This is a genomic window from Chthonobacter rhizosphaerae (assembly GCF_013839525.1).
GTDB classification, from domain to species: Bacteria; Pseudomonadota; Alphaproteobacteria; order Rhizobiales; family Pleomorphomonadaceae; genus Chthonobacter; species Chthonobacter rhizosphaerae.
Genome location: NZ_JACDIS010000002.1, coordinates 168,400 through 281,354 on the forward strand (window position 1 = coordinate 168,400; position 112,955 = coordinate 281,354).

The following is a 112,955-nucleotide window of genomic DNA, read 5'->3' on the forward strand; positions in this document are numbered from 1 at the left end:
CCCGACAGGCTCGGGTTCGGGTCGCCATAGATCCGAGACGTGTTGCCGGACAGCCGGACATAGTCGTCGAACAGGCCAGTCGAGACGCCGCGCAGCATCATGGAGCCGTCGTTCGCGCCCGTCGTCGACTTGCCCCACTCGTTGATGAAATCCCAGCCCGCATCGATGAACGTGAAGGGGTCGCGCATTTGAGCCGTGTTGAGGCCCGTGCCGCCGTCGCTGGTCGTCCGGCCGGAGGTCAAGGTGTTCCAGAAGCTCGACGAGACCGTGCCGTCGTTCGCCCCGACCAGCCCGCCGACATAATGGGTGCCATTCACCGCGCCCGTGGCGTAGCTCGACGAGACCGTGCCAACGTTCAACCCGACCAGCCCGCCGAGGCCAGTGGCCCCCCCGACCGCGCCCGTGGCGTAGCTCGACGAGACCGTGCCGAGGTTCGCCCCAACCAGCCCTCCGACTTCAGCGGTCCCACCGACCGCGCCCGTGGCGTAGCTCGACGAGACCGTGCCGAGGTTCGCCCCAACCAGCCCTCCGACTTCAGTGGTCGCACCGACCCCGCCCGTGGCGTAGCTCGACGAGACCGTGCCGAGGTTCAACCCGACCAGCCCGCCGACACCATCGGACCCTGTCACCGCGCCCGTGGCGTAGCTATTCGAGACCGTGCCGCCGTCGTTCAACCCGACCAGCCCGCCGAGGTAAGTGGCCCCCCCGACCGCGCCCGTGGCGTAGCTATTCGAGACCGTGCCGCCGTCGTTCGTCCCGACCAGCCCGCCGACTTCAGTGGTCGCCGTGACAGCGCCCGTGGCGTAGCTATTCGAGACCGTGCCGCGGTCGTTCGCCCCAACCAGCCCGCCGACACCCGCTGACCCCGTCACCGCGCCCGTGGCGTAGCTATTCGAGACCGTGCCGCCGTCGTTCAACCCGACCAGCCCGCCGAGGTCGGTGGTCCCCCCGACCGCGCCCGTGGCGTGACTCGACGAGACCGTGCCGCGGTTCGCCCCGACCAGCCCGCCGACACCCTCGGACCCTGTGACCGCGTCCGTGGCGTAGCTATTCGAGACCGTGCCGTCGTTCAACCCGACCAGCCCGCCGACAAAGATTTCTCCTCTTGCCATTCCGCCGACGAGGCCGACGGTGCGGATCGCCGAGCCCACCCCGGTCGCGCCGAACAGGCCGACGTTCGACTGGCCCGGCCGGTTGATCGTGAGGCCCCTGATCGTGTGGCCGAGGCCGTCGAACGAGCCATTAAACCTGTTCGTGAAATTCCCCACCGGGTTGAACCCGGCGCCGCCGTTCCAGGCGGCCGTGGCGCTCGCGTCGATGTCGGCGCCGAGGGCGTAGTGTCGGGCGAGGTTGCCCCGCATGCCCTGCAGGTCCTCGCCGGTCGTGCTGCCCGCGGCACCGAGGCTGGTGATGACCTGATAGGTCGTCACCGCGCCGTCATGCCCGAGCCTGGTCGAGAAGGTCTGCCCCGCCGTGAGGGTGACCGGCGCGGACACCGTGTAGCGCGCCGTGTTGCCGGCGCTGACGGCGCCCTGGCCGTAGTGAAGCGCCAGGCGGCCGCCGCCCGACGCGGTGATCGGCGCGTCGATGGCGATGTTGCGGAAGGCCGACAGCGTCAGCGTCGTCGCGGCCGTCCACGCCACCGGCGCCGCGACCGTGATGTCGCCCGCCTGCGGTCCGGGCGACCCGGCGCCGCCCGTGGTGACCGTGACATTGGCCGATTGAAGCTGGGTCCCCAGCGTGGCGGCGTTGATGACGCTGTCGGTGCCGGTCGCCGCAAAGCCGCCGCCCGTGGTCTGGGCGCCGTTCGAGATGACGACGTTGTAGGGATCCAGCAACAGCGTGCCGAAGCGGCCGGCCGGGGCCGAAAAGTCGGCGAGCCCGGTGTAGCCGAGCAGAGCCTTGCCGGAGACCTCCGCGAAGCCGCCGTCGCCCGACCGTGCGCCGCCCCGGGCGCGGATCGCGCCGGCGAACTCGGTCCGCACGTCGGACCAGACGATGACCCGGCCGCCGGAACCGGCTTCAAGGGCGCTTGCGTCGATGACGCTGGCCTTGTCGATGGCGACCGTTCTGGCGCGCTGAAGCTCGCCCCGACCCTGGTAGTCGCCGCCGATCCGCACCGAGCCGCCGCCGGACGGGCCGGAAACGTCGATCTGGGCGCCGGTCAGGGCTATGTCGTCGCCCGTGATGATGACCGAGCCGGCGGCCGGCCGGGGTCTCGGCAACGGCGTCGCGGCGGCCACCGGTCCGGCGCTGGCGCGGATCGCCCCGGACACCGCCACCGTTCCGCCGTCGCCGCCGAGCACGACCTTGCCGGACCGGCCCGAGACGGTTCTCGCCTCGATGATGCCCGACATGTTGACGACGGTGCGGGCGGCGTCCCGGGCGGCCGAGGCCTTCATCTCCACCGATCCGCCGTCGGCGGACAGGCGCCCGGAGTTGGAGACCGCGCCGTCCTCGACCGGAGCCTCGACCTGCAGAAAGCCGTCGCCCGCGAGGTCGAGCGTCACCCGTTTGCCGGACCCCAGCCCGACGCGGCCTAGCGGCACCGTGATGGTCCCGGCGTTGTCCACCTCGCCGCCGATCAGCGCCGCGTAGCCGCCCCGGCCGACGGTGATCGCGCCCCGGTTCACCACCCGGCCGCCCTTGCCCGAGAAGCTCCGCCGGCCGGCCATGAAGTCGCCGTCGGCGATGTCGAGCGAGGAGGCGACGAAGCCGCCGCCGGCCGACACCGTGCCGGTGGGCGTGAGGGTGATGCCGTTCGGGTTGATCAGGTAGACCCGGCCGTTCGCGGCGAGCCGGCCCGCGATCGTGCTGGTGGCGCCGCCGGTCACGCGGTTGACGAGGGCGGACGACGAGGAGGGCTGCGCGACTGTCACGCTCGCCCCCTGGCCGATCGAGAAGCTTTGCCAGTTCAGCACCGCGTTCGACGAGGTCTGGGTGATCGTCATGGCGTTTTCGGCCGACGAGGCGATCGACGCGCTGCCGGCCGCTAGACTGCCGCCCTGCGGAACCTGCTGCGCGAAGGCCGGCGTCGACCCCGAGCCAACGAGCGCGGTCGACAGCAGCAGCCGCAGCCCCAGGCGAGGGAGCATGGACCAGCGAGGCGTCGAGGCTTTCAAGCGGGCCGGTTCGATCGTCGCCCGGTCGATCTCGGCAGGACCACGCGATCGGTCGAGCCGGTCTCGTCCGGCCCGGTACATCCAAGCGGGCCACACACAGGTGAGATCAATCATGACTGACCTAGTCATCCGGCGTCCTCAAACCAAGAGATCCAAGGGCCGGCATCGGGATGCGATCTGAAATCGAAGACTGTCATGGCATCGGCAATGCGCTCGTCGAACGTCATCGCCGGCACGGCCGATGCGGCGGCGACTCGGCCATGGGACCCGATTCAACCGGCGAATGCTAAGTCGGTCATCGGCATAAATGTCAATGACGCTTCTTATCGAATAGCGTATCCGCTGGCGAGGTCGGCACGGCAGCGCTCCAAGCTTCGGGGTTGGCCTGTTCAGATGGCCCTTGGCTCGCCAACACGGCCGAAATTCTCCTCCGCATCGTCAGGACCGCGTCGTCCTCTGTCAGTCGAGACCTCGCGCGGCCGGTCAACGGCGTAGACCCCGACCGGACCTGCCGAACATCTATCTGCGCCAGCGGCATGGTGGAGCCGCCGACCGGGGCTGAGAGATCGAGCGTCAGCTGCGGCAGACCGTAGCGGGCTGTTCGCCACCGAGCTGTTCGCCTGCTCCGTGCTGGCGCTGGTTTCGCCGCAGGCGGAGATGGACACAGAAGGTGATCAGCGAGACGCTATGTGGCCACGTCTTTTCGACCTCTTCCATCTACGACATCAAAGCCCGGACGGAGCTGCCTGAGTTGGCGACGCCTGATCAGAACCGGAACGTCGCCAGGGAGGTGAAGCGGTCTTCTTCGTCCTCGGAGCCGGACCGGTACTGCCGGGCCCATTCGAACGAGACGTCGAACCGGCGCGGATCGGTGGCGGCGGCGGTGCCAAGGCGCAGGCCGGCGCCGATGGAGCCGAGCCGGGTGGATGCGCGCTCGGCGGCCGTGGGCTCTTCCAGCCAGACTTGGCCGATCCCCCCGAAGGTGTAGGGCTCCAGCGTCAAGTCCAGCCCATGGCCGGTCGCGAAGGACCACGGCGACGCAATCTCGCCGCGGAGCCAGTAACCGGCGTCACCTTGGATGGACCCCATGTCGAAGCCTAACGACGAGGAGGACAGGGCAGGGCTGAACATTTCCGAGCCCGGCAAAGGGTCGCCGAAGGACCATTGCGCGGCGGTGGTCGCGCCGACCGCCAGATGGTCCGCGACCTGCCGGCTCCACGACAGCACGGCCTCGACCTTGCGGAAGTCGCTGTCGGCGCCCTCGCGCGAAAGGGGCAGGACGGCCGTGGCGTCGCTGGCCGCGCGTGCGCCGAAGGCGTCGAGCCCGTGCGCGAAGGCGATCCTCGCGGAGACCGCATCGTCCCACGGCGAGGCGATGGAGAGGTTCACGGAGGCACGCAAGACGCGCAACTCGTCGAGCGACAACGAAGTCGCCGTCGGGGCGATCGTGTCGACCCGGTCCTGTATCACGTCGAAGGCGACTTCGGTCGAGAGGGCGAACGCGCGGGACTTGAGGAAGGGATAGCGTAGCCGCGCCGAATAGCGCTCGAAGGAGGATGAGAAGGTTGGTGCCGCCGGGTCGGGTCTTGGCGAGGCGTCGGTGCGGATCGCCTCCAGATTGACCAACAGTCCGTCCGATCCGATGGGCAGCGTGGCGCCGCCCCCGATGGAGCGGTTGCGGGGATCGGAGGCGAAAAACCCGATCGTGTCGCTGAGGGTGGGGTGGCCTGCAAATCCCAGGTAGAGCTGCTCGCCGCGCCCGGCGACCGAATTGAGCTCGAAGCTGCTCGTCATCCGCCAGTTGCCAAGGGCGTCCGACATGCCGTTGTCGAACCCGACGCTGCCGGAGACCGGGCGATGGTCGGTTTCGAGCACAAGGACGGCGCCGCCCTTCTCGGCGCCGCGTTTCAGGATCGAGCGGAGGGCGGTGCCGGGGGTCTCGCCCGCAATCAGCAGCCGCCGCTCGATGTCGTCACGCCGGATCGACCTCCGGCCGACGAGCGACCCGGTCACGGCCGCGATCCGTGCGCGCACCCGCGCCGGCAAGGCACTGTCGTCGATCCGCTCGATGAAGCCGTCCAGAACGACGAGGCTCATGCGTCCCCCGTCCTCCAGCGTCTGCGCGGGAACGATCACGCGCGCCAGAAGGTAGCCTTTGCTGGCGTAGGCTCTTTCCAGCGCGCCCGCGGCCGCGAACAGGGCGGCCACGCTGACGTCACGCCCGGCCAGCGGCTCCAGCAGGGCGGCGGTCGTCTGCTCGAAGCCCGCCAGCGTGCCCGTCACGTCGACACCGGCGAGCCGCACCGTCAATCCGCCGGCGCCCACGGGCGCCTCGCCCGGGCCCGACTCGGGCAGCGCCACAACAGGCCGCGCGGTCGGCGGTGCCGGCTGGAGCGTCGACGGCGTGATCTGACCGGCCGTCTGGGCGGAGGCCGGCTCTCCCGCAATCGGCGTCAGGATGCACACGGCGGCCAGACAGCCAACGAGCGCGCGCACCGCCGTGATCGTTCCAAGCAAAGGCCCGACACGTCGGTCAGGCCAGCCGGCGTGGCCGGATCGGCTTGCATGGTCGCGACGGAGAAGAATGCTGCTCGCCACCGGGCACCCCGCAGAATCAGACATAGTTAATTTCTACAATCATTCTCAGTGAAGTCAAACCGACCAGCAGATTCTGCATCTGTGCTGCCTCCGCCCCGATCGTCGGTCGCGATGGCGGCACCAGTCCCGTCATTGGCCGGGTCATGGCCGGCCCGCCCCGGAACCCGCCCGAATGGCGACGCACCGCCTGACCGCTCGGGCCGGCGGAGCCGGCAGTCCGGCCGCTCGGTTCGGGTCCGCACTCGAACCCTCGGCGTTACTCGAGCCGTGGCAGGTCCAAGACCCGGCGAGAGCGTTGCCGTCGACGTCTGCTCGGCGGTCCAGCTCAGGTCGACGGGACAGGGGGGTGGTCAGTCTGCGGACCGTCGCTGTCGCCGCGGCGCCGGTGCTCGACAGGGTGACGCCGGTGATCGTGTCGCCGTTGACGAGGCCGTCCGGCCATCGGTCAAGGTGGTACGTCGCTGCTCAACGAGGAACGGTGCCGCTTGGCGGCTCAAGCTTACTTCCCGCCGCCTCGGATGGCAGGGCAGGGGCGCTCACTTCCCGGCGGAATAGCCGAAGTCGATGGACAGAAGCGCGCCGGTGATCGGCGCGGCCTCGGGCTGGGCGAGGTAGTGGATGAGGCCGGCGACCTCCTCGGCACGGATCAGGCGGGCGCGGCCCTCGCCCTGCGGATAGCCGGCGAGAATGCGGCGGACATAGCCCGCCTCGTCGCCGCCGCCGTAGCGGCGCGCCTGATAGGCCATCATCGGCGTGTCCACGTCGCCCGGGCAGACCGCGTTGACGCGCACGCCGTGCGGCGCGAGCTCCAGCGCGAGGGCCTTGGTATAGAGCGAGACCGCGCCCTTCGACGCGCAATAGACCGCCGCGCCCGCGTTGCCCTGGATGCCGGCGTCGCTGGACAGGTTGACGATCAGGCCCTCGGTCTCCTTCAGGTGCGGGATCGCGGCGGCCGAGAGAAGGCAGACCGCGCGCACGTTGACGCCGAGGATCGCGTCGACGTCCTCCTCGGTGGTGTCCTCCGCCGGGCCTTCGCGCCAGATCCCGGCCGCGTTGACGAGGGCGTCGAGCCGACCTGCGGTGGCGGCGGCCCAGGCGACGATCGCCCGGCACGCCGCGCCGTCGGTGACGTCTGCGGCGTGGACGGCCGAGCCGGGGAGTTCCGCGGCAACGGCCTCCAGCCGATCCCGGTCGCGATCGGTCAGGAGCACCCGCCAGCCGGACGCCGCGAACCGGCGCGCCGTGGCGGCGCCGATGCCGCCTGCGGCGCCGGTGACCAGGATGGCGCGCGTCGTCATCGCTTGTCCTCGATCATGCTGTTGCCGCCGTCCACCACGACGAGCTGCCCGGTCACATAGGACGCGCCCTCGGAGGCGAGCCAGTCGATGCAGCTCGCCACCTCGTCGGGGCGGCCGGATCGTCCGATGGGCGTCGCCCGTCCGGCGGCCGCCTCTTCGTCGGTCTGCGAGCCCGTGGCGATCCAGCCCGGGGCGACGCAGTTCGCCGTCACGCCCGACCGCGCCACCTCCAGGCAGAGCGATCGGGTGAGGCCGACCATTCCGGCCTTGGCGGCCGCGTAGGCGCTGTCGCCGGCGACGCCCGCCACCGCTCCGGTTGTGGAGGACACGTTGACGATGCGCCCCCAGCCGCGCGCCTTCATGCCCGGCAGGACGGCCCGGATCATCGCGAAGGCGGTGGTGAGGTTCCGATCGATGACGCGGTGCCAGAGGTCGTCCGGGATGGTCTCCAGCTCGCCCGTGGCGTCGAGCGCGCCAAGGCTCGCCATGCCGGCGTTGTTGACGAGAATGTCGACCGGACCAATGGCGGCGGCCAGTCGCGCCACGGCCGCCGGATCGGTGAGATCCGCCACGTGGCCGTGGACGTCGAGCCCCTCGGCGCGAAGCTCCGCCGCGCGCTCCTCGATGCGCAGGGTGGTCGACGCGATGGCGACGGTGTGGCCGCGCCGCGCCAGGAGACGGGCGGCCGCGAAGCCGATCCCGGTCGGGCTGCCCGCCCCGGTCACCAGGACGGAGCGGTGGGGAGCGGAAGCGGTGGCGGGGTCGGGATCAGGGCTCATCGGCGTCGATCGGTGGGGTCCGCGGGATGGGAGAGCGGCGAGGGGCGGTCAGGACGGGGGATCATGACGTCGCGGCGGACGGCCGGCCAATCGGCGAGGTCGGCACGCCAGCGTTCCAAGCTTTGGGGTCCGCATAGCCGAACGACCTTGGAGATCGCCGAGACAACCGAGACCCTCCTCAGCATCGTCAGGACCGCGTCCTTCCCGGATCTCATGCAGATACACGTCCCGGCGGGCGTTGTCGCCCCGGTCGCGTCGGCGAGCAGGCGGGAGGCTTTGCGATGGCCGGCGGCATGGATGCGCACGCCTACGAGCGGGCATGCTTCCCGCCGGACCGGCCATGCGGACGCCGGACTTACGAAGGTCCGGGGGCGAAGTTGGCGATCCTGGTGACCAGGGTGTAATCGGCCTCGACGGCCATGATCGCCACGAAGGCCAGGACCGCCACGACCGGTGCCAGGATGGCGAGGATCAGGGTCGGCCGCTCCCAGGCCATGTGCATGAACACGGCGACGATCAGCCCGGCCTTGAGGATCATGAAGAGCAGAATGAGTCCGTAGCGGGCGGCGCCAGCGAAATCGAGATAGTCCACCATGTACGACAGGGCGCTGAGCACGAACAGCCAGGTCCAGACCACGAAGTAGAGCTTCAGGGGATGCTGCTGCGCGTGGGCGGCGGAAGGGGATGCCATGGCGGACCTCACCACAGATAGAAGAACGCGAAGATGAAGACCCAGACCAGGTCGACGAAGTGCCAGTAGAGGCCGAGGATTTCGACGGCCTCATAGTGGCCGCGGCGGCTGGTGAAGAAGCCCCGCCGGCCCTCCTCGTAGTCGCCGCGCCAGACCTTTCGGGCGATGATCAGCAGGAAGATCACGCCTATGGTCACGTGGGTTCCGTGGAAGCCCGTGATCATGAAGAAGGTCGAGCCGAACTGGGCGGCACCGAACGGATTGCCCCAGGGCCTCACGCCTTCGTGGATCAGCTTGGACCACTCGAACGCCTGCATGCCGACGAAGGTGGCGCCGAGCGCGGCGGTGGCCAGCATCAGGGCCGTGGTCGTCCGGCGGTCGCGCCGGAAGGCGTAGTTGACCGCCAGCGCCATGGTGCCGCTGCTGCTGATCAGCACGAAGGTCATGATGGCGATGAGGAGCAGCGGAAAGGCCGTTCCGGCGACCTCGAGCGAGAAGACCTGGCTGGCGTTGGGCCAGGGTTCCGGAGTCGAGATCCGCGCCGTCATGTAGGCGATCAGGAAGCAGCCGAAGACGAAGGTGTCGCTGAGGAGAAAGATCCACATCATCGCCTTGCCCCAGGACGCGGTCCTGAATGCGCGCCTGTCGGAGGCGAGATCGGAGGCGACGCTGCGCAGGCCGGCCCTGGTCGGCGAGCCGGCCGCTGTGCGGGGAAGGGCGGACTCAGTCATGTCGGGCGCTCCTCATCGGACGAGGCTCAGACAGGTGGCGGCGAACGCGCCGGCCCAGCCGGTGAGAACCGCCGCCAGGATCAGCCAGATGGCCAGGAGCACGTGCCAGTAGACGGCGCAGAGTTCGATGCCCTCGCGGACAGCTTCAGGCCGTCGCGTGCGCGCCCACCGCGCCCAGCACCGCCCGAGGGCCGCCAGCCCGCCGACGATGTGGAGGCCGTGCAGGCCGGTCAGGAGGTAGAAGAAGGACGCGGCCGGGTTTCCCGAAAGCCCGACGCCCGCGGACGCCAACTGTCGCCACGTCAGGACCTGCGTGACGAGGAAGGCCGCGGCCGTCACCGTCGCGGCGGCGATGGCGTGGGCGAAGCCGTCCGGGTCGCGGCGGCGGGCCGAGAGCACGGCCCCGTGAAGCGTGGCGCTGCTGAGGGCGAGGAAAGCCGTGGCGACCCAGACGAGCGGCAGGTTCGGCAGCACCCGCCAGTCGGTGGCCTCCATGCGCATGAGGTTGGCGCTGAGAAGCACCGCGAAGAGCGCGCCCACGACGGTCAGGAAGACGCGGAGGCCTATCCTCCCCGGAGAGCCCGCCGGACGGGCGCGCCCGTGGCCGGGCGTCGGGCTCGCGGGGCTGACGTGCAGCCACGGCTTTTCCATGATGCCGTGCCGCGCGAGCCAGACGCCCGCGATGCCGGCGACGACGATCAGGAAGGCGAGCACGACCGTCATGCCATGCCTCCGGCCGCTGCCGGCGGCTGGTTCTGCGGGATGAAGTCCTCGGCGGCGCCGGGCACGTTGTAGTCGTAGGCCCAGCGGTAGACGACCGGAACGGTCCTGCCCCAGTTGCCGTGCGGGGGAGGGGTCTCCGGCGTTTGCCATTCCAGGGATGTGGCGCGCCAGGGATTGCCGCCCGCGGGCTCGCCGCGCCTCAGGCTCCAGATCAGGTTGAAGAGGAAGACGAACTGGAAGGCCCCGACCACGAGGGCCATCACGGTGATCGCCGCGTTCAGCGACTGCGCGGACTCGGGGAAGAAGGTGGCGTCGCCCATCTCGTGGTAGCGCCTCGGCACGCCGATGAGGCCGAGATAGTGCATGGGAAAGAAGATCGCGTAGGCGCCGAGAAAGGTGATCCAGAAGTGCAGCTTGCCGAGCCCCTCGTGGAGCATGCGGCCCGTGACCTTCGGATACCAATGGTAGATCGCCCCGAAGATGACCAGGATCGGCGCCACCCCCATGACCATGTGGAAGTGCGCGACCACGAACATCGTGTCGGAGAGCGGAACGTCGACGACCACGTTGCCGAGGAAGAGGCCGGTCAGCCCGCCGTTCACGAAAGTGATGATGAAGCCGAGCGAGAAGAGCATCGGCGTCGTCAGGTGGATGTCGCCGCGCCAGAGCGTCAGGATCCAGTTGTAGACCTTGATCGCCGTCGGGATGGCGATGATCAGCGTGGTCGTGGCGAAGAAGAAGCCGAAATACGGGTTCATCCCGCTGACGTACATGTGGTGCGCCCAGACGACGAAGCTGAGCGCCCCGATCGCGATGATCGCCCAGACCATCATCCGGTAGCCGAATATGTTACGCCGGGCGTGGGTGGAGATGAGGTCCGACACGATGCCGAAGGCCGGCAGCGCGACGATGTAGACCTCCGGGTGGCCGAAGAACCAGAAGAGGTGCTGGAAGAGCACCGGGCTGCCGCCGCCGTATTTCAGGTGCTCGCCCATCTCGATCAGCGCCGGCATGAAGAAGCTGGTGCCGAGCAGCTTGTCGAACAGCATCATCACCGCGCCGACGAAGAGGGCCGGGAAGGCGAGAAGCGCCATCACGCTCGCGGTGAAGATGCCCCAGACGGTCAGCGGCATGCGCATCAGCGTCATGCCCTCGGTCCGTCCCTGCAGCACGGTGACCACGTAGTTGAGGCCGCCCATGGTGAAGCCGATGACGAAGACGATGAGCGACAGGAGCATCAGGATGATGCCCCACTCCTGGCCCGGCGTTCCCGACAGGATGGCCTGGGGCGGGTAGAGGGTCCAGCCGGCGCCCGTCGGTCCGCCCGGAAGGAAGAAGGTGGAGAGGAGGAGGACGACCGCGACCAGATAGAGCCAGAAGCTCAGCATGTTGGCGTAGGGAAAGACCATGTCCCGGGCGCCGACCATGAGCGGGATCAGGTAGTTGCCGAAGCCGCCGAGGAAGAGAGCCGTCAGGACGTAGACCACCATCATCATGCCGTGCATGGTGATGAGCTGGTAGTAGGCATCGGCGTCGATGAAGGTCACGAGATCCGGAAAGCCCAGTTGGAGCCGCATCAGCCAGGACAGCGCCAGGGCGACGAACCCGAGGAACAGGGCGGTCGCCGAGTACTGGATCGCGATGACCTTGGCGTCCTGGCTGAACACGTACTTCGTCAGCCAGGACCTGGGGTGATAGAGGTCGTCGTCATGAAACGGTTCTGTTTCGACTGCCGGGCCGAGCGGAATTTCGGTCATTGCTCTCAACCCTCCTTGTGGCTGCCGCCGCCGGGCTGCCCGCCTCCTCCGGGCGGCGCCAAGCGCGGTCCTCATTCCGAAGGCGTGGCCAGACGGGCGACCATCCGGCCTTTCTGATCCTCCAGCCATGACCGGTAGGCGACGGCGTCCTCCACGACGACGCTGCCGCGCATGAAGGCGTGACCGACCCCGCAGAGCTCGGCGCACAGGATGTCGAACGTGCCCGACCGCGTCGGGGTGAGCCAGAAGTAGGTGACCATCCCGGGGATGAGGTCCATTTTCGCCCTGAACTCGGGGACGTAGAAATCGTGCAGGACGTCGGTGGACCGGAGCAGCACGCGGATCGGCTGGCCGGTCGGCAGGTGCAGTTCGCCGCCGTCGACGACGATGTCGTCGGAGCCGGCGGGATCGGCGGGATCGATGCCGAGCGGGTTGTCGGGGCCGACAAGCCGGATGGCCGTCCGGCCGAGCCGGCCGTCGTCGCCGGGCAGGCGGAAGGTCCATTGCCACTGCTGCCCGACCGCTTCCACATCGGCCGCCTCGGGCGGCACGGTGATGAAGTGCTTCCAGACGAGCAGCCCCGGCGCCAGCATGGCGGCGACGCCGACGGCGGTGAGGCCGGTCAGCCAGCCCTCCAGCTTGCGGTTCTCCGGCTCGTAGATCGGCCGCTCGCCGCCCGGCCGATGCCGGAATCGGAAGACGCAGTAGGCGACGAAGAGACCGACGGCCGTGAAGACCAGGCCGGTGATCCAGAAGGTGATGGTGATGGTCGTGTCGATCGTCCCCCAGTTGGACGCGACCGGCGTCCACCACCAGGGGCTCAGGAGGTGGAACAGGACGGATCCGACCACGACAAGAAGGATCGCGAAGGCGACGAGCATCGGCCTTCCTTTCTTGCGGAAAGTGGCACCGGTTCCCCGGCGGCTTTGGCCGGAGGGCGGCAACACGAGGTCTCAACCCGGGGAAGGCCGCCGCGGCCGTCGGCGGCCGCGGCGGCGCGAGCCTACTCGACCACTCGGCGGTAGAGGTGCCAGGTGGCGTGGCCGAGGACGGGCATCACGATGATGAGGCCGCAGAGGAGAGGGATGGCGCCGAGGACGAGGCTGCCGGCCACGATGCCGCCCCAGGCGAGCATCGGAACCGGGTTGACCATCATGGCGCGGACCGATGTGCCGATGGCCGTCGACAAGCTGACCCGCCGGTCCAGGAGCAGCGGGAAGGAGACCGCGCTGATCGCCAGGACGAGGAGGGCGAACAGGAAGCCGATACCGACGCCGAGCACGATCATCGCCCAGCCTGCGCCCGTGGTGAACACGTCCTGGAAGAAGCTTCCGATGGAGGCCGGAGGTTCGGGACCGAGGGTGAGATTGTAGATCGCCATGGCGGTCGCCAGCCAGAACAGGAAGATGCCGGCGAGGATGAGGCCGAGTTCCAGGATCGCCCCGATCGACGGGTTCCGGAAGATGCTGAAGGCGTGCGTCCAGGAGACGGGCAGTCCCTGCTCGCGGCGGCGGCTCAGTTCGTAGAGGCCGGATGCCGCGAAGGGGCCGATCAGCGCGAAGCCGGACGCGAGGGGAAAGACGAGCGGAAGCAGGTCACGTCCGAGCGCCGCCCGGGCGAGCACGAGGCCGGCCAACGGATAGACGATGCTGATGAAGATGACGTCCATCCGATAGGCGCCGAAGTCTTGAAGGCCCTTGCGCAGCACGTCCTTCAGGTCGGAGACTTCGATGGACCTGATCGTCGGCCTGGTCGCATCCAGCTCGGCCTTCGGCCTGTAGAGGGGCGGATGTTTCGTGCGCAGGGCCGCAGTCGTCGCGCGAATGTGGTCGCTGCTCCATTCGGCAGGGTTTCTGATCGTCATGGGCCTTCTCCTCTCGAACAGTGTTCGAGAAGTCGCGGCAGTCATGTCGGTCGCCAGAGACAAGCAAGTCACGGGCGAAGCCGCGACACCACCTAGACCATACGCCTGAAACAGCCGCCGTACCAGAAAGAAAACGTCTTTGAACTACGGCGCGGCAAGATCGGTCGTCCCGACGAGCCGGGGCCTCCAGATCCGGAACCTTCGTCGCGTTTCGGCTCGCCGCGCCGGACTTCGGACGCGGCTGGCCCGATCCGGTCCGAGGTGCCGTCATGCGCCGACCGACAAAGAGCGCTTACTCGGCCGGCGCTTGCCGTCGTGTGATGTCCCTGGTTGAGCGATCGTCGCGCTGGTCGTCGGAGCCGCGCTTTGGCGGCGCGCTGGTGGTTCACTTGCATCTTGTCGTACTCTGGCCCTTCTTGGAAAGGAGTGCCGGCCATGGACAGCTCCGCTGGAAGGATCGATGTCGACTTCTCGCTCGCGATCCATAACCGGACAGGAAAATACTTCATTGGCCGGGACATCATCGAAGACAACGCGGACCTCGTAGGCGCCGTCCTCTATGGACGGCTGAGCAGCCGGCGCGTTCCGTCCTATCTCGTGGGCCGGCTCGCGGGCCGGCTGATGTCCGCCGAGCTGATGCGCCGGATGACAGGCGCGCCCGGCCTGCCGCCGGTCCGGCGGAAAGCGCCGGTTCTGCACCTCGATCCGTTGACCGCGCTCAACTACCAGCTAGGCCCGTGGGACATCGTGCTGGTCCACGACGTCGGGCCGCTGACGCACCCGGACCTCTTCGAGCCCACGGTGTGCGACCTCTACAAGGCTGCGTACCGGCACATCGCGGCGTCCGGACCGCGCCTGGTGTTCGTCAGCGAGACGTCACGCGCCGCGTACTTGAGCCTTTTCGACTGCTCTGCTTCGACCACGGTGATCTACCCGCACATCCGGACGGATGTGAAATCCGCCGACCAGGCGGTCGCCGGCGTCGAGCGGCCGTTTCTGCTGACCGTCGGATCGGTCGGGGCCCGAAAGGGGCAACTCGCCAGCATCGCCGGCTACGCGAGGTCCGGCCTGTACGAGCGTGGGATCGACTACGTCCTCTGCGGCGGACCGGAGGAGCCGGGACACGCGGCCGTCGTCGCGCAGGCCCGACGGACGCCAGGGGTGTTGCTCCTGCCCTATGTTCGCGACACGGAACTGACGTGGCTCTACAGGCACGCGGCCGGGTTCGTGCTGGCGAGCCGCCTGGAGGGGTTCGGCATGCCGGTGGCCGAGGCGATCGCGAGCGGTCTCGTTCCGGCGGTCAGCCGGAACACGGTCCTGGAGGAGGTGGCGGGGGAGGCGGCGCTCACCTTCGATCCATTCGACGTAGACGACATCGCCAGAACGATGGCGGTGCTGTGCGCCCTTCGGGACGACGAGAAGGCCGAACGACTGACGCGGATGTCGGCGAGGCTCGCCCAATACTCGCGCGATCGGTTTTCCCGGGAGTGGCGCGTCCTGCTCCAGGCCGCCGTTCGAGAGGCCTGACGCCCCCGCCGCCTGCCGGTGTGCGGCAGCGAAGGGCGGGAGGGGCGCGGTGGAATGAGGATCCTGACGATCAACAGCTTCTACGCGCCGCACATCCGGGGCGGTGCCGAGATCACGCAGAAACTGCTCTGGAGCGGCATGGCGGCCCGCGGCCATTCGGTCGTCAGTCTCTCGCTGAGCCCGGACCGGGAGTGGCGCCGGGACACCGTGGAGGGCGTGGACGCCGTCCGGGTTCCCGTCATGAACGCGGCCCTCCCGTACGGTCCGGAGCGGCTGGGACGGCTGGACCGAGCCCTTTGGAAAATCAGGGATGTCTACAATCGACCGGCACGACGGCAGGTCGAGCGCGTGATCGACGACACGTCGCCCGATGTCGTGGTCACCCACAACCTGATGGGCTTCTCCGCCTCGGCGTGGCAGGCGGCCTTCGCCCGACGGAAGAAGGTCGTGCATGTCCTTCACGACTATTATCTAATCTGCCCCAACATCAACATGATGGCGCGTTCGGAGCGGTGCGCCCGCCGGTGCGTGAAATGTGGCCTGATGAGGCTCCCACACGGGCGTTTGTCGTCGGGCGTGTCGGCTGTCGTCGGAGTCAGCAACGCGATCCTGGCGAGCCATCTCGCAGCGCCCTTGTTCGCGGGCGTGCCGATCCGAACGGTGATCAACGACGCCCGCGACATCGACCGGCACCCGGCTCGCCGGTCGCACCACCCGTTCAGCTTCGGCTATATCGGCGGCCTCTCCCCGGTGAAGGGCGTGGACCTTCTGCTGTCCGCGTTCTGCGACGTCGCGAAGGCCTCGGACCGGCCGCTAAGGCTCGTCGTCGCCGGTACGGGCGACGCCGGGTACATGGACGCCCTCGCGGCGCGCCACCGTGCAACGGGCATCGACTTCGTCGGGTTCGTGGATCCGTCATCCTTCTTCGATCGGGTCGACGTCACCATCGTCCCATCCCTGTGGGACGAACCGTTCGCCGGCGTGATCTACGAGTCGCTCGGCCACGGCGTGCCGGTGATCGGCAGTCGGCGGGGCGGCATACCGGAGGTCGTGCGTGACGGCGTGAACGGACTGCTGTTCGATCCGGGCCGCCCCGAGGACCTGCGCGATGCCATGCTGAAGCTGGCGAGCGACGCATCGCTTCTCGACCGGCTGCGCGGGTCTGCGCGCTCCTCGGTGGAGGAGCTGCTCTCGGTGGGCCGGATGGTCGACGAGTACGAGGCCCTGGTCCGGCGTGTCGCGGACGGTCCTCTGCCTGATGCCTGAAGCGGGCCAGATCGCGGGAGCGGAGGCTGCCGATCAGGGCGCCCAGCGGCAGATGACGAAGCCCTGCGACATTTTGTCTCTCCACCTCGAACCGCGATCCCGATCGGACCGCACGCCTTCGGCAGGGCGAGCGCAGTCCGTAGAGCAGGATGGTGAGTCCATATCTGCCGCGCCGAGACCGCAAGAAACATCATTAACACTGCATGCTTTCCTGGCGTTTTCCCGCCGATCGCGTGCTACTCGACAGACCTCTCGTCGCTGGTGTTCACCAGCAAACACAGTGATGCTTCTGCCCAAGTCGCGCAACCTACACGTTAGATCTGGTAATAGGCTTGGTGACACCTTCCTTGCACTGCACATTCATTGCGGTGACAAGAGCACGTAATTCCCATGCTCGATCGGTCAGCTATGCTGACCGATACCTTCGGCACGGATCGTCCGAAAGAGTTAATTTTTCGTTAAATTCGATGTATACAGATCCATCGGGACCACACTGCCCGTCGCCTTATGTAGTGGCGAGTATCCGGCGATCGGCTCTTATTGCCGGAGTTTATTGGCTTCCAAGCATATGTGATTTCCTGAACATCTCGTAGATATGCGGTATGCTCCAACTAAAACTGGAGGCAGATATGTCTTTCCACGAGTCTGAGTCTGCGACGAAGATTTCAAAGATAATTCAGGGTACGACCGCCAATCTGACAACCGCCGATCATAAGCGTCATGAATTGAGGATTGCCATTATCGACGGCCGGAGCCTTATGCGGGAATGCTTCGCGCGGGCGCTTCAGATGATGGAAGGCGCTTTGTCGATCCGCCAGTATGCGTCCTTTGAAGATTACATGGCTGCGGCGCGAGATCCCGCGTCGTTGGCTGAGGTCCTCGCGGTCTGCCTGGAGTGGAGGAAGGCCAGGGCCACAGAAACCCTGAAGATGATTTCCGCAGCCGCCGGTATCTGTCCCGACACCGCGGTGGTCGTTGTTTCCGACGTAGATGATGTGGAGAGCGTCTCCGCGATCATCCGGAGCGGCGCCCGTGGCTATATTCCAGACAGCGATCACATCATCGTGGCATTGCAGGCCATGTATCTGGTCAATGCAGGCGGGATCTACATACCGGCCGACGTGCTGCTCTGGTCTTCGCAGCGCATCAAGGAAATGTCGGGCGCGTCCCAGCGCGACGCCGAGCGGAGCTTCACGCCCAGGCAGGAACTGGTGGCCGATCTTCTGAGGCGCGGCAAGGCCAACAAGACGATCGCGTACGAGTTGAACATGTGCGAAAGCACCGTGAAGGTGCACATCCGAACCATCATGAAGAAGTTGAAGGCGCGGAACCGCACAGAGGCCGCCTACATGATCAATGAACTGATCGAGCATGAGGGCTGGTCGAGAGTATCCGGCACCACGGCGGCCGCCGGCTAGAGCGCTTTCCGATCTGACGGAAAAATCGCAACACGCTCAATGCATTGGAGCGCTTTCTCGACGATCAGGCCGTGCAACCTGATCGGAGAAAGGTCTGGGCGGGCGTCGCCCAATCAGGTTCGAGAGGTCGACCGTCGGGTCAGGAGGGACCGGCGGCCGGCTGACGGCGACCCTGGATGCCCACCGCTGCGCAGCTGCGGACCGCAGGCCCAGAGCCGGCGAGGTCGAACCATCTCCGCCACCAGAGCCACCGCGCGCGCGTCTTCGCCCCATCGTGTCGAAGGCGTCGACGAACTCGGCCTTTCGGCCGGCGCCCGGCCGCCGGAAGAGCATTGCCGGTCGTCCGTTTGGGGGTAGCGCTCCTACGTCCTTTGGCTGCGACACCGCGATGAACCGCACCGCTATCGTTGGCGCATCGCCCCTCATCGATCGGCTGGCTGATTTGACGGAGGTGCCAACGCCTATCGGATCGGCCGTTTCCGCACATCAGGCAGAAGGGCGATCACTCCGGTATAGGCCAGGAGCGAGCGGCACATGGACACCGTGACTGAATGGCGCCCCGGCACCGCATCCAAGATCCGACCTGAAGGGGATGTCCTCAGCTTCGCCGATATACTGAACGTTTTCAGAGTATACCTTCTGTCGGTCCTCGCATGCGTCGGGTTCTCCCTTCTGGCGGCCTGGATCTATCTGGCCACGAGCGACCCGGCCTATGTGGCGCGAACGCAGATCCTCATCGAGCCGGAACTCCCGTCCTTCCTGAAGGCCACGACGGCTTCGGACGTCAATCTCTCCATCGACACGGCGCAGATCGAGAGCCAAATCGTGGTTCTGGGCTCGGAGAAGATCGCCCAGATGGTGATCGATCGTCTCGGTCTCCGCGAGAATACCGCGTTCATCGAATCTGGCGCTCCATCATGGGCCGAGCGATTCTGGCGGCTGCGCGGGATCGTTTCCGACAGCCTCGCCGAATACGGTCTTGTCGGCGACGAAACGCGGCGCATGCTTGCGGGCGACGGCGCGGACACGCAGGCGACCGCTCCTCGGGGCCGTCCGCTCACGGAGTTTCAACTCAACCGCCGCGCGATGGCCATCTTCCAATCCGGTCTTGCGGTTCGGCGGCTCGGCGTGTCCTACGCCATCGAGATCACCTTCCAATCCGTCGATTCGGACTTGGCGGCAAGCATTGCCAATGCACTCGCCGACGCCTACGTGCGCGAGCAGGTGGAGATCAAGGCCGCGGCGGCGAACGAGGGCCGCGCCTCCATGGAACGGCGTCTCGATCAGCTTCGGAACCAGATGAACCGGGCCGTGGCCATCGCACAAGCGTTCCGGTCACGGCACGACTATCGAATCGGAGTGCCGGACGCCTCGGTCGATACCGCGCAGTTCGGCACCGCGGGACCGCCCACGCTGGAGGAACTCGAGGTCACCGCCGAGACCTATCGGAAGATGTACGAGAGCTTCCTCGGCGCCTACACGGACCAGATCAGCCAGCAGTCTCTTCCGGCCGTCGGCGTCAGGGTGATCACGCCGGCCACACCGGCGCTCGAGCCGAACAGCCCCAAGCCGAAGCTGGTGCTGTCATTCAGCCTGCTGGCGGGGCTTCTCGTCGGCGGCGGCCTCGCGTTCCTGCGTCATTCCCTCGACAAGACCGTGCGTTTCCCGCGCCAGATCCGCGAGGAGTTCGGCCTCGACTGCATCGGGGAACTCCCGCGCGTGTTCGGGACGCGGGGCGGATACGGCCGGTTCGACGAAGTCATCCGGCAGCCGGATTCCCGCTTCACCCAGACCATCTTCAACGTGAAGGGCATGCTCGCCCTCGCCAGGGTGCGCCGTCCGGCACGGCGGATCGCCGTCGTGTCCGCCCTGCCGTCCGACGGCAAGAGCACCTGCGCCAGCAATCTCGCCTATGCCCACGCCGTCTCCGGCCTCAAGACCCTGCTCATCGACGCCGACATCTACCATGCGGCCCTGAGCCGGCGACTGGCGCGCAAGGTCAAGGCCGGCTCCGAAGCGCCCGGGCCCGAGGCCCTGCGCGGGGCCATCACGACCTTGCGGGACGAGTGCCTCTGGCTTCTGCCGAGCCATGCCCTCGGTCCGGAACACCTTCTGGATGCGGGCGTGATGGACGCGCTCCTCAAGGAGATGACGATGTTCGACGTCGTCATCGTCGACCTGCCGCCCCTCACGGCCGGCGTGGACCGGCTGGCGGCAAGCGCGCTCTGCGACGGCGTGATCGTGGTGGCCGAGTGGGGGAGAACTCCCGTGGACATGGTCGCCAGCCTCATCCAGATCCTGCACGCGAGCGACACGACCAGCTTCGGCGTGCTTCTGACAAAGGCGCGGACGCATCACGGTTCCCATGGCCAGAAACGGTGGGGGACCTTTGCCCAATAGCCGCTCCGGACCGAGCGTGTCCGGCTCGCCCGAGGGCCGGCCGGGCCCGATGCGGATGGGGTGCGCCGAGAACAGCTTTGGAGGCCGGTCGACCCGGCCGGATCGGAACACAGCAAGGACCGACGCTCCGATGATCCGCATCGCGCTTCAGACGTCCTACCGCCGGAAACTCCGGAGGCTCGCGCCCATCGATCCGGCCGGCGGCCGGCGGGACGGGCCGACCGTCGTCGTCGCACCGCATCCGGACGACGAGACCCTGGGCTGCGGCGGCACCATTCTCCGCAAGCGCGGCGCGGGATGCGCCGTGACGGTGGTGTTCATCACGGACGGCCGAAGCTCCCATGCCCACCTGATGCCGCCGGACCGGCTGGCGGAGATCCGGAAGGCCGAGGCGCTCGCGGCGTGCCGGGCGCTTCGCGTGCCGGACCGGGCGGTTCATTTTCTCGGCTATCCGGACGGCCGGCTGAGCGACCACCAGGACGAAGCGGCCGCCGACCTCCTCGACCTCTTCAGGACGGTGCGGCCCGCGGAGGTCTTCTACCCACACCGGCTCGATCCGCCGGCGGATCATCGGGCGGCCAACCACATCGTTCGCCGGGCGATGGCGGAATGGGGAGGGCGGGCCGACGCCTTCGAATACCCGGTCTGGGCCTGGCACCACTGGCCCTTCGTCCGCCTTGCGCCGACGAGCGGCGGCGGCGCGCGGGCCGTGGTGCGAAATACGATCGGTACGTTGTCGGGTGTCCGCCTCCTCAGAGCTTTGAACGTGGCGGTCGATGTCCGGTCCGTGCTGGACGGCAAGCGGGCCGCGTTGGCGGAACACCGCTCCCAGATGGAGCGCCAGGGGGCGGACCCGGACTGGCCGACGCTTCGGGACGTCGCGGGAGGGGATCTCCTCGCGTGCCTCCTGCAGCCGGTCGAAGTCTTCCTGTGGACGCCCGGCCGGGTTTTGGCGGAGGCGCCGCGGCTCGCGGCGGCGGCGCCATGACCCGGCCGGGCATCAGGTTGCTGCTGGCGATCGGGCTCGGTCTGCCGGTGGTCGCGATGGCGTTCGCCTATCCGTCGCTGCGAGATGGTCTGCGAGGGGCAGGGGGCGGCGCCGGCGCCGGCACCGTGGAGGCCGTTCCGTTCGAGCGCGTCGTGGTCGACGACGGCATGGCGGGCGATGTGAAACTCGTCGGCGACATCGACGGCGACGGCCACAAGGATCTCGTCGTCGGCGGAGGGAGTGCCGAGAAGCTGGCGTGGTATCGCCATCCCGACTGGTCGAGGACGACGGTCGCGACCCCGACCGTGGAATTCACCACGGACGGCAGCATTGCGGACGTGGATGCCGACGGCGACCTGGACATCGTCGTTCCCGACGGCGACGGCCCGGACAATCTCCTGTGGTTCGAGAACCCGCGCCCGGGCGGCGATCCGGCGGATGGGGCGTCTTGGCGCCGCTGGGTGATCGGGTCGGTCGGCGGATGGGGCAAGGACGTGCACCCCGCCGACTACGACGGAGACGGTCGTCTCGACATCGCGACGCGGAGCCACCACGCGCTGATGATCTTCTTCCAAACCGCGCCGGGCGATTGGGAGAGAGTCGAGTTCCCACATGGGGATCTCGGCAACGAAGGTCTGGCGCATGGGGACGTGGATGGGGACGGTCTGGTGGACCTCGTGGTCCGTGGCGCGTGGATCCGCAATCCGGGCGCTGCCGCGGCCCGCGATGGCGGCGCCTGGGTCCGATATCCGATCGGAGAGGCGGACGCGGACTTCAAGGCGCTCGTCGCCGATGTGGACGGGGACGGGCGGGCCGAGGTGATCTTCGCCAGCTCGGAGAACACGGCCGACGTCGACCGCTGGACGGTCGGGGACGAGGGGCCGGCGGGACCTTGGGTGAAGCATACGGTGATGGCAGGCCTGGAGCGCGGCCATACGCTCCAGGCGGGCGACATGGACCTGGACGGCGACACGGACCTCGTCGTCGCGCAGATGCACACGGCAGCCACGCCGCGCATCCTGGTCCTCCTCAACGCGGATGGCAGGGCCGGGCGCTGGCTCGTCCAGGTGGTCGGTGCGGAGGGGCTGCACAACGGCGTCGTCGCCGACATGGACGAGGATGGGGACCTCGACATCTTCGGCGCCAACTGGACCGGCCATCCGCCGGTCCGCCTCTGGATCAACCGGCTGGACGAGCGAACGTGACCGAGCACCGCAGGATCGCCGCCGCGATCGAGCCGTTGCTCGACCGCTTCGAGGGGACCGTGCCGCCCGGCCGGCTCGGCGGCGGCCGACCGGACGACGTGTGGGGCCGGCATGTGGTGGATGTGGAGGGCGTGATCGGCATCGATCACGGCGCTCTGCGCATCCAGCCGCTGGCGACGCCCGGCTGGGGGCGGGCGGGCGCGTCCTACGGGCCGTTCGAGGCGGGCGACGGGCTCGTCCTTGCGGCGCTCGTGCTCAACGGCCACAACACCTCGCAGGCCGGCGATCTCCACCAGCACCTCGCGCGCCGCCTTTGGCAGTGGGCGAAGGGGAACGGGTCGGAGCCTCTGGCCGGACGGCTCGCGAGTTGGCTGCGCCATCCGCGCAAGCGGCTGCTGCTCGATCACCTGCGCCGCTGGGTGCCCTTGCATCGTCGGCGCCGACACGGCGCTCCCGCGCTCGACGAGAATTTCGCCATCGGCTGGTATCGCACGCCGGCTCCGGCGGATCCGACGACCGAAGGCTTCGGTCTGGTGATGCACGCCACGGGCTATGAGAACGGCCAGCTCCGGGCGTCGAGCGGCGGCCGGATGCCGCCGGTGCTCCACGGGGTGCAGAACGTTCCGATCCACTACGCGGTGCTCGTCCGCCGGTGGGGCGTCGTTCACCTGGCGGCGGCCGGACTGGACCGGGTGCCGGGCCTTCCGACCTATCCGCGGTTCAGACCCCTCCTGGTGGATCCTCGCCCGGCAGCCGGGCCGTTCCACGCCGGCCTTCATCAGAGCGTGCTCGGCCAGATCGGCTTCAGGGTGGACACGCGCGTCCACGGCGTCGAGATCCGGACGGTCGGGGCGTGGGACCGGTGGTACGGCACCGCTTCGGTCGCCGACCTGTTCGCCGGCGAAGGTCCACTGCGCGGCACAGCGGCGGAAATCGGGGGCGCCTGGGCCACGGTGACCGACGGGCTTCAGAGGTCGCCGGAGGGGCTGCGGGCGACGGGAGCGGGCGAAGCCACTCTGCGGGCGGGCCAGCCGCCGGGGCTCCTGCTGGTGGTCGTCGCCGGGGAACCCGGACGCGTGGAGCTTCGGTTCCGGGTGGCCGGCGACGGGGACGGCTGGTCCGTGAGCCTGGACGAGGCGCGATGCGCCCTGTCGGTCCGGTCGGCTGGCCGGGTCGAGGAGATCGCCGCCGAGGATGTCGGACCGGGCGACGGCGATCGGGCGCTGCAGGTGAGCGACGACGGCGCCGAGATCGCCGTGTTCCTCGACGGGCGGCGCCTGTTCGGCCGGTGCATCCGGGACGGCCGGTTGTCGGCGGAGGCGGGGCTGGGACTCGCGCTCGCCGGGGCCGTGACGGTCCGGCGACTGGAGGCCCATCCGCGCGCGATCGACGCGACCGGTCTCCTGCATCTGCCGCGCCTGCCAACGCCGACGGCGGAGCGCGAGATTCTACGCGACGATTTCGACGGCCCCGCCGGCGACCTCGACGGGCGGACGACCGCCAACGGCGCGACCCGCTGGCGGCGGGCCGCCGGGCGCGGCGTGATCGCCGCCACGGGCGATGGGGCGGCCAGGGTGGACGCGGACCGCGCGAGGCCGAACCCGGGCCGGACCATCTACACGGTCGATTGGGAGAGCCCGAATCTCGCCGACCTGGAGGTCGACATCACGCCCCCGGGCTCGCGCCGCGGCGACGGCCACGGCGGCCGCGCGGGCCTCGTCTTCTGGCAGGACGCGGGCAACCACCTGACCATCAACAACTGGCTCAGCGACGGCTACGGCGGCGCGTCCATATCGTCCTTCCTGACGCTGGACGGGTTCGAGGACCTCTACGACGCGGTCTGGACCAATGTGGGCGCGCGCATCCACTGGGGCCGGCGGCATCGCCTCCGGGCCGCGTTCGACGGCATGGTCTACACCGTCCACGTGGACGGCGAACCGGTTCTCTACCGCTCGCTCCGGGACATCCACCGCGATGCCCGGCGGCTCGCGATCCGCCGGGTGGGGCTCGTCGCCAACTGGGAGTGGGGCGACGACACCGGCAGCCGATTTCATCGCTTCATCGCCAGATCCGGAGGAGGAGCATGACGGACCGATTTCCGGGACGCCTCGTGCGCCGCGTCGAGAAGCTGCCCGGGGTCTCGCGCGCGGTCGGCTGGTGGGCCACGGACAGGAACCGGCGGATCCTGTGCGGCCCGGCCGCCGGCCTCGTCATCAACGCGGGCCGGTCCAATCCGGGCTACGCGCTCGGCACCGTCGAGTGGCCGGTTCAGCGGGCGATCGCGGATCGGTTGGGGCGCGGCAGCGTGTTCTTCGACGTGGGCGCGAACGTGGGCTTCTTCACCATCCTGGCCGCCCGCGCTGTCGGCCCCGCCGGCAGGGTGGTGGCGTTCGAGCCTTCGCCCGCGAACGTTCACCTGCTCCGGCGGAACATATCGGCCAACGGTTTTCCCAACGTGACGGTCATCGAGGCGGCGGCGTCGGACCACAGCGGCAGCGGCGAGCTGCTGCTCGCGCGGCTATCCGGCGGGTCGGCCCTCTCGACCGCCGACCGCCCGCCGGACACGACCGGCAGCCTGTCGGTGCGTCTGGTCTCTCTCGACGATCTGGTGGCGGGTGGCGGAGTGAGGCTTCCCGACGTGGTGAAGATCGATGTCGAGGGCGCGGAGGAGGCGGTGCTCAAAGGCATGACCGGGCTGCTGCGCCGGGCGGCTCCGGTGATCGTCTTCGAGGTGGACGACGCCGACCGGGCCCGTCTCGACGCCAAGGCGGAGGCCTGCCAGGCCGTGCTGCGGCCTTTCGGCTATCGGTTCACGCCCCTGGCGGACAGCTATCCGGGGGCGGGCTGGCACGTGGCGAACATCCTGGCGGAACCGGAAGCGGTCCGCTGACCGGGCGTGTCAGCCTACAATGGCCCCAAACGTCGGCCGCAGGCCCATCCGGGCCACCATGCCGGAGATCTCGCCGCGATAGAGCGCGTTGGACATCAGCACCAACGCGGGACCGATCGCCGGCAGCGCGGCCGGTTCGACGACCGGGAGCCCGACTCCCGGCGCGAAGCGGCCGTGCTTGCGCGGGTTGAGGTCAACATAGGCGGCGACGCGCTCCGCCGCCTCGCCGCCGAGAGCGTTGGCGAACGTGATTCCCTTGGACCCGGCGCCCCAGATCACAGCCTTGCCGTCCGCCGCGGAAAGCCGGCCGCGCCAACCAGCAATCTGCGCCGCGGCCGCCGCCCCGAAGGCCCGGGCGGCTGCGAGCGGCACGGCATCGGCATCGGGCAACCAGTCCGGACGGGGCGTGTCGGGAACCGCCTCGACCATCAGGAACTGGTCGCCGTAGACGCCGCCGATGGCGAGCGGGCGGAAGCCGGCGCGCCGCATCAGCGTCTCCAGCGCCGGGGCGGTCCAGTAGGTGACGTGCTCGTAGATGACGTCCCACAGCGAGACCGCGCTCAGGATCCAGTCGGCGTTCGGCACTTCGAAATAGATCGGGACCGTCCGATCCCCGGTCGCGGCGCGGATGTCGGCCAGGAAGCCCGCCGGATCGTCCAGGTGCTCCAGGACGTGCCGGCACAGGATGGCGTCAAAGGGCCGGTCGATCCGGTCGGCCTTGAAGTACTCCGGCACGACGGAAACCCCGGGGCGCTCCAGATAGGGGCTGGTCCGGCCGGCCATGGACGGGTCGTAGCCCGTGGCGGACCGGGCGCCGTGTTCCATCATGAGCGCCAGCATGTGGCCGTCGCCGCAGCCGATCTCCAGGACGTCGCGGCCCTTCAGGTCGTGGCGGCCGACCAGCCCGCGGGCGAGATCGTCCGCGAAGGCCCGGAACGCCGGGCTGTGGTGGAGCGCGTTCTCGTACCCGGCCGCATAGGCCATCCGGTCCGGGTCGAACGACCGGTTCCAAAGGAGGCCCGAACGGCGGTCGAGCACCAGGTCCACATCGCCCGCCGGCGCGCCGCGCGCGGACGCTGCGTCCGGCCAGAGCTGGTTGCAGAGGACGGGGACTCCCGGAAGGAGGAGCACTGGGTCCGGATCGCCGGCCCCGGTGACAGGGGAAAGGGGAAGGGTCATCACAAGGCCACCAGGTCCGGCGAGAGGCCGAGAGCGGCGAGACGCGCCGCGACCTCGGGCAGGTAGACCGGGTTCATCACGATCACCGTGTCGGGCCGGGTGCGGACGAGGTCGTCGGGCGGCGAGACCCGGTGCCCGGTGCCGGGCAGGTACTTGCCCTGCTTGAAGGGATTGATGTCGATCACCTGCTCGACGGCGTCGGCCAGATCGTTGCTGGTGATGAAGGATACGCATTTGGAGCCGCCGCCCCAGATGGCGATCCGTCCGCCGGCCCCGTGCCGGTCCCGGACGAAATCGGTCCAATGCGCCCGGACGGCGGCGACCTTGGCCGGGAAGGCGGCGGCGAGCGCGCGCACGCGATCGAGGTCGTTCTCCTCCGGCAGCGGCGTGCCGGCGCCGGGCTCGGCATACTGGACGATGTACTGGTCGCCGTACGCCAGATAGGTGCGGGTCACGTGGAGGCCCGCGCGCCGGAACAGGCGGGCGTGGGAGCCGAGCGTGAAGTAGGAACAGTGCTCGTGGTAGATGTCCCAGAAGGCGCCCTCCGCGAGCACACGCGCCATGTCCGGCGTCTCGAACAGGATGCCGACGTCGCGCCGGCCGGACAGAACGGTCGCGATGTCCGCGAGGAAGCGGCCGACGTCCGGAATGTGCTCCAGCGTGTGCCGGCAGACCACGAAGCCCGGCGGCGTCTCGATGGCGGCGGGGTCGAAATACTCGCGGCGAAAGGTGATGTCGCGCCCGTGCGCTCCCGGCAGGCGGTCCGGGATGAAGCCGGGATCGACGCCGAGTCCGATTGTCCCGGTTTGCGCGACCAGTTCCTGCAGGAAATCCCCCTTGCCGCAGCCGATCTCGAGCGTCAGCCGGCCCGCAAGATCGTAGCGGCGAGCGATCTCCTCCACGAGCGTTCGCGCGAAGGCGTTGAACGTGCCGGAGAAGTGCTGGCTCTCCTCCGTGGTCGAGGCATAGTCCACGCCCGCAGCGTCGAAGGCGCTGTTGAAGACGAACCCGCAGTCGTCGCAGAAACGCAGGTCGAGTTGGCCACGGGGCATGTCGCGCGCCGCCTCGGGCGTGTCGAACAGGATCACGCTCTGCGCCGGGATGGACGCGAGCCGGTAGATGGGCGCGAGGGCAAGGCCACCGCAGCTGGGGCAGACGGCGCCGACCCCGGCGGGGTCCGTCGCGGCGAAGGGGCCGGGTTCCGGTCGGTTCCGGCAGATCGCCGGTGCGCCAGGGGTTCGCATCATCCACCGACGATTTCAAGGTCGGGCGTCGGCACCAGGAAGCGGCCGCCCGCGGCCAGGAAGTCCTGCTGCTGCCGGATGATCTCCTCGCGGAAGTTCCACGGCAGGATGACCACGTAGTCGGGCCGGTCGGCGATCAGCTTCTCCGGCGGATCGATCCGCAGGCGCACGCCGGGGACGTACTTGCCCTGCTTGTGGACGTTCCGGTCCACGACATACTCGATCGCGCGGTCATCCACGTCCAGGTAGTTGAGCATGATCGTGCCCTTGGCGGCGGCGCCATAGGCGGCTATCCGCTTGCCCTGCGCCCGGATGTCGCCGAGCAGCCGGCGCGCCCGTTCGCGGAACTCCCGGACGCGGACGCCGAAGCTCTCGTAGTAGGCGTAGCGATCGACGCCCAGGCGCCGCTCCTCCTCCAGAATGGCCGCGACCGCCTGCGTCGGCTTCGGGTCGCGCCCGAAGAACAGCCGCAGGGACCCGCCGTGAATGGGGATCCGCCGCACGTCGTTGAGGTGGAGGCCGTGGCGGGCGAACAGGGTGGCGGCCGAGCCGACGGAGAAGTAGCAGAGATGCTCGTGGTAGATCGTGTCGAACTCCACGTGTTCGATCAGGTCGCGGACGTAGGGGAACTCCACCACCGCGGTTCCGTCGGCGGCGAGGAGGCGGGCCATGCCGGCGACGAAATCGTTCTGGTCCGCCACGTGGGCCACGACGTTGTTGGCGATGATGAGGTTCGCCCGCCGGCCATCGGCCACGAGCCGGTCGGCGACGCGGACGCCGAAGAAGTCCACGACCGTGTCGATCCCCTTCGCGATCGCCGCGGCGGCCGGATGGCGGGCCGGATCCACGCCGAGCACCGGAACGCCGGCGGTCTTGAACGTCTGGAGCATGTAGCCGTCGTTGGAGGCGATCTCCACCACCAGGCTCGATGGGCCGAGCCCGAGCCGCTCGATGAGCTCCGCCGCGTTCTCGCGGCTGTGGCGCAGCAGGTCGTCCGAATAGGACGAGAAGTAGACGTAGTCGTCGCCGAACATCTCCTCCGGCGGGCGGGTCTCCAGGAGCTGGACGAGGCTGCATTCCGGGCAGAACCCGAGCCGCAGCGGCACCCGCGTCTCCCTCTCGGCGGTGCGGGCCGGATCCACGAAGCCGTCCGAGCGCGGCATGGGCCCGAGGTCGAGGATCGGCCTCAGCCCGTGGTGCCTGCAGGAGATGCAGCGGACCTCGGCGGCGTCGGCGACGAAGGCCGGGTCGTGGACGACGGCGGACGCTGCGGTGCGAGCCGCCGGACGGCGGGTCAGGGTCTCGTCGAGGACGCCGTCGGCGACGAGCATGCGGATGTGGCCGATCCGCTGGAAGCGGGGACCCTCGAACTCCTCCAGCGTCAGCTTCTGGGCCTTGCAGGCCGCCAGAAGAGTCTCGGCGCCTCGGCGCGGATCCCACTGCGGCGCGAAGGTCGGGAGCACGCGGCGGATCTTGTCGCAGTTCACCCGGTACGACCGGGTGTCGGAGATGGCGTCGGGGGCGAATGTCACCTCGCAGCCCGGCACCACGTCGGCGACGATGCGGGCGATGTCGCGCACTTGGTAGGTGTGGTCCGTCACGCCCACGTTGAACGCCTCGCCGCGGACGGCGTCGAGGGGCGCATCGAGGACGGCCACGAACGCGCGCGCGATGTCCTCGATGTGGACGATCGGTCGCCAGGACTCGCCCGTCGACTTCATCCGGATCTGGCCGGTGGTCACCGCCCAGGCGACTAGGTTGTTGAGCACGAGGTCGAAGCGCAGGCGCGGGCTCACCCCGTAGGCGGTGGCCGAGCGCAGGAGGACGGGGGCGAACCGGTCGTCCATCATCTCCAGGAGGCCGAGTTCCGCCCGAACCTTGCTGATGCCATAGGGCGTCACCGGATGGAACGGGCTCGTCTCGTCGATGACGTCGACGCCGCTGGCGCCGTAGTTGGAGCAGGACGACGAGAAGACGAACCGCTCCACGCCCGCCGCCTTGGCCGCCGACGCGAGCCGCAGTGTGGCCTCGGTGTTGATGGCGAATGTCGTCTCGGGTCGAAAGTCGCCGAGCGGGTCGTTGGACAGCGCGGCGAGATGGAGGACCGCGTCGAAGCCGAGGAGATCCCCGGTCTCGACGGCGCGGATGTCCTTCAGGATCGTCGGAACGACCGGCATCGCGCCGCCCGCCTGGAAGGTGCAGCGCTCGTAGAGGTCGCTGTCGAGGCCGACCACGTCATGGCCGGCCGCCTCCAGGAGCGGCGTGAGGACCGTGCCGATGTAGCCGCGATGGCCGGTGACGAGGACGCGCATCAGTGTCTCTCCCAAATGGCCCAGGTCCGTTCGCCGCTGTCCCAGATCTTCTCCAGGGTGTGCTTGTCCCGGAGCGTGTCCATGGCGCTCCAGAAGCCCTCGTGGCGGTAGGCCATGAGCTGGCCGTCGCGGGCGAGGTTCTCCAGCGGCGCGTGTTCGAACATCGTCATGTCGCCGTCGATGTAGTCGAGGACTTCCGGCTCCAGGACGAAGAAGGCCCCGTTGATCCAGCCCTCGGCGGTCTGCGGCTTCTCCTCGAAGGCCACCACCGCGTCGCCCTCGAAGCGCATGTGGCCGTAGCGCGCCGGCGGGCGAACCGCCGTGATCGTGGCGAGCTTGCCGTGGGACCGGTGGAAGGCGAGCAGACGGTCGATGTCGATGTTGGCGACGCCGTCGCCCCAGGTCAGCATGAAGGTTCCGCGCCCGAGATAGGGCTTCAGCCGGCGCAGCCGGCCGCCGGTCAGGGTCTCGTCGCCGGTCTCGATCAGGTCGATGGTCCAGGGCGTCTCGTTGTGATCGTGGCGGATCACCGGGTCGGGACGACCGAGCTGGATGGTCAGGTTGCCCGACAGCGTTCCATATTGGGCGAAGTAGTTCTTGATGTACTCCCCCTTGTAACCCATGGCGACGACGAAGTCGTTGTAGCCGTAGTGGGAGTATATCTTCATGATGTGCCACAGGATCGGCTTGCCGCCGATCTCCACCATCGGCTTGGGCCGGACCGACGTCTCCTCGGCAAGGCGGGTGCCTTTGCCCCCGGCAAGGATTGCAACTTTCACGTCAAGCTCCTGCGAAAGGTGGGTTGAGGCCGGATGGACCGCTCATCCGGTGCATCCCCCGGCGACGCCGGCCCGAACGCCCGGCGGTTTCGGGTGACGAGCCGGCTGCTTGCCGGCTGGCGAGAGGATGACCGGATGAGCGGGAGCGAATGCGCATGGATCGAACCGGAATTCGTGATGAAATCTGAACTGCTGTTTGAAATGTCAGGCGATAAGCGGATCTGGCGCGGAAAAATGCTGAGTACGACCGTTCGATCATCCTCGTCTGTTCTGGAGGCGGTGGACGGCGGACCAGCCGACGTTGCGCAGATGCGTTCGGGCGGCGGGCGCCACGAGGCCGATCGCCTCCAGCGCATAGCGGGAGACCTGGATGGGCGACGCCGCGAAGGCGAGGAGCGGCCACGCGGTCGCGGAGAGCGGCGCCACGGCGCGCTGACGGACCAGGATCCGGGCGAGATGTCCGAGGAGCAGCGTGTGCTCCAGCGAGTGCCGGGCCTTGGACGTGTGCCACCGCGCCCGGTCCCGCTTGTCGGCGATGTTGATCGACCGTTCGGGATGCTCGCGGCTGTAGAGGACCGCGTCCGGCACGAGACGGAACTTGCCGAGCAGAGACAGTTCCAGGAGGAGCGCGCGGTCGGAGCCGTAGTAGGGGCGGTGAAGGGTCGTCGCCGCCAGGGCGTCGCGGCGGATGAGGCCGAACACCTCGTAGCAGGTGCCGATCTCGCGCAGCACCTGCCGGAAGCGTCGGGCCGGTCGCTCGTCCAGCACGGCCGGCATGTTGGATCCGACGAGCGGCACGATGTGGGCCGTGTCGTCGATCGACTCCGTTCTGCCGAAGGCCAGGACGGTATCCGGGTTCTCGTCGAGGGCGCGCACGGTCTCGGCTAGGAAGGTCGGGCCGAGGAGGTCGTCGCAGGCGCACCATTTGAAATACGTGCCGACGGCCTGGTGGAAGACGTGGTTGAAGTTGGGCCCGGCGCCAAGGTTGTGCGGGTTGCGCAGGTACTTCACGCGAGGGTCGCGGGCGGCGAACGACCGGCAGATTGCGCCGGTGCGGTCGGTCGACGCGTTGTCGGAGATGATGAGTTCGAAGTCCTGGAACGTCTGTCCCAGCAGGCATTCGAGCGCACCGCCCACGTACTTCTCACCGTTGTAGACCGGCAGGCCAAGCGACACGCGAGGGGACATCCATTCCTCCGGGTCCGATATGCCGGGCGATCATCCGGCCGATGGGCGGGCGGGCCCGGCTCGCCGGCGGGCCTCGACCGCCGTTCTTCGCTGCATGCGAGCGCCGCGACAGTCTTAGCCCGGCATCGGCGAGGGTCCCGCTCTCTCTAGGGAGAGGTCGGGTATCGGCCGAAAGCGGTAAGCCCACCCGGCGGACGCGGACGACGACCCGCCGGAGCGGGCCGGGACGCCAAGGGTGTTCGCCTACGTCCATCGGGTGAAACGGGCACCTCCGTTCGGATGAACCCGGCCCGCCCTCTCGTCGGGCTAGCATGTCCGTCCGACCCGTCCGTTCGGCGGCGATCCGGCTCCGTCCAGGTGCGGCGGCCGGCCTGCCATTGGCGTCCGCCCATGAGTCTTTCCGTCGTCGGTCTTCTCGTCTGCGTCGTCATCGCCCTGGCCGCGCGCGCCTTCGGTGGCGGCCTCGTCGCCGGGCTCATGATCTCGCTCGCCTTCGGCTCCACGGCGCTGTTGCTCTTCGGCTCGCTCGGCGGGTCGTCGCCGCTCGTCTTCACCGTCTTCGCCGCCGCCCTCGTGCTCGCCGTCGCCGGCCGCCGGAAGATCTGGAGGGAGCTCGGCGCGCTGTTCGCGAGCGCGCCGGTGATGTGGCTGCTGCTGTTCCTGATGGCCTACGCGGTCGCCGGCGCGGTGCTGTTTCCGCGCCTCTTCGCCGGCAAGGTGATCGTGTTCGTGCGCCAGACCGGCGGGAACGGGATCGTGGAGAGCGGCCTCGCGCCGGTGTCGGGCAACATCACCCAGGCCGGCTATTTCCTGCTCGGCGGTTCGGTCGCGCTCGCGATCGCGGTTCTCGTTTTCCACGCGGACCGCGTGGATCAGGTGCGACGGGCCTTCCTGGCCTGGTGCGCGGTCCATACCGGCATGGGCGTCCTTGATCTCGCGGGCAAGCTCGCCGGCTTCGGCGACGTCCTCCTGCCGATCCGGACGGCCAACTACGCGCTTCTGACCGACATTTCCGAGGCGAGTTTCGCCCGTATCGTCGGCGGGTATCCGGAGGCGTCCGGCTTCGCGGGCATGTCCCTGGCGGCCGTCGCCTTCCTGTTTGCCGACTGGCGCCGGACCGGCAGCCGCTTCGCCCTCGTGCTGATGCTGACGCTGCTCGCGCTCCTGCTCATGTCGACCTCGTCCACGGCCTACGTGGGTCTCGCCATCCTGGGAGTGCCCATCCTGATGTCGGCGACCGGCGCTCTCCTGTCCGGCCGCGGCGCGCGCAGCGACGTGGCGGTCCTCGCCTCGGTGATGGTGATGGGGGCCGTCCTCCTGTCGAGCGTGATCGCGGACAGCCGCTATCTCGCGTCGTTCCTGAACCTTCTGGACGCCACCGTGGTGAACAAGTCGCAGAGCATCTCGGGCCAGGAGCGCCTCTACTGGAACATCAAGAGCTTCGAGGCTTTCGTCGACACGAGCTTCCTCGGCATCGGCATCGGCAGCTCCCGCGCGTCCAGCTGGCCCGTCGCGGTGCTGTCGCAGCTCGGGCTGGTGGGCGCGATCTTCATGGCGCTTCTCACGGCCGCCATCGTCGGCTCCGGCGGCAGGCGGTCGCCACCGCTGGACCGGGACGCCGCGGCGCTGACGTCCAGCATCCGCGCGGCGGTGGTGGCGGCGCTCGTGAGCGCGTCCCTGACCGGCGGCAGCGCCGATCCGGGGATGCTGTTCTTCGTTTCGCTGGGGATCGTCGTGGCCCTGCGGGCCAGGGCGTCGGTCCGGGCGCCGTCGCCGATCGGACGGCGCGAAGCGGCTGTGGCGGCCGGCGCCTGATCCAGGACGGTTCAGGCGGCGGCCTGGGCCCTTCGGTCGGAGCGGGAGACCACGTCGGCGATGTCCATCGCCCTCAGGTATTGGGCGGCGCACGCCTCCCACCGGTACCGGGCGGCACGGATCCGGCCGCGCTCCACGAGGCTCGCCCGCAACGCCGGGCTGTCTCTCAATCGAAGGAATGCGTCGAGCCAGGGCTCCGGATCATCCGGAGAGGCATAGAGGGCCGCGCCGCCGCAGACCTCGGGCAGACTGGCCCTATCGCTGACCACCACCGGGCAGCCGAGCGCCATCGCCTCGAGCGGCGGCAGCCCGAACCCCTCCTCGCGGGACGGCATGGCGAGACAGAGGCTGTCCTTCAGGAGCGCCGCGATCTCGCCGTCGGTGATGCGGCCGAGCCAGGCGACGTTGGGCGCGTCCTCCACGCCCGCATGAGCGCTGAAGACGCGCGGGTCGCTCGCGCCGACCATGGCGAGCCCGAGGCCGAACTCGGCGAGGCGGTCGGCCATGCGGACGATCAGGTCGGTGTTCTTGTGCGGCGCCCAACTCGCCAGGACCACGATCGTGCTCCGGCCGGCGGCCGCCCGCGTCACCGGCGAATGCCGGGGCTCCCAACCGAGCACATGCTCGTGGCCGTTCGGCGCCTGGATGATCGCGCCCGCCCGGCAGATCCCATGCCAGACGAGCTGGTCGGCGGAGTAGTTCGACACCGTGGCGACCGCCTCCGCGGTGTGCCCGAGCGCAGGCAGGAGCGTGCGGTAAAGGGCCCGAAAGCCGAGCGAATAGCTTTCCGGGCAGTTGAACGTGTTGGCGTCGTGGATGCAGACGATCTGCTTGCGGACCGCGATCGGCCCGGTGTTGCAGAGGCTGAGAAGACCGCCGGGCACGTGGCGGGGGAGGTCGATCTGCTCCCAGGCGTGGCCGGACAGGCGGCCTACCGTGCGGTGCCGCACGGCCGTCAATGGAAACGGCACCGTGGCGCCCGGTGGCGCCAGGAGCTCCACGTCGAGGTCCGTCGCGGTCGCCGTGCCGGCGGCTACGAGCTTGTCGAGGGCGCGGACGACCTCGCGGGCGTAGCGCTGCACCCCGGTCATCGGCTGGGACAGGAAGCGGCCGTTGATCGCCCACAGGCGGCCCATCGCGAGCCCTCCCTGATCAATGCTCGTCGTCCGCCATCGTGTGAACGTCCGGCGCCCCGGTCACCGCAACCGATCGGCGGATGGGAGTCGGCCCCGGGCACCGGCCGACCTATTCGGCGGATCCCGCCTACCACCTATGTTCATGACGTCTGCATCCTCGAGCGCAGTACCGTTGGCCGGTGACCGGGACCACTCCGCACCGGCTGCGGCCGCGCCGATGTGACCCGGCCCACCCGTCAGCGGTCGGTGAGAGGACGCGGACGTGACTGGACTGTCGGACCCCGTCGTCTCCTCCGGCGTTCGCATGGAGCCACCGACCGCTTCGCCCGGCGGGCGCGCCCGCTGGACCATCAATGGCGATTTCCTCGCTCTCGCACCCTACGGGGTCGCCCGCTACGCGCTGGAGCTGACCTCGGCCCTGGATGCACTCGTGACCGCGGGCCATCCGCTCGCGCGTCGTGTCGATCTCGACCTCGTCGCGCCTCGCCCGGCGCCGGACTGGCTGGATCTGAAGGGCATTCCGGTGCGCGTCGTCCCGGAGTTCGGCAGGCCGCGGCTGCCGCAGGTCTGGGTGCAGGTCCAGCTGCCCCGCCATGTGCCGGGCGGGCTCGTCAGCTTCTGCAACCTGGCGCCGGTCGCGGTCCGCCGGCAGATCGTCTGCATCCACGACCTGCAGACCCGCACCATGCCGGACAGCTACGGCGCCGGATTCCGCTTGGCGCACCGTTTGATCCTGCCACTGCTCGGCCGGCGCGTCCGCCGGGTCACCACGGTGTCTAGGGAGTCCCTCGAGCATCTCGTCGGCTATGGCGTCGCGCCACGGGAGAAGATCTCCGTCACGCACAACGGCAGCGATCACGTCCGACGCTGGGACGGCGCGCGCTCGTCACTGCCGCTGCCGGAGGACGGGCCTTACGTGTTCGCGCTCGGCCGTCGCCAGCCGCACAAGAACCTGGACCTGATCCTGGATCTCGCGCCGCTCCTGGACGCGGTCGGGATCGCGGTCCTGATCGCCGGGGAGGTGGACGCGGCCTTCATCGCCCGGCACGGCCGGCCGGTGCCGCCGAACGTCCATCTCGTCGGGCGCATCGGCGACGACGACGTCCGGAGGGCGCTTGAGCACGCGCTCGCCTTCCTGCTTCCGTCACGGAGCGAAGGCTTCGGCATTCCGGCCGTGGAAGCGATGGCGTGCGGCTGCCCGGTCGTCGCGTCCACGTCGCCGTGCCTTCCGGAGATCTGCGGCGAGGCGGCGGTCTACGCCGACCCGGACGATCCGGCCGCCTGGCGGGATGCGGTGGTGTGGCTGCGTGCGTCGGAGCGCGAGCGCCATCGCCTCGTCCAGGCCGGCCACCAGGCGGCCGCGTCCTATTCCTGGAGCCGCATCGCCGAGCAGTACCTCGCCCTCATGACGGCGGTCGACGACGAGGAGACGGTCGGATGCTAGGTCGGCTTGGGCTCGGCGGCGCGTCGCTCCTGATCGGCGTCCTCCAGGCGGCGGCGGGGACCCTGACCTGGGGCGCGAACGGCCATCCGTTCACGGCCTATCCGGGCATCGACTACGGCCGCCAGCTCGACTATCTGGCCGACCTCGGCATGACGTCCTACCGGGTCAACGTGAGCGAGACGGCCCAGATCCCGGCGTTGCGTCAGCTCGCGGAGGAGGGCCGGCGCCGCGGCATCGACATCCTGCCGGTGCTCACCCCGAAGGACGCCGACCTCGACGGGGACGGACCGGAGACGCTCTACGCCACGGCCCGCCAGTTCGTCGTGGATGTGGCGACCCCGCTGAAGGACGCCATCCGGGTCTGGGAGCTCGGGAACGAGCTGGAGATCTACGCCATCCTTCAGCCGTGCGAGACGCGCGACGACGGCTCCCGCTACCCGTGCGAATGGGGCCCTGCGGGCGGGGTGGGCCGCGACGAGTACTACACGCCGCGCTGGCGCAAGGTGAGCGCCGTCCTGAAAGGCCTGTCCGATGGGCTTGCGTCCGTGGACCCCGACCTCAAGGCCGCCATGGGAACCGCCGGATGGGGGCACCTCGGCGCATTCGAGCGCATGAAGGAGGATGGCATCGATTGGGACATCACGGTCTGGCACATGTACGGCGCCGATCCCGAATGGGCGTTCCAGGCGCTGAAGGCCTATGGCCGGCCGATCTGGGTGACCGAGTTCAATCATCCGGCGGGCAGCCAGAACGGCGAGGCGGAGCAGGCCGAAGGGCTCACGCGATGGATGAAGCGCCTGGCGGATCTCGCTGATCTGTATGACGTGGAGGCCGCGCACGTCTACCAGCTCCTGGACGAACCGTACTGGGAGCCGAGCCATGAGGCGCACATGGGCCTCGTCCGTGTCGCCCGGGCCGGGTCCGGGTGGGCGCTGCGGGCGCCGAAGCCCGCCTACGAGGCGGTGCGGGAGGCGATCCGTGGGCCCCGGCCATCGGCCGTGGCGCGGCGATCGTGCGATCTGGCGCGTGCCGCCACAGCCGACCGGACACCCCAAGCCACGGTGGAGAGCGCCTATTGCGTCGTGCTCGGCCGGACGCCGGATCCCGCAGGAGCGAAGGGATGGGTGGACCGCTTGCGGTCGGGGGAGATCGACATCCCGACCCTGGTGCTCGCCATGATGGCCTCAAGGGAATTCCACGACGTCCACTTCCCGGACGGCATGTCCGACGACGCCTATGTGCGATTCATGTTCAGGCTGCTGCTCGGCCGCGACGTGGACGGGCATGGCCTCGCGAGCTACGTGGCCGAGCTGAAGAGCGACAGGATCAATCGCGACCATCTGGTGCAGGGCATCGTCCTCTCCGACGAGTTCCGGAAGCGCTTCCCGGCCCTGACCGACTGAGCCTTTCTCGGGTGGCCGGGAGGCGGAGCGGCGCCTTCGTCAGGCCGCGGTCTCCGGGTGCGGGACGGCGGCGCCGGTCAGCGGCTCGCGTCCTTTACGGCGTGCGGCCATCGTGCGCTCGTGCAGGGCGGCCGTCAGGTCGGCGATCCGGTCCCAGGCATAGAGGTCCCGGGCGCGGCCGGCCCCTTCGGCGGCGAGCGCGCGGGCGAGGCCGCGGTCGGTGAGCAGCCGGACGAGGGCGGCGGCCAGGGCGGCTGGGTCGTTCTTCTCAACCAGGAGACCGCCGCCAGTCGCCTCCAGGATGTCCGGCATTCCGCCGGCACGGGTGGCGACCACGGGAGTGCCGGCGGACAGGGCCTCGACCAGGCTCATGCCGAAGGACTCGCTCAGCGACGGGTTCACCAGGACGGCGGCGCCGGCGAGCCGTTCGGCGACCTGATCGTACGGGATCGGCCCGGCGAACGTGACCGTGTGGGCGAGTTGCGGCGGGATCGAGGCCTTCACGGCATCCATGTAGGACCTGCCGCCGGGGCGGGCGCCGTAGAAGCGCGCCAGGGCCCGGACGTCCGGGTCGTCGGCGAGGTCGACGAGAAGGTCGCGCGGCAGCGCCTGTTGCGGCCCGACGATCTCCAGCCGCGCCTCCGGCACGGCCGCGACCACGCGCGGCCAGGCGTCGGCCAGGGTGTGGAGGCCCTTCTCGGGCGACACCCGGCCGACGAAGACGACCTTGGGGGCAGGGCGCTCCAAGGTCGGTGCGGCGGGCGGACTCGTGGTGCCGTTCGGCACGACCTCAAAAGGGATCCCGGCGCCGGCGTGGCGGCCGGCGGCCGCCTCGATCACGTGGCGCGAACAGCCGATCACCAGGTCGGCGGCGTCGATCCCGCGCCGCATGGTCGCGCGATCGAGCTGGACCAGCCAGTCGCAATGCATGTGGAGGACGATCGCCGCGTTCGGCGCCGCGCGCCGCACCGCCGGCACGTGCTGGGGGAAGTTCTGGACGTGGATGAGGTCCGGTCCGATCCGCCGGATCCGGCGGAGGGATCGGAGCAGGAAGTCGGCGGCATAGAAGGGCTGCGCGAACAGGGGCCGGGCGCCAGGCGCCGCGAGCGCCCAGAGCCGGGACGCCTTCGTCCAGGCTCCGACGGGGAGGCCGGCGACGAACTCCAGCCCGAGGCCGTCCACGACCTGTCGCGATGGCGCGGAGGGCGGCTGGCGGGCGATGACCGTCACGTCGTGCCGGTGCGCCAATCGCCGAGCCACCTCGTAGGTCCAGATCCCGACCGAGTTCTGATCCGGCGGCCGTACGCCGTCGAAGTGCTGGGACAGGAAGACCGTTCTCATCGGGCGTGTTCCTCGCCGCCAGCGCGCACGCGGCGCGCGGTCCGGATCAGGAGGTCGCCGGCATCGAGAAGATCGGGGCGGATGAGGAGCACGATCATCACCCCGTAGACCGCGGCGCCGGCCGCGATCGCGCTCGCGAGCGACAGCCAGGGCGCATCGGAGACGGGCATCATCCGGAGCCATCCGGTGACCGCCGCGAACATGACCGACACGGCGAGGGCGAGCCGGGGAAAGATGACGAGCGGCCGGGTGACGTCGATCCCGGCGATGCGCCGGACGAGGAAGAGGAAGACCGGCAGCAACAGGAGGTTCGACAGAACGAGCGCGGCCAGCGCCGCTTCGAGGCCGAAGCGCACCGCCACCGCGAGAAGCCCGACCGTGACGACGGAGTAGACGACGTTGAGCTTGAGAATCAGCGCGGAATGGCCGAGCGCGAGGAGGCAGAACGAGCAGATCGCGTCCACGGTGCGTTGGAGGCCGAGCAGCATCAGGATCTGCACGGCCGGCACCGCCATGGTCCATTCGGATCCGAAGACGAGCGGCACCGCCAGGGGCGCGACAGCGGCGAATCCCACGTAGGCCGGGAAGCCCGCGATGCCGGCCACCCGCACGACCGTGTTGAAGAAGACGTCGATCTTTCCCGGCTCGGACTGCACGCGCGCGACCGCCGGCATCGTGACGGCCATGAGCGGCCCGACGACCGCTTCCGTGATGAGATCGAGCGGGCGGCGGGCGAGGGCATAGGTGCCGACCGCGACGGGTCCGAGACCGCCGCCGATGACGACCTTTGGAATCTCGTCGTTGATCTGGTGCCAGAAGGCCTGGACGACCAGCGGCCCGGAGAACGGGACGAGCTGGCCGAGATGGAAGGCCGAGAAGCGCAGCCGGGGTCGCCAGGCGCTGGCGCCGAGGATCACGACCGTCTCGGCCGAGGCCTTCGCGATCTGCATGAGAACGACGCTCCAGACCCCGTAGCCGGCGATCGCCAGCCCGATGCCGACCACGCCGCCCACGGCCGTCCCGCAGAGGGTGCGGACGGCGAAGACCCGAAAGTGGAGTTCCCGCTTCAGGACGGCGGCCGGCACCGCGGACAAGGCATTCAGGGTGACCGTCACGCCGGCCCAGCCGATGAACGGCGTCAGACCGGGTTCGTCGAACCCGAGGGCGATGCGCTCGGCGAAAATGAGGATCAGCGCGCTCATGGCCGCCCCGAGGCCGACGAGGCACCAGAAGGCGCTGTCGAGGTGAAGCGGATCAAGGCCCTTCCGCTGGATGAGCGCGTCGGGGAGGCCGCGCGAGACGGGGACGGCGAGCACCAGCGGCGCCACCATGGCGAGCGCCGCGAGCCCGAACGTTTCCGGACCGAGGTGGCGGGCGAGGATGATGAACACGACGAGGAGCGCCGCGTGCCGCCCCCAGGTCTCGACGGCCACCCAGGTCACGCCCGTCAAGAGGCGGGTCCGCATCGGGCTCATCGGCGACGCCTCCGTGCGGCGGCTGCAACGCGGCGCTGACGGACCGCGCCCGCGTGCCGGTCCAGCGGGCGCATCAGTTGGTCCCGGCCGGCGTCGGACCGGCCGCGACGGTCGGTTCCTCGCCTGGATCGACGGGAAGCAGCGCCGCTGAACCCGCCTGTCCCCGTCCGAGCCGGTCCGACAGGTAGTCGACCTTGACCGTGTCGCCGGGCTCCAGCGGCGTTCCGTCCTCCGCCGGGAGCTCGGCCATGCCTTCGGCCGTCGGGCGCACGATCGAGAAGGCTGGGCGCGCCTCCGCGGTCGGGTCGCGCAGCGCGCGCAGGCGCGGCATGCTGGCGCCGGACTCCATGAGAAGCCGGGCCGCGGTACTCGTCTTGAGATCGGTCTCGTCCAGTTGGGTCTGCGTTTCGCGAAGGGCGACGGTCACCTCGTTCCGGAACCGGTTCTTCAGTTCCAGAATGGCGATTTCGGTCCGGCTCTGCTCCTGGCGGGCCCGCAGAAGGCCCGTCTCGGCGCTGAGGCGCTCGCTCTGCATCTCCGCGATGGCGCGCTCCAGCTCCATGCCGCGCGGCGCGGCGGCAAGGCCCTTGTTGACCAGGGTGGAGACGCCCTCGAGTTCCTTGCGGATCAGCGCGATCCGCTTGTCGTAGAGCGACAATTGCTCGTCGAGGGAGACCAGTTCCTGCGCGAAGAAGTCCCGGAGGTTCTCCAGCGCTTGGGTCTGGTTCTTCAGCCCGTCGCGTCGCGCCTCGAAGATCAGCCGTTCCTGCTCCATCAGGGCCGCCTCGGACGGATCCGACGACGCGACCGCCTCCTCCGGAAAGCGGATCGCGTCGGCCCCGGCGAGTTCGGCCTCCAGCCTCGCCTTTCGGAGGAGCAGGCTGGTTCGCGTCCAGTCGAGAAGGCCGATATCACCCCGCCCGCCGATGATCTCGCGGGCGAACCGGAACGACGCCTCGTTCCCCGTCCGCAGGCCGCCGGCGATGCTGACCGCCTGGAGTACGGTCAGACCCGGGCGGTACGGGTAGGCCCCCGGGGTCGTCACGTCGCCGGACACGAACACCGGCCGATATTCGGCGATCTCCACGGACACGTCCGGCTGGCGGCCGAGGCCCATGCGGCTCATCAGCCGGTCGCCGATGGCGCGCGCCAGTTCGCCGGTCGTGAGCCCGCCGGCATCGACCTCGCCGACGAAAGGCAGGAACACGGCGCCGTCGGCACCGACGGTGAACTGGTCGTTGAGGGCGGTCCATTCGAAGATCTGGTCGCGCGATGCCCGCCACTCGTAGACCTTCAGCCGGAGTTGGTCCTGCGGCCCCAGGCGGTAGTCCCCGGCGCTGGCGGCGTCAGCGGCGGCATACGCCGCGACGGCGAAAGCGGCGGCGAGGAGCATGCGAGGGACCCCGGCCGTGCGCTTCTCCGGTGAGCCGGCGCGGCCGGCGCGACGGGTGTCGGGCTGTGACGGCATCGGGCGGCGATTCCTCTCAGATCTTCAGGATGTACTCGGGCTCGACCCGGCCCGTGACGACGTGGAGCATGGCGAGCGCATTGCCCCGGAGCCGGCCGCGGCGATCCACGTAGGGCTCCGGCCGCAGGCTGCGGACCAGGTTGGCGGCGACGTTGCGGCTCATCAGCCGGAGCGCGAAACCGAGCGGCACCGTGCCCTTCCGGACGAGGTAGACGGGGTTGGCGATCTGCGAGTATCCGAACTGCTCGCCGCGAACCTTGCCGCTCTTCAGGCCGAGGTGGACGCCGGAGATGGTGTTGATCGACACGATCCGACCGGAGGGCCGAAGCTGGCTGGTGAAGTCGATGTCCTCCTGCCAACCGTAGAGAACGAGGCGTTCGTCGAAGCGGACGCTCCCCACCGCCCGCGCCCGGACCGACATGTTGCACCCGTAGGCGCCCACATGCTCGACGACCTTCAGGGCAGGGGGCGGCTCCGATGCCGCATCGGCGAGGGCCGCCATCGCGTCCGCCCAGGAGAGGCCTTCGCCGGTGGCGCCATCCAGGAGGACGCGTCCCATCACCACGGCCCAGTCGTCGTGCTCCGAGAATGCGGCTTCGAGGCCTTGGAGATAGTCGGCGGACGGGATGAAATCGTCGTCCAGGAACGCCAGCACATCGAAGCGTCCGGCGGCATGATCGAGCGCCGTGTTCCGCTGGGCCGACGAACCCTTCGGGCCGTTCAGGACGGTGACCGGATAGGACAGGTGCTCCGGAGCGGCGATGTCGGTTCCGGACGGCAAGGACACGATGACCTCGTCCGGGCGTCGGACCTGGCGTTCCAGGTGGGCCAGCAGCCGGATGAGCTGCTGGCTGCGGGCGAGGCTTGGGATGATGACGCCGATCTTCATGACGGTCCCGGACCCTGGTCGCACGGGCGGCCACCGCCAGAGGTTAGTCGGGGATCTTTCGGACTGAGGACACAGGAATGGGGAGGGTGAAGGCGCCGCGCGGTGTGCCCGCGTGCGCTTTGGTCGTAGGTCGGAATCCCGGCGGTGGGGGGGCATCGACCGTTCGGCGTAGTCCGGGACTCACCGGCGTTTCCTGCAGCCCAAGATGGCAGATTGCCGGAAACGGCCGGTGCGCGATGCTTGTCCGCTCATGATTGGACCAGCCTCATCCCAGGAAAGGCAGGGCTATGCGTCGTTCAGGGTCAGCGGATGCGCTTCTCGCAAACAGCAGCGGTGCAGTCGCCTATGTTCGACTGGCGGAGAGCACACCGGATCTATCCGCGCCGGTTGCCGTCGACCGGTCCTTCCGCATAGCGGTCGTGCACGACTGGTGTCCGGATTTCCGGGGCGGCGAACGAGTGCTGTCCCGCATCTGCAAGCAGTTTCCGAACGCCGACGTGTTCACGCTGTTCGATTTTCTCCCGGAGGAGATCAAGGAGCAGTATTTCCACGACGTGCACTTCACCACGTCGCCGCTGAACAGCATGCCGATGATCCAGCGGTACTACCGGCACCTGTTCTTCCTGTGTCCCTTCCTGATCGAGCAGTTCGACGTCACCGGCTACGACGCCGTCATCTCGTCGTCGGCGGCGTTCGCGCGCGGGGTCATCACCCGGCCGGACCAGCCGCACCTCTGCTACGTGCACAGCCCGGTCCGCTACGCGTGGGACGAACAGTTCTCCTACCTGGAGCAAGGGCATCTCGGGTTCGGACCCAAGGGCGCGATCTACCGCTATCTGTTGCACCGGCTGCGCGCCTGGGACACCCGGACCGCCCATGGTCCGGACCTGATGTTGGCCAACTCGACCTATGTGCGCTCGCGCATCCGGCACATCTACGGCCGGGACTCGGAGGTGCTTCACCCGCCGGTCGCCCTCGACGAGATGCAGTTCAGCGCAGAGAAGGACGACTACTACATTTCGGCGTCCTTCCTGGCGCCCTACAAGCGCACGGACCTGGTGATCCGCGCCTTCAAGGAGATGCCGAACCGGCGCCTCCTGGTGGTGGGCGACGGGCAGCAGTCGAAGGACCTGCGCATGCTGGCGGGACCGAACATCGAGTTCCTCGGCTATCTCGACCGCGCCGATTACGTCCGGACCGTCGCGGGCGCTCGCGCGATGGTGTTCGCCGGCTGCGAGGATTTCGGGATCGCCCTCGCCGAGGCGCAGGCCTGCGGCACTCCGGTGATCGCGTTCGGACGCGGCGGCGCGGCCGACATCGTCCGCGCGCCGGGAGGCCCGGATCTCCCCACAGGAGTCCTGTTCCCGCGCCAGACGGTGGAGGGGATCAAGGAGGCGGTGGAGGCTTTCGAGACCCGGATCGACAGGATCCGGCCGCAGGCCTGCCGCGACAACGCCCAGCGCTTTTCCGAGGACCGGTTCGACAGTTCGATCGCGGACGCGCTCGCCCGCGTGCAATCCGGCCAGATCGCCCGGGCGTGAGCCCGGGCGGCCGTCACGGGCGTCCGGGAACGGCGGAGCTCGGGTGAGGGGAGGCGGCGCGGCGCGGTTCGGCCGCGAAGGGGCTCGCGCCCAGCCAGCGCTCCATGGAGCGCACGAGGCGCGGGTCGCCGGAAAGCTCCAGCCGACCGGCGTCGGTTTCGCGGCGGATCGTGGCGAGGCCCATCCAGATGGCCGTCATGGTGCGCAGGCTGGTGCGCACCAGGAGATCCACCTCGTAGCCCGGATCGACGCCGCAGAGGTCGACCTCGCCGCCGTCCACCACGAGCCACCAGGCGCGCTCCTCGGGAGCACGGTCCGGATAGACGAACTGGATGGTGCAGCGGCGCGGCGGCAACGGCTCCGGCCTGAGATGGCGGCGCATGTCCCACATCAGCAGGGAGGGGTCGAGCTTCTGGAGCGACAGCTCCGACTCCACCCAGCGCTGGCCCCAGAAGCCCAGACCCATGATGACGGGGCGAAGATCCTCGCCCGCTTCGGACAGGTGGTACTCGACGACGCCGCGCGCGTTCGGCCGAGCCTCCACGATGCCGGCCCGCTCCAGGTCCTTCAGGCGCTTGGAGAGGAGGGCGGGCGACATCCGGGGCACGCCGCGACGCAGGTCGTTGAAGTGGGTGGTGCCGCAGAGAAGCTCGCGGACGACGAGCGTTGTCCAGCGGGTGCACAGGATTTCCGACGCCATCGCGACCGGGCAGAACTGGCCGTAGCCACCGGTGTCCTTCATGGCGATCACCTCCAGCATGCGGGGCGGCGGCCAGGGCCGCGCGCCCGAGCGGACCCGGCGCTCGCGGCGGTACAGTTCGTGAACTAGCGCACCCGCGCCGGCGAGCGGATCCTCCTATGACCCTATCAGGGGTCATGGGAGGTTACGTCATGAATACTGCTGAAACCGCCGCCATCGCGGACGTTTCCAGCCATAGGCCGGACGACGTGGTGGAGATCGCCCGGGCGCTCGCGCCCCGTTTCGCCGACCGGGCAGCCGCCGTGGACGAGGGTGACACCTTCGTGGCGGAGAACCTGGCGCTTCTGAAGGAGGCGGGCCTCCTGGAGGCCGGGGTGCCGGTGGAACTGGGCGGCCGCGGAGCGGACGTCGCGACGCTCTGCGACATGCTGCGGGTGCTGGCCGGCGCGTGCGGATCCACCGCCCTCGCGTTCGCGATGCACACCCACCAGGTCGCGATTCCGGCCTGGCGCTGGCGCCACCAGGGCGTGGCGGCCGTGGAACCTTTGCTCCGGCGCGTGGCGGCCGAGCGCCTGATGCTTCTGTCGAGCGGCGGCTCGGACTGGATCGGCGGCTCCGGCCGTGCGGTCAAGGTGGAGAACGGCTGGCGGATCGACGCCCGCAAGGTGTTCACCTCCGGGTCTCCGGCGGGCGACCTGCTGATGACCGGCGCGGTGGCAGAGGGCGAGGACGGCCGCGGAACCGTGATCCACTTCGCCGCGCCAATGAAATCGCCGGCGGTGCGGGTGGAGGACACCTGGAAGGCGCACGGCATGCGCGGCACCGGCTCCAACGACGTGGTCATCGACGGGCTGTTCGTGCCGGACACGGCGGTGTCGGTGACCCGCGAGGCGGGACGGTGGCATCCGCTGTTCCACGTCATCGCCACCGTGGCGCTGCCGCTGATCTACGCGGTCTACCTCGGCGTCGCCGAAAGCGCGCGCGACCTGGCGGTGGATCTCGCCCGGCGCAAGCCGGTCGGCGAGGACGCGCTTCAGCTCGCGGGCCGGATGGACACGACGCTCCGCGCGACGCGGCTCGCGCACCGGCACATGGTGGAGGTCGCCGGGCGCGGTGTCGCCTCGGCCGAGAGCGTCAACGAGGTGATGATCGGCCGCACGCTGGTCGGAGCGGACGCGATCCGGACCGTGGAGCTCGCCATGGAACTCGCCGGCGGCGCGGCCTTCTACCGGCGGAACGGGCTGGAGCGGCGAATGAGGGACGTGCAGGGCGCCCGCTTCCACCCGCTGCAGGCTGGGCCGCAGGCGCGCTTCGCCGGCGCGGTCGCGCTCGGCCAGCCCACCGCGGAGATCTTCTGACGCGCCCGTCCGGCCATGAACGTCGGCCGGAGGAATGGCTGCCCCCGATCGCCGGATCCGCGCGGCGATCGGGGGCGTCGGACCGGGGAAATGGACGACTGACGGAATTGACTATGACACTGCAAGGATGTTTGTAGTGTCTGATGTTGAACGATCTCCAGGCCGTTCCGGCCTTCGTCGCCCTCGGGCATCAGGTCCGCCTCGACGCTTTCCGGCTGCTGATCCGGACGGGTCCGGACGGAATGCCGTCCGGCGAGATCGCGGCCGAACTCGCGGTGCCGCCGACGGCCATGTCGTTCCATCTCGCCAACCTGGAGCGGGCGGGCCTCGTCGCGTCGCGTCGCGATGGGCGGACCATCCGCTACGCGGTGAACATCGACCGGGTGCGGGACCTGATCACCTTTCTCACCGCGGACTGCTGCGGTGGTCACCCCGAGATCTGCGCGGGGCTCGTCCCGCCCGGTCCGTCCGGCTGCGGTTGCTGAAGGAGCGCCCGATGTCCATTGCCCGTCCCGATCTGCCCCGCCGCCTCGCCGCCGAGGCGCTCGGCACCGCCGTGCTGGTCGCGACGGTGGTCGGCTCCGGCATCATGGCCGACAGGCTGACGGAGGACGTCGCCCTCGCGCTCCTCGGCAACACGATCCCGACCGGCGCGATCCTCGTGGTCCTGATCATGGTGCTGGGGCCGATCTCCGGGGCGCATTTCAATCCGGCCGTGACAGCGGTCTTCGTCGCCCGGCGCGAACTCGCGGCAGCGGACGGCCTCGCCTATGCGGCGGCGCAGGTTCTCGGCGGCCTCGCCGGGACACTCGTGGCGCACCTCATGTTCGAGCACGCGCCCTTCGCGCTGTCCCCGACGGTGCGGACGGGCGCGGCCCAGTGGCTGGCGGAGGCGGTCGCGACCTTCACGCTGGTCGCGGTGATCCTCGGCGGGCTCCGGTTCCGGCCTGAAGCGGTCCCGATGCTCGTCGGCCTCACGATCACGGCCGCCTACTGGTTCACGGCCTCGACGTCCTTCGCCAATCCCGCCGTGGCGATCGCCCGAAGCGTGACCGACACCTTCTCGGGGATCCGGCCCGTGGATCTGCCGGGCTTCATCGTCGCCGAACTCGTCGGCGCCTTCCTGGCTCTCGGCCTCATGGGATGGCTCCTGGCGCCTCGGAAACCCACGACCGTTCCGGTCGCCACCCCTGCGGAGTGAGAGACTTGCCCGTCACGATCTACCACAACCCCGCCTGCGGGACCTCGCGCAACACGCTGGCCATGATCCACGCGGCGGGGGAGGAGCCGGCCGTCATCGAATACCTGAAGACGCCGCCCTCGCGGGAGACGCTGGTGGACCTCATCGCCCGCATGGGCATCCGGCCGCGCGACCTCCTGCGCGAGAAGGGCACGCCCTACGCGGACCTCGGCCTCGGCGACCCGAAGTGGACCGACGACGAGCTGATCGACGCCATGATGGCGCATCCGATCCTGATCAACCGTCCGATCGTGGTGACGGAGAAGGGCGTCCGGCTCTGCCGCCCGTCGGAGATGGTTCTGGAGCTCCTGGACAACCCGCCGGAGACGTTCACGAAGGAGGACGGCGAAGTGGTCGCCGTCCCGAGATCCTGACCCAAAGCGCTTTCCGACCTGACGGACTCGTCAGGTCGGAAAGAAATCGCCCCGAGATCAACACGCTGGAGCAGTCTCTCGTCGACCAAGTGTTTCCACTCGGTCGGATAAGGCTCTAGCCGGTCGCGCCGGAGCGCCGCGCCACGTCGGCGCCCGCGCTCTCCGCCTTCAGGCCGGCCTCCCGCCGCTCGCTGTAGCGGCTGGTCAGGTAGTCCGAGCGGTCCCGGGTGAGATAGGTGAACTTGACGAGTTCCTCCATCACGTCGACCACGCGCTCGTAGAGCGGGCCGGGTTTCATCCGGCCGGCCTCGTCGAACTCCTGGAACGCCTTCGGGACCGACGACTGGTTCGGGATGGTCACCATCCGCATCCAGCGGCCGAGAAGCCGCATGGTGTTCACGGCGTTGAAGGACTGCGAGCCGCCGGAAACCTGGCAGACGGCGAGCGTCCGCCCCTGGGTGGGCCGGATCGCGCCGATCGAAAGCGGGATCCAGTCGATCTGCGCCTTCATGATGCCGGTGATGGCGCCGTGCCGCTCCGGGCTGACCCAGACCTGCCCCTCGGACCACTCGGAGAGGGAGCGCAACTCCTGCACCTTGGGGTGGTCGGCGGGGGCGCCGTCCGGGAGCGGCAGGCCCGTGGGGTCGTAGATCCGCGTCTCGCAACCGAAGCGCTCCAGGAGGCGCGCGCATTCATAGGCCAGGAAGCGGCTGAACGATCGGTCGCGGAGCGACCCATAGAGAAGGAGGATCCTCGGCTTGTGCGTGGATCCGCCGGGCGGGACGAGCGCCGCCAGGTCGACCGGCTCCAGGAAGCGCTCGTCGAGAGCGGGGAAGACCGCGTGGTCGGGAAGTTCGTTGCCGCGCATCATGTTTCTCAATCCGTGTGCCTGGCGACCGCCGCCGCCGTCCAGAAGCCTGCGACGAGGACGCAGGATCCGATGATGGACGCCGCCAGGACGGCGTCGTAGGAACCGCTCATCTGCCAGAGGACCGCCGCCGCGCCGGGGGCGAGCGCCTTGGCGATGGTGCCCGGGGCGGCCAGCGCGCCGTTGAGCGCCCCATAGGCCTCCCTGGTCAGCATTTCCGGGATGGCCATGCCGCGCACGATGGTCATGATGCCGTTCGCAAGACCGTAGAGGCCCGCGACGCCGACCGCCACGGCGAGCGTGGTCGGCGCCAGCCAGAGGACCAGGAGCGCGACCGGGAAGGCGAGAACCACCGTCGCGCCGATCACCCGCACGGGTGACCGCGGGGCCAGCCGCCAGATCAGGATCCGGCCGAGCACCTGCGCCGGCCCGATCACCATCATGGCGGCGACGACGTCCGAGGTCGCGAGGCCCCGTTCGACCAGCAGGGGATAAAGGTGGAAGGTGAAGGCCGAGAAGGTCGCCGCGTAGGCGGTGAAGGCTACGCACAGGAACCAGAAGGCCGGGATCTCCATGGCGAGGCGGAGCGGCCCCTTGCGCGACGGCAGAGCATCCGGCCGGCGGGGCGGCAAGGGCGCGTCTGCGGCCGGGTCGATGACGAGCGCATAGGCGGCCGCGCAGACGGCGAGGTTCACGCCCGCGAGCGCCATCAGGGCACCGCGCCAGCCGAGGTGGTCGAGCAGGAGCTGCGTCACCGGGACGAACACCGTGCTGGCGAACCCGCCCCAGAGCGTGAGAGAGGTGATGCCGGCCCGGGCGTTCAGGGGACCGACCCGTCGCGCCACCACCGCGAACGCGGGTTCGTAGAGCACGGCCGACTGGAGTGCCCCGAGCAGCGCGACGATGACGTAGAAGGCGACGAGATCCGTCACCTGGGACCAGGCGGCGAAGAGAGCCGCGGCGGCCACGGACGAGCCGGCCATCACGACGCGGCCGTGGCCGCGATCGATGGCGACGCCGACCGGATAGGCCGCGACCGCCGCCAGCAGCAGGCCGATGGTCGCCGCGCCGAACACCTCCGATTTCGACCAGCCGAGATCCCGCCCCATGGCTTCGCCGATCAACGGGTAGGCGTAGTAGAGCGTCCCCCAGGACGCGATCTGGCCGATGCCGAGCCCGGTGACGAAATGACGGCGGGCGAAGGCTCGCCCGGTTTGAACGGTCGCCGTGCCGCTCATGCGACCGCATCCGCCGCGCACGCCGATGCGCCGTTTTCCGTTCCGGACATGTGAAGCCTCGGTGATCGATGTCTGGTGTGGACGTCCGGCACGCGCTCAGCCGCAGCAGGCGCTCTCCGGCCTCGGGTCCGGCCGCGGGATGACCTTGTCGGCCGCCACGAGCGCGTCGGTGATCTCCATCCAGGCGTCCACCGCCACCCGGAGCGCGTCGCGACCCTTCTCCGTGAGCGTGTAGACCTTGCGCTCCCGGCCGGACACGACCTCCGCTTCATGGGTCACGAGGCCGGTCTCCTCGAAGTCGCGCAGTACCGGGTAGATGGTCCCCTCGGACGGGGAGCAGCAGCCGTTCGTCGTCTGCTCCACCGTGCGGGCTATGTCGTAGCCGTGCATCGGCCGGTCGCACAGCACCCTCAGGATGAAGAGCTTGGAAAGGCTCATCTTGATGGTGCCGTTCCAGTAGGCCCGGCTGGTGAGGTCGGGGGATGGCTTCGGGACAGGATGCATCGATGGTCTAGGCATGACGGGACCGTATCCATCGATGATCGAGGTGTCAACCGCTCCCGAATGCCGTTGTTGTCGTGTTCATTCTGGCCCTTGATCCACGTCAAGACGGCTGGTTCGGCGCGAGCGTAAGCTTCAGCCGTCCAAAAGGAGTTGCGAATATGCTGAAACTCGCGGCGCTCATCTGGATCATGCTCGGCGTCACGCTGGCGGGGTCTTTCGTCACGGTCATCGTCACGGTGCCGTCCCTCTATGCCCAAGGCATGACGCTCATCCCGGTGGTCGCCGGTATGGGGTTCGCGCTGGCGGTTCCCCTGGCGGTCGTGGTCGCGAAGAGGATCTACGGACCGACCTCTCCGGGGCGCTGAGGGGGGTGGCACGCCGGGTCTCAGTCCAAAGCCGTACGAGACACCATTCCTTTCTGTTTGTATATTCGTAAACGCGTATGTACCGTTGTAAAGAGGCCGCAGGCAGGATCGCCGCGCGGTTCGCAGATCGGCTCGGGAGTCCACGGGGCCGGCTTTCTGGGAGGATGGGCGATGGCACGGATAGCGGTTCTGGGCGCCGGCCTTGGCGGCGTCATCATGGCGTACGAGCTTCGGGACGTGCTGGGGAAGGGGCACGAGGTCGTGGTGGTCAACAAGGGCACGACCTATTCCTTCGTGCCGTCCAATCCCTGGGTGGCGGTCGGCTGGCGGGACAAGGAGGCGATCGAGGTGGATCTCGCGCCGGTGTTCGGCAAGCGCGATATCCGGCTGCACCCGCAGGGCGCGGCTCGCGTCCACCCGGAGGAGAACCGCATCGAACTGTCGGACGGCGCCTCGGTCTCCTACGACTTCCTCGTGATCGCGACCGGGCCGGATCTCGCCTTCGACGAGATCGAGGGCTTCGGGCCGGAGCACCACACCCAGTCCATCTGCCACGTGGACCATGCGCTGCAGGCCAAGGCGGCATTCGATCGGCTGGTGAAGAACCCGGGTCCGGTGATCATCGGCGCGGCGCAGGGCGCGTCCTGCTACGGTCCGGCCTACGAGTTCACGTTCGTGCTCGACAAGGCCCTGCGCGACGCCAAGGTGCGCGACCGCGTGCCGATGACCTTCGTGACGGCCGAGCCCTACATCGGCCATCTGGGCCTCGACGGGGTGGGGGACACCAAGACCCTGCTCGAAAGCGAGATGCGCCAGCACCACGTGAAGTGGATCACCAACGCCAAGGTCGACGCAGTGGAAGCCGGCCGGATGCTCGTCTCCGAGCTCGCAGAGGACGGCGCGCTGAAGGCCTCCCACGCGTTGCCGTTCTCCTACGCGATGATGCTGCCGGCGTTCCGGGGCGTCCCGGCGGTCCGGGGCATCGAGGGCCTGACCAACCCGCGCGGCTTCATCCTGGCCGACAGGCACCAGCGCAACCCGACGTTCAGGAACGTGTTCTCGGTCGGCGTCTGCGTCGCCATCCCGCCGGTCGGGAAGACGCCGGTCCCGGTCGGCGTGCCGAAGACCGGCTTCATGATCGAATCCATGGTCACGGCCACGGCCCACAACATCGCCCGGCTTGTGGACGGTCTGGAACCGGAGGCCGAGGCGACGTGGAACGCCGTTTGCTTGGCGGATTTCGGTGACGGCGGCGTCGCCTTCGTCGCCCAGCCTCAGATTCCGCCGCGCAACGTCAACTGGTCGTCGTCCGGCAAGTGGGTGCACGCGGCCAAGATCGGGTTCGAGAAGTATTTCCTGCGCAAGATCCGGATCGGGAAGTCCGAGCCCTTCTACGAGCGGCTCGCCCTTCAGGCGCTCGGCATCGACAAGCTGAAGGCGGTCAAGATCGACGAACAGGCCTGAGACACGCGATCCGGCTGCCGGCGCCGACCGGCCGCGCCGGGCGGAACGGGACGGCGGCGTGACGGGTTCGCCTCCATGGGACAACCATGGAGATGCAGCATGACCCGATCGAAGACGCTCCTCGCCGCCGTCGCCAGCGTCGCGCTCGTCACGGGCGCGTCGGCCCAGACCGGCGGTCTGACCGAGGTGAGCGAAGGCGACGCGTCCAAGTACACCTTCCCGGCCGGCTGGACCTATGACGAGCTGGAGGAGGCCGACGTGATCGGCGCCGACGACGACGAACTGGGCGAGGTGGAGGCCATCCTGGCCGACGGCTCCAACCAGGTCACGGCCGTGGTCGTCGACGTGGAGGACGACGACAAGGAAGTGGTGCTCCAGCTGTCGGACGTCCAGGCGTCGGGGGAGGGCGACGAGAAGGACATCAAGGTTTCCATGACCGCCGAGCAACTCGCCGGGCTTCCCGAGCACGAGTGACGCCGGCCCGGGCGCGGTCCTCGATCGCGCCCTCGCCCCTCGAGCGGATCGGCCCGGCGGGAGCACCGCCGGGCCGATCCTGTTTCGAGGTCAGACGCTCGGGCCCGGGTTGATCGCCGGAGGGTCGCTCGCCGGGAAGGACTCGTCGGACGCCTCGTCGACCTTGTCCCAGGCGGGGGGAGGGTCGCGCATGTTGTCGGCGCCGGCCGGGCGGGACCCGCCGACGCCCGGGATCGGCTCCACGCCCTCCGGTGTGGTCGGGCTGCTCCGCCCCGGTTCGTCGTGTTTCGTCATGATGGGCTCCAAGGCTCCTCGGCTCAGACCGTCACATCCGGCCCGCGACCGGGCGGCTGGAGGCCAGCATGTTCACGTGCTCGGCGTGCCGCTGGAGGGTCGGCAGCGTATCGGACGCGAAGGCCTGCAGGCGCGGGTTGTCGCCGTTCGCCGCATAGCCGGAGAAGAGCGTGATCGCCTCCTGGTGCGCCAGGCCCTGGGCCTCGATGTAGGCGCTGTCGAACGTGCCGACCGGCTCGTCCTCCAGGTCGTCGTACATGCGCTCGTGGGCGGCGTCGAGCATCGGCGACACCGGCGGCACGCCGGCGTTGCTGGCCACCCGCTGCAGGCGCGCCGACGCGGCCGTGTGGTCGCGGATCATCTGGCGGGCGAAGCGACGGACCTCGCGGTCGCGGGAGCGCTGCAGGGCGAGCCGGCTCGTCTCGATCTCGAAGGTGTTCGACACGGTCGCCATGCTGACGAACTCGTCGGCGCTGGTGACCGCGGCCGTCGGCATGCCGGCGCCTCCGGCGACGCATCCGCCGACGGAGAGAGTGATGGCGGCGACGGTGAAGAAGGTTCTGACGTTCATGGGAGTTCGGCCCTCATGGTCCGAGGATTGGGATGGCGCGGCGCGGGTCTCCAACCGGCCGCTCGGCCGGATGTTCCGCGCGGGTTGCATTCCGGACCGTCATTGTTCCGATGCCGCGCGAGCGTTCCGGGTCCCGGGGCGCGATCCGGCGCGCAGCGGCAGGCTGGCGCGGAACCATCGCGCCGCCGCGGCGCTTCGAGGGCGGGGGCCGAGGAGACGACCATGGCCAATCAACCGGCCGGAGGCCCAGGTAGTCTTGGCGAAGAGCGGCGTCATCCCTGTCCCCATGCTGGCCGGCCCGCGACCGGAGAGGGGACATACAAACCTTGACCGTTCCGATCAAGTTTTCTGCGCGATGCGCTGTGGAGCACACGCTTCGTTAGCCATCAGGCGATGTCACGCGGATCACCGGATCCGGAATTGTTCCCATCCACTATGCGGTAATTATCATGGACGATACTGGCCCGGTCGATTGGGTGAGGCGCGGGCCATGTATGGCAAAGGCATAAACAGTATCCGAATCCGGTTCGCGATCCTGATCGCGGGCTTCTCGGCGCTGGCCGCGGCGACCGTCCTGCTGATCGGTTCCGCCATCGACATGGAGAGCAGCTCGCTTCTGACGCGCTCCGCGCTCGTCCTCATGACGGCGCTGGTGCCCGCATGGGCCACCTACATGATCGCGGGACGGCTCACCGGATCCATCGAGGCGCTCCGCCGCAGCACCGAGGCGCTCGCCGCCGGCGGCGAGGACATCCCGGTGGACGTCAACTGCGCCTGCGAGGTGGGCGGGCTCGCCGACGCGTTCCGCAAGATGGTGGATCGGTTCAATTCCAACATCCTCCGCATGAACGTGCTCGCCTATTCGGACGCCGTCACCCAATTGCCGAACCGGGCCGCTCTCAACCACATCCTGCGTCACACCCTCGGCGAGCCGGACAAGCGGCCTGGGGGTCGCCCGTTCGAGGGCTCGCTCTTCTTCATCGACCTTGACGGCTTCAAGCGCGTGAACGACACGCTCGGCCACGAGGCCGGCGACGAACTCCTGCGTCGGTGCTCGGACCGCATGCTGCGGGTCGCCTTCGGCAAGACCGTGGAGACGCTCGCCACCTGCATGACGCCGACCGGCGCCATCTGCAACGAGCCCGTCGCGGACGTGAGCTTCCACCGGTTCGCCGGCGACGAGTTCGTGGCCCTGGTTCCGGGCGTCACGGATCTCGACGAGGTCGGGCGGATCGCCGGGCTGCTCCAGGACGCGATCGCGCAGCCCTTCTGCATCCAGGGCACGCAGGTCCGGATCGGCGTCAGCATCGGTGTGGTGCGGACGCCGGCGGACACGCGCGACCCGATGGAACTCGTCAGCTTCGCGGATCTCGCCATGTACGCCGCCAAGCGCGACGAGACCCGCAGCCACGTGGTGTTCGACGCGGACCTGCGCGACGAGGCCCGCGCCCGCCTGGAGGTGGAGGCCGAGCTGCGGTCCGCCTTGGAGACGGACCGTCTCTACCTCGAATACCAGCCGAAGGTGTCCGTGGCGGACTACAGCCTCGTCGGCGTGGAGGCGCTGGTGCGCCTGCGCCGCCGGGACGGCGGCGTCATATCGCCGGCCGTCTTCGTGCCGATCGCGGAGAGCTGTGGCCTGATCGAGCGGATCGGCGACATCGTGCTCCAGAAGGCCGTCGCGCAGGCGGCCGCATGGATGGCGAGCGGACGGCGCATCCCCGTCTCGGTCAACGCGTCACCCATACAGTTCTGCCGCCCGGGCTTTCCCGAACGGGTGATCGAGGCGATCACCGCGGCGGGCCTGCCGCCGTCGCTTCTCAGCGTGGAGATCACCGAGAGCACGGCCATGCAGGACCTCGTGGCCACGCGCGATCGGCTCCAGGCGCTCAGCGCCGCGGGCGTCCGCCTCGCCATGGACGATTTCGGCAGCGGCTTCTCCAATCTGGCGCAACTTGTCCGCCTGCCGTTCGACGAGCTCAAGATCGACCGGTCCCTCATTTCGCTGATCGGCAGCGACGATCGCAGCGAGGCGCTCCTCGCCTCGGTGTTCGCCATGGCGAATGCCCTCGGCCAGACCTGCGTGGCGGAAGGGGTGGAGACCACCCGCCAGTTCGCCTTCGTGGAGCACCACGGCTGCGCCGTCGTCCAGGGCTATCTGTTCGCCCGGCCCATGTCGGCGCGGGCCGTCGCCGCCTGGCAGGACAGCCGGGCCAGCCTTCGCGACGCCAGCCGGCGCCGCGCCCTGAAGAGCGCCACATCCGACACCGCCGCGACCGCGTGACGCCGCGCTGCGGGAGGCATGGCACGGCGGCGCTGGTCACCGCCCGCCATGGCTGCGGGCGATGATCCCGCCGCCGTCGACGCGGCGGGGCGGGGGAGGGCTCCGCCGCGGCCTACGGCCTCACCGCGCCCGACGATCGGCAACTCGCCGGTCTCGTCATGTGGATCCCCGCCGGCCTCGTCTACGCGGCGGCGGCGCTTGCGCTCGCCGGCCTGTGGATCCTGCGATCCAGCCGGCCGGGAAGGGGGCACTCGCCCGGCCCGGCGGCCCGCTGACCGGTCTCGCGCGGAACAACCGTCGCTCCGGATGCTTCCTCCCTGCGGCGGGCCTCGCCCGCGCCCCTCGTCCCCCGCATGCCTGAACCTTGACCACGGAGGCAACAGCTCATGGTTTCAGATCCGAGACCCCCGGCCCACGGTCCGTCGCGCGGCGGCGTGATGCGCACCACCATCATCGTGGCGGTGCTCGCCATCCTGGGCACGGCCGCCCTGGCGTTCTGGTCCAGCACCGACAGCACCGACGACGCGACGGTCCAGACGGCCGTCCCGGAGGATCCCACCGTCCAGCCGAACCGGGAGGCGCCGACCGCCTCGACCGAAACGCCGCCGACCGGCGAGCCGGTGGTGCCGCGCTGACGGCGATTCACCTCCGGCCGGCTTGGAATCGCTTTGGAAACGTTCAGGAATCGCCTCTTCGATTCTGAGCCGGCTGGGTGCGCGGCGCCCGCAAGGACGGATGCGCCGCGAAAGGCTTCGCGCCTAAACCGCTGTTTTCCGGGCTCGGCGGGCGGCTCGCGGACCGATCGAAAAAGGCCGCTTGACTTCCCCCCGAGCATCCCCTACTTCAGCGCCACCGACGACGAACACGGCGCCGCGCTGAACGGGCCGGGTTCGAAGGAAGCCCAAGCGGGGGTGTAGCTCAGTCGGTTAGAGTGTCGGCCTGTCACGCCGAAGGTCGCGGGTTCGAGCCCCGTCACTCCCGCCACTTCCTCTCGTAGGATTGCAAGAAGCCCGGCCATCGCGCCGGGCTTTCTGCATTTGAGGGCCCCGGGCCGTCGGGTGAGTCCGCCGCCTCGTCCGCCGTCCAACTCTGCTCCCTGGCCGGCGCCCTTGTTGGCCGGCGCCCTTGTTGACCGGCGCCCTTGTCGGCAGCCGAGCCGGAAAAGCAAGGGCCGCTCCGGCGTCTCCTCCCGCCGGAACGGCCCTTCGGTGTCAGACGACCATACTCACCATCAACGCGGCTGCCGCCGCCAGGCCCGCTGAGCCGATCACGAAGGTCACGGCTGCGACTGTCATGGACGGGTCGCGTGGGTATCCGTTCATGGGTCCGTCCTGATATGGCTCGCGAATCGACGCTCCACCCTCCTCCGCAGAGCCGCTTCGTCGTGCGCGGGTCGTTCGGGCGACCCGTGCGGCGAGTGCTCAGGTTAGGGCGGGAATGTGGCAGAAATCTTATCAAAATCTTACTTGACTGATTCATCCCAGCAACAGTGCCGAGTCGCGTCCGCTGGAGCGCCGGGGTAGGTCCGCCCCGGTGCGCCCGGTGCATGCAGGGAGGAAAAAAGGCGCGATACGGCGGTTTCCCGTAGTGAGTCCCACCGAGACATGTGTGTGGAACCTACCACAGCGCGGACCGAATCCCGGCTGTCCGCGGTCCGACGCTTTTGATTTCCTGAATAGATGAATACCTTAATATCAGTTTCGTGTTGTCCCGCGCCGACGGGATAAGCTTCATTGTAGGACGGGTTCGGGCTCGCGTTTGGCGGGCCCGGTCCGGGCCCGGGGCCATGCGGCGCTGGGCGGAGGCCTCGGAACGGCTCTCCGCCAGGCTGCCGGGTGTCGACGTCCGGTAGGGCGGGATCGGCCTCGGGGCGAAACGTTTTTCTTAAGTCTTGTCTGTTGTTCGCTGTATTCGTTCGGGGAAGTTGAGCATGAAAGTCGCGTTCGACGCCGAGAAGTTCACGGAACGGGGCACGACCGTGGCGAACTTCGACTATGCGGCCGGATGCGCGCGGATGGGCATCGAACCGGTCATCCTCTACGAGCGGGACGGGGAGCACATCGACGCCGCGCGCAGGCGGTTCGAGGGCCTGTTCGACCTGATCCCCTACGCGAGCCGGGCCGAGCTCGCCCGCATCGTCCGCGAGAACCGCTGCGATGTCTATTACAAGCTGAAGTTCGACTACAACGACCTGCACGTGGTCGAAGGCGTGCCGAACATGGTGCACTGCGCCTTCGACTTCGACCACCCGCACGGGGACGTGTACGCCTACGTGTCCGAGTGGCTCAGCGACCACGTCTCCAACGGCCGCCGCCCGTTCGTGCCGCACATCGTGGAACTGCCCGAGCCGCAGCGCGACCACCGCGCCGAGTGGGGGATCCCGGAGGACGCGCTCGTGGTCGGCCGTTACGGCGGCTACCGCCAGTTCGACGTCGACTTCGCCCACCAGTCCGTCGCCCGGGCCCTGGAGGGCCGGCCGGACATCTGGTTCGTGTTCGTCAACACCGAGCCCTTCATCCGCCACGAGCGCGTCCTCTTCAAGGGCGCCGTCGTGGATCCGCAGGCCAAGTCCGACTACATCGCCACATGCGACGTGATGCTCCACGCCCGCAGCATCGGCGAGACGTTCGGCCTGTCCATCGCCGAGTTCGCCTACCATAACCGCCCGTTCCTGTGCTGGATCGGCGGGCGCGACCGCAACCACCTGCGCATGCAGTCGGACAAGAGCTTCATCTACCGCGACGGCGCCGACCTCACGCGGAAGCTCCTGAAGCTGCGCCGCGAGGACTGCCGCCGCCAGGGTGGCCCGCTGCGCTCCTTTCGGTCGGAGGCGGTGATGCCGCAGTTCCGCGACGTCTTCCTCTCCGGCAGCAAGCCCTGGTCCACGGAACCGTCCGGCCGGGTGCTCCAGCTTCGCCGCAAGGTGAAGAACTACTACCACGACCATGTGGACACGGTCGGCCTGATCCAGCGCATCGCCGTCATCTGACGGAGCGGACGCTCACCGGTCGGCGGACCGCCACCGGGCGTCGCCGCTGTCGGCGGCCGGGCGCGAGACGCCGAGCAGTCCGTCCGGCCGGAACACCAGGAGGAGGACGAGGCCGGTCATCACCGCGACCTCCCGATGCGCCATCGGCAACAGCGAGGCCCAGGCGGTCTCGGCGAATCCGAGCAGCACGCCGCCGAGGATGGCGCCCCGCACCGAACCGAGGCCGCCCAGCACAGCCGCCATCAGCGCCTTCAAGCTCAGCGTCAGCCACGCGGCCGCGCTCGCGTGGCCGTAGTGGAGCGTGTCCGCGGCGCCGGCGATCCCGGCGAGGAGGCCGGACAGCGCGAAGGCGAGGGCGGCTGTCCGCTCCCGGTCGATGCCGACGAGCGAAGCCATCAGCGGGTCGTCCGCCATAGCCCGCCAGTCGCGGCCGAAGCGCGAGCGGGCCATCGCCCTCGCGAGCCCGGTCAGCACCGCCGCCGCCAGTACGGTCTGCAGCACCTGGAGTGTCGTCACCGTCACGCGGTAGTCGCCGCCCGCCACCAGGATGGGCGTGGCGAGCACCGGCTGGATCCACCGCTCGCCCGACCCGGCGACCAGACGCAGCCCTTCGCTCAGCACCAGCGCAAGCCCGATGGTGGCGATCAGGAACGCCGTCCCGCCCGCCCGGGCGAGGGGCCGGAACACGGCCGAACCGGTCAGGGTCCCGATCAGGGCGCCTTGCGCCCCGGCCACCGTCACGGCGGCGGCGAGCGCCATGGTGGCGACCACCGGGTCGCCCATGGTCCAGGCGCGGTCGTAGCTCGTCACCACGCCCGCAGCCGCGAACCCGCCGGCGACCGCGAAGCACCCGAAGGCGAGGTTGATCCGACCGAGCAGGCCGTAGACGAGCGCGTAGGCGGCGGCGAGAAAGCCGTAGACCGCCGCGACCGGAAGGGCGTTCAACACCTGCTGCAGCGCATAGCCCGTGGTGACGGACACCGGCGCGGGCAGGATCGGCGTCTCCACCGAGGTCAGGTCCAGGCGACGCTCGCCCTCGGCGAGGGCGTCCGGATCGCCTAGCCAGAAGCGGTTCAGCATCAGCAGGCGGGCGCCCGTCAGGCGGCCCTCGGCGCTCTCCACGGCGACGAGCGTCAGGCGGTCCCGATCCAGGAAGCCGCCGCCGAAGGCGCAGCGCACGAACCCCGGCCGCCGCTCGCCGCCGTCGGCCTCGACCGTGTACGCGACGCGCACGACCGTCGCCCGCTCCGGGTCCGGCGCCACCGCGTCGACGCGGATGCGCCCGGTCTCCTCGAGCGCGGGCACAACGGCCGTGCAGAGCCGCGCCTGCCCGTCGTCCAGGCGATCGCAGCCGGCGGCCAGGAGGAGCGCGGCCGAAAGAGCGAGGAGGGGACCGGACCGCCGCACCGTCGTCAACGCATGCGGGTCAGCCCCTGGTCTTCATCTGGCGCGCGATGAAGGGCGCGAAATAGGTCAGCACCCCGTCCGCGCCGGCGCGCTTGAAGGCCATGAGGCTTTCCCACATGGCGCGGTCGCCGTCGATCCAGCCGTTCTGCGCCGCCGCCTTGATCATCGCGTACTCGCCGGACACCTGATACGCGAAGGTCGGCACCGAGAAGGCGTCCTTCAGGCGGCGGATGATGTCGAGATAGGGCATGCCCGGCTTGACCATGATGCTGTCGGCGCCCTCGGCGATGTCGAGTTCGGCCTCGTGAAGGGCCTCGTCGCTGTTGCCGGGGTCCATCTGGTAGGTGCGCTTGTCGCCGCGCAGCGTCTTGTTGGTGCCGACCGCGTCCCGGAACGGGCCGTAGAAGGCGGACGCGTACTTGGCCGTGTAGGCCATGATCTGCACATGGTGGAAGCCCGCGCCGTCCAGCGCCTGCCGGATCGCGCCGACGCGACCGTCCATCATGTCCGACGGGGCGATCACGTCCGATCCGGACGCCGCCTGCACCAGCGCGGCGCGGCAGAGCTGGTCCACCGTCTCGTCGTTGAGGATCTCGTCGCCCCGCAGAAAGCCGTCGTGGCCATGGCTGGTGAACGGATCGAGCGCCACGTCGGTGACGATCCCAACCTCCGGCGCCGCGGCCTTCATGGCGCGGGTCGCCCGGCAGACGAGGTTCTGCTCGTTCAGCGCTTCGCTGCCGGTCTCGTCGCGAAGGTCCGGATCGGTGTAGGGAAAGAGCGCGATCGCCGGGATGCCGAGCTCCGCGGCCTCCTCCGCCTGGCGCGCGGCGATGTCGATGGAGATCCGCTGCACGCCGGGCATGGACGGCACGTCCACGCGCACGTTCTCGCCCTCGACCACGAACATCGGCCAGATCAGGTCGTCGACGCTCACCGTCGTCTCCCGCACCAGGCGGCGCGACCAGTCGGTCCGCCGCAGCCGGCGCAGCCGGCGTCCGTTCAGGATCTCGTCGACGCTGGAGGTGCGGAGCTTGCCGTCGTCTCCACGATGGAACGTCATTGCTCGTGTCCTTTCACCAGCTCGTCTTCTGTCGGTGCGATGATGTGCCTTGGCGAGCTTCGGGAGACACCCTTAACACGGCCGGCGGATGTTTCTCCACCGGGCGGGTTGGAAGCGCTCGCCGTCGGGGGCATAAGGGCGGAGAGACGGGCGCATCGCCCGCGTCGCCCGTGCCTTGAGGGAGTCCGCCCATGGACATCAGGACCGAAGACGCCGCCCCGGCAGCCTCCGCCATCGACGCGCGGCTTCTGCTCGTCGTCTACGTCCGGGCGCTATCCTTCATCTTCATCCTGTCCGGCCTGCAGCGTTGGGGCACCATTCTCGGGCCGCTCTCCCCGTCCGGCGACTTCCTGTCGCTTGCGCCGGAGGTGATGGTGGCGACGATCTTCTTCTCGGTGGCCGATCTGGTGGCCGCCGTCGGCCTCTGGCTTCTCGCCTCCTGGGGCACGGTGGTCTGGTTGATCGCGGCGCTCACCGAAGTCGTGCTGCACACCGTCTTCAAGGACATCTTCGGCCTCGACATCACGCTCATAGCCTTTCACGTGGCGACCGTGATCGTCTATGCAGGACTTACTGCACTTTACGAACGCCTGAAACCAGATGTTTAGACCCGACGCGATAGCACTCGAATACGGATTTCGTGCGGTTGCGCGCTGCTTTACCTAATCCGTTGACGTCTTGTTTTCCTTTCCGAAGCCATAGACCCCCCGTCCCGGGGATTGTGTGGCTTTTAATGGAATTTTCATCCTGCGATTTAAGCCGATTTTCAAAGCTGTGCGGTAGTTTTGTTTTCAATGTGGGCCCAGATCCACGGCAGGAAGCAAACACGACAGCGAGGCATGATGAATATGGCCAACGCCAAGCGCGCTTACGATGTCTACCCGCCGACCGAGGAGGAGCAGGACCTTCAGCCGCTGTACCTTGAGGCGCTTCGGCTTGTGGAGCGTTTGCATCGCCGGTTGCTCGACGTGATCAAGGACGAGTTCGACCGCGCCGGGCGGACGGACGTCAACGCCGTGCAGGCGCTGCTCCTGTTCAACATCGGCGACAGCGAACTGACCGCCGGCGAGCTCCGGACCCGTGGCTACTACCTCGGGTCCAACGTCTCCTACAATCTGAAGAAGCTCGTGGAGATGGGCTACATCCACCACCAGCGGTCCCGCATGGACCGCCGCTCGGTTCGGGTCCGCCTGACCGAGAAGGGGCAGGAAGTGGCCGACATCGTCTCCAAGCTCTACGGTCGTCACATCAACTCGATCGAGACGGTCGGCGGCATCAATCGCGACGACTTCAAGCTCCTGAACAAGTCGCTGCAGCGGCTGGAGCGGTTCTGGACCGACCAGATCCTCTATCGGCTCTAAGCCGCGACACCCCACGATCCCCGCCGGGCACGACCTCCCAGCCCGGCTTCCTGGAAGCCCCGCGCGATCCGTCGCGCGGGGTTCTTTCGTCGGCCGCCCGGCGCACTCCTCGAAGGGCAGGGCGGGTCAGGCCTTGCGGGCGGCGAGGTCGCCTGTGCGCGGCGGACGCGGCACGAAGGCGGGGGTGCGCGCGGCCCATTCCGCATAGCCCGGCTTCGTGGCCCGCAGGTGCGCGTCGAGCAACGACACGCCCGACACGCGGGTGAGCAGCACCGTGATCAGCGCCGGCCCGACCAGCGCCCACCAGGCGCCGGATTCGGCGAAGGCCACGAGCCCGAGCCCCCACCAGAGCACCGTCTCGCCGAAATAGTTCGGATGCCGCGACCAGGAGAACAGGCCCGCGGTCATCAGGCGGCCCGCGTTCGCCGGGTTCGCCTTGAACGACCAGAGCTGCCGGTCCGCCACCGCCTCGATTCCGAAGCCCGCGAGGAACAGGACGACGCCGAGGGTCACCAGCGGCATCATGGGATCGGCGGTGCCGTAGAGAAGGGCGGCGTGCACCGGCAGCGCCAGCACCCACTGGATCGCCGCCTGCAGCCAGTAGAGCGTGAACAGCGACCGCCACCACCAGTGTGGACCGCCCTTCGTCCGCATGGCTCTGTACCGCGCGTCCTCCCCGCCCATGTGCCGGTGCCGCCAGACCATGTGGGCGGTCAGCCGCGCCGCCCACAGCGTGACCAGCAGGGCGAAGAGAAGCCCGACCGGGGTCGTGGCGCCCGTCAGGGCGACGCTCAACCAGGCGACGAGCGCGAAACCCACCCCCCAGAAGAAGTCGACGATGCCGGCGTCCTCTTTTTTGACATGAAGTGCCCATACGACCGAAAAGAGCGCGATCGTGGCGATGAAGGTCGCCGCCAGGACGGAGGACGGCTGCCAGGCGAGGGTTGTGACCGGTATCATTTCGTTAGCCATTTTCGTGTCCACTCCCGCCAGAATGGGACACCGGCTAAGGCGAGACCGTCTCACCCGACATGGCGGCTGACCGATCCGGATGGCGGATGGCCGACCGCTGCAGTCGCCCTATCTCAGGGTATGCCGGCCCAGCCGGACCAATCGTCTGAACCTCGGTGCTGCCGACCCGGTTTAACCGTCGGCGCGGGGTGCAATTCGCGGGAGCAACACCACAGTGGCAATACGTCGACAGGGGCAGGCCGGATCAGGCGCGGACATCGTGGCGAGCCGGCGCGACGTTCTGAGGGCCGGCGTGTTCGCGGGCGTATCGCTCGGCGCCTTCGCGGCCCAGGCGCAGACCTTGAAGCCGACACTGGTCAACCAGCTGGAGTGGACCGAAGGCTTCGACTCTTCCGCGCCGTCGCAGGCGCAGGTGCACTCGGCCCGCCCGACGCTGTCGGCCGAGACCGCCTATCACACCGAGCAGGCGCTCGCGCGCTATTCCGAGGTCGCCATGCAGGGCGGCTGGCCCCAGGTGCCGGCCACCCGATCGCTGAAGATCGGCGTCCGCGATCCGGCCGTGGCGGCGCTCCGCCAGCGGCTCGCCATCAGCGGCGACCTGCCGGACGTCGGCGGCATGTCCGACTCGTTCGACAGCTTCGTCGACTCGGCCGTGCGCCGCTTCCAGCTGCGCCATGGCCTCCTGGCCGACGGCGTGGTCGCCAAGGAGACGCTGAAGCAGCTCAACATCCCGGTCGATTTCCGCCTCCGTCAGCTGGAGACGAACCTCGTCCGCGTCCGCTCCATGTCGGGCTTCCTCGGCGACCGCTACGTGATGGTCAACATCCCGGGCGCCGAGATCGAGACGGTCGAGGCCGACATCGTCCACTCGCGCCATCAGGCCGTGGTGGGCAAGATCGACCGGCAGACGCCGCTCCTCACGTCCAAGATCAACCTGATCAAGTTCAACCCGTTCTGGACCGTGCCGCGCAGCATCATCATCAAGGATCTGATCCCGAAGATGCAGCAGGATTCCGGCTATCTGGACCGCCAGAAGATCCGGATCTACGACCAGCGCGGCAACCCGCTCGATTGGCGCACGATCAATTGGAACAGCCAGGAGGCGGCCGACTATCTGTTCCGTCAGGATCCGGGCGACATCAACTCCATGGGCTCGGTGAAGATCGAGTTCCCGTCGCCCGACGGCGTCTACATGCACGACACGCCCTCCAAGGGCCTGTTCGGCGAGAACGCGCGCTTCCATTCCTCCGGCTGCGTGCGCGTCCAGAACGTGCGCGAGTACGTCTACTGGATCCTGAAGAACACGCCCGACTGGCCGCAGGATCGCATCGCCCAGGCGATGACCTCCGGCGAGCGCATCGACGCGCCGGTGACCGACCCGGTGCCGCTCTATTTCCAGTACGTGACGGCATGGGCGAACTCGGACGGCATCGTCCAGTTCCGCGACGACATCTATCAGCGCGACGGCCTGGACGTGGCCTACCAGTAAGCGCTCGCGGTCCGCGTCGACCCGACCAAGCCCGCCCGGCGCCGCCGCGGCGGGCTTCCTTTTCGGGCCGGCCGCAGCCCGTCGGATCGGAGCCCCGCGCGGTGTCGCGGGGCCTGCACGTCCGTCGCTCTTACGGCCATTTGGCTGTATGTCTGTCCGGCAGACCTCGACAGCCGCAGGACCGTGATCCGTCATGTCTCCAGCCCCGCGCCGCATCCTCTTCGAGATCTCCGTCGTGGGCGCCTACGCGAAGGTTGCCGCGATCGACGAGGCGACCGGCGTGGAGGTCTCGATCGTCGGCCCGGCGTCCGCGCCGAGGCTCGACCTCCAGCGGCTCGCCGAGCGCAAGCTCCTCGCCCGTCTCGGCGAGGGCACAAGTTCTGCTACGAGCCGCGCAAGAAAACCTGAAACGACACCGCCCGGCGGTGGTGGTAGTCGTCTGGCGTGACGTTTCGCGCCGGCCGGTGCGTCGCCTCGACCCGTTGAGGCCCGTCCGGCGCGCGTGATATCTGCCGAAGACCAAGACGAGTTGCTGCGCGCGAGAAGACCACCTCACTGGCGCAGCCGGCCGGGCCCCCTGACGAACGGAAACAACAAATGTCGAGCACGACCAGCGCTGAACCGACCGCCTTCACCTCCGGTTTCTTCTCCCGTTCGCTCGCCGAGAGCGATCCGGAGATCTTCGCGTCGGTGTCCAAGGAGCTCGGTCGCCAGCAGCACGAGATCGAGCTGATCGCCTCCGAGAACATCGTGTCGCGCGCGGTGCTCGAGGCGCAGGGCTCCGTCCTCACCAACAAGTACGCCGAAGGCTACCCGGGCAAGCGCTACTACGGCGGCTGCCAGTTCGTGGACATCGCCGAGAACCTCGCCATCGAGCGCGCCTGCAAGCTGTTCGACTGCAAGTTCGCAAACGTGCAGCCGAACTCCGGCAGCCAGGCCAACCAGGCGGTCTTCCTGGCGCTCATCAAGCCGGGCGACACCATCCTCGGCCTCGACCTCGCCTCCGGCGGCCACCTGACCCACGGCGCTAAGCCGAATCTCTCCGGCAAGTGGTTCCAGGCCGTCGCCTACGGCGTGCGCCCGCAGGACCACCGGATCGACATGGACCAGGTCCGCGCGCTCGCCCACGAGCACAAGCCGAAGATCATCATCGCCGGCGGCTCGGCCTACAGCCGCGTGTGGGACTTCGCCGAGTTCCGCGCCATCGCCGATGAAGTCGGCGCCTACCTGATGGTCGACATGGCCCACTTCGCCGGCCTCGTCGCCGCGGGCCAGCACCCGTCGCCGTTCCCGCACGCCCACGTGGCCACCTCGACCACCCACAAGACGCTCCGCGGTCCGCGCGGCGGTCTCGTCGTGACGAATGACGAAGACATCGCCAAGAAGATCAACTCGGCCGTGTTCCCGGGCCTGCAGGGCGGCCCGCTCATGCACGTGATCGCCGGCAAGGCGGTGGCCTTCGGCGAGGCGCTGAAGCCGGAGTTCAAGCTCTACATTAAGAACGTGGTGGAGAACGCCCGCGCGCTGGCCGAAACGCTCCGTCGCGGCGGCGTGGACATCGTGTCCGGCGGCACCGACAATCACCTCATGCTGGTCGACCTTCGCCCGAAGGGCCTGACCGGCAAGGCGGTCGAGGCCGCGCTCGGCCGCGCCGACATCACCTGCAACAAGAACGGCGTGCCGTTCGACCCGGAGAAGCCGACCATCACGTCCGGCATCCGCCTCGGCACCCCGGCCGCCACCTCGCGCGGCTTCGGCGTCGCGGAGTTCCAGGAGGTCGGCGCCATGATCCTCGCCATCCTCGACGGCCTGAAGGCCAACGGCGAAGAGGGCAACGGCGCGGTGGAAGCCGAGGTCAAGAAGCAGGTCCGCGCGCTGACCGACCGCTTCCCGATCTACGGCTGATCCGATCCCGCTCGCAGTTCGGAAGGAGGGCGCCGCGCCGGTCGCGGCGCCCTTCGTCGTTCCCGGGCCACCTCGGACGTCCCGGCGCTCAACCTTCAGGGACCGCCCCGCCCGCCGCAGCCTGCTGCCCTGTGTCGGCGGTCGCCTTCACGGTGATCGTCCGCTCCGCGAACTGGCCGTCGGGGTTGGTGATGCGGAGCACCAGCGGTCGCGCGCCCGCCTTGGCGATCAGCCCCGCGACGTCGCCCGCCTCGCGGAAGTCCAGCACCACCTTCGACACCTGCGCCGTCGACCCGTCGCCCACCGGCTCGGCCCGGATCGCCGACCGGCCCGAGGCCGGCGGCACGCGCGGATCGATGCGCAGCCGGACCGCGCCCGGCAGGTTCGGCTCCCCGGACGGCCGCAGATCGTAGATCGCCTCCGCGTGGATGCCGGCGCCCGCGACGGTGACGATCGGGGCCGCGGGATCGAGCTCCGTCGTGATGGTCGTCGCCACCGGGCCGCCCGGCCGGATCGCCTTGCCGCCGAGGTAGCCGAGCGCGCTGAGCCCCGTCAGCTGCCACAGCGAATCCGGAACGTCCGGCAAGCCCCTGATCATGGCCGGCTCGTACGAGAATGTGAGCAGCACGAACCCGATCACGCCGATCAGCGTGAAGGCCACGAACTGCACCCGCTCCATGGCGACCACGCCGCCGTGCATGATCAGGTCGGACGGTCGCGGTCCGTCGCCCTCCGCGCCTTGCGACCCGCGCAGGCTGACGAGGCCGGCGGTCGCGAGGCTCGTTCCTGTGGCGAGGCCGAACAGGACCCGCAGGTTCTCCGGCACGTCCGGGAAAATCACAGACCCTTGCACCAGCGTCTTGCAAAGGACGAGGTAGAGGTAGCTCACCGTCGCCGCCGCCGACCAGGCCAGCAGCTGCACCTTGGAAAGGCTGTAGGAACCCGTCACCTCGTCCGTGAGCAGGCTCATCCAGCCGATCGGCGCCAGCCCGGTCGGCTTCCGGCCCTTCCGCGCCCGGCGCAATCCGGCGGGCAGGGCGACGAGCAGCAGCACCGCCCCGGCGACCAGCCCCATCGTGATCACCCGGGGCGTCGACGGCCCCACCTTGGACAGGACGAACTCCTTCGGCGGGCTTTCCGTGAAGCCCTCCACCCAGAGCTTGATCCGCCGCGCGCCGCCATAGTCGGCCGGAATGCCCCGCACCGTGACCTCTCCGAACACCGGATCGAGCGTCACGCTCACGCATCTCGATTCGACCACCCCCTCCATGCCGCACGCCGGCAGCGCGGCGGCCGCCTCGATCGCCACCATCACCCGGCCCGTCCGGTCGCGCAGCTGCTTGCTGCGCAGCGTGACGTCGTAACGGCCCTCCGCGTCCGGGAACGCCACGGGCGGCACCACCTCGTCGATGACGAGCACCGGGGCGTCCGCCGCCGCCCCCCGATCCGCCGCCAGCCCGACACCGACGGCCGCGAGGGCGAGGACGAGAAGCCCCGACAAGAAGCGTGAGCGCGGCGCAATCCTGAACTTCGTCATCCGCATCCGATCCCCCCAGATCAGCTCGTGATCGGATGATCATCTCTGGGTTGCGTACATCCGTCAAATGTCCCGGTGCAGCACAATCGCCAGTCGGCATGCGCACGGCGCGAGGCGGATCCCGCCGCGCGGTTCCGGTGCGCAGTTCGTCGGACTATCCAGCTTCACGGCCGTGCCCCCATATTCATGGAAAGGCAATTGCAGGTCCGAGGGGGAGGGCACCCGGTGCGTACCGCGTTCATCACCGACATCCACGCCAACAGGGAGGCGCTGGAGGCCGTTCTCGACGACATCGACACCGAGGGCGTCGATCGCATCGTCTGCCTCGGCGACATCGTCGGCTACGGTCCGGATCCGGTTGCCGCGGTGGACATCGTCGCGGGCCTGGCCGACCGGGGCGCCATCATCATCAAGGGCAACCACGACCACGCCGTGGACGCGGGCTGGCATTCCATGTCCGAGAACGCGGCCCGCGCCATGAAGTGGACCGCCGCGCGCCTCGGCCCGGCGGAGAAGACCTTCCTGGCCGACCTGCCGCTCGGCCACCGGGAGGGCGACGCGCTCTTCGTCCATGCGAGCGCCCACAATCCGGAAAGCTGGCCCTACGTGCTGGAGGCCCACGACGCCGCCCAGAGCTTCGCCGCCACCGACGCCCGCCTCATCTTCTCCGGCCACACCCACGTGCCGGCGCTCTTCCACACGCTGATCGGCACCCTCGCGACGGGCAAGATGCTCACCTTCCGGCCGGTGGCCGACAAGCCGGTGCCGCTCTCCGGGATCCGCCGCTACCACGCGGTGATCGGCGCCGTCGGCCAGCCGCGCGATCGCGACAGCCGCGCCTGCTGGGGGCTCTGGGACGACGGCGCCGGCGAGCTCACCTGGCGGCGGGTGCCCTACGACGTGGAGGCGACGGTCGCCAAGGTTCAGGCGGCCGGCTTGCCGGACCGACTTTGGATGCGCCTCCTCACCGGCGACTGAAGCGCCTTCGCCCGCATTTCCTTCCACTAGGCACGTCCATTCCAGGAGACTTCACATGCTGCCGCGGGATCTCGCGCCCGGCGCCGCCGTCGACGGCTTCGTCCTGAAGGAGCGCATCGCGGTCGGCGGCATGGGTGCGATCTGGAGCGTCGAGCACCCGGATCATTCGGGTCCGCTCGTCATGAAGCTGCCCTTCCTCGGGGCGGGGGCGGACGTCTCCACCATCATCGGCTACGAGACCGAGGCGATGATCCTGCGCCGCCTGTCCGGCCGGCACGTGCCCGCCTTCGTGGCGGCCGGCGACCTCGCGGTCCTGCCCTACATCGTCATGGAGCGCGTCTCCGGCACGCCGCTGGACGAGCGACTGAGGCTGGGCCCCATGGCGGTGGAGGAGGTGGCGCGGGTCGGCGCGCGCATCGCCGCCGCCGTGGAGGACATCCACCGCCAGCACGTCGTCCACCTGGATCTGAAGACCGGCAACGTCATCCTGTTGGAGCGCGGCGCCGTCCTCATCGATTTCGGCCTCGCCCGCCACGACGAGCTGCCGGACCTTTTCGCCGAGGAGAGCGACCTCCCCATGGGCTCCCCGGCCACCATCTCGCCGGAACAGCTCGTCGGCGACCGCACCCAGCCGGCGAGCGACATCTTCGCCCTCGGCTGCGTCCTCTACGAGATGGCAACCGGCGAGCCGCCGTTCGGCGAGCCGGTCTCTCTCGCCGGTCAGAAGCGCCGCCTGTTCGCGCCGCCGCGGCCGCCCCGGTCGCTGGACCGGAAGGTGCCGCGCTGGATGCAGGAGATCATCCTGAAGTGCCTGGAGGTGGAGGCGGGCCGCCGCTACGCCAGCGCCGGCCAGCTCCTGTTCGACCTCCGCCACCCGGACCAGGTGCCCCTCACCGAACGGGCCGATCGCGCCGGGCAGGAGGGTTTCACCGGCCGGATCCGCGGCTGGCTCGGCGGCCGCCGCGCCGAACAGATGCCGCCCCAGCGCAAGGTGCCGATCGCGCGGCGGATCTCCACCGCGCCCGTCGTGATGGCGGCGGTGGATCTCGCCCGCGGCGCCGACCCGCTCGCCAACGAGGTGCGCCTTCACGTGCGCCGCGTCCTCGACGCGGAGGAGGGGGCTCGCCTGGCTTGCGTCACCGTCCTGAAGACGAAGCTCGTCGGCGACGACGACACGCCCGACGAGGCCGGCCGCTCCGCCTACCTGGCCCGCCTGATCGCCTTGAAGGATTGGGCCCGCACCCTGGACGTGCCGGAGGAGCGGGTGAGCTTCCACGTGCTGGAGGCCGTGAACCCGGGCGACGCCATACTGGACTATGCCAGCCACAACCGCGTCGACCACATCGTCATGGGCGCCCGCGCCGCCTCCGCCCTCCGCCGCCATCTGGGCAGCGTCTCCTCCCACGTGGTCGCCGAAGCCCTCTGCAGCGTCACCGTGGTCCGGCTGAAGGAGAGCGACGCCAGCGAGTAGGATGGGCGACCGGCGCACGACTCCATTTCGTCCCGGCTCGCGGAGGCGAAGTCCTGCTCCAGGTCTCACATGCGGCGGGTCAGGAACTCCACCACGGCCTTCTTGAACACCAGGTCGCCCACCGCCACCATGTGGTCCCGGTTGGGAATGTCCACCACGCTCGCGTTCGGGAATAGTTTGGCGAGCTCGTGGGGGGCGGTCGCGATCTTGTCGCGCGTGCCGACGGCGATCAGGACGGGCTGGAAAACCCGTCCCAGGTCCTCGGCGGCGATGGTCTGCCGGAACCCGCGCATGCACGCGGCCAGCGCCTTGCGGTCGCTCTTCGTCTGCTCGGCGAACTGCCGGAACGCGCGCCCCGTGGGGTCGGACACTTCGGCGAGGGTGGGGGCCTCCAGCGCCGCCGCGATCGTCTCCGGCGAACCACCGCCCGTGACGAGGTTCTGCCCCACGCCGCCGAGCACCAGCGAGCGCACCCGGTCCGGATGCCGGATGGCGAGCACGGTCGAAATGCGCGCGCCCATAGAATAGCCCATCACGTCCGCCCGTTCGACGGACAGGTGGTCGAGGAGGGCGCGGGCGTCCTCCGCCATCGAGGAGAGCCTGTATTCCTCCGGATCATAGAACTTGGCGCTCTCGCCGTGGCCTCGGTTGTCGAAGGCGATCACCCGCCGGCCGGCCTTCACCAGGGTCTCCACCCAGCCGGGGTAGACCCAGTTGATGGTCCGATTGGAGGCGAATCCATGGATGAGCAAGATGGGATCGCCGGACCCCTCATCCTGGTAGGCGAGCTCGTGGCCGTCGGAGAAGAAATGCGGCATGGGCTCCTCGGGACTTGGGTACGCGCAACGCCCGCGACCATAAGGCCTGCGTCCGGGCAAGAAAACCCGTCTCGTGGACCATGCGGGTCCGACCGCCGACCGCCCGGTGCGCACCTCCGCAGCCGTCGACCTGGCCGGCATCGGGTCCTGGCCGAGCGCGCCGATCGTCCGTCGGGGGAGGGCGGATGGTCAAGCCGGCCGGCAGGGGTCGTCGTGATTCCGCGTCCCCCGGCGGCGATCCCCTCGTCCCATGCGCCGGCCTCTTTGCTTCGCACCCGCGAGAGCGTATGGTCCCGCCGAAATCGCCTGTTTCAGCCGTTCAAGGGAGCCGTCATGGCCGACGCCGTCGTTCCGCACTTCACCAATGATGCCGGCGTGGAGACGATCCGCGTGGGCGCGCACGAGTTCATGTGCATCGGTGCGCGGCCGCCGTTCGATCACCCGCATTCCTTCCTGGACATGGGCGACGAGAACGAGAAGATCTGCCCCTACTGCTCCACCCACTACGTCTACGATCCGAGCCTGAAGCCGACCGAGTCGATCCCGGCCGAGGCCGCCTACACGCCCAAGGCGGCCTGAGGATCCCGGGCCCCACGCGGTCCATGAGCGCCTCGTCCGATCCGCCGCCGGTCGTGATCGCCGGGGCCGGCATCGCCGGCCTGACGGCCGCCCTGGCGCTCGCCCGCGCCGGGCGGCCCTCGATCGTCCTGGAACGGGCCGTGCACCTGGAGGAGATCGGCGCCGGCATCCAGCTGTCGCCGAACGCCAGCCGCATCCTCGTCGAGCTCGGCCTGCGCGACGCCCTCGCGGCCACCGCCGTCGAGCCCGCCGCGATCCGGATCCGCGACGCCCGGACCGGCGCCGACCTCGTCCGCCTGCCGCTCGCCGAAGTCGCCGCCCGCCACGGCGCGCCCTACTGGGTCATCCACCGGGGCGACCTGCAGGCCGCGCTCCTCGACGCCGTCCGCGCCGAACCACGGATCGACCTGCGCCTCGGCGCCTACATCGAGGGCGCCGTCGACGCGGGCGACCGGGTGGAGGTGGACGTCTTCTTCGGCGAACGCCGCGGCATGGTCCGCGGAGCCGCCCTCGTCGGGGCAGACGGCGTGTGGTCCAAGACACGCGTCGCCGTCCTCGGCGGCGAGCCCGCGCGCTATTCCGGCCGGACCGCCTGGCGCGCCGTTCTGCCCGTAGAGGCGGTCGAAGGGTTGCGCATCGAGGACCTCACCGGTGCGACCAGCCTGTGGCTCGGCCGGCGAGCGCACCTCGTGACCTATCCGATCCGGGGCGGCCGCCTCCTCAACATCATCGCCGCCGTGGATGGCGACTGGGTGGAACAGCGCTGGGACACGGTCGGCGATCCGTCGGATCTGAAGGCCGCCTTCGCGGACTGGCCCGGCGTGATCCGCGATCTCCTGGCGAAACCGCAGTCGTGGCGGAAATGGGCGCTCTTCGCCGTGGCCGGGGCGCCGTTCGCGCGCGGTCGCGTGGCCCTGATCGGCGACGCGGCCCACGCCATGCTGCCCTTCGTGGCCCAGGGCGGCGCCATGGCGGTGGAGGACGCGGCCGTGATCGCCCGGCACCTCGCGGACCCGTCCCGCCCCGTCCCCGACCGCCTTGCCGCCTATGCGTCCGAACGCCGGGGTCGCACGGCCAAGGTCGCCGGCGCGGCGGCCACCAACGCCCGCGTCTATCACCTGGACGGCCTGGCCGCCGGGGCACGGAACGCGGCCATGCGCCTCATGGGGCCGAGCCGCATGCTCGCCCGCATGGACTGGATCTGGGGCTGGCGGGACCGCTGAGGGCAGGGGGCGACGAGGTCCCACCCGCCCCACGGTCGATCGGCTCACCCGATGCCGAGCGCCGCCCGGATCTTCGCCGCGTGGTCGGCGAGCACGGCATGATCCGCCATCTGGCCGGTGTGCCCCTTCAGCGGCACGCCCGCGAATCGCGGAATGACGTGGAAATGCAGGTGGAACACCGTCTGCCCGGCGGGAGCCTCGTTGAACTGCTGGACGAACACGCCGTCCGCGTCGAAGGCGGCCTTCACGCCCTTGGCGATCCGCTGCACCGTCCCGATCACGGACGCCAGCACCTCCGGCTGGGCGTCGAGCAGATTGCGCGACGGCGCCTTCGGCAGCACCAGCGTATGGCCGTCGCCCTGGGGCATGATGTCCATGAAGGAGAGCGTGTCCGCGTCCTCGAACACCTTGTGGCACGGGATCTCGCCGCGAAGGATCTTGGCGAAGATGTTGTTGGGATCATAGGCCTCGGCCATGGCGGTCTCCTCGCTCGCATCAGGTGGAGGAGTTGTCGCCGCCCGGACGCGGAGGGTCAAGGAGGCGCGGTCCGTTCACTCCTGCTCCTCGACCTCCACCTTGCGGAACGGCCCTTGCTCGGTCAGCCGCTCCGCCTCGTCGCTCACCGCCGCCCGCTCCCGCCGCAGGAAGTCGGCGACGGCCCTGCGAAAGCTCGGGTCTCCGATGTGGTGGGCCGAGCGGGTCGTCACCGGGAGGTATCCGCGCGCCAGCTTGTGCGCGCCCTGGGCGCCCGCTTCCACGCGCTTCAGCCCTTCGGCGATCGCGAAGTCGATCGCCTGATGGTAGCAGACCTCGAAGTGGAGATAGGGGTGGTCCTCGATGCAGCCCCAGTTGCGTCCATAGAGGGCGTCCGAGCCGATGAAGTTCAAGGCGCCGGCGATATGGCGGCCGTTCCGCTTGGCCATGACCAGCAGCGTGCGGTCGGCCATGCGCTCCCCGATCAGCGAGAAGAACGTGCGGTTCAGGTAGGGCCGCCCCCATTTGCGGGCGCCCGTGTCCATGTAGAAGGCATAAAAGGCGTCCCAGTGGGCTTCGGTGATGTCGCGGCCGGTCAGCTGCTCCACCGTGATGCCGTTCTCCAGCGCTTCGCGACGTTCCTTCTTCAGGGCCTTGCGCTTGCGCGACGCGAGCTCGGCGAGGAAGTCGTCGTAGCTGCCGTATCCAGGGTTGGCGAAGTGGAACTGCTGGTCGATACGGGTCAGAAAGCCAGCCGCCTCCAGGTCCGCCGCCTCCTCCTCCTCGGCGAAGGTCACGTGCACCGAGGAGACGCCCAGCTGCCGGGCCACCTGCTTCAACGATCGGGCGAGCAGCGGTCGCACGCTCGCCTTCAGATCCGGCCGGAGCAGAAGCCGCGGGCCGGTCACCGGCGTGAAGGGCACGCTCACCTGCAGCTTCGGATAGTAGCGTCCGCCGGCCCGCTCGTAGGCGTCGGCCCAGCCGTGGTCGAACACGTACTCGCCCATGGAGTGCGACTTGGCGTAGGCCGGGATGGCCCCGACCAGGTCGCCCGCCGCATCCTCCGCAAGCAGGTGGCACCCGCCCCAGCCGGTGCGTCCGACGGCGCAACCGGCCTCCTCCAGCGTCATCAGGAAGTCGTGGGAGACAAACGGATTGTAGGCCGCCGCCGGCGCTTGGGCTGTCAGCGCGCCGGTCGGTCCCACCACCCATCCAGGATTGGCGACCGCGTCCCAGCGGTCGCGGTCCACGTCGGCCAAGGAATGGAGGGTGCGCAGAGTGAGGTCGCCGGGCATCGCCCCAAAGGTAGCCGACGGCGCGGCGATTTCCAGATGCCGCGTCGCGGAAGATCGCTCGTCCACGGGTGTCCTGGCCGCCGCGTCGCGAACCGCTTGCGAGGCTGACCCGTGATCGGCCCACCGACCAGCGTCGCCGGACCGCCGGGCCTCAGACCAGCGGCCGGGGCACGAACGCCCGGTCCGCGCCGTCGTCGGCCGGATCGCCGCCTTCCGGGCTGTCCTTGCCGAACACGTCCTGGCCGCCGAGGGCCTGGTCGATCTCGGCCTCGTGCTTGCGCGCCGCGTCGCGCAGCGACTCGTCGCTCTTCAGCCTGTCGCGCGTCGCCTCGATGTCGTCGTGGTTGGTGCTCGGCTTCGGCACGGGGCCGGTGTCGTCGGGTCGGGACATGGAATTCCTCCTTGCTGTCCGCCCGTCAACCGGCCCCTGGCCGTCACAGTTCCGACACGCTCTCAGCGCGGGTCGAATCCCTCGAAGATCATCTGGTCCGCATGCGCCGCGGCGGCGGCCCGGTCCGTCGACGTGCGAACCGTCCACGTGAGGAGCGGCAGCCGCCAGTCCTCCCGCACGCGGCGCGACACCGAGTTCGGCAGCAGCTTCACCCAGTAGGCGACGAAGTGCGGATCTGTCTCGTCCCGGTGCGCCAGCGTGGCGAGCGCCGTTCGCTCCTCCGGCCGAAGAGCGCCATACTCCTTGTCCTCCGCGTCGTCCGCCACGATGCCGCGCGGCAGGTCCGGCGCGGTCGCCCGCAGTCCCGCGACGATGCGCGGGTCGAACGACATCGCGGCGACCGGCCCCTCGTGGGCCGACAGCGCCCGCGCCACCGCATCCGTCAGCGGCCCGTGCCGGCCGTCGAAGTGGCTCTTCACCTCCACGATCAGCGGCACCCGCCCCGCGACGCGGTCGAGCACGTCCTCCAGTGACGGAATCCGGTCCGGCGTGGCGCGGAAGGGCACCGCCTGCAGGGCGTCCAGCGTCATCCCGCCCACCGGCCCGGTGCCGGTCGTCAGCCGGTCCAGGGTGTCGTCGTGGAAGACGAACACCCGCCCGTCGGCGGACAGATGCACGTCGATCTCGATCGCGAACCCGGCGTCCACCGCCGCTCCGATCGCCGAGAGCGTGTTCTCCAGCCGGCCCGCGCTCGCGTCGTGGAATCCCCGGTGGGCGACGGGGCGGGCGGTCAGCCAATCGAGGGTCGGCATGGGATGTCCTCTGGATGATGACGTGAAAACGGGGCCGCCAGGGCCCCGCTTCGAATAGCTGCGCTTCGTGACGGTCAGGCGACCTCCACCACCGCGTCGATCTCCACGGCCACGCCGAACGGCAGGCCGGCGACGCCGAGGGCGCAGCGCGAATGCTTGCCCTTCTCGCCCAGCACCTGGCCGAGCAGGTCCGACGCGCCGTTGATCACCTTCGGATGGTCGACGAAGTCCGGCGCGGCATTCACGAAACCGTTGATGCGGACAACCCGGACGATCCGGTCGAGGTCGCCCACGGTCGCCTTCACCTGGGCGAGGATGTTGAGAGCGCAGATCCGCGCCGCTTCCTGGCCTTCCTCGATCGACAGGCCTTCGCCCAGCTTTCCGGCGATCTGGCTGCCGTCCGGCGCCCGCGAGATCTGGCCGGACACGAAGAGCAGATTGCCGGTCTGCACCACCGGTACATAGTTCGCCGCCGGCGCCGGGGCGGTCGGCAGTGCCAGACCGAGTTCGGCCATGAGAGATTCGACGACTCCAGCCATTTGCCGTTCCTCCTTGAAATGGTCCCGTTCCCGCGCTTTATGGGCCGCCGAGAACGTGTTCGCAACGGTGAGGCCGACGGACGCGAGCCCGGCGCAAGGTCGTCGCGGCAGAAAGCCGATCGGACAAGGAGTTGCCATGCGGGCGCTTGTGTGGACTGCCGTGACAGTGGCCGCCGTGGCCGGGCTCGTGCCCGCCGCCTCCGCCGCGCCGGTGAGCCTTCTCCCCCATCGCGCCGTGTACGACCTCCGGCTTGCCGAGAGCCCGGCCGGCGGGGGCGAGAGCATGGCGTCGGTCAGCGGCCGCATGGTGTTCGAGTTCACCGGCACACCGTGCGAGGGCTATACGGTCAACTTCCGCTTCGTCATCGAGATGACGGACGGGGAGGGGCAGGCCACCGTCACCGACCTGCGCACCTCCACGTTCGAGGACGGCCCGGGCACCGCTTTCGAGTTCCTGTCGCAGACCTACACGAACCAGGTGCTCACCGAGGAGGTGAAGGGCTCGGCCGCGCGCACCGACAAGGAGCTCACCGTCCAGCTCACCACGCCCGCGGAGGCCAAGGTCAGCTTCGCGCCGGACGTGATCTTCCCGACCGCCCATCTGGTCCGCATCATCGAGGCGGCGAAGGCCGGCACGTCCGTGGTCTCGACCGAGATTTTCGACGGGTCGGAGACCGGCGACAAGGTCTATGCCACCTCCACGATCATCGGCCAGGAGGAGACCGGGCCGGTGACCGGACCGGAGGCGACCCTGCAGACCCGGCGCCGCTGGCCGGTCACGGTCGCCTACTTCGATGCGGCCGCCACGGGCGACCTCACGCCGGAATACTCGATCGGCTTCGATCTCTACGAGAACGGCGTGTCCAGCGACCTTCGCATGGACTACGGCGACTTCGCCCTCGATGGCGATCTGAAGCATTTCGAAGCGCTCCCCGCCGCGCCCTGCGAGTGACGCCGAGCGGTCCCATCCGCGAAAAAACATGTGGTACTATAGTACCGCTTCGCTAAGTCGTTGTTTTTGCTTGCTAGGCTCGCAGCCGTCCGCTTGACGGCCATCACCGCCACGCGTATACACCACGCCGACGACGGCTGCCGGTTCGGCTGCCGTTTCCCCGAGCCCGCCTCGCCTCCGGCGTCGGGCCGGTCGAAGCCAAGAACAACGGATGGTTCAATCCATGACGACCTACTCGGCGAAGGCGTCCGAGATCCAGAAGAAGTGGATCCTCATCGACGCCGAAGGCCTCGTTGTCGGTCGCCTCGCGACGTTGATCGCGATGCGCCTCAGGGGCAAGCACAAGGCCTCCTACACGCCGCACGTCGACGATGGCGACAACGTCATCGTGATCAACGCGGACAAGGTGGTGTTCACCGGCCGGAAGTACCAGAACAAGAAGTACTACTGGCACACCGGCTACATCGGCGGCATCAAGGAGCGGACCGCCCGCGCCATTCTCGAGGGTCGCTTTCCGGAGCGTGTCGTCGAGAAGGCCGTGGAGCGCATGATCCCGGAGGGTCCGCTCGGCCGCCAGCAGCTCAAGAACCTGCGCGTCTACGCCGGGACTGAGCATCCGCATGCCGCCCAGCAGCCCGAGCTGCTGGACGTCAAGTCCCTGAACAAGAAGAACGCGAGGGCCTGAGCATGGCCGAGCTGTCCTCCCTTTCCGAACTCGCCGGCACCGCTCCCGCGGCGCAGCCCGAGGCTCCGGTCCACGTCCAGAAGCTCGACAAGTTCGGCCGCGCCTACGCGACCGGCAAGCGCAAGGACGCCGTCGCCCGCGTGTGGGTCAAGCCGGGCACCGGCAAGATCACCGTGAACGACAAGGACTTCACGGCCTACTTCGGCCGTCCGGTCCTCCAGATGATCGTCCAGCAGCCGATCTACGCCACGAGCCGCGACGGCCAGTTCGACATCATCGCCACGGTGTCCGGCGGCGGCCTCTCCGGCCAGGCCGGCGCTCTGCGTCACGGCGTCTCCAAGGCGCTGACCTACTACGAACCAGGCCTGCGCGGCGTCCTGAAGAAGCTCGGCTTCCTCACCCGCGACGCCCGCGTGGTCGAGCGCAAGAAGTACGGCCGCCGGAAGGCCCGCCGGAGCTTCCAGTTCTCCAAGCGCTGATCTCTCGGCGCCTGTCGACACGATCAAGGGCGGTGCACCAGCACCGCCCTTTTTCTGTTTCGGCTCATCTGTTTAGCGGAAGACGGGCGCGCCGGATCGACGGACGTACGGTGAGCGCATCCCTCGTCGTGATCCGGAGTAGGAGCCCGGAAAAGCCGGGCGGCAGGCGAACTGGCCTGCCACCCGGCGTTGGGCTTCCCGTCAGGTCGTCGGGACGTTCCACACGTCCTTGGCGTAGCCGCGGATCGTGCGGTCGGAGGAGAACCAGCCGACGTTCGCGGTGTTGAGGATCGCGCGCTCGGTCCAGCGGGCGGTGTCGCGGAAGTCGTGGTCCACGTCGCGCTGGCGCTGGAAGTAGGCCTGGAAGTCGGCCGTCACCAGGAACCAGTCGGTGTTCCAGAGCCGGTCGGCGATCTGGTGGAAGCGGCCGTGGTCGTCCGGCGAGAACTCGCCGGCCACGATGGCGTCGATGACGCCCTTCAGCACCGGATCGCCCTCGATGGTGGCGCGGGAATCGTAGCCGCGCGTGCGCATCTCGGCCACGTTGTCCGCCGTCAGGCCGAAGATGTAGATGTTGTCGGGCCCGACCTGCTGGCCGATTTCCACGTTGGCGCCGTCGAGCGTCCCGATGGTGAGCGCGCCGTTGAGCGCCAGCTTCATGTTGCCGGTGCCCGAGGCTTCCATGCCGGCGGTGGAGATCTGCTCGGACAGGTCCGCCGCCGGGATGATCACCTCGGCGAGCGAGACGTTGTAGTTCGGCAGGAAGGCCACCTTCAGCCGGTCGCCGACGATCGGGTCGGAGTTGATGGTCCGGGCGATGTCGTTGCCGAGCTTGATGATCAGCTTGGCCATGTGATAGCCGGGCGCCGCCTTGCCGCCGAAGATCTTGACGCGCGGAGTCCACTCGGCGCCCGGCGTGCGCCGGATCGCCTGATAAAGCGCGATCGTCTCAAGAAGATTGAGCAGCTGGCGCTTGTATTCGTGGATGCGCTTGATCTGGACGTCGAAGAGGGCGGTCGGATCGACCTTCAGGCCGATGCGCCGTTCGATCTCGGCGGCGAGCCGAACCTTGTTGGCGAGCTTGGCGGCGGCGAACTTTTCCCGGAACGAGGCGTCCGTCGCGTAGGGCGTGACTTCCGACAGCCGCTCCAGGTCGTCCACCCAGGCGTCGCCGATGGTGTCGAGGAGGAGCTTGCGCAGGCCGGGGTTGCACTCGTAGAGCCAGCGGCGCGGCGTTATGCCGTTGGTCTGGTTGACGATCCGGTCCGGGTAGAGGGTGTGGAAGTCGCGGAACACCGTCTGCTTCATCAGCTCGGTGTGGAGGGCGGACACGCCGTTCACCCGCCGGGAGCCGATGAAGGCGAGGTTGCCCATCTTGATTTCATTGCCATTTTCGATGATTCGCACCGCGTCGAGGGACACCGAGACGCCGCGACCTTGCACTTCGGCGAGGTGGTGGTAGTCGATCCACTCGATGATTTGCATATGCCGTGGCAGGACCCGGCGGAACAGGCTGGTGCTCCAGCGCTCCAGCGCCTCGGGCATCAGCGTGTGGTTCGTGTAGGAGAGCGCTTTGCGAGTGATTTCAAAGGCTTCCGGGAACGTGAGACCATGCTCGTCGGCGAGGAGGCGCATCAGTTCGGCGACGGCGATGGCCGGATGGGTGTCGTTCATCTGAATCGCGACGTGTTCCGGCAGTTTCCGGATGTCGTCGAACTCGGACGTGTAACGACGGATCAGGTCCTGCAACGACGCGGAGGTGAAGAAGTATTCCTGCTTGAGGCGGAGCTCCTTACCTTCGGGGGTCGTGTCGTCGGGATAGAGGACGCGGCTGATCGTCTCGGCGCGGATGCCCTTCTCGGCGGCGGATACGTAGTCGCCGTGGTTGAAGCGGCGAAGGTCGAGCACTTCGACTGGTTTCGACGCCCAGAGCCGCAAAGTATTGACGTGGCGGCCCTTCCATCCGGCGATGGGCGTGTCGTAGGCGACGGCGAGCACCGTCTCCTCCGCGTGCCAGTAGGTTTTTCCCCGGCTGTCGAACGAGATGTGCCCGCCGAACTTCACCGGATAGGCGACCTCGAGGCGCTCGAACTCCCAGACATGGCCGGAGACGAGCCAGTCCTCCGGCTCCTCGACCTGCCAACCGTCATGAAAACGCTGGCGAAACAGGCCGTGCTCGTAGCGGATGCCATAGCCGAAGGCTGGAATGCCGACCGTGGACATGGAATCCAGGAAGCAGGCGGCGAGGCGCCCGAGGCCGCCGTTTCCGAGCGCCGCGTCGCTCTCCTGCTTGACGAGCGTGTCGTAGTCGAGGCCGAGATCCGTCATGGCGGACCGGACGGCCTCTTCGAGCTGCAGATTGGCCACCGCGTCGTTCAAAAGGCGGCCGATCAGGAATTCCATCGACAGATAGTAGACCCGCTTCTTGTGGGTCGTGTAGCCGCGACGTGTGGCCTCGAACCAGGAGTCGACCACGTGGTCGCGGACAGCCATGGAGAGAGCGGTCGACCAGTCGCGCACGGTCGCGTGCGCCGGGTCCTTGCCGACCACATAGGCCAGCTTCTCCACGATGGCCCGCTTCAGCACGTCGGCGTCGAGCGGCCGGGGTTCGGCGCCGGTCGCAACCGCCGCCTGGGTGTCAGGCTTCACATTCATCAATCATCCCCTTAGGTGGGGGGGCGAGGTCGAGCTCACGCTCCTCCCGTGCCGGGCAATCCCCCGGACCCGCACGGGACCGAACGAGACGCGTCCTGAGACCCGATACCCGCCCGGCGCAGGAAACCGCGACCGCGAGAGTGACCTCGGCATGGACCCGTCCGCGTCCAAACCGAACCCCATCGGGCGCAGGCCTCCAGCCACGCCTCACCATCATGCTGGTTATGTGGGTATAATTCGTAAAAACCAACCCGAGACGTATGCAATCGAAAGATGGCTGAATTCGATCGATTGCTCCACACGCAGAACAAGCGTTGAAGCGCCCGATCGGTCAGAGGATCCCAAGGGCAGTCGTCAGCGGATCCCGAAGGCGTCCGCGTCGAGCCAGAACACTTCGCCTTCGCTTTCTTCCGTATCGAGCCAGAGGAAGGGAAGGTCGGGGAACTCCTCGTCGAGGATTTCTCGCCCTGTGCCGATCTCGCAGAGAATGCCTCCGCCGGGGAGAAGGTGATCCGGCGCGGCGGCGAGGATGCGGCGGACGATGTCGAGCCCGTCGGGTCCCCCGGCGAGCGCCATCTCGGGCTCGTGCCTGTATTCCGGCGGCAGGGAGTCCATGACGGCCGCCTCCACGTAGGGCGGATTGGTGATGATGAGATCGTAGCGGGCGTCTCCCAGCGGGGCGAACAGGTCGCCCTGGTGGAGAGCGACCCGGTCCTCCAGATCGTGGTCGGACACGTTGAGGCGCGCGACCGCGAGGGCGTCGGGCGACAGATCGACCGCGTCCACCTCGGCGTTCTCGAACACCCGTGCGGCCAGGATGGCGAGGCAGCCCGACCCGGTGCAGAGGTCGAGCACCCGGCCGACCGCCGCCGGCTCGTCCACCAGGGTGAAGCCGGCGCCGCCGATCACGTCGGAGAAGAGGATTTCGCCGATGAAGGAGCGCGGGATGAGGACGCGCTCGTCCACCCGGAAGGGGATGCCGTGGATATAGGCCCGGCCGACCAGATACGGCGTCGGCTTGCGGGTGGTCACGCGGGTCTCGATCAGGTCCACGAGCCGTCGCCGCTCGTCGCGGGTGAGGCGGCAGTCCGCCCACGGGTTCACGTCCTCGATCGGCAGCCGAAGGGTCTCCAGCACCAGGAAGACCGCATCATCGAGGGCGCCGGTGACCCCGTGGCCGGTGACCACGCCGCTTTCGCGAAACCGGGTTACCGCGTGGCGCACGAGGTCGCGCACGGTGAGGAGATCGTCGGCGGGATCGGAAGTGGGCATGCTCAGTCCGAAGAAAGGGCGCGGCCGTCAGGCCGAGAGGCTGGTAAGGCGGGCGGGCACGACCGCGAGGGCGGCCTCGTCCACGTTGGCGAAGGCGAAGCGCAGGTGGCGGTCCTGATCCGGGTCGTCCTTCGGGCCGAAGAAGGAGCCGGGGAGGGCAAGGACGCCCGACTCGCGGGCGAGCCGTTCGGCCACGCGCTCGCCGGGCATGTCGAACGGGTGCCCGAGGTAGGCGAAATAGGCCCCGATGGCCGAGATCGACCAGCCGGGCGCCTCGGCGACGAGGGCGCGGAAGCGCTCCGCGCGGGCCGCGATGCGGGCGCGAGTCTCCTGCCGCCAGGCGGCGGTCTCGGGCACGGCCCACGCCACCGCCGCCTGGGCGGCGCGCGGCGGGCAGATCTGGACGCAGTCGAGCACCTTGCCGATCTCGGCGATCGCGTCCGGCGCGGCGATCACGGACCCGAGCCGGTGGCCGGGGATCGCGTAGCTCTTGGAGAAGGAATAGAGCTGGATGAAATGGGACCGGCGCCTTTCGGCGAACAGCGCGTGCGGCCGGCCGGCCCCGGGGGCGAGGAAGTCGCGGTAGGTCTCGTCCACCACCAGGGCGATGCCGGCCGCTTCCGCCAGATCCGCGAAGCTGGCGATGACGGCGGGCGGATAGGTGGCGCCGGTCGGGTTGTTGGGGCTCACGAGCAGGATCGCCCGGGTGCGCGGCCCGACGAGGGCGCGGGCCGCCTCCACGTCCGGCACGAAGCCGTCCGCGGCCCGGCAGGGCAGGGGGACCGAGCGGATGCCGAGCATGTCGAGCGTCATCTTGTGATTGAAATACCAGGGCGTCGGCAGGATCACCTCGTCGCCGGCGGCCGCGAGCGCCAGCATGGTGACGAAGAAGGCCTGGTTGCAGCCCGCCGTGATGGCGATCTCCCCGGGGGCGACCGGGCCGCCGTAGACCGCCTCCACGTCTGCGCCGAGCGCCTCGCGGAGGGCCAGATCGCCGAAGATGGAGCCGTAGGTGGCGGCCGCGGGGGTCGCCGCGGCGGCCGCGAGACGGTCGAGCAGCGCCTGGGGCGGCGGGTCGCCCGGCACCGCCTGGGCGAGGTTCACCAGCGGACCGAGCCGCCCGTCATAAGCCGCGGCCCAACCCTGGGCGGCCGGAATGGGCGGCACGTCGGTCGCCACGAGCAACGGGTTGAGGGCGAGCGGGCGGATCGGGGACGACGCGGAAGCCAAGGCGGAACGCTCCGTCGGAACGCGGGGTGCGCCGGCTCGCTCGCCGGCGCGGACGCCGCGAGAGGCAGGCGAAGGCGGGTTCGGCCCATCCGTAAAGGAAGCGCCCCGCCAAGTCGAGGTGGCGATCCGGCGGCGATTTCGAATGCGTGGAAGGCGGGGGAGGGTGCCGGCCTGGCGGCTCCGGTCATTGGTCGCGGCCCGCCCGGTCCCGGCCGGTCAGGCCGTCAGCACTGGCCGGCGACGGCGATCACGCCGCCGATGCGGGTGCAGGTCGGCTCAGGCTGCGCCGTCTTCTGCAAAGGGTGCTCGAACACGCGGGTCGCCTGGGCGTCATCGTGATAGTACGCGAGGGCGAGTGCGCCAAGAACGGCCAGGATGAGAGCGGGACGCCTGTACATGCGATGGTCTCGTTGAGGACAGTCCCTCGACGGTCGAGCTCGCAAGGCTCAGAAGCGCCCAAGGATATTTGTCCGGTCAATAGCAGAAGCGGAAGCGGAGCGCTACCATGCGATGCGCTGACCTGCGAGCACAATCACCATATCGAGGCCGGCGAGTCTGTGCGTTTCATCACGTAGGGTGAAGATTCGTAAGCGATGGCGATCCGTGGTCGAGGACGACATCGGAGGCACCGTGCGCACCGTCGGCCGGGGCGAGCAGGCCGACGCCGGCGTCCGGCTGCAGGACGGACGTCGAGCCGAACGGAGGACGGACGTCGAGCCGAACGACGAACGGCCGAGCGCGTCAGCCATCGGGTAGCAAAGAGGAAGGAAACATAGGGGAAGAAGGGGGTGGTACGGCCTACGGGAATCGAACCCGTCTCTCCAGCGTGAAAGGCTAGTGTCCTAACCGATAGACGAAGGCCGCCCAACGGAGGCGGTTTATAGTGGGCTTCTCCGGTGGTGGCAAGCCCTTTCGGAGGTTTTCCCGGAGCTTGTGAATGGGCCGGGAAAGCCTTGGCCGCAAATGAAAATCCGCCGCGGGCGGCGGCCGGCGGCGGATCTCGTGGATCAGGTGCGGGGCTGCGACGGGCTCAGCCTCGGGCGCGGCGGCACGGCCAGCGCCACTGGCGACGCTTGCCCACGTCCACATGGATGGAGCGGGTATGGCAGTAGAGGCCGATGCCGCCCCGATCCGACTGGGCGAAGAAGAAGCGGGCGAGCTCGTCGCGGGCGATGCCGGGCATGTAGAGGTCGAGCGCCGCGCAGGCCATGTGCTGGGAATGCCTGGCGCCACGGACCCGGCGGTTGTGCGACGGGGAGCGGTAGCCCGAGGTCACGATGACCTTCTTGCCGAAGTGGGACTCGGCGCGGCGGACCAGGGACAGGAGCTGCGGCTTGATGCAGGTGACGTTGATCGCCGAATGGGCGAGCAGAAGGCCGTTGGCGGCCTGAACCGTCTGGCGCGGCACGCCCGGCACGGTGCGGGCGAACGGGTGCAGCGGGCCGTCGAAGAAGTTGGACGGATCGTCGTCCGGCGTGCGCGAGACGAGCACCATGCCGTCGGGCCATGTCACGCCCGGAAGGCCCTCGACCGTCTCGACGGGCTTGTCGGGCCTGGAGGTGTAGACGTTGACGAAGTCGTGCACCTCGCCGTCGTCGAGCGGCTCGTCGATGGGGGCGACCTCGGTCGGATCGGATTCCTCCTCGCCGGTGAGGTCGGCCTCGGAAATCTCCTCCTCGACCTCGGAGTTGGGCTCGATCGGCGCGTTGGCGACGGCGGCCACCTTCTGGGCGAGGGGAGTAGCACCCTGGGCGGCGGTGCGGGTGACGGCCGCGGCCTCGGGCGTGGCGGTCGTGGGGTCCTCGCTGCGGAAGAAGGCGAGGAGGCCGCGCGGCTGCGCCGTGGCGTCGGCGGCCGCGACCGCCGGGGCCTCGGCCGGCTTCGCCGGCTCGGCCGGCTTTGCCGGATCGGCCGCGGCGGTCGCCGAGGGGTTGGCGGGCTTGGCCGGATCGGTGGCCGTCGCGGCGTCCCCGGTGTCGGCAGTCGAGGGCTGGTCCGCTGTCGACGCGGGGGTCTGGGCTTGCCTCTGACGGGCCGTCATGAAGTCGGTGGTGTCGTAGAGACCTCCGCCCGAACAGGACGCCATGAGAACAGCCGCGGCCGCTGCGGCGAGAATGCGAACCTTCATGCAGCCAGTCCCCCGTGACGAGAACGGGAGCCGGCGATGCGACGCGCGCAAAGGGACCCGTCCTGCACCGGCCTAAGGGCGGCACGGTGCAAAGCGCGCCAAAACAATACCGGGGACAGGTCGCATGCAAGCAAAAAAGTAGTTTCGACCGGCAAACAACCGATTCGGGCACGGGCCCGAGGGGGCGGGGAGCGCCGCCGCGCGCTCCCCGGACCGGCCTGGCGGCGTCACCACTTGCCGGTGTTCGGCATGGACGCCCAGGGCTCCTGCGGGGCCTTGGCCGCGCCCTTCTGGAGGAGTTCGATCGAGATGTTCTCCGGCGACCGGACGAAGGCCATCCGGCCGTCGCGCGGCGGGCGGTTGATGGTGACGCCGGCGTCGGAGAGGGCCTGGCAGGTGGCGTAGATGTCGTCCACCTCGTAGGCGAGATGGCCGAAGTTGCGGCCCTCGCCATAGGTCTCCGGATCCCAGTTGTAGGTGAGCTCCACGAGCGGGGCCGCCGTCGCGCGGCCGGTCTCCAGGTCCTCCGGGGCGGCGAGGAAGACAAGGGTGAAGCGGCCCTGCTGGCTCTCCGTGCGGCGGACCTCGACGAGCCCGAGGCGCTTCGTCCAGAAGTCGAGGCTGTCGTCCAGGTCATGGACGCGGACCATGGTGTGCAGGTAGCGCATATTGAACCTCGAAGAAATGGCGTGAGGGAATGGGCGGCCGAAAACGCCAGTGATCGCAGCGTCAGTTAGGGCCTCGGGGACACGGGGAAAAGACCGGCGCGCGGTCCGAGGCCGGATCGGATCACGCGCGCGGCGGCGGGGGTCGCGGTTTTCCGCGGTCAGCCTGAGGAAAGCCGCATCCTGATATAAATCGGGACGAAGGCGGCCACGGCGAGACTTCGGTCTTGCGGTCAGGGCATCGATCGATGCTAGTCTTGGTTAACGGGAATGCAATGGGATCTGAATCGGGGCTGATTCGATCCACGGGCACCCAGGTGCGGCGCGTATGCGGGGGCTGTCTATGGCCAAAATGAACATGGACCACTCGATTTCCGTGGGTGGCGAGGAGGAAGCCGCTCTCGACATCATCGAAGTGGCCGGGACCATCAAGTGGTTCGATGTGGCCAAGGGATTCGGCTTCATCGTGCCGGACGAGCCCGGCTTGTCGGACGTGATGCTCCACGTCACCTGCCTGCGGCGCGATGGCTTCCAGACGGCCTACGAGGGCGCCCGCGTGGTGTGCGAGGTGCTGAACCGGTCGAAGGGGCTGCAGGCCCTGCGCATCCTGTCCATGGACGAATCGACGGCGGTGCATCCTTCGCAGCTGCCTCCGTCGCGCACCCACGTGCAGGTGGTGCCGACCAGCGGGCTGGAGCAGGCCGAGGTGAAGTGGTTCAACCGCATCCGCGGCTTCGGATTCCTGACCCGCGGGGAGGGGACGGAGGACATCTTCGTCCACATGGAGACGCTCCGCCGCTACGGCATGGCGGAACTGCGGCCCGGGCAGGCGGTGCTGGTCCGCTTCGGCGACGGGCCGAAGGGCCTGATGGCCGCCGAGATCCGGCCGGTGACGTCGGGCGGGGCGCCGTCGTCGCACTGAGCCGGGGTGGATCGGGGCGCGGGCGCGGGCGCGGTCGGCTGACCGGCTCGCGCGCAGGCGACGGTCGCGCGTGTCCGCGCCGGCCGATCGTCGGTCGAGGGTCGTTCCGCGAGGTGAGCCGTGGTATGGACACGGCGTGGTGGTGGGTCGCTCCCGATCCCCGACGCGCGGAATGGCATGCATGACGGCGCAGATCTCGTCCCGATTCCTTCTCGCCCTTCACCTGTCCCTGGCGCCGGCGCTCGGGGCCGTCACCCTCCTCGGCTGGCCGGCGTCGGTGATGGCGGAGGCGGAGACGAGCCCGCTCGTGGTGGAGACGGCCGGCGGGCGGCACTCCTATTCGGTGGAGCTGGCGCGGACGACCGTGGAGCGCGCCCGCGGGCTCATGTACCGCAAGAGCCTGCCCGAGGACCGGGGCATGCTGTTCGACATGGAACGCGCGGGGCCGACGTCCTTCTGGATGCGGAACACGTTCGTGTCGCTCGACATCATCTTCATCGGGGCGGACGGGCGCGTGCTCAACGTGGCGCGGGCGACGACGCCGCTGTCGGACGACAGCGTGACGTCGGAGGGCGATGCGCGCTTCGTGCTGGAGCTCGTGGCCGGACAGGCGGACTCCATCGGCCTGAAGCCCGGCGACCGGGTGCGTCACCCGCTGATCGACGCGGTCGCGGGCGGCTGACCGACCGGAACCCGCGAGCCTTCTCGTCGCTTCTCCTGCCGTCACATCACACGACCTGAGACGGATCAGGAGAGCCTCCATGCAGAACGAACTCGATCCGAACCGGCGCGGCAGCGGCCGCAACCGGACGATCATCACCCTCGTCCTCGGCGCCTTCGCGGTGGCCGTGCTGGCCATCGGCCTGTGGGGCGGCGCCGAAACCTCGAGCATCGAATCCGTGCCGGACGAGGCGAACATGAGCGTGCCGGGCGAAGGCTCGATCGAGAACAATCCGACCGGCGCCACGGCCCGTCCGGAGAATGCGGTGACCGACGAGGTCGCCCCGTCGAACAACCCTGTCGCGACGGAATAAGGACCGGGCGAGACGATCCGGACCCGCCCGTCGGCGACAGGCCGTGCCGCCGGGCGGGCGAGGACGTCCGGGAACACGGACGTCCGGCCGCCCCGTTCGCCGGATCGGGCCGGAGGCGGGCCTCAGGGAGAGGCCGGGAGAGGGATGTCGCTTTCTCTTTCGGGGCGCGTCCGGTATTAACCATGTCCCGCCCAGGACAGGCGAACGCAGCCAATCACCGCCCGACGGTCGCCGGACCTGCCGACGCCAGGACCGCACCGGGCACGGCTCGCTGGGGCGCCACGCCCGCCCGGAGCCGACAACAGGAGACCGCGCCTGCCGATGAGGACCCTCTCCGTCGCGATGGCCACCTACAACGGGGCCAGACACCTCCGCGAGCAGCTGGACAGCCTGGCCGCCCAAACCCGCCGTCCGGACGAACTGGTGATCACCGACGACCAGTCGAGCGACGACACGGCCACCGTGGTGCGGGCGTTCGCCGAGACGGCGCCCTTCCCGGTGCGGTTCGTGGCGAACGAGGACCGGCTCGGCTGGCGCGGCAACTTCCTGAAGGCCGCCGGGCTGTGCCGATCTGACCTGATCGCCTTCTGCGACCAGGACGACATCTGGTACCCGCAGAAGCTGGCGGTCATGGAGGCGGCGTTCGACGCCGACGACGTGCTCCTCGCCCATCACAACGCCGACCTGGTGGACGGCTCCGGCAAGGCCTACGGCACGCTCCTGCCGGTCGAGGAGGCGGTCCAGGTGATCCCGGCCCTGTCGCGGCCGACGCCCTGGAGCAACCCGCTCGGCCTGACGATCGTGTTCCGCCGCGCTCTGCTGGACTTCAACGACCTCTGGCCGGAGACGGTGGACCTTTCGGCGCCCCAGCATCCGGCCGCCCACGACCAGTGGTTCTACCAGCTCGCGACCAACCTCGGCACCGTGGTGTCGATCCCGGACCGGCTGCTCGGCTATCGCCAGCACGGCAACAACGCTGTCGGCTGGGCGCCGCCGCCGCGCACGCTGCAGACAATGATCCAGGAGGTCGGCGAGACGCCGGACAGCCTCGCCCGGATCGAACTGATGCTGGACCGCTTCTGCCGGGTGCTGGCCAAGGCGGCGGCGCGGAGCGACGGTGGGCGGAAGGACGCGCTGGCGCGCGCGCTGGAGCGGAACCGCCAGCTTCTCGCCCGCCTGCAGGGACGGCGCGCGGTCTACGGGGAGGCGAGCTTCGGCCGGCGGCTGGGCGTCCTCTCCCGCATGGTCCGCAAGGGCGACTACGGCCGTCGCCTGGGCTGGACCCTCGGCTACCGGGCGCTCGTCGCGGACATGACGGTGGGGTTGTTGTACGGTCCGGCCGTGAGCCGCAGGTTCGGCCCGCAGAGCTGACCATCGGCGGCGCGAGGGCGCAAGCCGGCCAGCGCAGGCGGTTCTCAAGCCGGGCGATGGATGTCGTGAGGTGGCCCGGGAGCGATCCCGGGCCTTTCGTCGTTCAGCCGCGTCGTCCGAAAGGGTGAGCGCGGACGGGTCAGCGCTGCGTGAGGCGCTTGCGGACGCCCGCGAGCGCGCGGGGGATGGTGATGCCGACGAGCTGGCGGACCGTCATGTGGTCGGCGGTCTGGGTGTTCACATAGCCCCGGGAGAGATAGTCCACCACCTGCTCCGGATAGGTGTCCTTGAACACGCCGAGCGTGCCCTGGCGCTTGAAGACGTCGTGGAGGTAGGAGCCGACCGGCGGGGCCAGATCCTTCCAGTAGCCGGACTTCTCCACGATGTTGTTCCACAGGTGCAGGGTGTGCGCCCGGGCGCAGAGCTCTTCGGTCGCTTCCCGCATGGTCGGATGGAACGGCTTCCACCAGTCGTCCCAGTGCACCGGATAGTAGACGTGGGCCGGGCAGGCGCCGTCGAAGACGCCCGATCCGAACTGGCGCGACAGCAGCGTCGGCCCGGTCGCGCCCCAGGCAAAGGACCGTCCGAAGGCATAACGCTCGGTCTCCTCGATGAGACCGGGCAGACCGGGCTCTTCGGGGTCGATCCGCATGATCGCGCCGTTGACCTTGATGTCGGTCTCGTAGGCGAACAGATTGCCGGCCCGCGGCAGCGCGAAGTCCTTCAGGCAGACGAGGTCGGTGTCGATCCAGGTGGACCCGGTCAGCTGGAAGAGCCGGTAGCGGAACAGATCGCTGAAGTGGGAGAGGCTCGGCCGGCCGAGCACCACGAAGCCCTCCAGGAAACGCGGATCCACGATCTCGGCGGCGTCCGCCACCCGGATCGCCTCCGGCAGGCCCGGCATGGGCGCGTAGCTGTAGAGCGTGACGTCGAAGCCGTGGTGGACGAAGGAGAGCAGGCAGGCGACGTCCAGGCCGGAGAGTGACGACCCGTGCCAGAAGGTGGACACGGACTTGGTCGTGGCGCCGGCCATGACGGGCTCCTTGGGGGCGGCCGCGCGGGCCGTGTCGATCGACGAGGGCAGGGGCGCGCCAGCGGGCTGCGGCTGTAGAATGCGGTTCATGGGGTCTGCCTCCCGGCGGCGGGCGCGTCACTGGTGCCGTAGCGCTCGGCGCGGGCGCCGAACAGGCCGATGATCCGGCCCGCCGAGCAGGACAGCCGGTGCAGCGCGAGGCCGGCGGCGAAGCGCCAGTCCCGGTCGCGCGCGAGGGCGCGGCCCGTGACCACCGGCGTTCCCGCCGCTTCGCGGGCGATCTTGACCAGAACGGGGGCAAGGCCGTGGTGCGCCCGGTCGGCCCGGCTCTGGGAGGCGGCGGTTGAGAAGGACCGCCAGGCGAGGCCCCGGAGCGTGAGGCGCGACGGCGGGATCTCCTCCCGGACGATGGCGCGCGGCGCCCAGACCAGGCGGGCGCCGCGGCCGATGGCGTGGAGGAAGAACTCGTAGTCCTCGCCGCCCGTGCGGGCGAACTCCATGTCGAACGGTTCGCGGCCGAGCCGGCGCAGGAATGCCGTGGCGAGAAGAAGGTTGCCGCATTCGTTGAGCATGGGCACGACGCCCTCCGCCTTCGGCAGATAGGACTTGTCCACCGCCGCGCGGGCCCAGACCGTCTCGACCGAGGCCGACATCTCCACGGGGCCGCCGGCAATGTCGGCCCGGTGGCGCTCCCCGGCGGCGACCAGTTCGGCCAGCCAATCGGGCTCGGGCACCTGGTCGTCGTCCAGGAAGGCGAGGAAGGGCGTGTCCGGGTACCGCTCCAACGCCCTGGCGACGAGGCGGTTGCGCACGGCGGAGACGCCCGGCGTGTCCACGGTCAGGATGTCATGGGCGGGGATGCCCGGCCCGGAGAGCACGGGATAGGTCGCAAGGTCACGCGCGTCGTTGTTGCCGACCAGGATCGCGAACGGAAAGGCGGCGGTCTGCCGGGCGAGGCCCTGCAGAAGGGCGGCCAGTTTTTCCGGACGGCGATAGGTCGGCACGCAGACGACAACATGGACCGGGCTCGGCACGCCCCCCATCGGCAGCATCCTCGTTATGCTTCGGCGAACCGCGCAAGGCAGCTCGCACCTTTGAGCCTACAATTGCAATAAATTTAAATCGAGGGCGGTCGCGAGCCGTCCCCAACCCTCGATCGACGAGTCCTTCCCGCGGATCGGGCGGCACGTACGTAGAATCCCATGCAAGGAAAAGTGGGTGACACTGAGGCAGCCTTTCGGCCCACCCCATGACGGGGTCTGAACACCCCGTGACGGGGCTCGAACGCCCGGCGGCGTCAAAGGTTCACCGCCCCACCGACCCAGCGCGCACCGCGTAAACCAACCCGCATCGATTCGGGATGCTTCCCCGTGTTTTCCCTTGGCTTTGTGCAGCAAGGGAATAAATTGACAATCTCTTATGTGTTTCGCGCCCCGGTCTGCGCCGGGACGCGACCGGTATGGGCTTTGCCGCCGTTCGATGGTGGATTGCCATGAAGCGGCTGCTGAAGCGGTGCGGGCGGCCATCCCGTTTTGGGAGAGACGTATTTCCTGATGTGAATTTTCGGAGCCAGCGCATGTCCAAGAAAGTCATCCTCCTCGAGTTCAATGAACTGACGCCCGAACTGATGGATCGGTTCATCGCGGACGGGAGCCTTCCGGCTTTCGAGCGGCTGCGCCGGGAATCGATCGTGGCGCTCACCGACGCGGAGGAGCCGCCGCCGGCGCTGGAGCCCTGGATCCAGTGGGTGACTGTCCACACCGGGCTCGCCTACGGGGAGCACAAGGTATTCGACCTCGGCGACGGCGCCAAGCTGCGGGCGCGGCGGCTGTGGGACGTGGTGGCGGACGAGGGCAAGCGCGCCTGGGTATGCGGCAGCATGAACGTGGCCGTGACGACGGCGAACCGCGACCGGGTGCGGCTGCTGCCGGACCCGTGGTCGAAGGGCGTCGATCCGCTTCCGGTCGGCTACTTCGAGCCGTTCTACAATTTCGTGCGCTCCTACGTGCAGGAATACACCCGCGACAAGCCGCCGATCGGCAGCGCGGAATACATGGCGTTCTCCAAGTTCATGATCACCCACGGCCTGTCGCCGAGGACGGTCTGGAACGCGGTGAGCCAGCTTGCCGTGGAGCGGTTCAACAAGTCGAAGTGGAAGCGGGCGGCCATCCTCGACCGGCTGCAGTGGGACGTGTTCAAGGCCGAGTGGAAGCGGTTCCAGCCGCACTTCTCCACCTTCTTCCTGAACTCCACGGCGCACTACCAGCACTACTACTGGCGCAACATGGAGCCGTCGAAGTTCGCCCTGAAGGACACGGCGGAGCGCCAGGAGATGTATGCCGGCGCGATCCAGTTCGGCTATCGGAAGATGGACGAGATCGTGCGCGAGGTGCTGGACCTCGCCGACGACGACACGACGATCGTGCTCGCCACGGCGCTCGGCCAGCAGGCGATGACCAAGTATGACGACGACGGCGGCAAGCAGATCTACAAGCCGCGCGACATCAAGCTGCTGGCGCGGTACGCCGGCATCACCACGCCGTTCGACTTCAAGCCCGTGATGGCCGAGCAGTTCCACCTGGACTTCGCCTCGGAGGCGGAGGCGGCCGACGCGCTCGCCAAGTTCCAGGCGCTGAAGAGCGACGGGCACGAGGAGGTGATGCTGATGCGCCAGGAAGGCGCGAGCCTCTTCGGCGGCTGCGGCATCTTCACGGCGATCGAGGACACCGCGACGATCCGCACGCCCCACTCCAACCAGACGCTCACCTTCGAGGAGCTGTTCTATCCGGTGGACGGCGTGAAGAGCGGCATGCACCACCCGGACGGCATCCTGTGGATCCGCCTGCCGTCGCGCCTGAGCCGCACGATCGACCGGAAGATCCCGCTGACCGAGGTGGGCTCCACGCTTCTCGAACTCGCCGGCATCGACCACACCCGCGCCTTCAAGAGCCCGGCGACGCCTGAGATCATGGCGATCCTCAAGGACCGCGAGGCGGCGCCGAGTCGCGCGGCGTGAGGCAGGGCACCAGGGAAGTTCGGACGAACCGCGCGTCCGGCATCCTGGCCGTGACGCGCGGTTCCGTTCGCCCGGGGTGCCCGATGCGCATCGGACTTGGGAACCCGCTTGCCCTCCAGCGCGTAAATCGCTACGAAATCGGCGCGTTCCGGAGTGTCGGGGCATAGCTCAGCCTGGTAGAGCACCTGCTTTGGGAGCAGGGGGCCGCAAGTTCGAATCTTGCTGCCCCGACCAGTCCGGATCGCAGGGGCGGCGGGTCGGCCCGCCGCCGGCGGACAGAGGAAGGGGCGAGGCGTCACATGACCGCGCGCATCTACAAGCCGAGCCGGACGGCCATGCAGTCCGGCCAGGCGAGGACCAAGGCCTGGGTGCTGGAGTACGAGCCGGAGCGGCCGCGCATCGTGGAGCCGCTGATGGGCTACACCACCACGTCCGACATGCTCCAGCAGGTGCGGCTGTCCTTCGACACCAAGGAGGAGGCGATCGCCTACTGCACCCGGCACGGCATCGCCTACCGGGTCTCCGAGCCGAAGGAGAAGCGCCCGAAGCGCATGTCCTACTCGGACAACTTCAAGTTCAACCGGGCGGAAACCTGGACCCACTGACCGGACGCCCGGTTCACGGACGGGCAGGGTGCCCGGAGCGCCCCGCCCCAATCCTTCAAGAGCGCCCAGAGGCCCCATAGCTCAGCTGGATAGAGCAGCCGCCTTCTAAGCGGCAGGTCGGAGGTTCGAGCCCTCCTGGGGTCGCCAACGCGGGCGGGTACGACGCGAACACGCCTGCGCCTCGCGACGCGGGGCGTCGCGGGCGTGAGGTTGCGGGCGCGTGTCGCCGGCGCGATCGGGTGGTTCGGTCAACCGAACCCGGGGCGCGTGGGCAGGCCCATTCTCTTCAGCATCATCGTGACCGGGCAGAAGCCGGTGAGCGACGCCTGGACGAGGTGGGCGCCGAGGATGCCGGTCACCCAGAGCCAGCGGATATCGTGGTAGACGGCCAGGAGAACGCTGGCGATCACGACGGAACCGACGATCAGCAGAATGCTACGTTCGACGGACATGAGAGCCTCCCCGGTAGAGTGGCTTGCGCGAATATTGTAGCACGAATGGGCCGTGAAAGCTGCCGCTCGTGAAGGTGGATTCGCATGCGTGGGGCGCGGGGCTGGCCGTTGATGCTCCGCGCATGCGCGTCGGGTCGGGCGGTGGACGGGGGAAAGGTCGCGGTGGCGGGGACCGGAGGGATCCATTGCTGATGCTGAAGGTTCGGGCGGACGGAACTTTGGCGTCTCCCGGCGCATATGGCCGTGGAACCACTTCGGGTCGCATCGTGACGTCGACCGTACTCGCATCAGGACCTTGAATGACCGAAGCCGACGACGATCGCCGCCTCCTCGCTCTGGACGAGGCTTTTCATGCCGCGCCTTCGGGCATGGCGATCATCGACCGGGATGGCCGCTACCTGCAGGTCAACCAGGCGCTCGCGCGGATGAACGGGCTGTCGATCGACGCACACATGGGGCTGCGGGCGCGGGACGTGGTGCCGGAGATCGCCGCCGTCATGGAGTCGGTGTTCGCCGAGGTGCTGCGGACGGGCGAGGCGGTGGCGGACGTCGAGGTGTCGGGGCCGCGACCCGGCGCGACGGCGATCCGACACTATCTGGAGAGCGTCACGCCGCTGCGCGACGCACGCGGCGCCGTGACCCGGCTTCTGGTGTCGGTGCAGGACGTGACGCGGATCCGTGAGGCGGAGACCGGCCTGCGCCAGGCGCTGGCGAAGTCGGCGGCGGACGCGGCGGAACGGGAGGCGATCCTCGGCCAGCTGGAGGAGGGCGTCGTGGTGGCGGATCCGGCGGGCCTCATCGTCTACATGAACGAGGCGGCGGTCCGCATCCACGGCACCGGAACGCTCGGCACGCCGCCGGAACGGTATGTTTCGGAGTACGGACTGCTGCGCGAAGACGGCACCGTCGCGGACCTGAGCGACCTGCCGCTCTACCGCGCCCTCCGGTACGGCGAGGCGGTGGTCGACGCCCGCTGGCGGATCCGTCGGCCGAACGGCGCCGAGGTGATGGCGATCGGCAGCGCCCGCCCCGTGACGGCGCCCGACGGCCGCCCCATGGGCGCCGTGCTGACGCTGCGGGACGACACCGCCCGGCATCGGGCGGAGCTCGCCCTCGCGGAAAGCGAGCGACGCCTGACCGCGGTGCTGGACAACACCACGATGGCGATCTTCCTGATGGATGAACGCCAGCACTGCGCCTACATGAACGCGGCCGCCGAGACGCTGACCGGCTTCACCTTCGCGGACACGCTGGGGCGGCACCTGCACGACGTGGTGCACCACACCTATCCGGACGGGCGCCACTTTCCGATCGAGGACTGCGCCATCGACCGGGCCTTCCCGGAGAACATGCAGACCCAGGGCGAAGAGGTTTTCGTCCATCGCGACGGCAGCTTCTATCCGGTCGCGTTCACGGCGAGCCCGATCCGGGACGAGACGTCCAGGACCATCGGCACGGTCGTGGAGGTCCGGGGCATCCGGGAGGAGAAGGAAGCCCAGGCGCGGATGGAGATGCTCGTCGCGGAGCTGAACCACCGGGTGAAGAACACGCTGGCGACGGCCCAGGCGATCGTCTGGCAGGGGTTGAAGGACTCCACCGTGCCGCCGCGGGTGCGGGAGCGGATCGAGTCACGCCTCGGCGCGCTGGCCCGGTCGCATGACATCCTGACCAAGGAGGCCTGGCTCGGCGCCGACATGGACGAGGTGGTCGACGCGGCCCTGGCGCCGTTCGGGCTCCACCAGACGCCGGGCCGGTTCTCGATCGGCGGGCCGATGACGCGGCTGGCGCCGCGCGCGGCGCTCATGATCGGGATGGCGCTTCATGAACTGGCGACGAACGCGGCGAAGTACGGCGCCCTGAAGGAGGGCGGGCATGTCCGGCTGACCTGGCGGCGCGACGGGCAGCGGCTGGAGATCGAGTGGCGCGAAAGCGGCGGCCCGGCGATCACGCCGCCCGCATCGCGCGGCTTCGGGACCCGCGTGCTGGAACGGGCGGCCGCCCATGAGCTGGACGCGGAGGTGTCGCTGGATTTTCCGCCGACGGGCGTCGTCTGGCGCGCGGCCTTCCCGCTGGCGCTACCCGCCGAGACGACCTGACGGCCGGCCACCGTCAGGGCAGGGGCGCGTCCACTTCGCAGACGACGCCGCTCGGATCGAAGGCGATTGTTACGGTGCCGTCGAGGTCGTAGGCGAGGGATCGTTCCAGGAGGCGGGTGCCGAAGCCCTTGCTGGCCGGGACCGTGACGGCGGGGCCGCCGCTTTCCCGCCAGACGAGCCGCATGCGCCTAGCATCGCCGTCGCCCGAAACGCTCCACGTGAGATCGATCGTCCCGTCGGGCGTGGAGAGCGCGCCGTATTTCGTGGCGTTGGTGCCGAGCTCCTGCAGCGCCATGGCGATCGAGAGGGCCTTGTTGGGCGGCAGCCGCAACGTGGGCCCGGACGCGCGAACGAGGGTGGAGCCGGCGGCGGTGAAGGGCCGCATGGCTTCGACCACCACCTCGCCGAGGTCGGCGCCTTCCCAGCGCTCGCGGATCAGGATGTCGTGAGCGCGGCCCAGGGCGATGAGGCGTTCCTCGATCGCCGCCCTGGTCTCGCCGAGCGGCAGGCCGGACTTCAAGGATTGCGAGACGATGGACTGGACGGTCGCGAGCGTGTTCTTGACCCGGTGGTTGAGTTCGTGGAGGAGCAGCCGCTGCTGGTCCTCGGCGCGCTTGCGCTCGGAAATGTCCACCGCGATGAGGACGGCGCCGATCATCCGGCCTTCGCGCACGACCGGGGCGTTCGAGCATGCGACGTGCACCATGGCGCCGCTTCGGTGGAAGAAGACGTCCTCGTGCTTCTCCAGCCGCGTGTGCGAGCGGAACACCTGGCCGAGCGGACAGTCGCTCATCGGAAAGGGGCGACCGTCCGGGTGATGGTGGTGCACCATGTCGTGGAGGCTTCGACCAGCGAGATCCTCCCGCGACCAGCCGAACGTGCGCTCGGCCGCCGCATTGGCGAACACGGTCCGGCCTTCCGTGTCCATCACGAAGATGGCGTCGGCCGCATTCTCGATGACAAGGTCGCCAAAATCCGAAACGTCCAGGTCGGCCACGGCAGGACGGAGCGCGTGGGCAGACTCGTTGTTCGTCATGGCGTCCCGGCCCCCGAATGCCGCCGACCGGATGGCCGAACGGCCCGCCGCGTCATCTGCGCCTGTACCAGTAGCCGGTGCACGCGCGCTCATCCTAATCAGCTCTATGCCAAGATCATATGGCGTGTTTCGCAAGACGCCAGAGGAGTCGGGCTTTTTATCAGGCTCGATGGGGTGAGGTCCGTCACAGACGGCGCGGCGGGCATGCGGTTTCATTCGGGGACGGTGGGACCAATTCCAGGAGAGACACCATGGACCGCATCGTCACAGAAGACCTGATCGAGGAAACCGCCCTCTATCCGGCGACCAACCTGACCCTGGTTCGGGTCGTGCACCGGGCGACCGGCGCCGTCCGGGAAGGCAGGGTGCCCGGCATGGACCATCGCGCTCTTCTCGCCGCGCGCGCCGAAGCGCTGACGAAGCTCCACGCCGCTCTGGCGGCCTGATGCCGGCAACCGGCCAGGCAGGAAAAGGAGAGGCGCGCCGGGATGCGGCCGCGCGCGGCTTCGGATCGCGTCAGGACGCACCGGCTAACGACGACACGTCATATCCGGTCGAACGCCTTGATGGCGCCGGCATGGTCCGCATGGTCGCGGACCACTTGAGCTGGGTCCGTCGCCCGGCTGCGCAGGGAGCCCCGCGGCGAGCCGGGATCAGTGACGGAAGCCGGACCGGTTCGGACGCCCCGTGGCCAGGATGAACTGGATGGTCTCGATCCGGGCCCGGGCGGCCTGGACGGCAGCCCGGTACTGCGCCGGCTTTTCGCCCCGAAGGCGGACGTCGCCCTCCAGGGCTCGCAGCTCCGCCTGGGCCAGCTCCAGGTCTGCCTCGGTGGGGGTTTCACGATAGATTCGGGATGCGGAACGGTCGGACGGCGCCACGGATCTGCCTCATCGATGGATAAACAGCGGCTGCAATACACATACAATTATACTGGCAGAAGCAATCACCCGAATCGGTGATCGCCGTCCCGTTTTCTGCTGCGCCAAGCGCAGGAAACTGCTCGTATCTGCAATCAGGCATCGGTTCGGCGAATGTTTCTCGGGAAAGAATGAACCTGACACATGCGCCATTCAGGTGGCGAGATCGAGCGCTCCTCACATTTCGCAGATCGCGTTGAGGCATCCTTCACCGTGATTCGGCCGAGCCTGGCGGGCGGGTGTTTTGACCAAATGTGTTCGGAAGAAGGAAACCATCGGCGTGCCATCGTGCCGTCATGATGGAGGCCGGTTCGATGTCCCGCAGCACCACCTTTGGAAGTAGCCGCCCTGTCGCGGCGCCGTCCGCTCGCAAGCCGCGCGGCTGGTACATGCTCGCGGCCTTCGGCGTCTCGGCCGTCATGTGGGCGGGGATCGTGCGGGCCACCGGGACGCTCCTCTGAAGCGGCCCGGCGCCGTTCGGCCGGATCAGGCGCCGGACTTGCGCTCGTCGGGCTTCCCGCTGGACCGGTCGGTCTGGTCGGAGCCCTTGGCCGGGGCGGGCTTACCGTCCTGGCGAGCGAGTTCCCGCTCGATGGTCTCCCGGTCGCCTTCCGCCGGGTCGGGCTGGAGCGTGTGGGGCTCTGGCTTCTTCATGATCACCTCCGTCGACACCCGATCGGAACCGGTCATCGGACCGGAGGTTCCGCTCTGCGACGGCCTCCGACAGGAAACTGTGGCCGATCGCCGCGCGGGCGTGTAAGGCTCGTCGCGAAGTCTAAGGTGCGGACCGCGCCCCGCCGCAACGGGCAGGCGTGTCCATGGCCCCGAGATCACCCGCTCGGGAGAGGCGACGCATGACCATCGATATCGCCAAGCGCGTCTGGGATCACAGCTGGAAGCTCGATCCGATCGTGCGCAGTCTGCTCGACACGGACTTCTACAAGCTGCTGATGCTGCAGCTGATCTGGCGCCGGTACGCGGACGTGGACGTGACGTTCTCGCTGATCAACCGGAATCGGAAGGTCCGCCTGGCCGACGAGATCGACGAGGGGGAACTCAGGGCCCAGCTCGACCACGCGCGGACGCTCCGGCTCGGCAAGAAGGAGTGGATCTGGCTGGCGGGCAACAGCTTCTATGGCCACCGGCAGATCTTCGAGCCGCGCTTCCTGGAGTGGCTGCGGGGCTTCGAGCTGCCGGAGTACGACCTCAGACGCGAGGACGGCCAGTATGTCCTGGAGTTCCACGGCCCGTGGACCCATACCACCATGTGGGAGATCCCGGCCCTCGCCATCATCAACGAACTGCGCTCCCGGGCCGTTCTGAAGTCCATGGGCCGGTTCGAGCTCGACGTGCTCTATGCGCGCGCGAAGGCGAAGCTCTGGTCGAAGGTGGAGCGTCTGCGCAAGCTGGAAGGGCTGCGCATCGCCGACTTCGGAACGCGCCGCCGGCATTCCTATCTGTGGCAGGACTGGTGCGTGAACGCCCTGAAGGAGGGACTGGGCGAGGCCTTCATCGGCACGTCCAGCGTCACGCTCGCCATGAAGAGCGACCTGGAGGCGATCGGCACCAACGCCCACGAACTGCCGATGGTCTACGCGGCCCTGGCCAAGAGCGACGCCGACCTGCGGGAAGCACCGTTCCGGGTGCTGCGCGACTGGCGGGACATGTACGACGGCAACCTGCGCGTGGTGCTGCCGGACGCGTTCGGCACCACGGCCTTTCTGCGCGACGCGCCGGACTGGGTGGCCAACTGGAAGGGCTTCCGGCCGGACTCCGCCCCGCCGATCGAGGGGGGCGAGCAGATCATCGCGTGGTGGAACGCCAAGGGGCAGGACCCGCGCGACAAGCTGCTGGTCTTCTCCGACGGGCTCGACATCGAGACCATCGAGACGGTGTTCCAGCACTTCAATGGCCGGGTGAACATGAGCTTCGGCTGGGGCACGAACCTCACCAACGACTTCCGGGGCTGCTCGCCGCAGCCGCGCTCGGACCTCGATCCGATCTCGGTGGTGTGCAAGGTCACCAAGGTGAACGGCCGGCCGGCGGTGAAACTGTCGGACAATCCGTCCAAGGCGACGGGCGACCGCGAGGAGATCGACCGCTACCTGCGCGTCTTCGGGACTGCGGGCCGGGTGGAGCGGGAGGTGGTCGTCTGACGCCCCCGTCAGGGAACCGGACGACGACGGCGGCGTTTCCTCCTGTCGTACGATGATCGTGCGACGACCAGGGAGACCGCCATGACGAGCTATATGCAAATCTGGATGGGCTGGAAGGCCGGGAAGATCTCCGACGACGAGGTCATCGCCCGCATGCACGCGGACCCGTTCTTCCGCCGCTGGTTCGAAGCCCGCCGCGCCGAGTGGATGCATCAGCGGCGGAGCGGCGCGAAAGCGAGAGCCTGAGATCCGGCGCCGATCGATGGCCGGACCCAGGGGGTCCGGAACGGGAAACGGCCGCCCAGGGGCGGCCGTTCGATTCTCAGACAACGGTCGAGCCGGCGGCGCCCGTCAGCGGGCGACCATCACGGCGCATTCCGTGGAGCCGGCGTCGATGGACGTGGCCGTGGAGCCGGACGCCGCGACGGCGGTGCACGGCGCGAGCGCCTGCGTTTCGGGTTCGGCGGAAACCTGGGTGTAGGACGCAAAGGCCACGGCGAAATATGCGGCGGTCAGTGCGATCATGATGGCGCTACGCATGTTGAATTCCTGCTGAAACTTCGAAGCCGGACCAAGAGCCCCGAAGGCCGCTCTCGATACGACGTCGCCGGTTAACAAGGCACCAAGACTTTTGCCGCGCTGATCGATCCTGAGTGGCTGTTGCCGATACGCATCACTGGTCGTCTGAAGACGAAAGATGCGTGCGGCAACGCATATGGAATGCGCGCGAAGCAACGTCCAAGTGCTTCCAAAGACGTCTGCCGGAGCGGTCGATCTCGGGCGAGACCATTCGCTCCGGCAGACAAGAAACGACTTGGGGGACTTTTCAGTTCCTCGCATCGCGCGAGTGAATGAATGAAGTGATGTTTTCGTATACGCAATCGGGTGTTCGGCGCGAAGCTGCACGCAGGCCGGCAGCCGGCGCCGGCGTTAACCTTTGCCGGGGCGGCTATCCTTGCCGCCAAGACACGTGACAAACGCACATCAGGTGGCGGGACGACGCTCCTGGAGAGCCTTCCGTTCCTCGGCCTCGCCAAGCGGGGCGGCGGCGCCGCTCGCCTCGAGGTAGGCGTCCACCACCGCGTCCGTGCCGGCGGGCTGGTAGCCGTCGCCTGATTCGGCGAGCGCGAAGGCGACCCGCCACGGGCCCTCCTGCCGGCAGGCCACCGCGCGGGTGCGCGCGCTGTCGCCGCTGACGAGGAACTCGCGGCAGAGGCCGGCCGAACCGGTCGTGAACGTGGACACCGCCCGGAAGCGGGCGGCGGCGAGATCCGTCTCACCGCCGGACGCCACGGTGTCGAGGGCCTCGCCGATCTTCGGATCGGCCAGCTCCGCCGCGACGGACACGCCGCCGTCGGCGACCCGGCCGGTGTTGAGGGCGTAGCCGACGGCGCCCGCGGCGACGAGCGCCAGGCAGGCCGCCATGGCGGAGAGCGCGCGCGGCACCGTCCGGCGACGGAGCGGCACCACGGCGGCGGACGCCGGAGCGGCCCGGCCGGACGCGGCCACCGCTTCGGCGATCGAGCGGGACAGCGCCTCCGGCACCGGCGGCAGGCCTTCCGACAGGTAGGCCGTCCGGACTAGGCGGCGGCTCCGCACGAAGCCGGCGACGCGCCGCACGAGCGCGGGGTCGCGGTCGAGCTCCACGTCGACGGCTTCGGCGAGCTGCGGGTCAATCTCGCCGTCGGCGTAGGCCATCAGGATTTCGTTGGTGATGTGAAGGCGTGTCATGGAACGTCCGAAGCAGGAAGGCCGTGCGGTGTGGTCGGAGGGCGCCGCGTCAGGCGGCGCTGGTGAGGTCCTGGATCCGTTTTCGGGCCCGGGACAGGCGGCTCATCACCGTGCCGATCGGCACGCCGAGCACCTCGGCGGCCTCCTGGTAGGCCATGTCCTCCACGCAGACGAGGATCAGGACGTCCCGCTGCTCCGGCGGAAGCGCGTCGATGGCCCGCCGAACGTCCATGAGGACCAGCTTCTCCATGACCCGCGTCTCCCCATTTTCCCCCACAAGCGTCTGGTGCTCGTCGACATCTTCGGTGTGTCCCTCGGTCCGGACGCGGCGAAGGCCGTCGATCCAATGATTGCGCATGATGCGGAAGATCCATGCGTCGAAGCGCGTGCCGGGCTGCCAGGACCCGGCGCTCGCAAGGGCCCTCACGCAGGCCGCCTGCACCAGGTCGTCGGCCTGGACGGACGACCTGCAGAGTGCCAGGGCGTAGCGCCTGAGGCGCGGCAGCATCGCCACGATCTCCTGTCCTACGTTCAGCGACATCTCGAACCCGTCTTGCCGTGATCTGGGGGAGGAACGCGCGGCCGGGCGTTTCATTCCACCTGTCAGGGGCGATCGGCGACATTGTTGCCGAAATGTCACCAGCCTGCCGACCAATCGCGAGGGTGACCCGAACAATTCCGCCGGACGGGCGTTACACGGTCGACGTGTGCCTCGTGCGGGGACGAGCGCGCATGTGAACGGGGTAGGGATCATGATCGGACGCCGCACCTGGATAGCCGCAGTGGCCGCCGCGATCGCGGTGCCGGCCGCGCCGGATCTTTCCGTCGCGCCGGACGGCATCACGGTGGAGCCGGCCAAGGCCGAAGCGCGGCAGGGCGACGGTCCGGGCGGCGGGCGCGGCAGCGACGGTCCCGGCAACGCCGGCGGGAACGGGCCGGGCGGTGGGAACGGGCCGGGCGGCGGGAAGGGCAACGGGCCGGGTAACGGGAACGGGCCGGGCGGCAGCGCGAACGCGGGAGACGGCGGGCAAGGCGCCTCCGGCGGCAACGGAAACGGCGGCCCCGGCAACTCGGGCGGCGGCGGCCCCGGCAACTCGGGCGGCGTTGGCGCCGGCGGCGGCCCGGGCAATTCGGGCGGCAAGGGAGCCGGAGCGGACGGGCAGGGGGCGTCCGGCTCGGGCGGCGGGAGCGGCTCCGCCGGTGGCCGCGGATCCGGAAGCCAGAACAGCGCATCCAGCGGCAACCAGGGCGGCGCATCCAGCGGCAACCAGGGCGGCGGAGCCAAGGGCGACCGGGGCGGCGAGGCCAAGGGCGGTCAGTCGGCGGGCGCCGGGTCCGGCCGTTCCAATAACCCGGGCGGCGGCAAGCCCGACTCCAACCCCGGCCGTGGAGACACCCGGTCGGAGGAAGCCCGCGCCAAGGTGGACCGGGAGACCGGCGCCGTCGCCGCCTCAAAGGAGGCGGAGAAGGCAAAGGCGGCCGTGGCGTCGACCAAGGCCAAGGCGCAGAAGGCCGTACGGACGACCGTTCGCAAGAAAGTGTCGCCTCGCGTCGCGCCGGTGCGCGCCACGCGCCCGACACCCCGACCGTCCGCTCCGCCGGCCGCGAACCCGATCGCCCGCGTGGAAGCGCCTCGGCCGACCGAGGGACGGAGCCAGGCGGCCCACGCGCCGCGCACGCTGGTGGCCACCGGGCTTTCGACCGTTCAGATCGACGCCCTCGGGCGGCTCGGCTTCCGCCTGGAGCGACGCTCCGCCGGGCGGCTCGCTCCACCGGTCGCCACGCTCGCCCTGCCGGACGACCTGCCGGTGGAGGATGCGCGCCGGATCGTGACGGCGCTGAACACCACGGCGGCGGTCGACCTCGACCACTACTACTACACGGAAGGCCACGGGCCCGTTCTCTGCGGCGTGGCCGGCTGCGGGCGAGACCCCGCGCCGCTCTGGGTGTCGGCGCAACCGGCCCAATGCGGCGGCCCGCCCTTGATCGGCCTGATCGACACCGCCATCGACCGGCGGCACGCGGCCTTGAGGGACCAGCGCATCGAGGTGCTGGACCCGATGCCCGGCAAGCCGGCATCGGCCACGCGCCACGGGACGGCGGTCGCCTCGCTTCTCGTCGGCAGCCCGCACAGCAGCACGCCCGGCCTTCTGCCCGACGCGGACCTGATCGCCGTGGACGCCTTCTCGCCCGACGAGAATGGCCGCGACCGGGCCGACGTGACGGCTCTGGTGGACGCCATCGAGCGGCTTGCCGAGCGCGGCGTGCGGGTGATGAACCTGTCGCTCTCGGGCCCGCCGAACGCCGTCCTGGAGCAGACGCTGGCGGCGGCGGCCGCCCAGGGCATCCTGATCGTCGCGGCGGCCGGCAACGCCGGACCCGGCGGCGAGCCGGCCTATCCGGCCGCCTATCCGGGCGTTCTGGCCGTGACGGCCGTGGACCGCGGCCTCGGCGTCTACCGGCGCGCCACGCGCGGCGCCTACGTGGACTTCGCCGCGCCCGGCGTGGAGGTCTGGACCGCATCCGCCACCGCGGACGGCGCGCCCGTCTCCGGCACGTCCTACGCCGCACCGTTCGTGACCGCCGCGGCGGCGGCCTATCTGGCCGCGCGGCCGGACGCCGAGCCGGAGATGGTGTCGGCTCATCTGGCCGAGGAGGCCTTCGACCTCGGCGAGACCGGTCGCGACACAACCTACGGATGGGGTCTCGTGAAGGCCGATTTCTGCCCCGAGCCGGCGGGCACGCTCATCGAGCAGGCGGGCTCGCCGAAGCCGGTCGCCGCAACCGAATCCAGGCTGAACGCGCTGAAGTAGCACGGCGGGACGCTTCATCCCCTGATTATTGAGACCTGTCATCTTTGCAAAGGTCTGAATGTTCGCATAATGGGGTCGGACCAACGAGGATTCGCGTCTGGGTGGGTGTGTGACGTGTGGACCGACCTGACTTCCGTTCGCCTGGACTGGCGCTTCATCGGCAGCGTCAAGCCGCTTGGGGGAATACCGCGGGCCTGGTGGCTTCTTGCAGCCCTCCTGGTCTCCCTGGCCATGTGGGCCGGCCTGATCTGGCTCGTGGTGGCGCTGGTCTTCTGACGCGGAGCGGCGGGCAGCCCCGGCTCCGTTCCCCTTCCGGCCCTTGCAATTGCGCCCGCCAGACGACATGGTCGGCACCGCTTCAGACGCGGGATGGGTGGCCGAGCGGTTTAAGGCACCGGTCTTGAAAACCGGCGTGGGTGCAAGCCCACCGTGGGTTCGAATCCCACCCCATCCGCCAGTCGGCTTGGCCTAAGTCTTCAGATAACTTGAGCTTTTCGGATCGAGCACCCGCTCGGAGCCCAACGGCTGACCCAACGACGCGTTTGTAGTGTAGTGCGCGAATTCATATGGTACGGCGCGGAACTTCAGATGGCGCAGGTTTGCCGCGGCCTTCCCGGCCGACCGGCAGCTGCATCGCCAACGCCTCCGTCACCTCCGCCGCGCCCTCACCCAGCGCCGTCGCGTGGGTGGAGATCAGCGCCGGATCGGCGGCCGCAATGGACGGCGAGCGCCGCCCGATCGCCGGACGGGGTGGTGGAGCGGAGAGGGGCGGAGGTCGTCGGGGCCTTGCCGTCGATCGCGCCGTTAAAGCGGTTTCAAACGGGATTGGACGGCCGATCCGCCCCTCGACGCTACCACCCTGGCGGCGAGCCGGTCGAGAGGCTCCTGGAGGCGGCTGTTTGCGCCGGTGCTTCTCATTCCGTATGATGAGCACGGTCGCCGTGACGACCGGGAAGCCGCAGGGCCGGTCCGAACGTCCGTAGCCGGACGCTTGCACGGGGAGAGTGGCGCACCCCCTCGGCGACCACTCATCCTCGCGACTCCTCAGTCAAGCGCCCCAGCTATGAGGTGGGACCAGCCCTCCGAAACGCCCTACCTCAGACCGCGCCACCTCGGTTTTCCGCCCCTCCGCCCGATCGCCCCCGCCGCGGCGCTGCCAGGCGGCGGGGTGGAAACAGCCGCAAGGGCGTGCGGGTCATGGGCGCCGCGGTCTTGGACGGACCCCGGCCGTCGATCGCGCCGTTAAAGCGGTTTCAGACGGGGATGGACGGCCGATCCGCCCCTCGGCCGCACCACTCTGGCGGCGAGCCGGTCGAGAGGCTCCTGGAGGCGGCTGTTTGCGGGCTTTCCAGCCGGCGGGCTACAATGTGTTTGGTCGCCGTGACTGACCGGGCAAATCGTCCGACCGGTCCGAGGTTCGGTTGCGCAGCCGACGCTCGTTACGGGGAAAGTGACGTCCCCCCTCGGCGACCACTCATCCTCGCGCCTCCTCAGACAAGCGCCCAGCTATGAGGTGGGACCAGCCCTCCGAAACGTCCCACCTCAGACCCGCGCCAACTCGGTTTTCCGCCCCTCCGCCCGATCGCCCCCGCCGCGGCGCTGCCAGGCGGCGGGTGGAAACAGCCGCACGGACGTGCGGGTCATGAGCGTTGCGGTCTTGGACGGACCCCGGCCGTCGATCGCGCCGTTAAAGCGGTTTCAAACGGGGTTGGAGGGCCGATCCGCCCCTCGGCCGTACCACTCTGGCGGCGAGCCGGTCGAGAGGCTTCTGGAGGCGGCTGTTGCGGGGGGCGGTCGGGCGCAATAGTGTGGAAAAGACACGTGCGACGCGGTGCAACTCTCCCGGCCGTAGGACGCTCTTTCGAGCGGATCGCCATGTGGGGTTCCTGGGAGGCCCCACCACGTGTCAACCGCAATCCTCGGCCCCTCGTTCGAACAGGACCGCGCCGCGTGCCTTGATGCGACTGACGTCATCAAGGGAGGGTTGGACGGCCGATCCGCCCCTCGACGCTACCACACCGGCGGGCCAGCCGAGAGGCTCCTGGAGGCGGCTGTTGTGTGTCTAATATCCCATTGGTATTTTGCACCTCGAGGCGGCCTGAGACCGGGCAAAAATGACGCGCTGGCAGAGTGTGGCTCTTCGGGGCTGTACGACAAACGGGGAGAATTGCGTTCCCCCTGGCCGCCTCACCCCGCCTGTTTGAACGGCGGATCCGCCCCTCAACGCTGCCACCGGGGCGGCGAGCCGGTCGAGAGGCTCCTTGAGGCGGCTCTTGCTCATCAAAACTGACAATAATAATTTGAGAATAGAGGCGGCCTGAGACCGGGCAAAAATGACGCGCTGGCAGAGTCTGGCCCTTCGGGGCCTTACGACAAACGGGGAGGGTCGCGTTCCCCCTGGCCGCCTCACCCTCCACCCTGAACATACGCCTTCCCTGATGAGCAAGAAGGTACGTCTGTTCCGGTATGTTTGTGCGCCAACCGGCCCTGCCGAAACGAACTCCGTTGAACACCATATGGCGCCGGCCCCAGCTGTTACGGTTCGGATGCGCGCGGTTCGGGGGACGAGGTCTATCGCGGTCGCAGCGGCGGCCCACCGGGTCGCGCTCCGATGCGCGTGTTTCACGACCGATCGGACGGTTCGCTTATAAACGGACCACCGGATTGCATCGCGGCTTCGAGCGAACTGAAATCGATCGGAAGACGTCGAGCGGCCGCATGACGCGCGCGTGCGGCGGCGACCAGCGCCTCCTGACGCTTACTGAGCTGGAAGCTCCGAGCCGACTGCGAACTCCGCCGCACTGGGGGGATCTCTTCCATAGCGATACACACCTTGTCACGTTGCCGGCTCACCAACAGGACTAAAGTGCGGCTGTTTGCGGGGAAGAAAACCTCGTTCTCCCGCCGGTGGCGGCTGACCGGCATGATCTAACGGCCCGTGCCCGGGACGATAGCATAGGTAACCTTGCCGATGAACACAGCAACCACGTTTCTCGAGGAGGACGTGAAGGCCGGAGCGCCAGTACCCTACCACGCCGTTTGGAATTCAAAATTGCCGACGCAACGCTTCCGCCGCCCCTGCAGGCGCCGCTACCGCCATCTCCCGCCGAACAAGCCAAGACGGCGTTCCGCAACTTGTCCAATGATCCGGTGATATCCGGACAATCTTCGCTTCGCTCAAAAGCGCCGTTCGGAGGTGTACCGGTTGGCGGACCCCGTGTTTTTCAAGCACGTGAAGGTCGGCGACGAGGTCAAGTTCGAGGCCGACCGCGTGAACGGTGCCATCACGGTGATGTCGATCATCAAGTAAGGTTCGTCGAATTGAACCCGGCAGCTTGAAACTCTAGCGCCTCATCCCGGACCAGGCGCGGCGGACCCGCTGGCGGAGGCGCAGGGGGAGGAATTCCTTCAGCGGGGGGCGGTCTTCCTTCGGGATCCTTGCCCAGGTCGCGATCTGGAGGCGGACGGGTAGGAATCGGAAGTGCTGCACCTCGGGCGCGACGCCGCGGCGCGATCCGGCCTGAAACTCCAGGAGGTCCTGGTCGACGTCGGACGGCCCCTGGTCCGGCGCGCTCGGCGCGGGGCGATCGGCGGCGTTCAGCGCGGCCGCCTCGTAGGTCCGTTCCAGACTGTCGGTCCAGGCCGGGCCCCAATGGAGCGTCGCGATGGCGTTCGCCTGCGCGCGGCCGAGCGCTTCCGCGGCCGATCGATCGGCGAGGAGGGCGCGCACCTGGGAGAGGTACGCCGCCGCGTCGTGGAAGATCACCGGCTGGTCATCGAGGGCCACGTCGTCGCTCGCCAGGACGGCGGACAGGCTTTCGGCCGGATAAGGCCGCCAGCTGACGGCCGGAAGGCCGTCCAGCACCGCTTCCAGGAGGGCGGTCTGCGACGCGAAGGGGGTGGAGTCGAGGTAGACGTCCGCGGCGGCGGTGAAGAGGTCGAGCTCGCTGCGCATGCCCATCGGATGGACGCGCCCGCCGGTTTCCGCCGCCCGCTCCATCCAATAGGCGGACGTGGCGGACGGGCCGACCAGGACCATCCGGAACTCCGGGTCGGCGTCGAAGAGCGGCCGGTGGAGGGCGAAGAAGTCCGCGCGACGGTTCGGGACCAGCTTGTATTCGGACGCGATCGTCAGGCTGATCGGGGCGTCAGCCGGAAGGCCAAGGATCCGGCGCGCCTCGGTCTTTCCCGGGGCGTCCGGTCGCGAACTCGGCAGGAGCGGCAGCGGCAGGAGCGCGCTCCGCTCCGGGCCGAGACCGCGCCGGGCGGCGGCGAGGCGCGCGCCGGAGCGGCGGAAGTTCACCAGGCAGTCGCAGATCGACTCTCCGAGCCAGAACACGTGGTCCGCGTGGTTGAACACCAGCGTCGGCGGTCGTTCCTGGTCCGCCCCGAAGGCGAGGAGCGGCACCACGTCGTAGGGATGCACGTGGAGCACGATGAAGTCGGCGCCGTCCGCCATCCGGCGAAGGTCGCGCGCGACGGCGATGAGGTTCTCCACTCCGTCGAGCAGCCTGATTCGGCCGCCGGCGGCCGCGACCGCGTCGACCAGGGCCGGCGGCAACGGCTCCACCTGCTGGGTGATGGCCACGTCGTGGGTCGAGGCACTGTCGGCGCCGATCCAGCGGTAGAGGGCCTTGGTGTGCCCGCCGATGGAATAGGCTTCCGTGAGGACGTGAAGGACCCGCCGACGAGGCGATCCGCCAGGGCGCCGCCGGCGCACCGGCGCGGACGGCAGCACGAAGCGAGCGCCGAGATCCGACAGGAGGGCTTCCAGGTCGGCCGACCGGAAGAAGCCCGGATGGCGACCCGCAGCCGAATGGGCCGCGACCTGCGCGAACACGCTGGCCGCCGAGGCGGCCCCGGCGGTCGCCTTCCGCTCGGCCTCGGCGAGAAGCGCGTCATAGCCGGCTTTGGCGTCCTTCAAGTCCACGAAATCCCCACTCCTTCTGGACGGGTTCGCCGATCCGCATCCGGCGGATCGGTTCGGCGGGGCCGCGCCTGTCGTCCAGCCACCAAAGAGCAGGACGCGCGGATCGACTCCTCGTTCCCCGACGCGGTGTCAACCCATCGCGACCGGCCTGGCCGGATTGCCGCCGACGCGTTGCCCCGCGGGCACGTCGCGGGTAACGACCGAACCGGGCGCGACGAAGGCATGGTCCCCGACGCTGACGCCCGGTATGAGCACGGCGCCCGCGCCGATCCATGCGCCGCGCCCTATTCGCGTGACCGGATACGCCTCCGGCCACTGCCTGGATCGGGGGTAGCGGTCGGTGGTGAAGGTGACGTTGGCGTCGATGCGGACGTCGTCCTCCACCCGGAGGGCGTCCCACAGGTAGACGCCGAACCCGACCGTGACACGGTCGCCGACCACCACGTCGTTCTCGACGAAGCAGAAGGCCGACAGGGTGACGTCGCGGCCGATCCGCGCCTTCGGCAGCACGACGCAGAACGGGCCGACGCGGGTGCCGTCGCCCACCTCGGCGAGGCAGTCGGCGCGGGCGTGGATGTCAACCGGCATGGCGATCCTCCTGCTCGCGCGGCTCTTGGCCGAGGCCAAGACGCACGGCGAGAGACTCCGCCACATGGGGCGCGATGCTGTGGATCCGGCGCACGTTCTCCACGTGCCACATGCGGATCTGGCTGGTGAACACGCCCCCGAGCAGGGGGCCGACGACGAAGATTCCCTCCGAGGCGGCGAGCGTCTCGTCGACCGCGATGCCGCGCCGGGTCGGGTTCGGTTCGATAAGGCCGCTCCGGACGAGGCTGCGGATGAGGGGCGAGGAGGATGCGGCGTCGACCTCCTCGAATCCGGAGCAGTTGACGACCGCGGCGAACGACCGATCCGCTGTCCGGCTCGAGCCGTCCGACGAGCGGTAGTGCAGCGTCCAGCCCGAGTTTGACGCGGGCTCCAGGCGATCGAGAGCGCCCGCCACGTGAAGGAGGGCGCCGGACTGCCGCATCCGATCCGCGGCGTCGCGATACTCGCGGCCCGCGCGACGGATCAGCCGGGAGAAGTGCATGCCGTGCTGCTCGTGAAAGGCGCGCGTCTCGTCGGTGCCGAGCATCTCGAAAAGGGCGCCGAGCTTCGCGCCGACGGAACCGAAGCCGTCGCCGACCGTCAAGCCGGCCTGGAGCGCGGCGTCGACGTCCCGCTCGGCGGCCGTCATCACGTCGAGGGCGGTGCCGCCTCCGGCGGCGAGAA

At 69.2% G+C, this 112,955-nt stretch carries 102 protein-coding genes and 5 tRNA genes (2 of these 107 only partly in view); 52 read left to right on the plus strand and 55 right to left on the minus strand.

What is annotated here, in order from left to right:
- The 10 genes from HND91_RS04590 to HND91_RS04635 form a co-directional block, all read right to left on the minus strand.
- Positions 1-3,095, minus strand: the 5' portion of a protein-coding gene (locus HND91_RS04590; RefSeq protein WP_181705366.1) for a beta strand repeat-containing protein. 1,366 nt of this gene lie to the left of the window's left edge; only the first 3,095 of its 4,461 coding nucleotides appear in the window; it begins with the start codon at positions 3,093-3,095; its stop codon lies off the left edge, out of view.
- Between the two features lie 792 nt (positions 3,096-3,887).
- Positions 3,888-5,618 (minus strand): ShlB/FhaC/HecB family hemolysin secretion/activation protein, encoded by a 1,731-nt coding sequence (locus tag HND91_RS04595; protein ID WP_181705367.1) that lies wholly within the window; start codon positions 5,616-5,618, stop codon positions 3,888-3,890.
- 638 nt (positions 5,619-6,256) lie between these two features.
- Positions 6,257-7,018 carry an SDR family NAD(P)-dependent oxidoreductase gene (locus HND91_RS04600; protein ID WP_181705368.1) on the minus strand — a complete coding sequence of 254 codons (762 nt, stop codon included), beginning with the start codon at positions 7,016-7,018 and terminating at the stop codon, positions 6,257-6,259.
- A complete protein-coding gene (locus tag HND91_RS04605; RefSeq protein ID WP_181705369.1) occupies positions 7,015-7,797 on the minus strand; it encodes an SDR family NAD(P)-dependent oxidoreductase in 783 nt (260 codons plus the stop codon). The genes HND91_RS04600 and HND91_RS04605 overlap by 4 nt, the downstream gene beginning before the upstream one ends.
- A gap of 355 nt (positions 7,798-8,152) precedes the next feature.
- The gene (locus tag HND91_RS04610) at positions 8,153-8,488 is read right to left on the minus strand and encodes a cytochrome C oxidase subunit IV family protein (protein ID WP_181705370.1); all 336 of its coding nucleotides are present in this window, start codon (positions 8,486-8,488) and stop codon (positions 8,153-8,155) included.
- Positions 8,489-8,496: 8 nt separating this feature from the next.
- Positions 8,497-9,219 (minus strand): heme-copper oxidase subunit III family protein, encoded by a 723-nt coding sequence (locus HND91_RS04615; RefSeq protein ID WP_181705371.1) that lies wholly within the window; start codon positions 9,217-9,219, stop codon positions 8,497-8,499.
- A gap of 12 nt (positions 9,220-9,231) precedes the next feature.
- The gene (locus HND91_RS04620) at positions 9,232-9,942 is read right to left on the minus strand and encodes a cytochrome c oxidase subunit 3 (RefSeq protein WP_181705372.1); all 711 of its coding nucleotides are present in this window, start codon (positions 9,940-9,942) and stop codon (positions 9,232-9,234) included.
- Entirely contained in the window at positions 9,939-11,699 is a 1,761-nt protein-coding gene (locus tag HND91_RS04625; protein ID WP_181705373.1) for a cbb3-type cytochrome c oxidase subunit I, read from the minus strand. Before HND91_RS04625 ends, HND91_RS04620 begins: the two co-directional genes overlap by 4 nt.
- 71 nt (positions 11,700-11,770) lie before the next feature.
- Positions 11,771-12,580: a cytochrome c oxidase subunit II gene (locus HND91_RS04630; protein WP_181705374.1), complete on the minus strand. Its 810-nt coding sequence runs from the start codon at positions 12,578-12,580 to the stop codon at positions 11,771-11,773.
- Positions 12,581-12,702: 122 nt separating this feature from the next.
- Entirely contained in the window at positions 12,703-13,563 is an 861-nt protein-coding gene (locus HND91_RS04635; protein ID WP_181705375.1) for a DUF2189 domain-containing protein, read from the minus strand.
- 435 nt (positions 13,564-13,998) lie between these two features.
- On the opposite strand from HND91_RS04635, the gene HND91_RS04640 reads away from it, so the two are divergent.
- The 8 genes from HND91_RS04640 (at position 13,999) to HND91_RS04675 (ending at position 25,257) form a co-directional block, all read left to right on the plus strand.
- Entirely contained in the window at positions 13,999-15,090 is a 1,092-nt protein-coding gene (locus HND91_RS04640; RefSeq protein ID WP_246329322.1) for a glycosyltransferase, read from the plus strand.
- Positions 15,091-15,144: 54 nt separating this feature from the next.
- Positions 15,145-16,356 carry a glycosyltransferase family 4 protein gene (locus tag HND91_RS04645; RefSeq protein WP_181705377.1) on the plus strand — a complete coding sequence of 404 codons (1,212 nt, stop codon included), beginning with the start codon at positions 15,145-15,147 and terminating at the stop codon, positions 16,354-16,356.
- 629 nt (positions 16,357-16,985) lie between these two features.
- Positions 16,986-17,774, plus strand: coding sequence for a response regulator transcription factor (locus HND91_RS04650; protein ID WP_181705378.1), 789 nt, complete (start codon positions 16,986-16,988; stop codon positions 17,772-17,774).
- Positions 17,775-18,629: 855 nt separating this feature from the next.
- Positions 18,630-20,174, plus strand: coding sequence for a tyrosine-protein kinase family protein (locus HND91_RS04655; protein WP_181705379.1), 1,545 nt, complete (start codon positions 18,630-18,632; stop codon positions 20,172-20,174).
- Between the two features lie 130 nt (positions 20,175-20,304).
- A complete protein-coding gene (locus HND91_RS04660) occupies positions 20,305-21,162 on the plus strand; it encodes a PIG-L deacetylase family protein (RefSeq protein WP_181705380.1) in 858 nt (285 codons plus the stop codon).
- The gene (locus tag HND91_RS04665; protein WP_181705381.1) at positions 21,159-22,367 is read left to right on the plus strand and encodes an FG-GAP repeat domain-containing protein; all 1,209 of its coding nucleotides are present in this window, start codon (positions 21,159-21,161) and stop codon (positions 22,365-22,367) included. The genes HND91_RS04660 and HND91_RS04665 overlap by 4 nt, the downstream gene beginning before the upstream one ends.
- Positions 22,364-24,454 (plus strand): nucleotide-binding protein, encoded by a 2,091-nt coding sequence (locus tag HND91_RS04670; protein WP_181705382.1) that lies wholly within the window; start codon positions 22,364-22,366, stop codon positions 24,452-24,454. Before HND91_RS04665 ends, HND91_RS04670 begins: the two co-directional genes overlap by 4 nt.
- On the plus strand, positions 24,451-25,257 hold the full coding sequence (locus HND91_RS04675; protein WP_181705383.1) for an FkbM family methyltransferase: 807 nt from the start codon (positions 24,451-24,453) through the stop codon (positions 25,255-25,257). Before HND91_RS04670 ends, HND91_RS04675 begins: the two co-directional genes overlap by 4 nt.
- 9 nt (positions 25,258-25,266) lie before the next feature.
- Here HND91_RS04675 and HND91_RS04680 read toward each other — a convergent pair whose 3' ends face one another.
- From HND91_RS04680 to HND91_RS04705, 5 genes are all read right to left on the minus strand, one after another.
- Positions 25,267-26,436: a class I SAM-dependent methyltransferase gene (locus HND91_RS04680; protein WP_181705384.1), complete on the minus strand. Its 1,170-nt coding sequence runs from the start codon at positions 26,434-26,436 to the stop codon at positions 25,267-25,269.
- On the minus strand, positions 26,436-27,683 hold the full coding sequence (locus HND91_RS04685) for a class I SAM-dependent methyltransferase (RefSeq protein ID WP_246329303.1): 1,248 nt from the start codon (positions 27,681-27,683) through the stop codon (positions 26,436-26,438). The genes HND91_RS04680 and HND91_RS04685 overlap by 1 nt, the downstream gene beginning before the upstream one ends.
- Positions 27,680-29,992 carry an NAD-dependent epimerase/dehydratase family protein gene (locus HND91_RS23185; RefSeq protein WP_210272585.1) on the minus strand — a complete coding sequence of 771 codons (2,313 nt, stop codon included), beginning with the start codon at positions 29,990-29,992 and terminating at the stop codon, positions 27,680-27,682. The genes HND91_RS04685 and HND91_RS23185 overlap by 4 nt, the downstream gene beginning before the upstream one ends.
- The gene (gene rfbF / locus HND91_RS04700; protein ID WP_181705385.1) at positions 29,992-30,771 is read right to left on the minus strand and encodes a glucose-1-phosphate cytidylyltransferase; all 780 of its coding nucleotides are present in this window, start codon (positions 30,769-30,771) and stop codon (positions 29,992-29,994) included. The genes HND91_RS23185 and rfbF overlap by 1 nt, the downstream gene beginning before the upstream one ends.
- Before the next feature lie 255 nt (positions 30,772-31,026).
- Entirely contained in the window at positions 31,027-31,959 is a 933-nt protein-coding gene (locus HND91_RS04705) for a glycosyltransferase family 2 protein (protein ID WP_181705386.1), read from the minus strand.
- A gap of 390 nt (positions 31,960-32,349) precedes the next feature.
- On the opposite strand from HND91_RS04705, the gene HND91_RS04710 reads away from it, so the two are divergent.
- Positions 32,350-33,774: a hypothetical protein gene (locus HND91_RS04710; protein ID WP_181705387.1), complete on the plus strand. Its 1,425-nt coding sequence runs from the start codon at positions 32,350-32,352 to the stop codon at positions 33,772-33,774.
- Positions 33,775-33,785: 11 nt separating this feature from the next.
- Here the strand turns inward: HND91_RS04710 and HND91_RS04715 are convergent, their stop codons facing one another.
- A complete protein-coding gene (locus HND91_RS04715; RefSeq protein ID WP_181705388.1) occupies positions 33,786-34,910 on the minus strand; it encodes a glycosyltransferase family 4 protein in 1,125 nt (374 codons plus the stop codon).
- A gap of 262 nt (positions 34,911-35,172) precedes the next feature.
- Here HND91_RS04715 and HND91_RS04720 point away from each other — a divergent pair, with 262 nt between their 5' ends.
- Together HND91_RS04720 and HND91_RS04725 are read left to right on the plus strand one after the other, a co-directional pair.
- Positions 35,173-36,354, plus strand: coding sequence for a glycosyltransferase family 4 protein (locus HND91_RS04720; RefSeq protein ID WP_343057106.1), 1,182 nt, complete (start codon positions 35,173-35,175; stop codon positions 36,352-36,354).
- Positions 36,348-37,757 carry a DUF4214 domain-containing protein gene (locus HND91_RS04725; RefSeq protein WP_181705389.1) on the plus strand — a complete coding sequence of 470 codons (1,410 nt, stop codon included), beginning with the start codon at positions 36,348-36,350 and terminating at the stop codon, positions 37,755-37,757. Before HND91_RS04720 ends, HND91_RS04725 begins: the two co-directional genes overlap by 7 nt.
- 39 nt (positions 37,758-37,796) lie before the next feature.
- Here HND91_RS04725 and HND91_RS04730 read toward each other — a convergent pair whose 3' ends face one another.
- From HND91_RS04730 to HND91_RS04745, 4 genes are all read right to left on the minus strand, one after another.
- On the minus strand, positions 37,797-39,098 hold the full coding sequence (locus HND91_RS04730) for a glycosyltransferase family 4 protein (protein ID WP_181705390.1): 1,302 nt from the start codon (positions 39,096-39,098) through the stop codon (positions 37,797-37,799).
- Entirely contained in the window at positions 39,095-40,573 is a 1,479-nt protein-coding gene (locus HND91_RS04735) for a lipopolysaccharide biosynthesis protein (RefSeq protein WP_181705391.1), read from the minus strand. Before HND91_RS04735 ends, HND91_RS04730 begins: the two co-directional genes overlap by 4 nt.
- A 73-nt stretch (positions 40,574-40,646) precedes the next feature.
- Positions 40,647-41,966 (minus strand): polysaccharide biosynthesis/export family protein, encoded by a 1,320-nt coding sequence (locus tag HND91_RS04740; RefSeq protein ID WP_181705392.1) that lies wholly within the window; start codon positions 41,964-41,966, stop codon positions 40,647-40,649.
- A 91-nt stretch (positions 41,967-42,057) separates the two neighbouring features.
- On the minus strand, positions 42,058-42,930 hold the full coding sequence (locus HND91_RS04745; protein WP_181705393.1) for a glycosyltransferase family 2 protein: 873 nt from the start codon (positions 42,928-42,930) through the stop codon (positions 42,058-42,060).
- 287 nt (positions 42,931-43,217) lie between these two features.
- Between HND91_RS04745 and HND91_RS04750 the strand changes: the two genes are divergently transcribed.
- Complete coding sequence (locus HND91_RS04750) at positions 43,218-44,471, plus strand: glycosyltransferase (RefSeq protein WP_181705394.1); 1,254 nt, start codon at positions 43,218-43,220, stop codon at positions 44,469-44,471.
- Between the two features lie 13 nt (positions 44,472-44,484).
- Here the strand turns inward: HND91_RS04750 and HND91_RS04755 are convergent, their stop codons facing one another.
- On the minus strand, positions 44,485-45,213 hold the full coding sequence (locus HND91_RS04755; RefSeq protein WP_181705395.1) for a winged helix-turn-helix transcriptional regulator: 729 nt from the start codon (positions 45,211-45,213) through the stop codon (positions 44,485-44,487).
- A 149-nt stretch (positions 45,214-45,362) separates the two neighbouring features.
- On the opposite strand from HND91_RS04755, the gene HND91_RS04760 reads away from it, so the two are divergent.
- The 4 genes from HND91_RS04760 to arsC all read left to right on the plus strand — a co-directional run bounded on the left by HND91_RS04760 (position 45,363) and on the right by arsC (position 48,143).
- Positions 45,363-46,529, plus strand: a complete 1,167-nt coding sequence (locus HND91_RS04760; protein WP_181705396.1) for an acyl-CoA dehydrogenase family protein — start codon at positions 45,363-45,365, stop codon at positions 46,527-46,529.
- A gap of 143 nt (positions 46,530-46,672) precedes the next feature.
- Complete coding sequence (locus tag HND91_RS04765) at positions 46,673-47,014, plus strand: ArsR/SmtB family transcription factor (protein WP_343057107.1); 342 nt, start codon at positions 46,673-46,675, stop codon at positions 47,012-47,014.
- An 11-nt stretch (positions 47,015-47,025) separates the two neighbouring features.
- Positions 47,026-47,730: an aquaporin gene (locus tag HND91_RS04770; protein ID WP_181705397.1), complete on the plus strand. Its 705-nt coding sequence runs from the start codon at positions 47,026-47,028 to the stop codon at positions 47,728-47,730.
- A gap of 5 nt (positions 47,731-47,735) precedes the next feature.
- Complete coding sequence (gene arsC / locus HND91_RS04775; RefSeq protein WP_181705398.1) at positions 47,736-48,143, plus strand: arsenate reductase (glutaredoxin); 408 nt, start codon at positions 47,736-47,738, stop codon at positions 48,141-48,143.
- Positions 48,144-48,258: 115 nt separating this feature from the next.
- Here the strand turns inward: arsC and arsH are convergent, their stop codons facing one another.
- The 3 genes from arsH to HND91_RS04790 all read right to left on the minus strand — a co-directional run bounded on the left by arsH (position 48,259) and on the right by HND91_RS04790 (position 50,768).
- Positions 48,259-49,014, minus strand: a complete 756-nt coding sequence (arsH, locus tag HND91_RS04780) for an arsenical resistance protein ArsH (protein WP_181705399.1) — start codon at positions 49,012-49,014, stop codon at positions 48,259-48,261.
- Positions 49,015-49,019: 5 nt separating this feature from the next.
- Positions 49,020-50,249, minus strand: a complete 1,230-nt coding sequence (locus tag HND91_RS04785) for an MFS transporter (protein ID WP_181705400.1) — start codon at positions 50,247-50,249, stop codon at positions 49,020-49,022.
- A 96-nt stretch (positions 50,250-50,345) separates the two neighbouring features.
- Complete coding sequence (locus tag HND91_RS04790; RefSeq protein WP_246329304.1) at positions 50,346-50,768, minus strand: PadR family transcriptional regulator; 423 nt, start codon at positions 50,766-50,768, stop codon at positions 50,346-50,348.
- Between the two features lie 143 nt (positions 50,769-50,911).
- On the opposite strand from HND91_RS04790, the gene HND91_RS04795 reads away from it, so the two are divergent.
- The 3 genes from HND91_RS04795 (at position 50,912) to HND91_RS04805 (ending at position 53,056) form a co-directional block, all read left to right on the plus strand.
- A complete protein-coding gene (locus HND91_RS04795; RefSeq protein WP_181705401.1) occupies positions 50,912-51,118 on the plus strand; it encodes a hypothetical protein in 207 nt (68 codons plus the stop codon).
- Positions 51,119-51,289: 171 nt separating this feature from the next.
- Entirely contained in the window at positions 51,290-52,582 is a 1,293-nt protein-coding gene (locus HND91_RS04800; RefSeq protein WP_181705402.1) for an NAD(P)/FAD-dependent oxidoreductase, read from the plus strand.
- A gap of 99 nt (positions 52,583-52,681) precedes the next feature.
- The gene (locus tag HND91_RS04805; protein WP_181705403.1) at positions 52,682-53,056 is read left to right on the plus strand and encodes a PRC-barrel domain-containing protein; all 375 of its coding nucleotides are present in this window, start codon (positions 52,682-52,684) and stop codon (positions 53,054-53,056) included.
- Positions 53,057-53,146: 90 nt separating this feature from the next.
- Here HND91_RS04805 and HND91_RS04810 read toward each other — a convergent pair whose 3' ends face one another.
- Complete coding sequence (locus HND91_RS04810; RefSeq protein WP_181705703.1) at positions 53,147-53,350, minus strand: hypothetical protein; 204 nt, start codon at positions 53,348-53,350, stop codon at positions 53,147-53,149.
- Between the two features lie 31 nt (positions 53,351-53,381).
- On the minus strand, positions 53,382-53,921 hold the full coding sequence (locus HND91_RS04815; RefSeq protein WP_181705404.1) for a DUF4142 domain-containing protein: 540 nt from the start codon (positions 53,919-53,921) through the stop codon (positions 53,382-53,384).
- A gap of 490 nt (positions 53,922-54,411) precedes the next feature.
- Between HND91_RS04815 and HND91_RS04820 the strand changes: the two genes are divergently transcribed.
- The 4 genes from HND91_RS04820 (at position 54,412) to HND91_RS04840 (ending at position 59,191) form a co-directional block, all read left to right on the plus strand.
- Positions 54,412-56,202: a putative bifunctional diguanylate cyclase/phosphodiesterase gene (locus HND91_RS04820; protein ID WP_181705405.1), complete on the plus strand. Its 1,791-nt coding sequence runs from the start codon at positions 54,412-54,414 to the stop codon at positions 56,200-56,202.
- A gap of 386 nt (positions 56,203-56,588) precedes the next feature.
- The gene (locus HND91_RS04830; RefSeq protein ID WP_181705406.1) at positions 56,589-56,837 is read left to right on the plus strand and encodes a hypothetical protein; all 249 of its coding nucleotides are present in this window, start codon (positions 56,589-56,591) and stop codon (positions 56,835-56,837) included.
- 272 nt (positions 56,838-57,109) lie between these two features.
- Positions 57,110-57,186: transfer RNA gene (locus HND91_RS04835), tRNA-Asp, on the plus strand.
- A gap of 946 nt (positions 57,187-58,132) precedes the next feature.
- The gene (locus HND91_RS04840; protein WP_181705407.1) at positions 58,133-59,191 is read left to right on the plus strand and encodes a glycosyltransferase; all 1,059 of its coding nucleotides are present in this window, start codon (positions 58,133-58,135) and stop codon (positions 59,189-59,191) included.
- A 12-nt stretch (positions 59,192-59,203) separates the two neighbouring features.
- Here the strand turns inward: HND91_RS04840 and HND91_RS04845 are convergent, their stop codons facing one another.
- On the minus strand, positions 59,204-60,598 hold the full coding sequence (locus tag HND91_RS04845; RefSeq protein ID WP_343057145.1) for a branched-chain amino acid ABC transporter permease: 1,395 nt from the start codon (positions 60,596-60,598) through the stop codon (positions 59,204-59,206).
- Between the two features lie 19 nt (positions 60,599-60,617).
- Positions 60,618-61,658, minus strand: coding sequence for a porphobilinogen synthase (gene hemB, locus HND91_RS04850; protein ID WP_181705409.1), 1,041 nt, complete (start codon positions 61,656-61,658; stop codon positions 60,618-60,620).
- A gap of 191 nt (positions 61,659-61,849) precedes the next feature.
- Here hemB and HND91_RS04855 point away from each other — a divergent pair, with 191 nt between their 5' ends.
- Together HND91_RS04855 and ldtR are read left to right on the plus strand one after the other, a co-directional pair.
- Entirely contained in the window at positions 61,850-62,266 is a 417-nt protein-coding gene (locus HND91_RS04855; RefSeq protein WP_181705410.1) for a DUF6163 family protein, read from the plus strand.
- A 240-nt stretch (positions 62,267-62,506) separates the two neighbouring features.
- Positions 62,507-63,019, plus strand: a complete 513-nt coding sequence (gene ldtR, locus HND91_RS04860; RefSeq protein ID WP_181705674.1) for a transcriptional regulator LdtR — start codon at positions 62,507-62,509, stop codon at positions 63,017-63,019.
- Between the two features lie 126 nt (positions 63,020-63,145).
- Here ldtR and HND91_RS04865 read toward each other — a convergent pair whose 3' ends face one another.
- Positions 63,146-63,991: a DUF1295 domain-containing protein gene (locus HND91_RS04865; protein ID WP_181705411.1), complete on the minus strand. Its 846-nt coding sequence runs from the start codon at positions 63,989-63,991 to the stop codon at positions 63,146-63,148.
- Positions 63,992-64,205: 214 nt separating this feature from the next.
- Here HND91_RS04865 and HND91_RS04870 point away from each other — a divergent pair, with 214 nt between their 5' ends.
- From HND91_RS04870 to glyA, 3 genes are all read left to right on the plus strand, one after another.
- Positions 64,206-65,480, plus strand: coding sequence for a L,D-transpeptidase family protein (locus tag HND91_RS04870; RefSeq protein ID WP_343057111.1), 1,275 nt, complete (start codon positions 64,206-64,208; stop codon positions 65,478-65,480).
- Positions 65,481-65,673: 193 nt separating this feature from the next.
- Positions 65,674-65,928: a DUF6898 family protein gene (locus tag HND91_RS04875; RefSeq protein WP_181705412.1), complete on the plus strand. Its 255-nt coding sequence runs from the start codon at positions 65,674-65,676 to the stop codon at positions 65,926-65,928.
- Between the two features lie 149 nt (positions 65,929-66,077).
- On the plus strand, positions 66,078-67,385 hold the full coding sequence (gene glyA, locus HND91_RS04880; protein ID WP_181705413.1) for a serine hydroxymethyltransferase: 1,308 nt from the start codon (positions 66,078-66,080) through the stop codon (positions 67,383-67,385).
- An 88-nt stretch (positions 67,386-67,473) separates the two neighbouring features.
- Here glyA and HND91_RS04885 read toward each other — a convergent pair whose 3' ends face one another.
- Positions 67,474-68,922 carry a hypothetical protein gene (locus HND91_RS04885; protein ID WP_181705414.1) on the minus strand — a complete coding sequence of 483 codons (1,449 nt, stop codon included), beginning with the start codon at positions 68,920-68,922 and terminating at the stop codon, positions 67,474-67,476.
- A gap of 225 nt (positions 68,923-69,147) precedes the next feature.
- Here HND91_RS04885 and HND91_RS04890 point away from each other — a divergent pair, with 225 nt between their 5' ends.
- Positions 69,148-69,900, plus strand: a complete 753-nt coding sequence (locus tag HND91_RS04890) for a metallophosphoesterase family protein (RefSeq protein ID WP_210272586.1) — start codon at positions 69,148-69,150, stop codon at positions 69,898-69,900.
- A 55-nt stretch (positions 69,901-69,955) separates the two neighbouring features.
- On the plus strand, positions 69,956-71,371 hold the full coding sequence (locus HND91_RS04895) for a bifunctional serine/threonine-protein kinase/universal stress protein (RefSeq protein ID WP_181705416.1): 1,416 nt from the start codon (positions 69,956-69,958) through the stop codon (positions 71,369-71,371).
- Between the two features lie 65 nt (positions 71,372-71,436).
- Here HND91_RS04895 and HND91_RS04900 read toward each other — a convergent pair whose 3' ends face one another.
- Complete coding sequence (locus tag HND91_RS04900) at positions 71,437-72,189, minus strand: alpha/beta fold hydrolase (protein ID WP_181705417.1); 753 nt, start codon at positions 72,187-72,189, stop codon at positions 71,437-71,439.
- Between the two features lie 333 nt (positions 72,190-72,522).
- Between HND91_RS04900 and HND91_RS04905 the strand changes: the two genes are divergently transcribed.
- Together HND91_RS04905 and HND91_RS04910 are read left to right on the plus strand one after the other, a co-directional pair.
- Positions 72,523-72,768: a zinc-finger domain-containing protein gene (locus tag HND91_RS04905; protein WP_181705418.1), complete on the plus strand. Its 246-nt coding sequence runs from the start codon at positions 72,523-72,525 to the stop codon at positions 72,766-72,768.
- Positions 72,769-72,791: 23 nt separating this feature from the next.
- Positions 72,792-73,991, plus strand: coding sequence for an FAD-dependent monooxygenase (locus HND91_RS04910; RefSeq protein ID WP_181705419.1), 1,200 nt, complete (start codon positions 72,792-72,794; stop codon positions 73,989-73,991).
- 44 nt (positions 73,992-74,035) lie between these two features.
- On the opposite strand, the gene HND91_RS04915 is transcribed toward HND91_RS04910, so the two are convergent.
- From HND91_RS04915 to HND91_RS04935, 5 genes are all read right to left on the minus strand, one after another.
- Positions 74,036-74,467 carry an HIT family protein gene (locus HND91_RS04915; protein WP_181705420.1) on the minus strand — a complete coding sequence of 144 codons (432 nt, stop codon included), beginning with the start codon at positions 74,465-74,467 and terminating at the stop codon, positions 74,036-74,038.
- Positions 74,468-74,542: 75 nt separating this feature from the next.
- On the minus strand, positions 74,543-75,760 hold the full coding sequence (locus tag HND91_RS04920; protein WP_181705676.1) for a GNAT family N-acetyltransferase: 1,218 nt from the start codon (positions 75,758-75,760) through the stop codon (positions 74,543-74,545).
- A 151-nt stretch (positions 75,761-75,911) separates the two neighbouring features.
- Positions 75,912-76,151 (minus strand): hypothetical protein, encoded by a 240-nt coding sequence (locus HND91_RS04925; RefSeq protein WP_181705421.1) that lies wholly within the window; start codon positions 76,149-76,151, stop codon positions 75,912-75,914.
- A gap of 62 nt (positions 76,152-76,213) precedes the next feature.
- Positions 76,214-76,963: a glycerophosphodiester phosphodiesterase family protein gene (locus HND91_RS04930; protein ID WP_181705422.1), complete on the minus strand. Its 750-nt coding sequence runs from the start codon at positions 76,961-76,963 to the stop codon at positions 76,214-76,216.
- A 74-nt stretch (positions 76,964-77,037) separates the two neighbouring features.
- Positions 77,038-77,502 carry a RidA family protein gene (locus HND91_RS04935; protein ID WP_181705423.1) on the minus strand — a complete coding sequence of 155 codons (465 nt, stop codon included), beginning with the start codon at positions 77,500-77,502 and terminating at the stop codon, positions 77,038-77,040.
- 136 nt (positions 77,503-77,638) lie between these two features.
- Between HND91_RS04935 and HND91_RS04940 the strand changes: the two genes are divergently transcribed.
- The 3 genes from HND91_RS04940 to rpsI all read left to right on the plus strand — a co-directional run bounded on the left by HND91_RS04940 (position 77,639) and on the right by rpsI (position 79,618).
- Positions 77,639-78,454, plus strand: a complete 816-nt coding sequence (locus HND91_RS04940; RefSeq protein WP_210272587.1) for a cell envelope integrity EipB family protein — start codon at positions 77,639-77,641, stop codon at positions 78,452-78,454.
- Positions 78,455-78,677: 223 nt separating this feature from the next.
- The gene (gene rplM, locus HND91_RS04945) at positions 78,678-79,139 is read left to right on the plus strand and encodes a 50S ribosomal protein L13 (protein WP_181705425.1); all 462 of its coding nucleotides are present in this window, start codon (positions 78,678-78,680) and stop codon (positions 79,137-79,139) included.
- Between the two features lie 2 nt (positions 79,140-79,141).
- Positions 79,142-79,618, plus strand: coding sequence for a 30S ribosomal protein S9 (gene rpsI / locus HND91_RS04950; RefSeq protein WP_181705426.1), 477 nt, complete (start codon positions 79,142-79,144; stop codon positions 79,616-79,618).
- A 201-nt stretch (positions 79,619-79,819) separates the two neighbouring features.
- Here rpsI and HND91_RS04955 read toward each other — a convergent pair whose 3' ends face one another.
- The 7 genes from HND91_RS04955 to HND91_RS04985 form a co-directional block, all read right to left on the minus strand.
- On the minus strand, positions 79,820-82,273 hold the full coding sequence (locus HND91_RS04955; protein WP_181705427.1) for a glycogen/starch/alpha-glucan phosphorylase: 2,454 nt from the start codon (positions 82,271-82,273) through the stop codon (positions 79,820-79,822).
- A 354-nt stretch (positions 82,274-82,627) separates the two neighbouring features.
- A complete protein-coding gene (prmB, locus tag HND91_RS04960) occupies positions 82,628-83,545 on the minus strand; it encodes a 50S ribosomal protein L3 N(5)-glutamine methyltransferase (protein WP_181705428.1) in 918 nt (305 codons plus the stop codon).
- Between the two features lie 27 nt (positions 83,546-83,572).
- Positions 83,573-84,775, minus strand: a complete 1,203-nt coding sequence (locus tag HND91_RS04965) for an aminotransferase (RefSeq protein WP_425485419.1) — start codon at positions 84,773-84,775, stop codon at positions 83,573-83,575.
- Between the two features lie 224 nt (positions 84,776-84,999).
- Positions 85,000-85,173 carry a hypothetical protein gene (locus HND91_RS04970; RefSeq protein WP_181705429.1) on the minus strand — a complete coding sequence of 58 codons (174 nt, stop codon included), beginning with the start codon at positions 85,171-85,173 and terminating at the stop codon, positions 85,000-85,002.
- Positions 85,174-85,564: 391 nt separating this feature from the next.
- Positions 85,565-85,639: transfer RNA gene (locus HND91_RS04975), tRNA-Glu, on the minus strand.
- Between the two features lie 166 nt (positions 85,640-85,805).
- Positions 85,806-86,903 carry a YcbK family protein gene (locus tag HND91_RS04980; RefSeq protein ID WP_181705430.1) on the minus strand — a complete coding sequence of 366 codons (1,098 nt, stop codon included), beginning with the start codon at positions 86,901-86,903 and terminating at the stop codon, positions 85,806-85,808.
- A 227-nt stretch (positions 86,904-87,130) separates the two neighbouring features.
- Positions 87,131-87,571 (minus strand): VOC family protein, encoded by a 441-nt coding sequence (locus HND91_RS04985; RefSeq protein ID WP_181705431.1) that lies wholly within the window; start codon positions 87,569-87,571, stop codon positions 87,131-87,133.
- A gap of 340 nt (positions 87,572-87,911) precedes the next feature.
- On the opposite strand from HND91_RS04985, the gene HND91_RS04990 reads away from it, so the two are divergent.
- The 4 genes from HND91_RS04990 to HND91_RS05005 all read left to right on the plus strand — a co-directional run bounded on the left by HND91_RS04990 (position 87,912) and on the right by HND91_RS05005 (position 90,895).
- Positions 87,912-88,490 carry a cold-shock protein gene (locus tag HND91_RS04990; RefSeq protein ID WP_425485420.1) on the plus strand — a complete coding sequence of 193 codons (579 nt, stop codon included), beginning with the start codon at positions 87,912-87,914 and terminating at the stop codon, positions 88,488-88,490.
- 181 nt (positions 88,491-88,671) lie between these two features.
- Positions 88,672-89,172: a DUF192 domain-containing protein gene (locus tag HND91_RS04995; protein WP_181705432.1), complete on the plus strand. Its 501-nt coding sequence runs from the start codon at positions 88,672-88,674 to the stop codon at positions 89,170-89,172.
- Positions 89,173-89,251: 79 nt separating this feature from the next.
- Positions 89,252-89,524, plus strand: coding sequence for a hypothetical protein (locus HND91_RS05000; RefSeq protein ID WP_181705433.1), 273 nt, complete (start codon positions 89,252-89,254; stop codon positions 89,522-89,524).
- A gap of 321 nt (positions 89,525-89,845) precedes the next feature.
- Positions 89,846-90,895 carry a glycosyltransferase family 2 protein gene (locus HND91_RS05005; RefSeq protein WP_181705434.1) on the plus strand — a complete coding sequence of 350 codons (1,050 nt, stop codon included), beginning with the start codon at positions 89,846-89,848 and terminating at the stop codon, positions 90,893-90,895.
- A gap of 139 nt (positions 90,896-91,034) precedes the next feature.
- On the opposite strand, the gene HND91_RS05010 is transcribed toward HND91_RS05005, so the two are convergent.
- Both HND91_RS05010 and HND91_RS05015 read right to left on the minus strand, forming a co-directional pair.
- Positions 91,035-92,018, minus strand: coding sequence for a hypothetical protein (locus HND91_RS05010; RefSeq protein WP_181705435.1), 984 nt, complete (start codon positions 92,016-92,018; stop codon positions 91,035-91,037).
- Positions 92,015-92,971, minus strand: a complete 957-nt coding sequence (locus HND91_RS05015; RefSeq protein ID WP_181705436.1) for a glycosyltransferase family 2 protein — start codon at positions 92,969-92,971, stop codon at positions 92,015-92,017. The genes HND91_RS05010 and HND91_RS05015 overlap by 4 nt, the downstream gene beginning before the upstream one ends.
- A 533-nt stretch (positions 92,972-93,504) precedes the next feature.
- On the opposite strand from HND91_RS05015, the gene HND91_RS05020 reads away from it, so the two are divergent.
- The 4 genes from HND91_RS05020 to HND91_RS05035 all read left to right on the plus strand — a co-directional run bounded on the left by HND91_RS05020 (position 93,505) and on the right by HND91_RS05035 (position 95,696).
- Complete coding sequence (locus HND91_RS05020; protein WP_181705437.1) at positions 93,505-94,944, plus strand: alkaline phosphatase family protein; 1,440 nt, start codon at positions 93,505-93,507, stop codon at positions 94,942-94,944.
- Between the two features lie 157 nt (positions 94,945-95,101).
- Positions 95,102-95,178 (plus strand) — tRNA-Pro (locus HND91_RS05025).
- Between the two features lie 65 nt (positions 95,179-95,243).
- Complete coding sequence (locus tag HND91_RS05030; RefSeq protein WP_181705438.1) at positions 95,244-95,549, plus strand: ETC complex I subunit; 306 nt, start codon at positions 95,244-95,246, stop codon at positions 95,547-95,549.
- A 70-nt stretch (positions 95,550-95,619) separates the two neighbouring features.
- Positions 95,620-95,696 (plus strand) — tRNA-Arg (locus HND91_RS05035).
- Between the two features lie 101 nt (positions 95,697-95,797).
- On the opposite strand, the gene HND91_RS05040 is transcribed toward HND91_RS05035, so the two are convergent.
- Positions 95,798-96,001, minus strand: coding sequence for a YgaP family membrane protein (locus HND91_RS05040; protein WP_181705439.1), 204 nt, complete (start codon positions 95,999-96,001; stop codon positions 95,798-95,800).
- Positions 96,002-96,300: 299 nt separating this feature from the next.
- On the opposite strand from HND91_RS05040, the gene HND91_RS05045 reads away from it, so the two are divergent.
- Positions 96,301-98,097: a sensor histidine kinase gene (locus tag HND91_RS05045; RefSeq protein WP_181705440.1), complete on the plus strand. Its 1,797-nt coding sequence runs from the start codon at positions 96,301-96,303 to the stop codon at positions 98,095-98,097.
- Positions 98,098-98,110: 13 nt separating this feature from the next.
- On the opposite strand, the gene HND91_RS05050 is transcribed toward HND91_RS05045, so the two are convergent.
- Complete coding sequence (locus HND91_RS05050; protein WP_181705441.1) at positions 98,111-99,133, minus strand: sensor histidine kinase; 1,023 nt, start codon at positions 99,131-99,133, stop codon at positions 98,111-98,113.
- A 251-nt stretch (positions 99,134-99,384) separates the two neighbouring features.
- Here HND91_RS05050 and HND91_RS05055 point away from each other — a divergent pair, with 251 nt between their 5' ends.
- Entirely contained in the window at positions 99,385-99,579 is a 195-nt protein-coding gene (locus HND91_RS05055; RefSeq protein ID WP_181705442.1) for a hypothetical protein, read from the plus strand.
- Between the two features lie 207 nt (positions 99,580-99,786).
- Here HND91_RS05055 and HND91_RS05060 read toward each other — a convergent pair whose 3' ends face one another.
- A complete protein-coding gene (locus tag HND91_RS05060; protein WP_181705443.1) occupies positions 99,787-100,014 on the minus strand; it encodes a hypothetical protein in 228 nt (75 codons plus the stop codon).
- Positions 100,015-100,367: 353 nt separating this feature from the next.
- Here HND91_RS05060 and HND91_RS05065 point away from each other — a divergent pair, with 353 nt between their 5' ends.
- Entirely contained in the window at positions 100,368-100,514 is a 147-nt protein-coding gene (locus HND91_RS05065) for a hypothetical protein (protein WP_181705444.1), read from the plus strand.
- A 25-nt stretch (positions 100,515-100,539) separates the two neighbouring features.
- Here the strand turns inward: HND91_RS05065 and HND91_RS05070 are convergent, their stop codons facing one another.
- The gene (locus HND91_RS05070) at positions 100,540-100,707 is read right to left on the minus strand and encodes a hypothetical protein (protein WP_181705445.1); all 168 of its coding nucleotides are present in this window, start codon (positions 100,705-100,707) and stop codon (positions 100,540-100,542) included.
- Between the two features lie 200 nt (positions 100,708-100,907).
- On the opposite strand from HND91_RS05070, the gene pncB reads away from it, so the two are divergent.
- Positions 100,908-102,209 carry a nicotinate phosphoribosyltransferase gene (pncB, locus tag HND91_RS05075; protein ID WP_181705446.1) on the plus strand — a complete coding sequence of 434 codons (1,302 nt, stop codon included), beginning with the start codon at positions 100,908-100,910 and terminating at the stop codon, positions 102,207-102,209.
- Between the two features lie 81 nt (positions 102,210-102,290).
- Positions 102,291-102,455 (plus strand): hypothetical protein, encoded by a 165-nt coding sequence (locus tag HND91_RS05080; protein WP_181705447.1) that lies wholly within the window; start codon positions 102,291-102,293, stop codon positions 102,453-102,455.
- 105 nt (positions 102,456-102,560) lie between these two features.
- Here HND91_RS05080 and HND91_RS05085 read toward each other — a convergent pair whose 3' ends face one another.
- From HND91_RS05085 to HND91_RS05095, 3 genes are all read right to left on the minus strand, one after another.
- The gene (locus HND91_RS05085) at positions 102,561-102,749 is read right to left on the minus strand and encodes a hypothetical protein (protein WP_181705448.1); all 189 of its coding nucleotides are present in this window, start codon (positions 102,747-102,749) and stop codon (positions 102,561-102,563) included.
- 444 nt (positions 102,750-103,193) lie between these two features.
- A complete protein-coding gene (locus tag HND91_RS05090; RefSeq protein WP_181705449.1) occupies positions 103,194-103,940 on the minus strand; it encodes an anti-sigma factor family protein in 747 nt (248 codons plus the stop codon).
- Positions 103,941-103,989: 49 nt separating this feature from the next.
- Entirely contained in the window at positions 103,990-104,481 is a 492-nt protein-coding gene (locus HND91_RS05095; RefSeq protein ID WP_181705450.1) for an RNA polymerase sigma factor, read from the minus strand.
- A gap of 211 nt (positions 104,482-104,692) precedes the next feature.
- Here HND91_RS05095 and HND91_RS05100 point away from each other — a divergent pair, with 211 nt between their 5' ends.
- The 4 genes from HND91_RS05100 to HND91_RS05115 all read left to right on the plus strand — a co-directional run bounded on the left by HND91_RS05100 (position 104,693) and on the right by HND91_RS05115 (position 110,063).
- Complete coding sequence (locus tag HND91_RS05100; RefSeq protein ID WP_181705451.1) at positions 104,693-106,753, plus strand: S8 family serine peptidase; 2,061 nt, start codon at positions 104,693-104,695, stop codon at positions 106,751-106,753.
- A 114-nt stretch (positions 106,754-106,867) separates the two neighbouring features.
- On the plus strand, positions 106,868-107,029 hold the full coding sequence (locus HND91_RS05105) for a hypothetical protein (protein WP_181705452.1): 162 nt from the start codon (positions 106,868-106,870) through the stop codon (positions 107,027-107,029).
- A 91-nt stretch (positions 107,030-107,120) separates the two neighbouring features.
- A tRNA-Ser gene (locus HND91_RS05110) sits at positions 107,121-107,210 on the plus strand.
- 2,748 nt (positions 107,211-109,958) lie between these two features.
- A complete protein-coding gene (locus HND91_RS05115) occupies positions 109,959-110,063 on the plus strand; it encodes a copper-binding protein (protein WP_210272588.1) in 105 nt (34 codons plus the stop codon).
- Positions 110,064-110,096: 33 nt separating this feature from the next.
- Here the strand turns inward: HND91_RS05115 and HND91_RS05120 are convergent, their stop codons facing one another.
- The 3 genes from HND91_RS05120 to HND91_RS05130 all read right to left on the minus strand — a co-directional run.
- Complete coding sequence (locus HND91_RS05120; protein WP_181705454.1) at positions 110,097-111,683, minus strand: hypothetical protein; 1,587 nt, start codon at positions 111,681-111,683, stop codon at positions 110,097-110,099.
- Between the two features lie 129 nt (positions 111,684-111,812).
- Complete coding sequence (locus tag HND91_RS23015; RefSeq protein WP_181705455.1) at positions 111,813-112,271, minus strand: acyltransferase; 459 nt, start codon at positions 112,269-112,271, stop codon at positions 111,813-111,815.
- Positions 112,261-112,955, minus strand: the 3' end of a protein-coding gene (locus tag HND91_RS05130) for an FAD/NAD(P)-binding protein (protein ID WP_181705456.1). It continues 883 nt past the right edge of the window; the window shows 695 of its 1,578 coding nt (coding positions 884-1,578); its start codon lies beyond the right edge, outside the window; the stop codon is at positions 112,261-112,263. The genes HND91_RS23015 and HND91_RS05130 overlap by 11 nt, the downstream gene beginning before the upstream one ends.

Coding starts and splice junctions, on each gene's coding strand:
- HND91_RS04600 (WP_181705368.1), bottom strand. CDS start 7,018: ATGACGACGCGCGCCATCCTGGTCACCGGCGCCGCAGGCGGCATCGGC.
- HND91_RS04605 (WP_181705369.1), bottom strand. CDS start 7,797: ATGAGCCCTGATCCCGACCCCGCCACCGCTTCCGCTCCCCACCGCTCC.
- HND91_RS04610 (WP_181705370.1), bottom strand. CDS start 8,488: ATGGCATCCCCTTCCGCCGCCCACGCGCAGCAGCATCCCCTGAAGCTC.
- HND91_RS04615 (WP_181705371.1), bottom strand. CDS start 9,219: ATGACTGAGTCCGCCCTTCCCCGCACAGCGGCCGGCTCGCCGACCAGG.
- HND91_RS04620 (WP_181705372.1), bottom strand. CDS start 9,942: ATGACGGTCGTGCTCGCCTTCCTGATCGTCGTCGCCGGCATCGCGGGC.
- HND91_RS04625 (WP_181705373.1), bottom strand. CDS start 11,699: ATGACCGAAATTCCGCTCGGCCCGGCAGTCGAAACAGAACCGTTTCAT.
- HND91_RS04630 (WP_181705374.1), bottom strand. CDS start 12,580: ATGCTCGTCGCCTTCGCGATCCTTCTTGTCGTGGTCGGATCCGTCCTG.
- HND91_RS04635 (WP_181705375.1), bottom strand. CDS start 13,563: ATGACGATCAGAAACCCTGCCGAATGGAGCAGCGACCACATTCGCGCG.
- HND91_RS04640 (WP_246329322.1), top strand. CDS start 13,999: ATGGACAGCTCCGCTGGAAGGATCGATGTCGACTTCTCGCTCGCGATC.
- HND91_RS04645 (WP_181705377.1), top strand. CDS start 15,145: ATGAGGATCCTGACGATCAACAGCTTCTACGCGCCGCACATCCGGGGC.
- HND91_RS04650 (WP_181705378.1), top strand. CDS start 16,986: ATGTCTTTCCACGAGTCTGAGTCTGCGACGAAGATTTCAAAGATAATT.
- HND91_RS04655 (WP_181705379.1), top strand. CDS start 18,630: ATGGTGATCGATCGTCTCGGTCTCCGCGAGAATACCGCGTTCATCGAA.
- HND91_RS04660 (WP_181705380.1), top strand. CDS start 20,305: ATGATCCGCATCGCGCTTCAGACGTCCTACCGCCGGAAACTCCGGAGG.
- HND91_RS04665 (WP_181705381.1), top strand. CDS start 21,159: ATGACCCGGCCGGGCATCAGGTTGCTGCTGGCGATCGGGCTCGGTCTG.
- HND91_RS04675 (WP_181705383.1), top strand. CDS start 24,451: ATGACGGACCGATTTCCGGGACGCCTCGTGCGCCGCGTCGAGAAGCTG.
- HND91_RS04680 (WP_181705384.1), bottom strand. CDS start 26,436: ATGACCCTTCCCCTTTCCCCTGTCACCGGGGCCGGCGATCCGGACCCA.
- HND91_RS04685 (WP_246329303.1), bottom strand. CDS start 27,683: ATGATGCGAACCCCTGGCGCACCGGCGATCTGCCGGAACCGACCGGAA.
- HND91_RS23185 (WP_210272585.1), bottom strand. CDS start 29,992: ATGCGCGTCCTCGTCACCGGCCATCGCGGCTACATCGGCACGGTCCTC.
- HND91_RS04705 (WP_181705386.1), bottom strand. CDS start 31,959: ATGTCCCCTCGCGTGTCGCTTGGCCTGCCGGTCTACAACGGTGAGAAG.
- HND91_RS04710 (WP_181705387.1), top strand. CDS start 32,350: ATGAGTCTTTCCGTCGTCGGTCTTCTCGTCTGCGTCGTCATCGCCCTG.
- HND91_RS04715 (WP_181705388.1), bottom strand. CDS start 34,910: ATGGGCCGCCTGTGGGCGATCAACGGCCGCTTCCTGTCCCAGCCGATG.
- HND91_RS04725 (WP_181705389.1), top strand. CDS start 36,348: ATGCTAGGTCGGCTTGGGCTCGGCGGCGCGTCGCTCCTGATCGGCGTC.
- HND91_RS04730 (WP_181705390.1), bottom strand. CDS start 39,098: ATGAGAACGGTCTTCCTGTCCCAGCACTTCGACGGCGTACGGCCGCCG.
- HND91_RS04735 (WP_181705391.1), bottom strand. CDS start 40,573: ATGAGCCCGATGCGGACCCGCCTCTTGACGGGCGTGACCTGGGTGGCC.
- HND91_RS04740 (WP_181705392.1), bottom strand. CDS start 41,966: ATGCTCCTCGCCGCCGCTTTCGCCGTCGCGGCGTATGCCGCCGCTGAC.
- HND91_RS04745 (WP_181705393.1), bottom strand. CDS start 42,930: ATGAAGATCGGCGTCATCATCCCAAGCCTCGCCCGCAGCCAGCAGCTC.
- HND91_RS04750 (WP_181705394.1), top strand. CDS start 43,218: ATGCGTCGTTCAGGGTCAGCGGATGCGCTTCTCGCAAACAGCAGCGGT.
- HND91_RS04755 (WP_181705395.1), bottom strand. CDS start 45,213: ATGAAGGACACCGGTGGCTACGGCCAGTTCTGCCCGGTCGCGATGGCG.
- HND91_RS04760 (WP_181705396.1), top strand. CDS start 45,363: ATGAATACTGCTGAAACCGCCGCCATCGCGGACGTTTCCAGCCATAGG.
- HND91_RS04765 (WP_343057107.1), top strand. CDS start 46,673: ATGTTGAACGATCTCCAGGCCGTTCCGGCCTTCGTCGCCCTCGGGCAT.
- HND91_RS04770 (WP_181705397.1), top strand. CDS start 47,026: ATGTCCATTGCCCGTCCCGATCTGCCCCGCCGCCTCGCCGCCGAGGCG.
- arsH (WP_181705399.1), bottom strand. CDS start 49,014: ATGATGCGCGGCAACGAACTTCCCGACCACGCGGTCTTCCCCGCTCTC.
- HND91_RS04785 (WP_181705400.1), bottom strand. CDS start 50,249: ATGAGCGGCACGGCGACCGTTCAAACCGGGCGAGCCTTCGCCCGCCGT.
- HND91_RS04790 (WP_246329304.1), bottom strand. CDS start 50,768: ATGCCTAGACCATCGATGCATCCTGTCCCGAAGCCATCCCCCGACCTC.
- HND91_RS04795 (WP_181705401.1), top strand. CDS start 50,912: ATGCTGAAACTCGCGGCGCTCATCTGGATCATGCTCGGCGTCACGCTG.
- HND91_RS04800 (WP_181705402.1), top strand. CDS start 51,290: ATGGCACGGATAGCGGTTCTGGGCGCCGGCCTTGGCGGCGTCATCATG.
- HND91_RS04805 (WP_181705403.1), top strand. CDS start 52,682: ATGACCCGATCGAAGACGCTCCTCGCCGCCGTCGCCAGCGTCGCGCTC.
- HND91_RS04810 (WP_181705703.1), bottom strand. CDS start 53,350: ATGACGAAACACGACGAACCGGGGCGGAGCAGCCCGACCACACCGGAG.
- HND91_RS04815 (WP_181705404.1), bottom strand. CDS start 53,921: ATGAACGTCAGAACCTTCTTCACCGTCGCCGCCATCACTCTCTCCGTC.
- HND91_RS04820 (WP_181705405.1), top strand. CDS start 54,412: ATGTATGGCAAAGGCATAAACAGTATCCGAATCCGGTTCGCGATCCTG.
- HND91_RS04830 (WP_181705406.1), top strand. CDS start 56,589: ATGGTTTCAGATCCGAGACCCCCGGCCCACGGTCCGTCGCGCGGCGGC.
- HND91_RS04840 (WP_181705407.1), top strand. CDS start 58,133: ATGAAAGTCGCGTTCGACGCCGAGAAGTTCACGGAACGGGGCACGACC.
- hemB (WP_181705409.1), bottom strand. CDS start 61,658: ATGACGTTCCATCGTGGAGACGACGGCAAGCTCCGCACCTCCAGCGTC.
- HND91_RS04855 (WP_181705410.1), top strand. CDS start 61,850: ATGGACATCAGGACCGAAGACGCCGCCCCGGCAGCCTCCGCCATCGAC.
- ldtR (WP_181705674.1), top strand. CDS start 62,507: ATGGCCAACGCCAAGCGCGCTTACGATGTCTACCCGCCGACCGAGGAG.
- HND91_RS04865 (WP_181705411.1), bottom strand. CDS start 63,991: ATGGCTAACGAAATGATACCGGTCACAACCCTCGCCTGGCAGCCGTCC.
- HND91_RS04875 (WP_181705412.1), top strand. CDS start 65,674: ATGTCTCCAGCCCCGCGCCGCATCCTCTTCGAGATCTCCGTCGTGGGC.
- glyA (WP_181705413.1), top strand. CDS start 66,078: ATGTCGAGCACGACCAGCGCTGAACCGACCGCCTTCACCTCCGGTTTC.
- HND91_RS04885 (WP_181705414.1), bottom strand. CDS start 68,922: ATGACGAAGTTCAGGATTGCGCCGCGCTCACGCTTCTTGTCGGGGCTT.
- HND91_RS04895 (WP_181705416.1), top strand. CDS start 69,956: ATGCTGCCGCGGGATCTCGCGCCCGGCGCCGCCGTCGACGGCTTCGTC.
- HND91_RS04900 (WP_181705417.1), bottom strand. CDS start 72,189: ATGCCGCATTTCTTCTCCGACGGCCACGAGCTCGCCTACCAGGATGAG.
- HND91_RS04905 (WP_181705418.1), top strand. CDS start 72,523: ATGGCCGACGCCGTCGTTCCGCACTTCACCAATGATGCCGGCGTGGAG.
- HND91_RS04910 (WP_181705419.1), top strand. CDS start 72,792: ATGAGCGCCTCGTCCGATCCGCCGCCGGTCGTGATCGCCGGGGCCGGC.
- HND91_RS04915 (WP_181705420.1), bottom strand. CDS start 74,467: ATGGCCGAGGCCTATGATCCCAACAACATCTTCGCCAAGATCCTTCGC.
- HND91_RS04920 (WP_181705676.1), bottom strand. CDS start 75,760: ATGCCCGGCGACCTCACTCTGCGCACCCTCCATTCCTTGGCCGACGTG.
- HND91_RS04925 (WP_181705421.1), bottom strand. CDS start 76,151: ATGTCCCGACCCGACGACACCGGCCCCGTGCCGAAGCCGAGCACCAAC.
- HND91_RS04930 (WP_181705422.1), bottom strand. CDS start 76,963: ATGCCGACCCTCGATTGGCTGACCGCCCGCCCCGTCGCCCACCGGGGA.
- HND91_RS04935 (WP_181705423.1), bottom strand. CDS start 77,502: ATGGCTGGAGTCGTCGAATCTCTCATGGCCGAACTCGGTCTGGCACTG.
- HND91_RS04940 (WP_210272587.1), top strand. CDS start 77,639: ATGCGGGCGCTTGTGTGGACTGCCGTGACAGTGGCCGCCGTGGCCGGG.
- rplM (WP_181705425.1), top strand. CDS start 78,678: ATGACGACCTACTCGGCGAAGGCGTCCGAGATCCAGAAGAAGTGGATC.
- rpsI (WP_181705426.1), top strand. CDS start 79,142: ATGGCCGAGCTGTCCTCCCTTTCCGAACTCGCCGGCACCGCTCCCGCG.
- HND91_RS04955 (WP_181705427.1), bottom strand. CDS start 82,273: ATGAATGTGAAGCCTGACACCCAGGCGGCGGTTGCGACCGGCGCCGAA.
- prmB (WP_181705428.1), bottom strand. CDS start 83,545: ATGCCCACTTCCGATCCCGCCGACGATCTCCTCACCGTGCGCGACCTC.
- HND91_RS04970 (WP_181705429.1), bottom strand. CDS start 85,173: ATGTACAGGCGTCCCGCTCTCATCCTGGCCGTTCTTGGCGCACTCGCC.
- HND91_RS04980 (WP_181705430.1), bottom strand. CDS start 86,903: ATGAAGGTTCGCATTCTCGCCGCAGCGGCCGCGGCTGTTCTCATGGCG.
- HND91_RS04985 (WP_181705431.1), bottom strand. CDS start 87,571: ATGCGCTACCTGCACACCATGGTCCGCGTCCATGACCTGGACGACAGC.
- HND91_RS04990 (WP_425485420.1), top strand. CDS start 87,912: ATGGCCAAAATGAACATGGACCACTCGATTTCCGTGGGTGGCGAGGAG.
- HND91_RS04995 (WP_181705432.1), top strand. CDS start 88,672: ATGACGGCGCAGATCTCGTCCCGATTCCTTCTCGCCCTTCACCTGTCC.
- HND91_RS05000 (WP_181705433.1), top strand. CDS start 89,252: ATGCAGAACGAACTCGATCCGAACCGGCGCGGCAGCGGCCGCAACCGG.
- HND91_RS05005 (WP_181705434.1), top strand. CDS start 89,846: ATGAGGACCCTCTCCGTCGCGATGGCCACCTACAACGGGGCCAGACAC.
- HND91_RS05010 (WP_181705435.1), bottom strand. CDS start 92,018: ATGAACCGCATTCTACAGCCGCAGCCCGCTGGCGCGCCCCTGCCCTCG.
- HND91_RS05015 (WP_181705436.1), bottom strand. CDS start 92,971: ATGGGGGGCGTGCCGAGCCCGGTCCATGTTGTCGTCTGCGTGCCGACC.
- HND91_RS05020 (WP_181705437.1), top strand. CDS start 93,505: ATGTCCAAGAAAGTCATCCTCCTCGAGTTCAATGAACTGACGCCCGAA.
- HND91_RS05030 (WP_181705438.1), top strand. CDS start 95,244: ATGACCGCGCGCATCTACAAGCCGAGCCGGACGGCCATGCAGTCCGGC.
- HND91_RS05040 (WP_181705439.1), bottom strand. CDS start 96,001: ATGTCCGTCGAACGTAGCATTCTGCTGATCGTCGGTTCCGTCGTGATC.
- HND91_RS05045 (WP_181705440.1), top strand. CDS start 96,301: ATGACCGAAGCCGACGACGATCGCCGCCTCCTCGCTCTGGACGAGGCT.
- HND91_RS05050 (WP_181705441.1), bottom strand. CDS start 99,133: ATGACGAACAACGAGTCTGCCCACGCGCTCCGTCCTGCCGTGGCCGAC.
- HND91_RS05055 (WP_181705442.1), top strand. CDS start 99,385: ATGGACCGCATCGTCACAGAAGACCTGATCGAGGAAACCGCCCTCTAT.
- HND91_RS05065 (WP_181705444.1), top strand. CDS start 100,368: ATGTCCCGCAGCACCACCTTTGGAAGTAGCCGCCCTGTCGCGGCGCCG.
- HND91_RS05070 (WP_181705445.1), bottom strand. CDS start 100,707: ATGAAGAAGCCAGAGCCCCACACGCTCCAGCCCGACCCGGCGGAAGGC.
- pncB (WP_181705446.1), top strand. CDS start 100,908: ATGACCATCGATATCGCCAAGCGCGTCTGGGATCACAGCTGGAAGCTC.
- HND91_RS05080 (WP_181705447.1), top strand. CDS start 102,291: ATGACGAGCTATATGCAAATCTGGATGGGCTGGAAGGCCGGGAAGATC.
- HND91_RS05085 (WP_181705448.1), bottom strand. CDS start 102,749: ATGCGTAGCGCCATCATGATCGCACTGACCGCCGCATATTTCGCCGTG.
- HND91_RS05090 (WP_181705449.1), bottom strand. CDS start 103,940: ATGACACGCCTTCACATCACCAACGAAATCCTGATGGCCTACGCCGAC.
- HND91_RS05095 (WP_181705450.1), bottom strand. CDS start 104,481: ATGTCGCTGAACGTAGGACAGGAGATCGTGGCGATGCTGCCGCGCCTC.
- HND91_RS05100 (WP_181705451.1), top strand. CDS start 104,693: ATGATCGGACGCCGCACCTGGATAGCCGCAGTGGCCGCCGCGATCGCG.
- HND91_RS23015 (WP_181705455.1), bottom strand. CDS start 112,271: ATGCCGGTTGACATCCACGCCCGCGCCGACTGCCTCGCCGAGGTGGGC.